Here is a 115,343-nt window from a genome sequence, read left to right as displayed (position 1 = left end):
GATTTTTCCTGGGGGGTGAGCAATGCATGGTCACTGTACGGCGGTGCGTTGCTCACCGGCGAGCGCTACAACGCCTGGTCGATGGGGATAGGACGGGATTTAAACTGGCTGGGAGCGCTGTCGGCCGATGCGACGCAATCCGTGAGTCGGGTGAAGCATCAGGCTGAACAAAAAGGCATGTCCTTTAAGCTCAGCTACGCCAAAACCTTTGATGAGTACAACAGCGCGATTACCTTTGCCGGGTACCGCTTTTCACAGCGAACCTTTCGCACCTTCTCGCAGTTTCTCGACGAGCAGTATGAAAGTAACAACAGCGCCGGCAACGAAAAAGAGATGTACACCGTTACCGGCAACAAAACCTTTTTTGCTGACGATCCGCATTTAGCGACCACGTTATACCTTACCTATACCCACCAGAACTATTGGGATCGCGGTTCCCAGGATCGTTACGGATTATCGATGGGACACAGTTTTTCCTTCGCGGGAATCCAGGGGATCAGCGCCAACCTCGCGGCTTATCGCTCTGAGTATCAGGGCAAACGGGACGACAGTCTTTCGCTTTCAATTTCAGTGCCATGGGGCGATGGCCGCTCCATGGATTATGAATTACAGAACAGCGGTAACCAGACCAGCCAAATGGTTTCGTATTCCGATAACCGCGATCGTAATAATCCGTGGCGTTTGCGCGCAGGGGTTTCCGGGGAAGGGCGTACGGCATTTGATGGTTATTACCAGCATCGCAGCATGATGGCGGAGCTGGAATCGAACGTCAGCTGGCAGCAATCACGCTATTTCTCCGTAGGCGGCACGGTACGCGGCGGCTTTACGGCGACGCGTCACGGGGCGGCGTTACATAACAGTCAGGCGTCAATGAATACCGCCAGAGTGATGGTTGATACCGATGGCGTTGCCAATGTGCCGCTTAACGGCGAACAGGCGCACTCAAACCGTTTCGGTATTGCCGTTGTACCGGACGTCGTCAGTTATCACAGCTTTGATACCCGTATCGATGTGGACGTCATGGACGAGGATATTTCCGCGACCAAAGCGATCGTGACTAACACCCTGACGGAAGGCGCCATTGGCTACCAGCGCTTTGCCGTCGCGCAGGGGCAAAAAATGATGGCGCTGCTGCGCCTGAAGGATGGCTCGGTGCCGCCGTTTGGCGCCGAAGTGTTTAACGCCAACGGCGTCAGCGTCGCCATGGTGATGGAAAACGGCATGGCCTGGATTGCGGGGGTGAATCCGTCCGAGCGTCTTTCCGTTGCCTGGGCTGGCCGTGCGCAGTGTCACTTACAGGTGCCACAACAAATCAACCCGGAAGGTAACGTGCTGTTGCCTTGTGAATAATTTCAATAACCTGAATGAATTTTGTCATGAATAATCAATCTCTTAAATTCGCGCGCCGTTGGCTTAAACCCGTCGCCTGTGGCCTGTTTTTTATTGCCCAGATCAATGCTTCGTGGGCGGGTATTGCGCTCGACCGTACACGCATGATTATCACCGGTGATGCTCGCTCGGTAAGTGCGAACTTAACCAACACCAGCCCAAGCATTCCATTTCTGGCTCAGTCATGGGTAGAGGACGCACACGGAACAAAAATTACCTCGCCATTAATGGTCTTACCGCCGCTGCAACGGATTAACGGTGGGCAGAAGGGAATCGCCCGTGTGACGAAAACCAGCGGAATTAACGCGTTGCCACAGGATCGCGAGAGTCTGTTCTACCTGAACGTGCGTGAAATTCCGCCAAAACCGGATAAGCCGAACGTGCTGCAGCTGGCGATGCAGTCGCGGATCAAATTGTTCTATCGGCCGACAGCTATCGTGCCGGAAACGCCGGGGGCGGTGTGGCAAAACCAACTGATCTTTCACAAGCAGGGTCAGCGCTGGACCGTGGATAACCCAACGCCATACTTCGTCACCTTAATCGGCTTAAGCCGCAAACCTGAAGCCCAGGGCGGCGGCAGACTGACTGATTTCCCGGGGATTATGATCCCGCCAAAATCCTCTCTCGATTTCAACGTCTCGGACGCCAGCGTCAGCCAGTTCAGCATGATGTACGTGAACGATTTTGGCGGTCACCCTGAATTGAAATTCAGCTGCACAGGCAATGTGTGTAAAGCATTGCCGATGGAGCAACAGCCCCGGTAAAGGACTCGTAAATGAAAAAGATGCTTTGCGCTCTGCTGATGGCAGGCATGGCCTGCTCGGTTCAGGCCACAAGCGGCCGCCATGATATGAGCAACGTTTCCGGCGAGTATGGCAACGTCCGCTTTCACGGTCGGGTATTCGTTTCGCCGTGCGTGCTGGATATGGCTTCACGCGATCAGACCATCGATCTCGGTGATATTTCCGCCAGCCGCTTTCGCCAGAGCGGCGATCGCAGCGATCCGGTATTGGTGACGCTGCACCTGAATGGCTGCTTAAAAGGCTCCGGGCACACGTTAAAGGACTTTCCTGGGCAGACCAGCGAGCTCCCTGAGCTGTCGCACAGTACGGTGGAGCGTGGCGTTTCGATGACACTGATGGCCGAAAGTGCGCCGGAAAACAGCGATCTTGGGCGGATTCGCGGCGATGTGCGCGGCGCGGGCATTCGGCTACTGACCGAACGCAACCAGTTGATCCACCTGAATCAACCGCAACGCATGTGGATCCTCAAGCCGGGCGATAACGCGATTCACTTTCTTGCCGCGCTGGAATCTTTTGGGCAGGAGGTGACCGCTGGCGAATTTAACGGTCTGGTCAGACTTAAGCTGGAGTATCTATGAGCGTATTGCACAAAGCGCTGCTGTGGGTCGTCCTGGCTGGCTGTCCGCTGGCCGGGCAGGCATTTACTCTCGGTGAGGGAGAACCTCAGGGCGGATCGCCGCATCAGTACGATATTGAACTGAACTCACTGGATGTCAGCAAAAACCACGAGGGCGGCAGAACGGATCCGTTCACCTGGAATTTGGGCAGTTGGTATGTCGTGGATTTTCATTGTGAGCAGGCCGACATCTCGCGCCAGCCGATTTACTACACCACCACGACCACCATGCCGCCCTCTAATCAGGGAGCGAACCGTTTTCGTCTGAATGATTACCTGGATGTGGAAGTGAAGGTATGGGTCGCCGGGCGGTATAACGACTACGTTCAGGCGCCGTTCACCAACTTTTCGAATCGCTACAACGACCATAACTGCAAAAAGCGCAAAGGCTACGAGCGAGCCACTAACATTGAAAGTGGCTCTAAAGGGAAAGTGACGTTTATTGTCACTAAACCCATTATTAACGGCATCAATATCACTTCTCAGTCGCTGGTGGAGGTTGCTGGACGTCTGGGCAGCGCTGGCCCTACGCCGACAACGCCAATTTCCCGTGTGGTCATTAAATCCGGGCTCATTACCGTGCCGGACAAATGCATCTTTAATCGCGGAGACAAAATCAGCATTGAATTTGGCGATCTGCCAGGCTCCGCCGCCCGGCTCAACGGCACCAACTACAGCAAGTCGATCCCCATTCATGTGGTCTGCGAGGGGGGGAGCTTCGATCAGGGCGCGTTGAACATTAATCTTGGCGTACAAACTACCACGGCGTCAGGCACGGCGGGATTTAACGATCATCTCCTCGGCACGCTAAGCGGCGGCCAAAAACGCGACGATCTCGGCATTGTGATTAAAGACGCGAGCGGCGGCACCGTCGTGCCCAATCAGTTCTACAACGTGAAGGGTTTTTACCAGAATCAGGGCGACTGGAATCTTACCGCCGCGCCGGTGGCCAAACCGGGCGTGGGAAGCGTCAAAGAAGGTGAGTTTGAAGCCTCCGCCACCGTTGTCGCGCAGTTTCAGTAGGGGGATGCCATGAGATTTACGCTGTTAATCGCCACCAGCGCGCTACTGCTTGGCGGCTTGGCGCAGGCCGACACTAAGCTGGTCGGCGGCGATATGTATTTTCACGGCACCATTCGAGCGCTGGCCTGCAGCCTTGCGCCAGGAGGCGACAAAATCGAGGTCGATTTCGGGCAAATCGCGACCCAGGACCTTTATCTCTCGGGGCGCAGTAAGCCGAAAAAATTCAGCATTGAGTTACGCGACTGCAACCCGGAGGTTTTTCGCGGGATCTCGGTCACTTTCAGCGGAAGTGAAGATGCGGAGCTGGCGGATCATCTGGCGCTGGATAGCAGTGAACAAGGCGCCTCCGGAATCGGCATCGGAATGAGCGAAGAGGATGGTACGGCAATTCGCCTTGATGAAAGCACGTCAGTCAAAGAGATTACTGAAGGCTCGATGACGCTGAACTTTTTGGCATGGGTCGCGGCGGAACCGTCGGCGTTAAAAAATCAGACTCTCGAATACGGCCCCTTCAGCGCCAGCGGGACCTGGACGCTGAACTACCAGTAGCATGATGAACGCATTGCATCGTATTGCGCCGCTGCCGGCGCAGAAATTATTGCTGGTTGTCAGTCTGTTTTTCTGGGGTGGGGCAATGCATCTCTACTGGCCGAATAACGGCGGTAGCGGTTTGTCGTTGCCGCTAAATATAACGGCCTGGATTTATGCCGTTGTGCTGGCAGCTAGCGCATTGATGCTGGTACCTCGTCAACGCTGGCGGATAACTATACCCGCCGCGGGGTTTACGATGGGGGCGCTCATTCTGACGTTGCTTTGTCTGTTGACGCCTGAGGTTTGGCGGTCCGAGGCGCTGCTGGTCGCGGGGGCGTTGCTGGGAGGCGTGCTTGTCTATTTGGCGACGTTGCAAATTCCGCTTACGACAAACACGCTGACAGTACTGCTGGCTCTGCTCTGGGGCGCGTGCGTCCTCGAATGTCTGGCGTTTACCTATCAATACTGGCATTGGCCGGGGGTGAATTACTGGGAGTTTGCCTGGCGGCGCGGTACACGCCCCTACGGTATTTTTCAGCAGGTTAATCTGATGGCCAGCTTCACGGCGTGTGGCGTGCTGCTGTCAGCATTGCTTTTTTTACGGCTACGTGGCGGATATCGGATTATCATCGCGATTGCTCTGGTGATAATGGGATTTGTACTGCATGAGTCTCAGTCGCAAACCGGTTACCTGTCTGTGGCGGTAGGCGAGGTCTTGCTGCTGGCGGTTTTTCCTGCGCAGCGCCGTACGCTGCTGTTACTCCTGCTGCCGCTGGCGATAGGCATGATAGCGGGCGCGCTTGCTCGCCATTTCTTGTCGGTGGTGACGATTAATCACCTGACGACCTCCCAGGTGCGCTGGACGGTGTTGAAAGCATCGCTGGCATTATTTGCCGAGCGTCCGTGGACCGGATGGGGCGTGGGCAGTTTCGCCGCCGTGTTTCTTGAACGCGCGGGGCCGTTGGGGCTGAGCAGCATCTCGCATCCGCATAACGAACTGGCGCTGTGGCTGGTGGAGGGAGGGCTGGTTGGACTGCTGGGGGCGCTTTGCTTTATGGCGAGTGGTTTATGGCTCTGGCTGTACGGCAATCGCTGGCATCGCGCCTGCCTGGTGGCGGCGCTACCCGTGGTTATCCATATGCTGACGGAATACCCCGTCAGGCAGTCAACGCCACATTGGCTACTGCTGATTTTGTTGCTTCGTTGCGCAGACTGCCGGCGAAAAGGGGCCCGGCTGCCGCTCACCCTGGCGTCGCTGTTGCGCGCTGTGGCATCGATCGCGGTTGCTGTCATCACTCCATTGTTGTTTCTCACGCTGCATACGCAACAGCAACTGACGCTGGCGGAGCGACAATCAACACAGTGGCGTCTGGCCGAATCTCTCCCTGTGGGAGGCTGGCTGCTTGCCACTCGCTACCGGTTTGATGTCCAGATGGGGTATCTACAACGATATCAACATACCCGTGATGAGCGTTGGCTGGCAGCCGTTCGCCGCTGGGCGCCTGACTATGTGCGTGTTCAACCGGACCCGAATGTCTCCTTCACGCAGATCTTGCTGGCGTTACAGCAGCGAGACCTGGCCGAGGCGCATCGTCTGGCGACACGCTTTTGTCTGGTATACCCGAATGATAGGCGTATTCCATGGCTGCAGGATGCGCGACGTCCTTTTAATCAAATAATGGAGTGAGATAAACATATCCTCTTATCGGCCTGCGTTCATCACTGAGACAGAACGACCTGCGCGAGCCGATCGGTGATGTTATCAAGCGTGCAAATCTTAATCCGATGGTCTCGTGAATCAGAGAGGATAACCGTTTCTCCGTCGCCTTCGATTTCAAGAATAAATCTCGCCCCCAGGCGTCTGGAATTTTTATAGCGGGTGCTGATTCGTTGGGGGGAGCAGTCGTTGATGATGCTTAAATAGGGAAATTGCTGACGCAGGCTACGCCCGAGCAGCACTGCCTTAGCAGCCACGCGAGGCTGGCCTGCAATAATCACAATGTCGGTCGGCGGATGCGCTCTGGCGGGTTGGGGACGATAACCGAGCAGAGTGACAATCGGCTCCATCATGAATGCAAAGCCGCAGGCGGAAACCGGTTTTTCAGCAATACGGCTGGCGCAGGCGTCGTATCGGCCGCCACGGCTGATGATTAACTCGCGCTCCATGGCAATGCTGCGCCATTCAAAGACCAACTGACAATAGTCATTGGCGGGAAACAGCGCAGGATCGTATTGCCAGGCAATACCGGCTTGGGTCAGGGCGTGCTGAAGTCGCTGGAATCGATGACGGGAGTCAACGGTAATAAAATCCGCCAGGCAGGGCGCCGCAGGAGCAAGACGCTGAAGAAGGATATCCTCATGATGGATCAACCACTCCGGATGTTTCTCCAGCCAGTGCTGCTGCTCCGAGTTCAGCAAACGCGAGATGGGCTGGTAGTAATCGCGCAACGCCCGGCGGAAAGCCGCCAGCGAGGCCTCGTCACCCAGCATATTAATATGCAGTTCCGCCATTTCACCGAGGCCAATACGCCTGAAGAAAACCGCCTGCATAACCAGATGCTCAAGTTCGATATCAACCCCCGGCATGCCGAAGGCTTCGACGCCAATTTGATGATTTTGCCGGATATCTCCATCCAGAGAGCGTTGACGGAACATGGCGCCCGAATACCAAATCCGGCTCATTACTGCGGTATGAGGGTTATCGGCCATCAGGCGCAGACATCCGGTTGTCCCATCGCCACGTAATTTTCCCTTGTCGGCCATCACCGGGCCGCCTGGGGCGAATAGCGATGTATGTTCAAGTAAGGGTAACCTGATTTGTTGATAGCCATGCTGGCGTAGAAACTGTTCAGCCTGAAGTTCCAGCCAGGTCCACTGTTCTGATGGGGAGGATTCATATTTACGCGGGCGGCCGCAATGTCGTGCCCGCAGCGGCCTTTCCATCTGGGCTTCAAGTTGCTGGCTCAACGCTGGCGAGGCGAGCAGGCAATTTTGCGCCAGCGCATGGCGAATCCTGGTCACCAGCGCCCGATTGACCGGTTGCCGGCAGAATTCCTGGAAGTGGGCCTGTCGCTGTTGCTCATTCTCACCGAGCTTGAGCCAGACAGGATGGGGGACTATCAAACCTGAAGGCAGATTACCGTGACTATGGCACCCCGGGCTCCCGTCCTCGTCACATTCAATAAAGCGCTTCACGGCCAGGAAATAGGTTTCAGGTTCCAGGGGGCTGCATAAGTAGCGGCTATCCCACAATGCGCCATGACGTTGGTAACGACGATTGTAATAAGGCACATAGCTGCGTCCGATATGCTGAATAAAACGGCTCAGCGCCTGTTTATCCGGAGCGCTGACCAGCAGCAGGATACGTGGGACGGCAAGTGACCAACTATGAATAGACACGGCGTAACGTTGCGCCGCGTCTTGCATACACCGTTCGAAGGCCGAGTAATCCTCCTCGTGGCGGAATAACTCCTCGCCATTATGCCCGCGAAGCTGCGCCATATGCGGCATCCCCGGAATAAATAATCTGTTTTTTCTCGGCATGTCCACGGTTCTCTGCTTAAGGATCTCGCTGTGTGTCAGGGTGAAATGCTGAAGGCGGGATTAGCGCCGGGACGAGTACCGTCCTGCCGCACGGTACCCAATCTGGACGTGTTTACTGGCAGTGCTGTTGCAGCCAGTCAATGAGCGCTTTCTCTTCGAGCGTCATTTGACGGGAGCTGGCGAGGTCCCACAGCCGTATCTCATTGTCGGTATTCAGCGTGATTATCGCGCGACACTGACTTTGCAGGGCGGTCTGATGCTGGCGTTTAAGTTTGTTGCCGCTGCAATCCACCATCACGCTTAACTTTTCAATACGTTGGCGCAGTAGCTCCGCCAGCATCTGGGCCCGCAGGCCATCATCCTGACATTCACTGGTAATGACCACGTCAGGGTGAAAATGCCACAACGGATTATCTTTCTGGCTGACGGTCTGAATCAGTAACAGCAGGCGTTCGATACCGATGGCAAAACCGCAGGCTGGCAACGCCTTCGGATTGAATAACTCCGCCAGGCCGTCGTAACGGCCACCACCACAGACAGTACCCTGCGAGCCCAGTTCATCAGTCACCCACTCAAACACGGTGCGGGTGTAGTAATCCAGTCCGCGCACCAGACGCGGATTGATGATATAGGGGATGTCGGCCTTATCGAGCAGTTCGCAGAGCAGCGAAAAATGGTGACGGGAGTCTTCGGACAGGTAATCCAGCAATCGCGGCGCCTGTTCCAGCATAGGTTGCATGGTCGGATTTTTGCTGTCGAGGATGCGTAATGGGTTGGTTTCCAGCCGTTTGAGGCTATCTTCATCCAGTTGCTCACGATGAGCATTAAACCAGTCAACAAGTGCGGCTTTATGGGCCCGCCGTTCATCCGGCGTGCCCAGAGAATTAATTTCCAGCCTGACATGCGGGGTCAGGCCCAGCTCCTGGAACAAATCCCGGACCATAAAAATCATTTCAGCATCGACGTCCGGCCCGGCCATGCCGAAGGCTTCAGCACCGAACTGCGTGAACTGACGCAGCCGTCCCTTCTGCGGGCGTTCATAGCGAAACATCGGGCCCTGATACCACAGGCGCTGGGTTTTGTTGTAACACAGATTATTTTCCAGTACCGCACGCATACAGCCGCTGGTCCCCTCGGGTCGCAGCGTAATCTGTTCGCCGCTTTTATCCGTAAAGTTGTACATTTCTTTGGCCACGATATCTGTGGCTTCGCCAACAGCACGTTCGAATAAGGCGACCGGTTCCAGCAGGGGTAAGCGGATCTCCTGGTAACCATAACGGTAGGTCAGACGCCGGAATTTATTTTCAAGCCACTGCCAGATTGGCGTTTCGGCGGGCAGTACGTCGCGCATACCACGTATGGCTTTTAACTTTGCACTCATCGTTTATGACTCCTGATGCGAAATTCCCATATACTGTGCAGGTCTGGCGGGTTCCGGTTGGCGCTGCAACCCACCAGATTGTCCAGCGGGCAGCGGCAGTTTGCCGCTGCTCACTCTTATGCCGCCCGTTGCGCCAGGTCGGCAATTACGTCATCGATCAGCGCATCAATCCGGGAACTGTCCAGGTGGTGAGCGGTGGTGATCAGATGGGCTACGTTGCCGGACGTTGCCAGGCAGTGTTTCTTCCATACCCATTCAGAAGGCTTCGGAAAGACCACCGTGATGGAGTTTTTGTGGCACAGCGCGTCAATACCTGCTGCTTTAAAGCGATCCACGGCGTATTTCGCCATGTTGAGGCTGTGACCAATGCGGCGATGCCATTCGGCATCGGTATGGCTGCGAACGGCGGCCCACATCATCAAAGGGGTATGACCGTTGCGTGACCCTGAAATCGTTTTATCGTGGGCAGAGATGTAGTCGATCTCTACGCTGATACGGTCGACGTTGGCTTTCTTGGCTACCACAATGCCGCATGGAATCGGAGAGCCGATCATTTTGTGTCCGGAAACGCCAATCGAATCGATACCATCCGCGAAGGTAAACGGTTGTGGATCCTCCACGAAAGGCAAGATCATGCCGCTTAGCGCGGCATCCGCGTGTAGATAATAATCTTCACGTGGGATCCCCAGCGCAGCGATACGTTTCTGTATCTCAGCGATATTATCAACAGCGCCGCGTACCGTTGTGCCAATATTGGCGAAAATGATGGGATGGCGTTCGCCTGAGGTCCTGATTTTATTGATCAAATCGTCATAATCCATTTCTCCGTCTGGCTGAGATTCCACCAGTTGCGATTTGATACGCAGCAGTTTGACGATTTTGGCGACGGAATAGTGAGTATCTTTTGAATAGTAGAGCGTGCCTTCCGGGAACAGTTCTCTTCCCAGATAGCAACCAAACATATTACTTTCTGTGCCGCCGTTGGTGACATAGCCCCAGCTTTCCGCAAAGGGGATTTTGAATATGCCGGAGAAATACTCCATGACTTCTTTTTCAAAGTCGAAAGAGTTGAGTAAATAGTTACAGTACTCCCCCCAGTCACCACAGTTATTAATTGAGAAACGCAGAAAACGCTCCAGCATGGTGTAATCAAAATCAGCAGATTCAGGGTAGCCAATATTAAAGTAGCGATTTTTTACACAGTATGACCAAAATGCATCGAGTTTATTTTGATCGGCAATAGATAAAGACATATGAATCTCCATATTTATGTTGGTGAATAAAATATTATTTTTGAAGGTAAAGAATATCCTGGCCTTTTTTATTACGTCCGGCCGCGACAAAAGAAAACAGAGGAATGGTTACCATCATCATAATTGTGCCCCAGAAAATGGAATCGGTACCCGAACCGAGCAGGGCGAATATACTGTAAATCATACCGATGACAGTCAGGACGCAATAAAACATAAAACCACGTCCACGGTTGAGCTTTTTAGAAACCATGATGATAGGTAGCGCGATAATGGCATACATATAAGGCAGCAGGGAGGCAAATACCGACATCAGAATCACCACCTGGAACTGTTTGGCGAGATCGGGGGAAGCCGTCAGTAACAGCACCAGACTCATCAGCACGCCAGAAATAATCAGACCTTTCATCGGGACATCATTTTTATTGGTCTCGGCGAAAATCTGCGGAAATAACCCCTGTTTCGCCCCGGCCCGCGGCCCTTCTGACTGTAGAATCAACCAGCCGGAAATGGAGCCAAAACAGGCGATAATACTCAGCGCGGAGGCGATGTTGCCGGCCATATCGCCAAACATATAGCGTGCCGCATCGGCGAATGGGGCGGCAGATTTGACCAGTTCGGCGTGGGGAACCAGGCCCATGATAACGGTACAGCTACCGACGTAACATACGGAGGCAATCAGCAGACCATATACGGTTGCGCGAGGTACCGTGCGTTCAGGATTTTCCACCTGTCCGCTGGAAACCACGGCGGATTCCACCCCTAAGAAACCCCACAGCGCAATGGAGGCCGCGGAGACGATCGCTGAGCTGTCGCTGTTGCCCGTCCCGTTGTAGACTTCAGCGAACATTTTCGGGTCAAACCAGAACCAGCCGACAATGCCCACACCCAGTACGACGACCAGCATGCAACTGGCGGTGAAGGACTGCGCGCGCCCGGCCGTTTTAGCCCCCAGGCTGCCTAAGGCAATAAATGCCCACAGAATAGCGATAGCGGTGATACAACCGTAAACCGGATTATGAAGCGCCGGGAAGAAGTAGCTCAGATAGCCGACCCCGGCGACGAGGAGCGCGACGTTGCCAATCCAGGCGCTAATCCAGTAGCAAATCGTCGTCTGAAAACCGATGAAAGGGCCAAACGCATCGCTGGCATAGGCCACGATCCCTCCCGCGCGAGGGGTAATGAGGCTGGTTTTAGCGAAAACCAACGCCAACGCAATTACGCCAATAATAGTAAACAACCATCCCCATAGTGAAATATATCCCACTCCGGCGAGATTGGTCGGCAACATAAAAACACCGGAACCCATCATATTTGATGCGGTCACAAGGGTTAGTGCCGTTAACCCCATTTTTTGCGCAGTACCCGCGCTGACGCTTCCCATATATATCCCCTCTGTATTAAGTAAATGCTTACTTGGTTATTAAACGCATTTTTTCACAGGGCAGGGGGGGGAATATGATCTACATCATTTTTTGAAAATGATATGCGCGAATACATATTAATTTTGGTACATTTTTTAAACAGTGATTAGGTAATTCACTCCGTCCCCTTTTTTATTTAATCATCAAGGTTAGTGGTGATTGTTTAATAAATAACGGGAGGGCTAATTTTTATAGGCGAGCGCTACAATGAGTGGCTGCTGATTTTTCGGATGCAAAAAATAAGGGGCAAAAGCCCCTTATTTTTACTTCAACATACCTAATTATTAAGTTTCACCGCTCTACAGGTGGTTTACTGGACCGGCTGGTACTTTTCGCCATGCTGGCAAACACGCCGTCGCGGAATATCCATGCGTGCACTAATGCCGCAGAAAGATGTAGCAACACCACCGCAAAGAGCAGTTTAGCTAGCAGGCGATGGGCATCGTGAAACCAGGCAAAAAGCACCGGGCTGGTCGGGGTAATGGCCGGAAGGTTAAGCCCTTCAAACATAACAATCGGAACGCCCGCTGCCGACAGTTGCGCCCAGCCAAGCAATGGCATTGCCAGCATCAGCGCGTATAGCGCCCAGTGTGACGCTTTTGCCGCTAGTACCTGCCAGCGTGAGAGCTCCGCAGGAAGAGGTGGCTGCCGGCTATAAAACCGGTTGGCCAGGCGGATGAGCGCCAGCAGCAAAATAGCGATCCCCAATGGCCGATGTACATCCACCAACCAAATGCGATGGTGTAATGAAGTCATCATAGCTGCGCCGATGAACAGCATGGTCAGGATCATGATTGCCATCAGCCAATGCAGATATCTCGCCAGAGGGTTGAAATGCTGCGGCGCGCGCGCTTGCTTGTGGTGATTAGAGTTCATTTAACCTCCGTTTTTTGCACGGCTTCGGTTGCTTTGCCATAGCCAATTTCCCGTTCGCGACGGCTCCAGGAATGCGAATAGGCGCCAGAGCGCGCATTTAAGACGGGATCGTTAGAGATCCCTACTCCAGCAGGCACGATGGAAGGATCAAAGTTAACGTCACGGCAGGCGCCTTCGGCTTGGGCGACGAGTTGGGTGACTTTGAGCGTACCGGCGACGACCTGCTGGCGATCGTTTGGCCATGGCTGCGAAGGGTCATCCACCGCGTCGCCAGCTTGGGCGAGTTGCAATACCAAATCCCAGTAAATAGGATGCTGAGAAAGTCGCTGCTGTAATTGTTCGAACAGGAAGTTATGGTCGGCTTTCTGTCGCTGTTCATCAGCGATAGAGACAAATGGATCGTGTGGCCGCATCATCCAGCGTACGGGCTGGCGCTGGCTGTCGGCGTTCACGAGATAGAAAGCGTTAATACTATAAAATGTTGCCCCGGCAAAGCCGCCTGGCGCTGGCTTTTGCGCCGCCCACTGTAAATATTTACTGGCTTCCGGGTAGTCCTGTAAAAATGCCGCGAGACGCTGCGGATCGGGCTTACCGGTGGCCGGGTCGACGGCGGTGGCCTTCTTCATGGCAAGAAAGCCCTCCGGGTTTCGGGTGGCGAAGTAGGGCTCGTTGTTCATTGCCATGCGCCATTGCTGTTTATCGTCCGTTTTCAGTAGCAGCGCCATGCTCAGGGTTTTCGTTGAATTATCAGCCGCGTGTGGATTACCTGCGCCAATGGAGAATCGCCCGACAACGGGGGTTTCCGACTGTGAAAAGAGCCGCGCGGTGGAATAAGAAACGGCTGGAGCGGCTGGCTCGAACGTCCCGCTAAAACAGATCCCTTTGCCGTGCGCCCGGCGAAACCCGGCAGGAAACGGCTTGTCTGGATCGGGGACTAATGACTGGCTGGTGGTTCGCGAACCCAGCCAACCAGAGGTCCAGGCGAATGCCGCTGCCGTTGCCCCGACGATGACCGCGATCGACGCCAGCGCGCGCCAGGTATTTGGGGATCGGAAATCCAGTTTTGACATAGACGTTTCCATCGTTAAGTTTTATTTCACGTCACGCGAGATATATCGCACGCAACACGTTTAATATCGTGAGAATATAGGGGGTGTTGATATCTGAATGCTGCCTTTATATCTTTTTGTGCTGCAAAGATATTGCTTCTGGAAATTATTGTTTATAATAAAATCATTGTGATTTAGTTGGTTACGTTTTTTCTTTAACCGCTTTTTAATTTCTTCATTAAGTATCATGATAATAATTATAATTGGTGCGCGAACGAAAGAAACAATATCACGAAAAGTTTATACTTCTGTTCAGTTAACGTGATAATAAAAAATGTCATTATCTGCGCTGGTTGGTCGGCATTACCAACCCGATTCAGGGTATAGTGAAAGTCAGAGTGGTCTCGGGATACATTGCCTTCAGCGTGACGAGGGTAATGTGTTGAGCGAAACCTCTATGCCTGATGGATTTCACTGAAAAATCAAAGCGATGAATGATAAAAAATGGATTAAAGCAGAAGACGTGGCGAAACTCGCCGGCGTTTCCCGTTCAGCCGTCTCCCGTGCTTTCACGCCTGGGGCCTCGGTGTCGCCGAAAACCCGCGCCAAAGTGCAGGCCGCCGCGGAAGCTCTGGGCTACCAGGTCAATATCATCGCCCGTACGATGAACACCGGCAGCAGCAACTTTATCGGCATCATCACTTCAGGGTTCGATAACCCTTTTCGCAGTAAGCTGCTGGCGCCGCTGATCCACCAGCTGGCGCTGCATGGATTTATGCCATTGTTGATGAACGCCGATGATCCGCAGCAGTTAGCTCCTTCGCTAAAACATCTTCTCAGCTACCACGTCGCAGGCGTCATTATCACTTCCGGCGCGCCGCCGCTGGAGCTGGCTGAGGAGTATCTTGCGCGAAAAATCCCCGTTACGCTTATCAACCGTCACGCTGAACTTCCCGGCTGCGATCGCGTCAGCAGCGATAACGCGCTCGGCGGGAAACTGGCCGCTGAGCTGTTGCACGCAGGCCAGTGCCGGGACGTCGGTTTTATTGGCGAAAATCGTGACAATTTCAGCACCCGGCAGCGCTACGAGGGGTTTATTCAACATGCCAGCGGGCTGGCTGTTACGCCGCATTTCTGCGAAACGGGCGGTTATCAGTCCGGTTTTGCGGCCGCTCGCCGGCTCGCCGCGGAAAGGCCAGGATTGCAGGCGCTGTTTTGCGCCACCGATATGCTGGCGATTGGGGCGATGGATGGGCTACGAGCGGATAATCCAGCAGCCGTCCTGCCGGCAATTATTGGCTTCGACGATATTCCCCAGGCGGAGTGGCAGCCTTATCAACTTACCACTATCCAGCAGGACACCACGCTGTTGGCTTATCACGCGGTGGAGATGCTGGTTAGCCGGATCGCCAAATTCAATCAACCTTCACGTCACCGCGAAGTCGCTGTGAAATTAATAATTCGTAATAGCGCTAAATGAAAAATTCATTTTATGATGAATCGATCACAGAATTATCGCTAAAATACATCCACACTCACTGCGCTCTTCGGGGCTTTTTTAAATAAAATTGCACACGTGTGCAAAAGGAGTAAATGATGACATCACTGGATTCCTCTGCGCTACAGACCCGCTATCGCCTGGCCTGCGAGCTGGCGAAAGCGGGTGCCGAGCTGGCTTTCGAATACTATCAGCAGCGCGAGGCGCTGGCGGTAGAGCATAAGGGCAATGACCTACAGGACGTGGTGAGCGTGGCCGATAAACGCGTAGAGGCCTTTGTTAAGCAGCGCATTACTGACGCGTTTGCGGAGGATGGTTTTCTCGGCGAAGAGAGCGGTACGCAGATGCCGGACGCCAGGGTGCTATGGGTGGTTGATCCCATTGATGGCACCAGCTGTTTTTTGAATGGGCTGCATACCTGGTGCTTGTCGCTGGCGATCGTCGTTGACGGCGAGCCGGTGGTTGGCGTCGTCTACGATCCCAATCATCGTGAACTGTTCCACGCGCTACGGGGCCATGGCGCCTGGCTCAATGAGACGCCAATTCGCCCACATCCCGCAGCAACGGTCAAAGAAGGGGTGATGGGCGTCGGAACGTCGCATCGGGTGACGCCGGCGCAATTCCTGCCTTTTCTTGACGCGCTGCTCAGCGATGGCGGCATGTTCATCCGCAATGGCTCCGGCGCGTTGATGAGCGCATGGGCGGCCGCCGGGCGCCTGATTGGCTACTATGAACCGCACATGAACCCGTGGGATGCCTTACCCGGTCTGGTGTTGATGCGCGAAGCGGGGGGCGTCGCCAACGACTTTCTGGCGCAGGAGGGGATTCGCCATGGTAATCCCCTCCTGCTGGCCAGCCAAACGCTGTATCCCCAACTCAAAAATATGATTCTTCAACCATTACATTAACCCTTACAGGTTCGGGCTGTTTCTGATTATGTACCCTACACAGTAACGATAACGACCCTCACGGACGAAGCACATCAATCAGTCAAGCCTCCGACCGTCGGAGAAACTATTATGTCTGGAATTATTCATTTTTTCCGGGCGTCGCCGCCGCAAGCGGGCGCCGCGTTTGATGAAAAACGTTTTCGCCGGGTACGTTGGCAAACGTTTATTGCTATGACCCTGGCCTACGTGACGTTCTACGTCTGCCGCTTATCGTTCACCGTGGCGAAAAGCGCGTTGGTGGAATTAGGCATTACCCCAACGGAGTTGGGAATGATTGGCTCGACGCTATTCTTTAGCTACGCCATCGGCAAACTGGTTAACGGTTTTATCGCCGATCATGCCAACGTGGTGCGTTACATGAGCCTTGGGCTATTGCTCAGCGCCGGGATGAACCTGCTGATGGGCATGACCACCAATGCCATGCTGCTGGCTATCTTTTGGGGGATTAACGGCTGGGCGCAGTCGATGGGCGTCGGTCCTTGTGCGGTTTCGCTGGCGCGCTGGTACGGCTTTAAAGAGCGGGGAACGTTTTACGCCATCTGGTCGACGGCGCATAACATCGGCGAGGCCATGACCTACATGGTGATCGCCGCGGTGATCGCGGGTTTTGGCTGGCAAATGGGCTACCTCTCCACGGCTGCGCTCGGCGCCGCTGGCGTGGTGCTGTTGCTGCTGTTTATGCGCGATTCGCCACAGAGCAGCGGCTTTCCCTCCATTAACGTGATTCGTGATGAACCGCAGGAAGAGACTGAAGCGCGGGGATCGGTGTTCAAAAACCAACTGCTGGCATTGCGTAACCCGGCGCTGTGGACGCTGGCGCTGGCATCGGCATTTATGTATATCGACCGTTATGCGGTGAACTCGTGGGGGATCTTCTTTCTGGAGCAGGATAAAGCCTATTCCACCCTTGAGGCTTCAGGCATCATCGGCGTTAACGCGATCGCCGGTATCGCCGGGACCATCTTCGCCGGCATGCTCTCTGACCGCTTTTTCCCGCGCAATCGCAGCGTCATGGCCGGGTTTATCAGCCTGCTGAACACCGCGGGTTTCGCCTTAATGCTCTGGTCGCCGCATAATTACTACACCGACATCCTGGCGATGATCGTCTTCGGCGCGACCATCGGCGCGTTAACCTGTTTCCTCGGAGGGTTGATCGCCGTCGATATCTCTTCACGCAAAGCGGCGGGGGCAGCGCTGGGAACCATTGGTATTGCCAGCTATGCCGGGGCGGGGTTGGGCGAATTTCTGACCGGGATCATTATCGATAAAACCGCGATCCTCGAAAACGGGAAAACGCTTTATGATTTCAGCACGCTGGCGTTGTTCTGGATAGGCACCGGATTGGGTTCCGCGTTACTCTGTTTTACCACCGCCGCCATCGTCGCCCGACGCCATGCCGTCGAACGGCAGACTTCATTCTCCTCATAACTGATTAATCGATAAGGAAGATTTTATGATGCCTGCAAGACATCAGGGCCTTTTACGCCTGTTTATCGCCTGTGCGTTGCCGCTGCTGGCGATGCAATCCGCCGCCGCGGCGAACTGGCAACTGGAAAAAGTGGTGGAGTTAAGCCGCCACGGCATTCGTCCGCCAACGCCCGGCAATCGTGAAGCCATTGAAGCCGCGACCCAGCGTCCATGGACCGAATGGACCACCCACGATGGGGAGCTGACCGGACATGGCTATGCGGCGGTCGCCAATAAAGGGCGTGCGGAAGGGCAGCATTATCGCCAGCTTGGCCTGCTGCAGGGGCAGTGTCCGAGCGCGGAGGATATTTATGTTCGCGCCAGCCCGCTACAGCGTACCCGGGCAACCGCACAGGCGCTGGTAGATGGGGCATTCCCCGGCTGCGGCGTGGCGATTCATTATGTCAGCGGCGATGCTGACCCGCTGTTCCAGACCGACAAGTTTAGCGCGACGCAAACCGACCCCGTCCGCCAGTTGGCGGCAGTGAAGGCGAAAGCCGGCGATCTGGCTAAGCGTCGGCAGGCGCTGGCGCCGACGATACAGTTATTAAAAGCCGCGGTTTGCCAACAGGATAAACCGTGCCCCATTTTTGATAAGCCCTGGCAGGTGGAGCAAAACCAAAGCGGTAAAACCACCATTAGCGGGCTGAGCGTGATGGCCAATATGGTTGAAACGCTGCGTCTGGGCTGGAGTGAAAACCTGCCCTTAAGCCAGTTGGCGTGGGGGAAGATTACCCGCGCCAGCCAGATCACAGCCATTCTGCCGCTGTTAACGGAAAACTACGATCTCAGTAATGACGTGCTGTACACCGCGCAAAAGCGCGGCTCGGTGCTGCTCAACGCGATGTTGGACGGAGTGAAAGCGGACACCACACCTAACGTACGCTGGCTGCTGCTGGTGGCTCATGACACCAATATCGCGATGGTGCGCACGCTGATGAATTTTAGCTGGCAACTGCCCGGTTACAGCCGGGGCAATATTCCGCCGGGCAGCAGTCTGGTGATAGAGCGCTGGCGCAACAGCAAAAATGGCGAACGTTATCTGCGCGTCTATTTCCAGGCGCAAAGCCTGGACGACCTGCGACGCCTGCAGATGCCGGATCAACAGCACCCGATGCTGCAACAGGAGTGGCGTCAGCCTGATTGCCAGCAGACCAGCGTGGGCACGTTATGCCCGTATCAGTCCGCGCTGGAGGCCTTAAGTAAACAGATCGATAAAAGCGCAGTACCGCCGGTGAATATGGTTCTTTAATCAGCGCAAACGCCATAATCCTTAGCGGAAATAGGACGGATTATGGCGTATTGCTTAAAGCGTTAGTGATTCGAGTAATTACAATAAACTCGAATGATATTTTAATACTATTGATTGTAAATAGTTAATAAAACAGTCACATTCTACTTGCTACGTCGTGTTTTCCGCCAATAAGTATTAGTCAGGCACCTACTCACCTCACCTGATAAAATTTAAATTCAGGTGATTCTGAATATTTTAAGTCTTTATGTAACGTGTTTATTAAGTTGTTTTTGGATTTTTTAGGAAAATATTTAGAGGGAAGGGATTGTTCATCACCTACGTGTTGGTTACCATTTTAAAACTCAATCCTTTGATGATAAGGAGAAAATAACGCTACTATAAACACTCACAACACAGATGTTAGTTGATTCAGTAAATGAACAATGTAGTGGTTTGATTTATATTACTAATATAAGCATTGATGCTAAGGGTTTTATTTATTCTTTGTTATAGTATCTATTAAATCATATCATTAATTTATAACGGCTTCGCTTGATATCTTCTTCATTGAGAACATGAAGTGCGTATCTCTTTAGCGAATTGAAATAAGGAACCCCCTACATGGCATCAATACCTGTGGCTGGGCCAGGAATTGGAGTTGTGAGAAATAATATGAAGGATGCACGGAATTATGGGCAGTCAAGAGGACTGGCACTTCCTAAAACTTATTACTGGTTCTATCAAAAAGTTAGAAATAAAGGGCCTTGGGATTATAAACAGTTTGACCCATATTGGGCAGAATTTGGCAATTTTAACTTTGGTGCAGCAGGGTATGCAGCTGGTATCCTTTCCGGAATCCTCTTGGTTGGTGCAGGATGGGCACAAAAGCGCGCAGGAACTTCCAGACCTGAATGGGGAATATGGTATAAAGATGCACCTTATGGTGATGATCCTACTGATCAATACTGGATAAGAGAGGGCATTAAATATGCGATTGAGAACGGCTATTAAATGGTTACATGGTCTGCTCACGACCATACTCCTGATGATGGTTATCGGTTTCATGACATCAACTCCCGGAAGTGAACAGCGTTCTGAGGATAAAGTCATTACATCACAACAATTGGATAGCCATACCTGGCTTTATGTCACTGGTTTTAGCGGTGGTGGGGCAACAGTAGCCGATTCTTATCGTTACTACCTTACCGGTAAGATTGAAGGTGATGCTGCGGCCGAGCTGGCGAAACAGATTCCGTTCCTTATTGCTGCTGGTAGTGGCGCAAACGTCAGCGTAGAGGGAGAGGTAATAAATATCAGCTATAGTGGACGCGTTTTTTCATTCAGTAATTCGATTGTTTATGAATATAAGGGAGAAACATTCAGGCCGCAGGTGAGTTTTCAGGCCCGAAATTAGGGAGACAATGATCTCATTAAAAGGAGCCCTCCTGGCCCGTTATTTATCCACATCATTCCCTTTTCTTCAGCTATTCACCTTCATCGCCATAATAGAGCTTGCCGATCTTAATTAGCGGTCGGCCCTGGGATTTACGGTGCAGATTGCTATCGCGCAGCGAGTAGACGCAGCCGCAGTACTCCTGCTGGTAAAAGCGCTCGCGCTTGCTGATATCGATCATCCGCGAGGATCCGCCCTGTTTACGCCAGTTATAATCCCAGTAGACCATGCCTGGATAATGCCCGGCGGCGCGCTCGCCGCAGTCGTTGATTTGCTGCATGTTCTTCCAGCGTGAAATTCCCAGCGAACTGCTGATAACGCTAAAGCCGTGCTCGTAGGCATAGAGCGCGGTGCGTTCGAAGCGCATATCAAAGCACATCGTGCAGCGCACGCCACGCTCAGGTTCCCATTCCATCCCCCTGGCCCGCGCGAACCAGTTATCGGTGTCATAATCGGCATCGATAAACGGCACACCGTGTTTGTGCGCAAAACGAATATTCTCTTCCTTGCGGATTTCATACTCTTTCTGCGGGTGAATGTTGGGGTTATAGAAGAAAATGGTGTAGTCGATACCGGAGGCCTGAATCGCCTCCATCACTTCCCCGGAGCAGGGGGCGCAGCAGGAGTGGAGCAGCAGTTTATCGGCTCCGTTGGGCAACGTCAGCTGTGGGCGCTGGAACTCGGACATCAAGTCATTCCTGAAGTAAATACATCCAGCGCCAACTGTAGCATGTTGAAGGGCTGCTAACCTTCCCCAGAAATGTCAGGCCGCGCATCCTCACGCGGCGCTGAATTCATCTCAAATTAACCTCTCACGCCGAGATAGCCGTGGATCGCCATATAGATCCCCACCGCGCCGATTAGCACGCTGGAAAAGTAGGGGGCCCGACGGGCGAGAGTATTAAAACCACTCCAGCGTTTGGCCACCTGGCGAACGCTTACCGCCGCGCCAACGCCGACGGTGACCAGCGTCAGCGCCAGGCCGATGCTGAAAGAGAGGACCAGCGTCGCACCTAAGGTCAGGGCTTTGAGCTGGATGCAGATAAGCAGTACGGTGATCGCCGCCGGGCAGGGGATCAATCCACCGGTCAGGCCGAACAGTAAGATCTGCCAGTTGGTGACCTCCCGGCCGTCGAAACGACGTTGAATATCGTTTGCATGGGCCCGCTCGTGGGCGTCCTGATAGGCCTGACTTCCTTCCTCAAGACCATCCAGTTCATGATGATGATGTTCATGAAACGCCAGATCATAATCGTGGGTATGGCGCTGGTGGCCGAGCGTCAGGCGTACGTTAAAATCATGCGGTTCCGGGATGGTCTGCGCGGATTCTAAATAATCGCCTTTATCAACAAAAGAGAACATCTGCGCGAAGCTGCTCCCGCTGCGCCGTGTCGCCAGTGAGACATCGCCAGCGGCCCATTGGTTGCCACTTAGCGTGCGAATGCGCCAGCGCGGCGGTTCTCCTTCTTCGAAGATGGAAAGGGCGATTTGACCGTGGCCGGTGTCGACGATTTGCGTTTCATCATCATGATGATGCGCATCCCGATCCTGCATGGCCTGCAGCCAGTTACGTTCACCGCGCCAGGTGCGCCAGAACATCCATATTGCGGTACCGAGAATGATGAACGCGGAAACCAGCTGTAGCCAGGGTTCAGCCGCTTCGGCGGTAAATTTCTGGCTAAAATACATGCCGCCAAAGGCGATCAGCCAGACGATGGCGGTATGCGAAAGGGTCGCGGCGAGGCCCAGCATCACCGCCTGACGTACCGTGCCTTTAATGGCGATGATGAACGCCGCCATCATGGTCTTTGAATGGCCCGGTTCCAGGCCATGTAGCGCGCCTAACAGAATGGCGCTGGGAATGAAAAACCAGGCATTGCCCTGCTGAAGTAAAGGTAAGAATTCGTTCATAAGAAGAGAGTTGGTTGTCGTTGGTGAACGGGATTCTACTCCCCCCCAGTATAAGATACTACCCCCCAGTAGATTACAAACCTATAATTGAGGCATTGAGTTCGCCAGTGAGGTTAACGTGTCGCATACGATTCGGGATAAAAAGAAGCTGCAGGCCAGAGCCAGCAAGATTGAGGGGCAGGTGAGCGCGCTGAAAAAGATGCTGGATGAGCCGCACGAATGCGCCGCCGTGCTGCAGCAAATTGCCGCTATTCGCGGAGCGGTAAACGGGCTAATGCGTGAAGTGATCAAGGGCCATCTGACGGAACATATCGTTCATGAAGGCGATGAAGTGAAACGTGAAGAGGATTTGGACGTGGTGCTGAAGGTGCTGGATTCCTATATCAAATAGCGGCCACGGATAGCGCCGGCGGCGACAGACGCGCCGCCGGCTTCAGCATTAGCTGTGTTTGTTTTTCATCTCAAAACGCGGTGATACCAGGCCGTACAGCGTCCAGCCCATAAAGGTCACGATCGCGCCGTAGAGCATCGCCTCTTCGCCGGAGGAGTACAGCGCATAGAAGCTGTACACCGCGCCGATAAAGGCAATCACGTTGGTGGATCGCGCTTTGCCCGGTTCCACATTGGCCATTTTCTGGATAATCGCCAGCGCCGCCATCGACAGAATGTACGGGATGATGTTAGTCACCACCGCCAGGTTAACCAGCACGTTGAACTGGTTGCTCAACGACGGGCTAATGGTCATCAGCGACAAGCCGGTTTGCAGGATAACGATGGTCAGCATCCCCTGAATCGGCGCGCCGGAAGCCGAGACGCGGGAGAAGATTTTCGGGAAGTAACCTTCGTCAGACGATGATTTAAAGACCTGCGCGATGGTGAACTGCCAGCCGAGCAGCGAACCGCAGCAGGACATCACCATCAGCCCCATAATCACTTTACCTACGCCAGGCGTGAACATCTGGGCAAACGCCAGGCCAAACGGCGCCGTGGAGTTAGCCAGGTCCATGTTCGGCACGATCCCGGCGATGACGTTGGTCGAAACGATATAGATAACCGCCGCGCCGAGGGTACCGCCGAGTACGGCGATCGGCACGTTACGTTCCGGGTTTTCGACCACATCGGTGTTGGCGCAAGCGGATTCCAGACCGAGGAAGGCCCACAGCGTCATGGCGATTGACGAACCAACGGCGCCGAAGAACGGTACGTGGTGCGGGTTCCAGGACTCGACGTACATCGTCGGGCTAAACCAGAACCAGCCGATAACGCACAGGCCGACAACCGGAATGATGACCCCCCATACGGTGATGCTACTGATCTGGCCGGTAATGCGCGCGCCGCCGAAGTTGGCTACGGTACAGATCCACAGCACCCCGATAGTCGCCAGGCCAATCTGCACCGGCGACAGGGTGGCGCCGAACAGCTCGGTGCCATAACCCACCGCGGAGATAGCGATAGCGACGTTGGCGATCAGCAGCGAGACGCCGTAGGTATAGTTGGCCATAAAGTTGCCAGACTTGCCGAACGCGTACTCGGCGTAACCGCCCATCCCGCCTGATTTACGGCTAAACATCCCGCATTTGGCGAAGGCCCACGCCAGCGCCATCGATCCTACCGCCGTCACCAGCCAGGAGATGATGGAGATAGTCCCCACCTCCGCCAGCTTGGTGGGCAGCATGATGATGCCGGAGCCCATCATGTTGACCATGGTTAAGATGGTGAGCTGTACCACTCCCATCTTGTTACTGGATTTGCTCATACAGTTTCCCCTTTCAGCAGCGCGCTTTGTTTCTCGCTTTCCGCGATGACATAGCACCAGACCTGTTTACGGCCATCGTGCTCCTGGATATAAACCCCCTGCAGTTCCGGCGCGAAGCCCGGCAGCAGGTTGATCCCTTCTTCCAGTGCGGTGAAGTACTGCAGCACCGCGCCGCCCCAGACTTCGCCCGGAACTACACACAGCACTCCCGGCGGGTAAGGCAGGGCGCCTTCAGCGGCCACGCGGCCTTCGGCTTGCGGCAGCGGCACCAGATCGACCTGGCCGCGCAGATAGGCGTAGTTAGCCTCTTGCGGGTTCATCACCACCCGTGGGAAGTGATCTTTACGGAACATCTCTTTTTGCAGCTGTTTGACGTTGTGACGGGCATACAGATCATGCATTTCCTGACACAGCTGGCGCAGGGTATAACCGGCATAACGCTCTTTGTGCTGGCTGTAGATAGATGGCAGAACCTCCTGCAGCGGCGCATCGGCGTCGAGCAGCTTATCGAAGCGCGCCAGCAGGGCGACCAGCTGCTGCAGTTTGGCCATATCTTCCGCCGGGGTCAGCAGGAACAGAATGGAGTTAAGGTCGCATTTTTCCGGTACCACGCCGTTTTCACGCAGGAAGTTGGCGAGAATGGTGGCCGGTACGCCGAAGGCGTCATATTCGCCGCTGGCGGTATTGATCCCCGGGGTGGTCAGCAGAAGTTTGCACGGATCGACAAAGTACTGATGCTCGGCATAACCGTCAAAGGCGTGCCAGCGTTCGCCTGGGCCAAACTCGAAGAAGCGCAGGTCAACGGCGATTTGCGCGGTTTCATATGACTGCCACGGTTTACCATCGACCATTTTTGGCACAAATGGACGGATGTGCTTACAGCTTTCAAGGATCAGCTTACGCGCCTTGATGCCGTTCATAACGCAGTCCATCCACATGTTGCGGCCGCTCTCGCCTTCATGCATTTTGGCGTTGATATCCAGCGCGGCAAACAGCGGATAGAACGGGCTGGTGGAGGCGTGCATCATAAAGGCGTTATTCAGACGTTTATGCGGAACATAGCGCTGCTGGCCTTTGATATGGCTGTCTTTTTTATGGATTTGCGAGGTCTGGGAGAAACCGGCCTGCTGTTTGTGCACCGACTGGGTTACCAGAATGCCCGGATCGTTTTCGTTCAGCTCCAGCAGCAGCGGCGAACAATCAGCCATCATCGGAATGAACTGTTCATAGCCGACCCACGCGGAGTCAAACAGGATGTAATCGCACAGATGACCAATTTTATCGACCACCTGACGAGCGTTATAAATGGTGCCGTCGTAGGTACCTAACTGGATCACCGCCAGGCGGAACGGGCGGGCATCCTGTTTCCGATTCGGCGCCACTTCCCCGACCAGCTCGCGCAGATAGCGCTCCTCGAAACAGTGGGCGTCGATACCGCCGATAAAACCATACGGGTTACGTGCGGTTTCCAGATAGACCGGTGTCGCCCCGGCCTGCAGCAGCGCGCCGTGGTGATTGGATTTATGGTTGTTACGGTCGAACAGTACCAGGTCGCCCGGGGTCAGCAGCGCGTTGAGCACCACTTTGTTAGAAGAGGAGGTACCGTTGAGCACGAAGTAGGTTTTATCGGCGTTAAAGACTTTTGCCGCATGCTGTTGGGCAATGCATGGCGCCCCTTCGTGGATCAGCAGGTCACCCATGGCGACGTCGGCGTTGCACAGGTCGGAGCGGAACAGCGTCTCGCCGAAATACTCGACGAACTGATTACCGGCCGGATGACGGCGGAAGAATTCACCCCCCTGATGCCCCGGGCAGTCAAAGGCGCTGTTGCCCTGTTTGACGTAATCGACCAGCGCGCTAAAGAATGGCGGACGCAGCTCGGTTTCATATTTATGCGCAGCGGCTTCCAGCTGGCGGCCGTAAAAGTCGTTGCGGGTTTCGTCGTGTTCAAATACCCCCTGCACCGAAGCCATATACTCGGCCGGGACAACCTCTTCTTTATTAATAGCGATAAATACCGGGATGTTATAGCCGGTGGCCTTTAACTCATCGAGCTTACCGCATTCGATATCTTCCAGGGTTAATACTACCGCGGCCACATCAATAAAGTTGGTTTCGCTAGTATTGACAATATTACGCTGGGTAGAAAAACAGTTTGGACATGTACGGCTAACGGCAATTTTTAAATCAGTCATTGTTATCTCTTTATTTTCAGATAATAGCAGGCCCTCAATTTCTCGAATGAGAAATTGATTACGCCGGACAAAAGGTAATAGTCTGCCGCTGATATAATAAATATCAGTAGAGTACCTTTTGAGATGCAATAAACCCTACCAGTCCGGTGGCTGGTAAATAGCAGGATTTATTAGGGCGAGCGCGGTTAGCTACAGGCGAATGCCTGTATTAACAACAAAAGATGCAGGAAGACCTGTATGCTGAAGCGCCCGTAGTCGGAAGACTACCGGGCATTAAAGAAATGAAAATCGAAGCTGTTACGGTGAGCAAACATCATAATATGCGTTGTCCGCCTTATGTGTGGCATCATCCTGTTATTGTTTTCCATGATATACACCTTTCAAATGATTGACTGAAGGTATGGCATATTCTATATCCGGCTTAGACTTAATCTGTGACGCCGATCACTAATAGCCTCTCATTATGATATCAATGGCTGGTATTTTGATCTTATCCAACATTATTCACTGGTTTGTTGTTTATATGTAAATATATTGTGTTGCAATGTGGTTAAAATGAATAATGGCCGGTTAATCATTGCGTTATTTCAGCCATATGACGGAAATATGTCGTATACTCGGGACTTTCTGACTTCTATCCTCTTAACATTATGTTTATTAAGGGTTAAGAGGTTCCTGTAGTACGAAAGAACGCTGTCAATCATTATCCCTTTATTGCCAACATAAAATCTGGGAAAAGAGAGCCTGGTCGAGTTTTCATCTAAAAGATATCGCTCAGGGGCTAGACAAAACCACCGTCTGGTTATCAAATGGTTAAATAAAATTAACGCCTGTGTGAACGATAGGCAGGTAGAAAAAATGGTCAATGCGCTTTTCGGCATGACAAAGCGCTAAGATCGCCTTATTGGGAGAAGTTATGCATTCCTCTGTTAACAAAAATGAAAGCCGGACCTTCTTTGGTCACCCTTACCCTCTGGGATCGCTGTTCTTCACCGAAATGTGGGAGCGATTCTCGTTTTATGGCATTCGCCCGTTATTAATCCTGTTCATGGCGGCCACCGTCTATGACGGCGGTATGGGCTTAGCCCGTGAGAACGCGTCGGCCATCGTCGGCATCTTCGCGGGCGCCATGTACCTGGCGGCGCTGCCGGGCGGCTGGTTGGCGGACAACTGGCTTGGCCAGCAGAAAGCGGTGTGGTACGGCTCGATTCTGATCGCGCTGGGCCATCTGTCGATTGCGCTGTCAGCGTTTATGGGCAACAACCTGTTCTTTATCGGGCTGATGTTTATCGTGCTCGGTTCCGGCCTGTTTAAAACCTGCATCTCGGTGATGGTCGGTACGCTGTATAAGAAAGGCGATAGCCGTCGCGATGGCGGTTTCTCGCTGTTCTATATGGGTATCAATATGGGGTCGTTTATCGCGCCGCTGATTTCCGGCTGGCTGATTAAATCCCACGGCTGGCACTGGGGCTTCGGCATCGGTGGTATCGGTATGCTGGTGGCGCTGGTGATTTTCCGCCTTTTCGCGGTCCCGGCAATGAAACGCTACGACAGCGAAGTGGGTCTCGACTCTACCTGGAATAGTCCTGTGGCGAAGAAAAACGGCGTTGGCGCCTGGCTGCTGGCGCTGGCGGTCGGCGTGGCGGTGGTGATTACGCTGATTGCTCAGGGGGTGATAGTCATTAACCCGGTGGCGGTCGCCAGCATGCTGGTGTACGTGATTGCCGCGTCGGTGGTGCTCTATTTCATCTACCTGTTCGTTTTTGCGGGACTTAACCGTAAAGAGCGCGCGCGTCTGCTGGTCTGCTTTATTCTGCTGGTTTCCGCCGCCTTCTTCTGGTCAGCCTTCGAACAGAAACCGACCTCCTTTAACCTGTTTGCGAACGACTACACCAACCGCATGATTGGCGATTTCGAAATCCCGGCGGTGTGGTTCCAGTCGATTAACGCCCTGTTTATCATCCTGCTGGCGCCGGTATTTAGCTGGGCATGGCCGGCAATGGCGCGCAAAAACGTGCGCCCGAGCAGCATCACCAAGTTTGTTATCGGGATTCTGTGCGCGGCGGCGGGCTTCGGCCTGATGATGCTGGCGGCGCAGAACGTGCTGAGCAACGGCGGCGCCGGCGTATCGCCGCTGTGGCTGGTGGGCAGCATTCTGATGCTGACGCTGGGCGAACTGTGTCTGAGCCCGATAGGCCTGGCAACTATGACCCTACTGGCGCCGGAAAGAATGCGCGGCCAGATGATGGGGCTGTGGTTCTGCGCCAGCGCGCTGGGTAACCTGGCGGCGGGGCTGATTGGCGGCCACGTGAAGGCCGACCAGCTGGATATGCTGCCGGATCTGTTCGCCCGCTGCTCGACGGCGCTGCTGATCTGCGCTGCGGTGTTGTGCGTGTTGATTGTGCCGGTGCGCCGTATGCTGGAGAACAGTAAATCCGTCGAGCAAAAACCGGCGACCAATGCCTGATTGCGCAAGCGGTCAATGAAAAGCCGGCGCTGAGCGCCGGCTTTTTTATAGTAAGCAGAGTATGGAAACGGTAGCCCGGATAAGGCATAAGCCGCCATCCGGGGATTTCCCTGCTCGCGCTGCGCTTAGCAGGGCTACGGTTTTGCGGAACCCACCGCCGGGCCGCGGTAATCGCCGCCGAGGGCCTTAATCAGCGTGATATCGGTGCTAAGGCGCTGGGCCTGAATATCCAGCAATAACAGCTGCTGGGCGATGGCCGGTCGCCGCGCTTCTTGTGCGGCATAGCGGCTTAACAGGCCGCGCTGGTGATGGGCGCTGGCGCTGCGGGTGGTGGCCATCGCTGCCGTCACCTTCAGCTCCTGCAGCGCCACCTGCTGGTTGAGATCGTTAAGCTGACTGGAGCTTATCGCCACGTCCCGTACCGCATCCAGCACCGCCTGGTTGTACTGCTTAATCAGGATATTGCTCGCCGTACGTACCGACTTGAGATTGGCGTTCAGGCGGCCGCCATCGAATATCGGCAAATACAGCCCCGGCAGCAGGTTAATCTGCTGGAAGGAGGACTTAAACAGATCGCCAACGCTCAGCGCGTTATATCCCCAGAAGGCTTTAATATCAAAATGCGGATAAAAGGCCGCTTTCGCCGCATCTACCTGGCTCATAGAAGCGGTCACATAACCGCGCAGGGCCTGCAGATCCGGGCGACGCGCCAGCAATTCGAAGGAGAGTGAATCCGGCAGCGTTTCCTGCAACGCCGGCAGGGCGACCGGGTGGATCTCCGGCATACTCTGCGCGTCGGCGCCAATCAGCGCCCGCAACGTTTCACGGTACTGGGTTAGCGTGCCGCGGGCGGTAATCACCTGCTGCTGCGCGCCCAGCAGTTCCGCCTGCGCATTGGCGATATCGACGCTATCCTCCACGCCGCGCTGGGTGCGGTGTTCATGCGCCTGTACCGACAGACGCGCTATTTCTTCTAGCTGCTGCAGCAGAACGATCTTCTGGAAGGTGGCCTGCATGGCGAAGTACAGCTGCGCCACGCTGCTGGCGAGGTCCAGTTCGATACCGGCGGTTTCCGCCTGGCGAGCGTTCTTTTCGCCAATAGCCGCCGCGACGCGGGCCCGGTCGGCGCCCCATAAATCGATATTCAGCGTTGCGCCGACGCCCACGGTATTTAGCGTGTACCACGGGCCGTTTTTATCCACCGGCAGAGAATAGGAGTAGGGCCAGCTAAAGGATTTATCGGTTATACGCATCCGGTTCTGCGCCGCCACGGCGGTCGCCTGCACGCCCATTGCCGACTGCGCCAGCTCGACGGTGGATTGTGACTGTGAGATGCGTAGCCGCGCCGCCTGCATGGTCGGCGAATTTTGCAGCGCGCGGTTTACCAGCATGTTGAGCTGGGGATCGTGATACCCTTCCCACCAGCGGGCCGCCGGCCAGCCGCTATTCGCCAGGTGGATCACCTGCGCCAGCTGCGCCTGTTGCGGATTAACGATCGGCACTTCGCCAGGATCGTCCTGAATCAGCGCGCATCCTGTCAACAGGCTGATGACGAAGGCCAGCGGTGAGTAGCGCAGAAAACGTGCTGCGGCATCCATTTTTATCATGACGGTTCTGCCTGTCGCGTAAATTCAGAAGGTTTGTCTGACCAGTCCGGCAGGGTGGTCAGTAAAGCCGCCAGCGGTTCGCCGAACGGATTAGCCGGATCGACAACCAGCGGCGCGACGGGCGCCGTCGGCTGCTGACGTTCAATATTATCGGCATACGCCTGTAACTGTTCGGCGCAGCGGCTTAAGAAGGGGTCTCCCGGCGCGGCATACAGCCGGTAGCCCTCGCTCAGGCGTACTATCTCCTGCGCCTGCTGCCAGGTGGCTTTGCTCGGCCAGGATTTCGCCTGCGGCCACGGATGCGCAAAGGTGCCCAGCGGCTCGGCGGCGACCCGATGCATCAGCGTTTCGCTGGTGGTCAGCGCCTGGAACAGCGGCACTATCTGCGGCTTATCATCTTTTGTGCGCAGGAACTCGGCTATCTGCCGATAGAGTTGCGCCAGCCGCGATTTCAGCTGCGGCGCTTCGCTATCCGGCCACAGGTAAAGATGGACGATCGATGAGACCAGTACGCCGAGCAAAATACCGATGACCCGGTCGCGCAGTTCGGTCAGGTTGGTCAGTGGGCCAAACCAGCTGAGGAAGGCCAGCGAGAAGGTAAAGCCGATTTGGATCCCGGCGTAGGCAATACGCTCTGACCCGGCGGCAATCCACGCCGAGAGCGCCATTACCGGCAAAACCATCGCCAGCAGGCCGACGATGGACTCGGTCCACGGTTGTACAAAGACGATCAACAGCAACGCCAGCAGCGTGGCGAGCAGCGCGCCGCCGATACGCAGCCAGGTTTTTTGCATCGTCGCCCCCAGCCCCGGCTGGGCGACAATCACGCAGCTCAGCATGATGGTGTGGATCCCTTGCCAGTCCGCGGCGGTATAGAAGACGTAGCACAGCAGCGTCGCCAGCAGGGTTTTCAGGGCGAAATGCAGATAAGCGGGATTGCGCCAGGCATCCGGCAGCAGCAGCGGCGACTTCTCGGCTTCACCCTGCGGCAGGTCGATGGTTTCACCGCGCGCCAGCTTCGCCAGTACATCCGCCATCTCTTGTAAAATCAGGGTATTGGCGCCGCGATCATCAATGGCCGGCGCGGAGAATGAAAACGGCGTACCCTCGTTCATCGACGGCGCCAGCGCCTGTAGCGCGGCGGCAATCTGCTGGCGCGCCGCAGCGTGATCGTCGCCCGGTTGTAGCAGCGCCGCGAGGTGATAGCAGCGCAGGGTGGCCGCCATCAGCCCCTGCCAGCGCGACGGATCGGCGGCAATTTCCGACGCCGCAAAACGGGCCTGCTTAAACAATCCTTGCAACTGATTAAAACGCCCGGCGATCTCTTTGAAGGTCGGCGGCGCGGCGTTCTGCCTCAGCACGTCGGCGACCTGCCGCTGCATCACCACCAGTTGGGCGCGGAATTGGTAGCCGGGGAAGGCCTGGCGAAAGCAGGCGTTAACCAGGAGCGTGACCAGCGTTGCGGTATTGATCGCCACCCAAAGCCACAGCAGCAGGCGCACCAGAACTTCACTTTGGCTGGTCATCGACGGGAAGGTCTGGGCATAAATCACCGCCAGCGCCACTACGAAAAACGCCAGCCCGAGTTTGCCCAGCACGCGCATCAGATACATCGCGCCAAAGAACAGGCATACCGAAGCGACCAGGCGAATCAGCGGGAAATCATAGGTCCACTTGATGATCAGCAGCACCAGCCCCAGCGCCACGCTGATGGTGACAAAAAACAGGACGCTGCCCAGCTTAATCATCAGAATGTTCGGCTGGCTGACGTAAAACACCACGATCAGCGCCACGGCGAGAAACGGGATCTGCAGGGTCATAAACAGGGTGATCAGCACTGCGCAGCTCAGCGTCAGGCGCAGGGTATAGTTGGCCCGCCCCGGCGCGTCGGCGAGCTCCCGTTGCAGAAACAACCAGAAATTATGCATGCCGGACCCTTATTTCGCCTGCAGCACGGCGCTGGCGGAGGCGCCCATGCGGAACAGTTCCGGGTCGGGATTTTTCACCGCGATTTTAACCGGGAAGCGCTGCGACACATGTACCCAGTTAATGTTCTTCTGAATCACCGGCAGCCCGCCAATGACGCTACCGCCCTCCGGCAGTACGCCTGAACCAACGGAATCGACGACGCCGTCAAAGGGGCGGCTGTGGTTGGTCATCACCGTCACGGTTGCCGGCACGCCAGGCCGAACGTTTTGCAGATCCGTTTCGCGGAAGTTCGCAATCACATACCAGTGGTCGTTATCCAGCAGCGTGAAGACCGGTTTCAGGGCGGATGCATATTGTCCGACGGTGGTTTTCAGGGCGATAACCACGCCGTTAAACGGCGCGCGAACTTCGGTGAACTCCAGGTGCAGTTCCGCAAGGGCGATTTGCGCGACGATCCCGGCGCGCTGCGCGACCATCGCATCGACGCCGGTGACCGCGGCATCAGCCTGTTTAGCCTGCAGCAGCGTAGCTTCCAGTTCGGCGCGGGCGGCTTTTTCCGCGGTACGCGCCTGATCGAGATCTTCCTGCGCGGCGAATCCCTGCGGCACCAGCGGTTCCAGGCGGATACGGGTCGAGGTAGTCTGTTTCACCAGCGCCTTCGCCCGCTCTACCGCGGCGCTCACCGACTGAGCGTTATACTGCTGGGCTTTGATGGTGCGTTGGGTCAGCATAATCTGCGCATCAAGCGCCGCCAGCCGTGATTTAGCATCGTCCAGCATCGCCTGATAGGGGCGCGGATCGATGCGGAATAGCAGATCGCCTTTCTTCACCCGCTGGTTATCGCGGATCGGCATTTCAACGATTCGCCCGCTGACTTCCGGCACCACGTCAATGGTGTCGGCGTAGACGTAGGCGTCGTTGGTTTCCGGCGAAGTCTGCAACTGCCAGATAACCACGATCAGCGCCACAATGGCGGCGAGGACGAGAGCCAACAAGGGCCATTTTTTCCGTAAAACGCTTGGGCTGGATTGAGTCATAGGTATTTAATGTGCGAAAAGAAGAAACCACAGAATAGTGGCAAATAGAAACATTAACGCCAGGTAACTTAATACCAGCGGGGAAAAGCGCGCCTGCCAACCTTTACGGGCAATCAGGATATGACAAGGGATCAGCAGTAATGCGCCGCCTAAAAAGCAGAAGAACCAGCCGGGGAATGCTGCGCCTAATACCGGTATGGCGGGGGATAAAGAGCAACCGGAGACCGCCAAAAGAAGTAATAACAATGCCGGGCGCGCCCGTTTTACAATTTGCTTCAAAGGAAGATACCTGAATGTTCATGCCATTGAACAATTGAGTTTATTCGTTTTTGATTAAATAAACCCTCATACACCGCCTAAATTATAGCGCTGATGGTTTGCTTAGCCGAGTTATGGTTATCCTCTGATAATAGTTTAATTTCGCGTAGGTATTAAAAAGTCGCTTTATCATTAGCGAAATAATTGAAATAGGGCGTTTCTCATTTCTCCATAGTCAGCGGCTATGCCGCGAGCTATTCTTAGAGCCTATCCCAGTAGGCGTAATTGGCGCAGCCAGTTTGAACACGGACAGCGCGCAGAAACCGGAGCGTACACGTAGTACGTGAGGATTTTGAGCACTGCCCAGGTTCAAAATGGCAAGCAAAATAGCCCTAATGAGATAGGCTCTTAGGTAAACATAATAAAAATACTGAGGCAATGTCATGGATAAAGAACTACTGGACGCGGGCTACCGGGCCTATACCGGCGAGAAGATAGATGTCTATTTCAATACCGATATCTGTCAGCACTCGGGTAACTGCGTGCGCGGCAGCGCGAAGCTGTTCAATCTGAAACGTAAACCGTGGATCATCCCCGATCAGGTGGATGTGGCGACGGTGGTCAAAGTGATCGATACCTGTCCCAGCGGCGCATTGAAGTATCGCCACAAATAAGCGAGGAAATGATGGAAATTCTGGAAGGCCATAACAAGTTCTACGTTAATGACGCCGAGGGAAACCAGGTGGCGGAAATTGTCTTTGTTCCAACCGGTGAACATCTGAGCATTATTGAGCATACCGATGTCGATCCCAGCCTGAAAGGCCAGGGCGTGGGTAAACAGCTGGTAGCGAAAGTGGTCGAAAAAATGCGCCAGGAACAGCGCAAAATCATTCCGCTGTGCCCGTTTGCCAAACACGAATTCGATAACACCCGCGAGTACGACGACATTCGCGCCTGAAATATGGCGCCAGCTGTGGCTGGCGCCGTGCTGCGATTATCCGGCCAACCGGCAGGTGGCATGATCCGGTAAAAATCGCGAAATGATCTCTCCCAGATGCTCGCGAGTGACCGGTGGTGAGAACAGATACCCCTGGAAACGATCGACTCCCAGCGCTTTTAGCTGATTAAATTTCTCCAGACTATCTACCCCCTCGGCGATGCAGCGGTTCTGCGTTAGCTGGCAGTAGTAGACCAGGCTTTTAATCAACACCAGCGCGTGCGGGTCGCGCTGAAAATCATTGACGATGCTCATATCCAGCTTGTAGCCGCTAAAACGCGCCGTGCGTACCGGGAACATCACGCTGCTGTGCGAGAAGCAGTCGTCGAGAAAGATGCGAAAGCCCTGCTGCTGAATATTACTCATATTCTCCACCGCTTTTCCTTGCTGCTGTAAATCGACGGTTTCAGCAAATTCCAGCACCAGCCGGTTGGCCCACTGCGGGTTCTGTAGCTGTTGCCAGGCGGTTTCCATCATACGGGCAAGATTATCGTGATAGGCGATGCAGGGAGGGATATTGACCGAAAAATAGAACTCGCCCTGATAGCGATTGATATTCTGCACCGCTTCCTGCAGGACAAAGGCGGTCAGTAATAGCCAGGCGTATTCGGAGTGAATATGCGGGAGAAATTCGCCCGGCGGCAGTACCACGCCATCTTTGCGCCAGCGGGATAAGATCTCGATGCCCTGCAGGCGTAAGCGCTCGTCGACAATCGGCTGAAAGACCGGAAAGATCTGCCGGCTGTGAATAGCATGGATAAACTCACGTTCGAAGGGGGTCAGCGCGGTCATGCCCTGACCTGTTACGCGTTTGCTTCGGCTGCCCGGAAATCGGCTCGCCAGATGCGGATGATACTCCACCATCTTGTTTAGTCCTGAGGTTCTTTGGTTGTAGAGCGTTTTCTGACTGACGCCGCGGATCTGCGCCTGGCTGGTGATGCTGTGGCCATACAGCAGGGCGAGGGTGGCGTTAAGTTCGATTTTGCTTAAGCCCGACGGCGGCTTGCCGCGCGCCAGCGCCTCAATGGCGGAAAGCTGTTGCAGGCCGGGGTAGCCGACCAGGCCGCCTTGCAGCAATGCCGCCAGACGGCGGCACGGTAGATCGGATGAGACCGCCTGCACGGCGGCCAGCAGGCGGCGGTCGCCGACCTGGTGCAGTAAGGTTTGCCATAGCCACGGCGCCGGGCTGCGGCTTAAGATCACCATAGGCAAAGGTCGTTTGGCCTGGTTGAGTAACCAGGCGGCTTCGCGCAGGACGAACAGTAGCCACCAGGGATCGTCGGGCAGAAAAACCACAATTTGCCGGACGTCGGCTGGCGCAGATATCGACAGCATGCTCTGCACCCGCGGCTGTAGCCACACCGGATGGCGGCAACCGTCGTCGACCATGCGGGCTAATCCCGCCGCCGCCATGGCGCAGGGCGACAGGATGTAGTCTGTCGTCGCCTGCGGGATATCGGCTTTACTGGTAGACAAACGTCACCCCAATAATCGACTGGACGTTACCCGCCGTTACCTGGCCGCTGGTGCGCGCGTAGGTGGCGGTCAGCCCGAGATTCACCGGCGAAGTACCCACTGTACCCAGTGAGACATTGCTGTTGGCCGGAACGACGGTACCGTTGCGTGTCATCTGGACGCCAATACCCTGTGCCGGCGAAGCGGAAGCGGTATTGCGAAATATGGAATTGGCGCTATCGGCGGTGGTGCCCGTCAGGTAATAGGCAAGGCTTTGATTTTGCGCGCAGTGAACCGTGACGGGCACGGCCATGGAACCCGGATAGTCGGGAAGCGTAACCGTGACATCACGGGCTGACACGTCGCAACCGCCCGTTGGTACCACGACATTATTATTGGCATAAATATTCCAGGTGAAATCTCTCGGGTTTCCGTCGCTGGCCACTTTATGCATATTGAGCCGCGCGATAAGCTCGCCAGAATTAATCACGACCCCGCCCGCAGCGCCGGTTGCGGTAAGGTACATGCGCAACGGTAATCCACGATAATCTGTGTGGGTGATGATGTAGACCGACGAGTTCGAGTTCATCGGTAATGGGTAAGTATTGCCTGCCCAATAAATGCTCCCGGTAAATGCCTCCAGCGCGCCACCGAATGCTGAGCCACTGGTGAGGTTGATATAGTCAATAATGGAGCCGCCGCTGGAGTCATTTTTACAGACGATGGAAGAAGATAAATCGACAACCAGGTTTTGGCCGACGCCAATAGAGGGCGTTAAGTTGACGTAAACATTCGCCGCGCCTGAAGTCATAGTTTGCCCGGTGTCGGCAACTTTACAGGTGAATGCCGCGACGTCCAGCGACCAGCCCATCAGCAGCAGGGCGGTAAACAGAGCGATGATTTTTTTCATAAACAAACTCTCCTGACTCAGGCGTAGGTATAGGTGACGCTAATCACCGCCTGAATGGTTCCCTGGGTGGCGCCGCCGTTAACCGACAGGGCCCGAACCTGCAGCGGAAAACGCGCCGACTGCGAGCTTTCGTCGACCTGAACCGACTTTTGCGCCCCGTTATTGAGCGTGGTGCCGCTGTCGTCCTGTAGTTCGAGCTGGATATTTCCTGCGGTACCCTGATTCTTGTAATAGCCGGTGCTGTCCGCGGTGCCGCTAAAGGTGGCGACGACGCGTGACGTGCCGACCGGGCAGTTGCTTAAATCCAGCGCGGTGCTGTGCCAGGCCGAAGCGGAACCCGCCGATACCAGGCTGAAGGTATAAAGATCGCCGAGGTCGACGCTGGCGTTAGTGGTGGAGACCGTACACGGCTTGGCCACCACTTTGCCGTTCACCGTGATGGTGATGTCGGCGGCCTGCAACGGGATAATGTTTAACGCCAGCGCGCCTGCCAGAAGCCATCCTGCGTAGTGTGCTTTCATCTCAGCCTCCGGTTACTGGAATTCAAGGGTAAAGGTGGCGGTGGCATAGACGTGACCGGCGGTCACCGGTACGCGGGTTGCCATCAACCGGGCGTAAAAACCGAGGGTGTTGGTCTGCCCCGGCGTTAAGGTGGTCCAGGCGATCGACGAAGAGGGCGCGTTGACCGGCAGCATCGTCTGCTGGCCGTTGAGGATCTGCACCGCCATGCCCGCCGCCGCGGAGGCGCCGCCGTCGATTTTTAACAGGTCGTTATTGTCGCTATCCGGGGTGCCGTTAAAGCCGACTTTGACCGCCGTCACCGAGCTGCCGCAGGGCGACAGCACGATGCGAAACGGCACCAGCGGTGTGGTCGCGCCGACGGCGTTAAACTGCTTCGCGGCGTTGTCCATCAGATCGACGGTAAACTCTTTCGATTCGGTGGCTACCGCGCAGGCGTTGTCGCGCACGTAGCCGCTGATGGTGATGGTGCTGTCCGCCGCAAAGGCGTTGGCGCAGACCAGCGTCAGGACGGCGCCGAACAGGCTAAGTGGTTTTTTCATTATCATGCGTTCCTTAACGGCACTCTGCCGATAGCTGGCTCAGCGCCTGCCGCTGACTCTCTTCCGGCAGGCGGTAGCTGGCCATACAGCTGGCGTCCGCGCCTTCGCCCCATTTCACCTGTACGCTGCCGGCGAGCGGCATCCCGCTCAGGTAGACCTGGCCGTTATCGGCCACGATACTGCCGCTCTGATTGCTGCCAGAGGTGACCATCGCGCCAAACGGCACTGGTTTGCCGTTATGGGTCAACGTCATTAGTAACTTGACCCCGACGTGGGCTTTGAAGTCCGCCCGCACGATAGCGCCGTGGGTAGGGACAACGCTGACCACCGCGTCATCGAGATCGACGTTATCGGCAAGGGTATTGGTATCCAGCGCCACCCGGTTTTCGCGATATTCGGTGGCGTAAGGCAGCACCGCATAGCCGCGCCAGTCGGTACGCACCCCGGTCTGGTTTTCCACTTTGACATCACCGGCACCGGGCGCTTTCACCAGCACCACCGTGTCATTCAGCGGCTGGCTCAGGGTCACGCCGTTAGCGTGGGCCAGCACACCGCCGCTGACGCCGTAGTAGAGCTGTTTGAAACCGTCGCTGCGGCTGTAGCCGACATTGGCGTTGCCGTAGCCGCCGCGATAGTTCAGCGCCGCGTAGCCGGTGCCGCTGCTATCGCCTTCGCCGCCGCTGGCGTAGCCGGTCTGCACGCTATAGCTCAGGTTATTGTCTTCCAGCAGGGTGCCGTAAAGTCCCGCCAGATTGGTCATCCGACCATCAAGATCGTGCGACATGCTGTAGCTGGCGCTGGCGTGCCGCCATACCGATTTGCTGTCGGAACGCAGCCAGTGGCTGAACGGAATATTGACGTTGACCGCCAGCATCTGGTCGCGGCCCTGCTGCCAGGCGTTTTTGGTCAGGCTGTAGCTCAGCGTCCAGTTGATGTCGTCCACCGCCGCGTTGAGCCCGGCCTGCAGCTGCTGGTCCGCCTTGCCGGTCGACCAGTAGGTCTGATGGCTGCCGCTCAGATAGAGCGTGGCGGTACGCCCCAACTGTTGGGTGACGCTTAGCTGCACTTTGCCGCGCTTGTTGTAGGCGAGGTTGTAGTAATCGGTGAATTTCGGCTTCACCTGGATTACGCCATCCTGGGTCTCTACGTCATAACCGCTCATCCGGCGGTAGGTAGTATCGGCAAAGCTGTAATAACCTTTAGTAGAGTAGCGATAGCCCACCAGTTGGATATTGGTGCCGACATCGCTCAGCGACTTGTTATAGAGGAAGCGAATTGACTGCCCCTGATGATCGCTGTCGTCGGGTAGGGTGGCATTGGCCTGGGTGACATCCAGCGACACGGCGCCGAAATCGCCCATATTTTTCCCCACGCCGAGATTAAAGGCGCGGTAGCGGTCGGCGAGCTGCGTACCGCCATACAGCGTCCAGCCCGCAGGCAGACCGTGTAACACGGTACTCTGAAAGAACTTCGGCTCTTCTTGCTGATCGTTGCCGCTGCGATATTCGCCAGCGGTTAGCGCGTACCGGGTGTGCCCTTCGCGCTGCAGTACCGGCACCGTTGACCACGGCACGCTGAAGACCTGGCTGGTGCCGTCGTTTTCTTTAATCGTCACCTGCAGATCGCCGCCGTTGCCTGCGGCATAGAGATCGTTAATGGTGAACGGGCCCGGCGGGACCGTGCTCTGGTAAATCTCATAGCCGTTTTGTTTGATCGACACCTGCGCGGTGCCGCGGGCGATGCCGTGGATCACCGGCGCAAAGCCCTTCTGGCTATCCGGCAGCATGTTGTCATCGCTCGCCAGCTGGGCGCCGCGGAAGTTTATGCCGTCGAAAATATCGCCGTTGGTGTAGCTATCGCCGAGGGTCAGGCGCGAGCGTAGCGGTGTGATGTCGCGCTCAAGCCAGGTGTTGACGTGTTGCCATTTGTTCTCATTGCTGGAACTGCTGCCGCCGCTGCTGTAGCTCCAGGTGGTGTTATCACGCAGCCGCCAGGCACCGAGATTGAGGCCGCTTTGCAGGTTTAAATAAGCGTAGTTGCTGCTGCCGCCGGTATCGTTATGGACGTTGTTACCGGTGAAGTTGTAGTTCAGCAGCCCAGCGTTGATGCCGTCATCCCACATTTCTGGCGGAATATAGCCGCGCGCGCGGTTGCCCATAAAAGCCTGCGGCACGGTGAGGTACAGGCGCTGCTGGCCGACATCGAAGCGCGTCGTGGCATCAGTGATAAGTTCGGTCAGCGGCACGCAGGCGTCGGCGGCGAGGGCGCTCATCCCGTTCACCGCCGCGGTATTGACCCCCATGCCCGCCAGTTGGCCGCGGGTCAGGCACGGGCTTAGACCATGGCCTTTTTCGCCGCGGTTAAAAGTGACATCGCGAGTGGTCATAAAGCCGTCGTTAAGGTAAATATCGACGCGGTAGGTGCCGGGCGGCACCTCTTGCCCGTTTTCGAAACCGGAAAGATCGGCCACCGCCGCAGGATCGTCAGCTAAAAAACGCGGGTTAAAATAGAGTTCAGCCTGCGCGTAGCCCGCCTGCAGGACAAAACAGAGCGCCACGGGAAATTTCGCCATGGCCAAAATAGCGCGTGGGCGGAGCCTCGCGCTGCGGGAACCAAAACGGTCCTGTCCATATTTGAGATGTGACATAGTCCCTCCGGTCTCAATTCGCCCGGCTGTCAGTTCTTATTGTTATGCGCGGTTTGGCCCGCCCGGCGGGCCAAACCTGTATTAACGCAGCACGCCAGTCATTTTTGGGGTCAGCGCGCCGTAATCATTAATCGTGCGATAAGTAATGTTGCTACCGGCATCCGGCGGCAGCTTGACGGAGGTTTTACCCATTGGCGGCACCAGCGCGTTTTCCAGCACCCGGGTGCCGGCGTTAAGTTCGGTGACGGTCAGGTAATAAGGGGTAGGGTTAGTCAACGTTAACGACGAACCGCTGCGGCTAAAGCTCAGTTTTTCCGCCGCCTGATCCGGCGGTAGCGCCAGCTTCGCCGGGCGGTAATAGAGCTTGATGCGGCTGATAATCGCCAACTGCAGGGTGTTGTCGCTCAGTTTGGATTTATCCATCGACGGGATGGCTTTCACGTTAATCCAGAACAGGCTTTCGCGATCCTGCGGCAGTTGTTTATTGGTGGCGTCAATGATGCGCAGGGTATTCTCTTTTTTGCCCTGCATGGCGAACAGCGGCGGCGTAATCACGAAGCGGCCATCTTTGCCGCCGTCGGCGTTTTCCACCCACGACTGAATCAGATAGGTGCTGCTGTCATCATTATTGGTCACCCCTAACTGCACCTGTTTTTGCCCGGCCGGATAGATAACCCGCGTGGCGCCGAGCGCAACGCCGGCCTGAGCCCAGGCGGAGTAACCGCTTGCGGCTATCATCAATAACCCCGCCAGTAGTCCGCGCGTCATCCCCAGTCTCTTTTTCACGTTTACCCCTTTTGTACTCACCGTTGTTTCCTGTTTCCGGCATATTTGCTGGTTAATTACTGATAGGTCAGAGAGAACCAAACTTGCGCGTTTGCCGCTCCCCCGGTGACCTGATTGCCGGTCGCCCGATATTTGGCTACAAAATGCAGCGTGGTGGGGCCGGTATACAGCCGCCGCCAGGCGCCCGGCGGGCTATTCAGCGGAATCAATTGATCTTCGTTATCAAATAACGCGATGCCGACGCCGGTGGCGATACCCGGTCCTTCGCCAACCGAGAGCACATCCGGATTTTTGCCATCGGCCACGCCGCGAAAAGACACGCCGACATGCTGGCTGACTGCGGTGCTGCAATCCTGAAGGTGAATATCGAATGGCACCGGGTTGGCATCTTCCCCGGCTGAATGAAAGCGATTACTGCTGATCTGCCCCATATTGACGGTCATCTGCTGGTCGCCGGCTTCAACACGGCAGGACTCAGCGATGATGACGCCTTGAAAACGCATGTTTCCCCCAGCCACCGTGACGTTCCAGTGGTTGCCGGCCAGCGCCAGCGGCGGAAACAGAAACATCAGCAGACCTGTCTTCACTCCTTGCATCGTTATCACCCCAATCCCGTAGTGGATAACGGGCCATCCTGGCCCGGAATGCTTCCCTGTCTGATGTTTGAATTACTCGTATTGCACTTTGAAGGTGGCGTCTGCGTTAGCAGTACCGGCAGTAGCCGCGCCAGTGGCGTAGTAACGCGCCTGGAAAGGAATGATGTTGGTGCCGTCGTTCAGCGTGGTGGCCGCGCTGAAGGTAGCGCCATCCAGGCCCAGCGGAGTGCCGGTTTTGTCGAGGATCTGTACGCCGACGTTGGTCGCGCCGCCAGCAGCGGAGCTCTGCAGAGCCAGAACGCTGGTGTTGGTGCTGTCAACCGCGGTACCAGAGAAAGCGACAGAGGCTTTGGTGGCGACAGAGGTATCACAGTCGTCTAACTGAATGTTGAAACCTACAGCGGAGCTGGTGCTGCCCGCGGTAGCCAGTTTTGCCGAACGAACCTGGCCTAACTGAACGGTCTGGTCGATAGAACCGGCATCGACTGCACAGGCTGCGTTGACGATTTCTCCTTTAAAATGCACTGTTCCGCCATTTACCGTGGTGGTATCGGCCAGGGCCGCCGCGGAGCTCAGGGACAGAGCTGACAGGACAACGATTGCCAGTGTTTTGATTTTCATGCTGTTTTCCTTTAAACAAAATCGATATTACGAACCAAAAATGGCAGTCGTCTTGCCTTCCAGGCATTCCATAAATCAGCCGAATGGTGCGACTGCCGGTTCTGCACAGTTTTTGCCCCTACTGATGAGTCAATTGGGGCCATTTTGACTCATCAGGATTTATGGCTTTTATTTTGTTAAGGTTGGTTTAGTTTTGGATTTATATACTTCTAATGGTTTGTTTTATGGATTTAAAAGCTATGACTTTGCCGTGAATGGAAAAACGGCGTACTTGACTTCGATAGCGAAAAGCGGGCGAATGCGAGATAGTCTGACGAGGATAAGTAAAGAAAGGTCGTTGGAGAATTCAATGTAAATCAATTAGATATAATTTTTTTTGATGAAATATGCACTTGTCAGTTGCAAAAGATTACAAAACATTTTTATGATATAGACAGTTTGGCCCCAATTGACTTGTTCGATATTAAAAATTTTCCTTTTTATCAATCGGTTATCCTATTTCTTCCGCGCTTGTAAATTTTCCTCTAACAGATTGTTTCTTTCCCAAATCCCGGCAAAACGCGCTGCATTACTGGCGGTATAACGGACAGTATGACGAATATTACGATGTCCGAGATAATCTTGTATCAAACGGGTATCAGCTCCTCTTTCCGCCAGTTCATAGCCGCAGGCATGACGCAGCATATGCGGATGCGTATGCGTCACGGTTCCCGCTTCTTCCCCGGCGGCGCGGATAATGCGATAGGCCTGTTGTCGTGAAAGCGGGGTGCCGCGGCGCGAGATAAATAGAGCGTCGCTTTTGCCTGCTGCCTTCCAGCCGGCCCGTTGCTGTGTCCAGCGTTCTATCGCTTCGCGTTCATCAAAACGCAGCGGATGTACGGTAGAGAAACCGTTCTTTAAGCGGCGAACATTGATGCGTCCTTCGTTAAGGTCGAGATCGCGATAGTGCAGATCGAGTAATTCGCTGATACGCATCCCGTGGCGAAACGCCAGCAGGATCAGACAGTAATCCCGTTCGCCGGTTGGGCCGTGCTGGGCCGCCTGCATCATTGCCTGAACTTCTTTGGCGGTGAGAAAACGACGTCGGTTCACAATTTTGAGCTCCTGAATTTAAGTTTACTCGCAAGGAACAGCCTGAGAAAAAATCTCAGGATGCATAAAAAATAATCTGAATGGAAAGCCCGTATTATTTGAGAGGGATAAAGACCAACAGGTATCACATTACATTTACACAAACATAAATTACCGCTACGCGATAATTCTTATTTTTATCTATTTTATTCTTTACCACAATAGAGCTGTGCCAGGTCGCGGGCAGGTGCATAAAATAGCAAGGAAAAAAGTTAATGCCAGCTATTTATTGAACGGAAAACATGTGCTGAAAGGATTAATTTAACAATAAATAACGAACTAATATCCTGATGAATTACAGGTGCATAGGAACGTTTTTTTTCATGTTCTAAATAAGAACTTTTAAGAACAATAAACATATTTAACGTATGGTTAATTTTTATTAATGTTTCGCAAGAAAAAATCTATATATGAGGAAAGCTGCAATTTATCGCAGCCTAAACAGAGCAAATTTGCAACAGTCTTGCCGGGGATGGCGGGCAGGGGCTGGCAGTAAGAGGGGAACCGACAACGAAACGCCATCCGTGGCGTAAGGCTACCTTACTGGAAAAGCGAGATTCTTTGCTTCTCGCGGGAATTATCCCAGATACCATAAAAGCGCCCGGCGTTACTGGCCGTGTACCAGACGGTATGGCGAATGTTGCGGTGGCCGAGATAATCCTGGATAAGTCGCGTATCAATGCCCATATTAGCCAGCGCAAAGCCGCAGGAGTGGCGTAACATGTGCGGGTGAATTTCCAGCGGTAATCCTGCCTGATCGCCGGAGGCGGAAATGATCTGGTAAAACTGTTGGCGCGACAGAGGATTACCCTTACGCGATAAAAATAACCACTCGCTGGTGGATTGTGGATATTCATCACGAATATCCAGCCAGCGCTTTAGCGCCTGGATCTCTTTATTCAGCAATGGATGAGTGGTTGAGAAACCTTTTTTTAATCGATGGATGTAAATACATTTTGAACGCAAGTCAATATCTGAAATTCGCAGGCGACAAATTTCGCTGGCACGAAAGCCATGAATAAAACAAAGTAATGTCAGGCAATAATTACGAGCTGCATGAGGTCCGCTATTGGCAGCATTGAGTAATGACTCGATTTCATTCTGAGTCAGGAAGTTCCTTTTTTTAATGTCACTATTATTCTTCATTATGTTCCCTTTCTTTTGCAGGCGTACATTACTATCCCATAGGCTCTGGCTGGCCTATTACAGGATCCGAAGATAGGTTGCGCATTTTATGAATAAGCATGATGCGGATCGCTTTTACTATCCCTCAAGTAACAAGGACTTTATCGCGGCAAAGCTGCGCGAAATCCTGTGGATATAATGAAGTGGCTTCATCGCCCGCAAGCTGTACGCAGGCGAATTCCTGATGCGAAGCGCTCAGGCATTTGATGTACATCGGTTTTCCTGGAGGTTTACACGTCCTGTTCATCCTTTCTCCTCTTGAGTATGCGCGCTTACAGCAAGGTCATAGACTACCGGCTGATAAACTGAGTCCTGGCTGGATAACGCTGCAAACCGTTATCCATGAGGATAATTGCCTCAATAAACAGGTTGGCGTTGCGTAAATGTTTTGCCATACAAAATAGCGTAAGACACCTGATAGCATTCACCGCAACACTACAACAGCGATTAAACCATACTGCAAAAATCGTAGAGAGAATAGCGTTAATAAATGTGCAGACGTTTCAAAGAGAGATTTTACTTATTATCGAGCAGTCGGAATTTTCCGCTCGCGTAATCAGTTAATGAGAGACTTAATCGGAGTTTTTAGGAAGCTTTAAGAAGTTATTGCGAAGCGCAATTTCTGCTGTAACCGCTTATGATTTATAGGAAATTTATCTCTGTTTGTATCAGAAAATAACTGCCCGGGCTTGTCAGGCTCAACAACGTAATAGTGACCAGAGAGCCCGGATTATATTTGTTGATGAAGCCGTATGGCGCTAATCAACTTCCCCAGTAAGCGCCACGGCTTACGAATTATCTTAACTGCTGGTAAAACAGGATAATCGCAATGGCAATCATGATAAGCCCTGAAACCATGCTCACTCCTTTCGCCGCCTGTGGGCGGGCCGCCAGTACCGCCCGCGACCCATAGCCGACCAACAGATAAATTAGCGTACAGGTCATCAGGTGCATCGCACCCAGCGCCGACATCTGCAGCGCCAGCGGCCAACTGCCGTGCGGATCGGTAAACTGCGGCAGCAGGGCGAGGAACAACAGAAAGACTTTTGGATTAAGGCCGCTAATGCATAGTCCCTTCACCGCCCACGCATTCCAGCTGCCAGCCGATTGTTGCGCCGCGCCCGGCGCCGCCGGATGGCGTAATATCATGACCCCGAGCCACAATAAATAGGCCGCGCCCGCCAGGGTGATCGCCGATAGCGCCAGTGGATGACCGGCGATTAACACCCCGACGCCGGCGACGACGATAATCGTTGCCAGCAGATGTCCTGACATCAGCCCCATCACCGCCGGAACGACGCGACGGCCGTTGATACCGGCGCTGATGGCATAGGCCCAGTCAGCACCGGGGGTAATAATCAACAGGAACGAGACTATCCAGAAGCTGGCGATCAGGCTTATTTCCATCAGCAACGCTCCACAACGATATTAGACATCACACACTCGCAAAATTAGGTTATCGTGTGAGAAAGAATATCGACATAGAAGCGAAATGAGCTTTCAATGTTATGTCATAATCCGGCGATAAAAGAGAAAATCTTCCAAATGGATAGCATAGATCGAAAAATTCTTGCTGAGCTGCAGGCCGATGGTCGTCTGTCGATAACTGAACTGGCGGAGCGGGTGAATTTGAGCCTCTCTCCCTGCCACCGGCGACTACGTGCGCTGGAGCAAGAGGGGGTGATCACCGGCTATCGCGCCAATCTCGACCCGGGAAAAATGGGGTTCAATTTTCTGGCTATCGTTTTCGCCACGTTAAAAGAGGGCGATAAAAAAGCGGTCAGCGCTTTTGAGGAGGCGGTGGCGGAGATCCCGCAGGTTGTGCTGGCGCAACGATTGTTTGGCGATCCGGACTATCTGATGCACGTCGTCACCCGGGATCTTCCTGCGTTTCAGAAACTCTATGATGACAAACTGTCGGCGATGCCCGGCGTGCAGCATTTACGCTCGACGCTGGTGATGAAAACCGTGGTGCAGGATCGCCCTTTCCCCCTGGAGACGTTAAACGCTTCCCGCTAATGCCCTGCTGCCAGGGCATTGTAGAATGGCGAATTACCACTTTTCATCACGCGCGTCGCGGCGGCCTTCGCGCCGATTTTCTCGCTTATCTTCGCGACAGCGCATATTGCTCTTGTCATCATTTCTCACGCATTCACGTTTTTCTTCACGTCCACTCTGGCGCGCATCCTGACGGATATCGCGAGCATCCTGGCGTTTTTCCGCGCGGTAGGTGGCGTGCGCGGTGAGGGTCGGCAGCAACAGGGCGGCGGTAAGCAGAGGCAGGATTATTTTTTTCATTGTCGAAACCTTAAATATAAAAATAAATCACGGAAGGTTATAATTGTGGTTCGTAATCTTATGTAAATCGATACAAAATGTGCTGAACTCTCTTTTTTTTAGTTTATTATTAAACAAGCCCGGCAAGTTCTCATTTTATTATTCTCGTTGCTACGTATTTTAGCTTATTACGCTAAAGAGATTACGAATATAGCATCAGGGCTCAGTCGCTTTAAGTATTTGCCTTGATTTTTATCAACGATCCTTATTCATCCGGTTGTGGCGGATATTTGGCCGTGCGATGCTCGCGGCATGAGATTTTTCTCAGTCTCCGCGAAGTTAAATGGAATTGTTAATAAAAGGAATATTATATGAAGCGTTCAGTTATTGCTGCTGCAGTATTTTCAACCGTGCTGATGAGTGTTAATGCTTTTGCCGCGGCGCCAAGTGAAGAGCAGGGCGAGTTAGTTATTATTGGTAATGTTATTAATTCTTCCTGTCGTTTTGAAACCGATTATAGCAGTACGATTCAACTGGCTGATGTTGACGCTACCCGTTTTGCCGGCATGTCAGCCGGTGAAGTCTTATCCGGCAATTTCGCTACCAGTAGCGATCCATTAACTATCGTTTGCCCGGAAGGCACGGTATTGAAATCGATTGATATTAGCGGCGGGACCTATACTACCGGCGGCGTACTTAATCCTATCGCAACTACAACGTCTGCTAATGGTGTCGGTTTTAAATTAAGACTCGGATCCGCGGATATTAATGAAAATACCATATATGACGTCAATAATTTGCCGGGTGCGGTGACTTCTTTGGGCAATGGTGTTTATCAAATGAACTTTTCGGCGCAATACGCCCGAATTAATGCCGCCACACCGGTAACCGCCGGTGAAGTCCGCTCGGTGTTAACGATTGCCGTCTCTGCGGAGTAAGGAACTGTGCCGGCGCTTCGCCGGCTATTATTGTGCTAAGGGTGTGGTGCTATGAAACGGATTTTATTAGCAGGTTTATTTATCGCTATGCAGCCCGCGCATGCCGGAGTGGTGATTTTCGGTACCCGGGTGGTTTATCCGGCTGAGAAACAAGAAGTGGTCGTACAGTTGATGAATCATGGCGCCCGCTCTTCACTGGTGCAGTCGTGGATTGACGATGGCAATACTTCATTGCCGCCGGAAAAAATCAACGTGCCTTTCCTGCTGTCGCCGCCGGTGGCGCGCATAACGGGTAACTCCGGTCAGCAGCTGCGAATTAAAAAGTTAGCCAACAAACTTCCGGCGAACAAAGAGTCGCTGTTTTATCTCAACGTACTCGATATTCCTCCGAATACACCAGGAAGTGAGGGGGCGAATACGCTGCGGTTTGCCATGCAAAACCGCATTAAGCTTTTTTATCGCCCTAAAGGTATCGCGGCGGTAAATAAAGATACGTTTAAAAGTATTTCGTTATCTTCGCGCAAAAACGCTCTGCATATTGCCAATGGTTCGGCAAATTGGTTGACGATTACTGAAATTAAACTCAGTAACGTTAAAGTCAATGAGCGCAGCGTTATGCTTGCGCCGTTATCCAGTCAGGATGTCTTTTTAAAAAATAATCTCGCCCGCCAGTATTCGCTAACGATGATTGATGATAATGGAAACTTTATTAGCGACAGGCTCAATGTAAAATAATAAATAATGGAGTTGGCCATGTTAAGGATGACGCCGCTTTCCTCAATGATATTGTTGGTTTTATTATCCGGTCAGCTGCAGGCCGCTGAAGAGACTTTTGATACCAATTTCATGATCGGCGGAATGAAAGGTGAAAAATCATCAAGCTTTCACTTTGCGGATAATCAACCACTGCCCGGTGAATATGAATTAGATATTTACGTCAATAAACAATGGCGTGGTAAATATCCAATCGTAGTCGCCAGTAATCCGGATGATACCTGCCTGTCATCGGCATTATTACATCAGTTGGGAATCAAAGCGGATAGCGCGCCGTTGGCAAAAGATAACCAGTGCATGACGCTTAAATCCGCGGTGCGGAGCGGCAGTTATACGTTTAATATCAATATTTTTCAGCTTGATTTAGAAATTCCGCAGGCCTACGTTCTGGATCTTGAGCGCGGCTACGTCGCGCCGGAAAGTTGGGACCGAGGCGTTAACGCGCTCTATACCTCTTATTATCTGAGCCAGTATTACAGCGACTATAAAGACAGTGGCAATAACAAAAGCACTTACGCCCGCTTCAACAGCGGGCTGAACCTGTTGAGCTGGCAGTTGCACTCTGATGCCACCTACAGTAAAGCCGATAGCGGCGGCGGCGACTGGAAAAGCAACACCCTGTATCTGGAGCGCAGCTTTGCGCCGATTTTAGGCACCTTGCGCGCGGGCGACATGTATACCTCAGCGGATATTTTCGATGCGGTACGCTTTCGCGGCGTTCGTCTGTTCCGCGACATGCAAATGTTGCCAAACTCAAAACAGAACTTTACGCCAATCGTGCAGGGGATTGCCCAGAGCAACGCGCTGGTAACCATCGAGCAGAACGGCTTCACCGTCTATCAGAAAGAGGTGCCGCCGGGGCCATTTGCGATTGCCGATTTACAACTCGCCGGCGGCGGGGCGGATCTCGATGTCACTATCCGGGAAGCCGACGGCTCGGTAACCACCTACCTGGTGCCTTATTCCTCGGTACCCAATATGTTGCAGCCGGGGGTGTCTAAATATGACATTGCCGCCGGGCGCAGCCATATTGAAGGCGCCAGCAATCAGGAAGACTTTATGCAGGCCAGCTATCAATATGGCCTGAACAATCTGCTGACCCTGTATGGCGGTACCATGCTCGGTACCGACTATCAGGCTTTTACTATGGGAACCGGGTGGAATACCCATCTCGGCGCGGTGTCCGTTGACGGTACCTGGGCGCGCAGCGATCAGGATAACGGTACTTTTGAAGGGCAAAGTTATCAGATTGCCTACAACAAATACCTCACCCAGACTAAAACGCGCTTCGGTATGGCGGCTTATCGCTATTCAACCAGCGACTATCGCACCTTTAACGATCATGTCTGGGCGAAGAACCGTAATAGTTATCACCATGATGATAATGACGTTTACAACATTGATGATTATTACCGTTATGATTTTGGCCGTAAAAATAGCTTATCCGCCAATATTAGCCAGTCGCTGCCGGAAGGATTAGGGTCTTTCTCACTGAGCGCTTTATGGCGTGATTACTGGGGAAAAAGCGGCAGTAATAAAGATTATCAACTGAGTTACACCAATAACTGGCAGCGGGTTTCCTGGACCATTTCGGCCAGCCAGACCTATGACGAGGATCATCATGAAGATAAGCGCTTTAACCTCTTCATTTCGATTCCGCTGATCTGGGGAGAGAGCGATAGCGTGCTGGCGCGTCGCCTGACGCTGTCGAATTCGACGACCTTCGATAACGACGGTTTTGCCTCCAATAACACCGGCATCAGCGGTACGGGCGGCCAGCGCGACCAGTTTGACTATGGCGTGAACCTAAGCCGGCAGCAGCAAAACCATGAAACCACCGCCGGCGGCAACCTTACCTGGAACGCGCCGCTGGCGACGCTGAGCGGCAGCTACAGCCAGTCGTCAAAATATACCCAGGCCAGCGGCAGCCTGTCTGGCGGGGTGGTGGCCTGGTCCGGCGGCGTCAACTTCGCTAACCAGCTATCGGAAACCTTCGCCATTATTCAGGCGCCGGGCCTGGAAAATGCTTACGTCAATGGTCAGAAATATCGCACCACCAACGCGCAGGGAACGGTCATTTTCGACCATGTCTTGCCCTATCGCGAAAGTTCGTTGCTGCTGAATACCGCCAATACGCAGAGCAAAACCGAGTTGATTGGCAACCGGAAAGCGGTGGCTCCGTACCGCGGCGCGGTGGTGCTGGCGCGTTTCGATACCGACCAGCGTCAACCCTGGCTTATTCACGCCGAACGCCCGGACGGTACGCCGCTGAAATTTGGCTATGAAATTGAAGATAACGACGGACAGAATGTCGGCGTCGTCGGCCAGGGCAGCATGCTGTATATCCGCACCGATAACGTTCCGCCGTCGATTACCATCGCGGTCGATAAGCAGCAGGGCCATTACTGCACCATTACATTTAAACATACCATTGATGAAGGTAAGACCTATGTCTGCCGCTAAAAGGACGATTTTCATGAAATGGATAATTTTGCTGGTATTAAGCTTATGTTCTTTTTTAGCGCGGGCGGGGAACTGTGAATTAACGCCGAGCATCCCTCCGGCGTCGATTGAGGCTAGCGGCAACTACACTTTTAAACCGCTGGCCGCCAACGGGGAGCTCAATTTACGTGATAGTTCACTTCAGGCTAACGCATTCAGCTTTCGCTGCCCCAGTAACTCAAATATTACGGTCTCGGTCAGTCTGCAATCGCCACCACAAACCTCCTACTATGTTGAAGTAGGCAGTAAGATCTATGAGATTAATTTCTCCTTCGACCAGACAAAAATGGAATCGTTGGAAAACGGAAAAATTGTTGAAAACCAAGTATATAATTTGGCAGATATGTTTAATAGTTTGGTCGGCATACGCTATGAGATTAAAGAAGGTAGCGCTAACGGGCAGCGTGTTACTCCCGGTGTGCCTTTCCAGATGCGTTACGGTATAGTTTTGAAATATTGTAAGAATAATGAATGTCATAACGTTAACATCAATTACACCTTTAACGTCACCCTGCAGGTAAATATTATGACCTGCGGTTTTAACGTCCCGAACCGCCTCATTAATATGGGCGATTACAGCTACTTCGATATTAAAGAAGACAAAGCGCAATATCGCCTGGAAAGTGTTGATATCGATTGTAGCCAGGACGAGTCGGCGGTATTTGAACTGACGCCGGGTAAAATTGATTACTACTTTGTCGCCGCCTCCGGCTTTGCCGGCACCAGCAAAATATTGAAGAATGACGAGCAGGATGCCGCCACCGGCGCCGGCGAAGTCGGTTTTCATCTGCTCGATAGTCAGGGCGGGGAACTCCAGTACGGTAGCGGTTTCCTCTACCACTCCAGTGAGGATGCCCGACATGGCGATAGCAACCCGATCTATCTGCAAATCAAGCCGATGAAATATGGCGAGAATATCCGCGGCGGCACGATTAAAAGCCGGGTTATTATCGTCATCAACAATAACTAGCCGTCCGCGCCGCGCGCCTTCCTTTACGCGCGACATGCCTGGGTTAGGTGGTCGCGACCGCTTCAGGTCGCGGCTGCGGCTGGCGAATACTTATCAGCGCCACCAGCGCCAGTAGCGCAAAGGCCAGCAGCATCAGCGCAATGGGGATATAGCTATCCCACATCATTAAAAAAGCTACCGCCAGCATCGGGCTAATACCACCGGAAATCACCGCCCCAATCTCATGCCCCAGCGCCAGCCCGGTGTAGCGTACCTCCACCGGAAACAGATCCACCATCAGACACGGCTGCGCGGCAATCATCGCGCCATGACACAATGGCAATGCCAACAGCATGGCGAGCAGCATCGCCGGGAAGGTGTGCATATTCAGCAGCCAGAAGAAGGGGAAGGCGACCAGCGCCATGCCTATCACGCCGATATAGTAAAGCCGCTTACGGCCAATGCGATCGGAAAGCCATCCCCAGCCGAGAATCGTGGCGATCTCCACCGTCATGGCGATGGTGACCGCCGCGATCAGGTCGCGGGTGTCGATGCCGATATGTTTGCAATAGACCACTGAAAACGTGAAGAAGATATACACCGCGCCGTTTTCCGCCAGCCGCAGGCCGATAGCCTGTAATATCGCTCGTGGATGATTTTTGAAGGCGCTGAGCACCGGTAAATGATGGGCCTCATTTTTGCTGTCGTTTTCTGCTTTGCGCGCCACGAATTCCGCGTTTTCCTGGATGTTACGGCGAATATAGACGCCCACCAGAAAGATAAAAAGGCTGAGCAAAAATGGAATACGCCACGCCCACGACATCACCTCTTCCTGCGGCAGCAGCTGCACCAGATAGAATGCCAGCGAAGAAAGAACAAACCCGCCGCAGACCCCCACCTGGCTCCAGGCGGTGTAGTACCCTTTCTGGCTTTCCGGCGCATTTTCGCTCAGCATCAACACCCCGCCGCCCCATTCGCCGCCGGAAGCCACGCCCTGCACAAAGCGCAGCGTAATCAAGGCGATTGGCGCCAATACGCCGATATGGGCGTAGGTTGGCAGCAGACCAATTAAGAACGTACTGGCGCCCATCAGCGTCAGGGTGATGATAAGCGTCATTTTGCGACTGTAGCGATCGCCGAGATGGCCGAATATCACGCCGCCGAGGGGGCGGGCGATAAAGCCGATGGCGAAGCCGGAAAAGGCTAAAAATGAACCGAGCAGCGGGTCATTCGTGGCCGGGAAAAACAGCGGCCCGAAGACCAGCGCCGCCGCGGTGCCATACAGGAAAAAATCGTACCATTCCAGCGAGTTGCCGAGAAAAGACCCGATGATTAATTTGCGCATAGGTTGCGCCGGGGGGACCGTTGTACCGCTCACAGCTCCAGACATAAGGTTAACTCCAGTGCAGGTGAATCAGGCGGCGCCTGCTGGCGCCGGGCGATGGGTCGGCAGGGTTTTTATGGTTATGATGAAACTTAACGGCACGACGCCATGCTAAGGGTATGGAACTGGCGATTAAACCAGACCAGCCCGTCGCTGGGGTTGCCGAAGCGGATCTGTTTGACCTCGCAATAAAATACGCTGTGGCTGCCCACTTCATGGCTGTCGGCAATGACGCAGTCGCAGTTCGCCACGGCGGAAGCCAGCGCCGGCGAACCGGTCTCCAGCGCCAGCCATTCGTCGTGCAGGAAGCGTTCTTCAGAGCGGATTTGGCCGTTGGCGAAAATCCCGGACAATTGCTGATGCTGTCCGGAGAGCACGTTAACGCACAGCACGCCGTTGTGCTGGAATTTGCCGTGTGCGAAGGACGAGCGGTTCATGCATACCAGCAGCGTCGGCGGCGAATCCGTCACGCTACACACCGCCGAGGCGGTAAAGCCGAAGCGGCCCGCCGGGCCATCGGTGGTAATGATGGTGATCGCGCTGCCCAGTTGCGCCATGGCATTACGAAAATCAGATGTCAGGTTCATAGTAATACCCGTTATTTCAGTTTGACGTATTCGAAGCCTTCAATAACCAGCCGCGGGGTTTTGGCCCGCGAACAGCACAGCAGGATCTGGTCGTTATCTTCGCGTTCTTCTTCGGTTAAATACTCGTCGCGGTGGTCAGGTTCGCCGCTGCAAACGTTGGCGAGGCAGGTGCCGCAGACGCCCTGTTGGCAGGAGACTTTCACTTTGATGCCGGCCTTTTGCAGCGCGGCGACGATGGTCTCGTTTTCACCGACGGTGACGCTCAGATTGAGTTCTGGAACCGCAACCTCAAAGCTGCCGCCGCTGGTTTCTACCTCGCGGTTGAAATACTCCTGATGCAGCCGCTCCGCGCTGAAACCGCATCCCTGAGCCGTTTCGTTAATCCACGCCATAAAACCCTCCGGGCCGCAAACGTACAGGTGGCCGGCGGCGGCGTGAGGCGTCAGGAGTTCCTGAGGGCGGATCCGGCCGTTTTCATCGCTGATATGCAGCTGAACCTGAGCGCTAAAGTGGCAATCCGCCAGTTCGGCCAGAAACGCCATTCCCTCACGGCTGTGGCCGCAGTAATGCACTTCGAAGGATTTCCCGGCGCGAAATAGCGTATCGGCCATCGCCAGCATCGGCGTGATGCCAATGCCGCCGCCGATCAGAATGCTATGAGGCGCCGACATCTCCAGCGCGAACAGGTTGCGCGGAGGGCTAATTTGCACCTCGTCGCCGGGCTGTAAAGCATGCGCCGCCAGCGAACCGCCGCGCGAGGCGCGATCTTTGAGGATCCCCAACCGATAACGCTGCGGGTGATGGGCGCTGCCGCACAGCGAATACTGGCGCACGATGCCATCGCCAAGATGCAAATCGATATGCGCCCCGGCGCTAAACGAGGGCAGGGGAGCGCCGTCCGGCGAGGCCAGCGTCAGGACTACCACCTCGGCTCCCTGAATTTCGCGTTCTGTGACGCGTACCGTCAATGTTTCAGCCATAGTTTTTCTCCACCCGCGAAGGGCTTAACGCATATAAATGCCGCCGTTGATATCCCAGGTCGCGCCGGTGATAAAGGTGGCGGAGGGCGCCGCCAGCAGTTCTACCGCGCGGGCGACCAGCAGCGGATCGCCAAGCCGCTTCATCGGGATCATCTCCAGCAGCGCCGGCATTTTCTCTTCCGGCACCGCGGCGCGAACGGAAGGTAGATCCAGCGGCCCCGGCGCAATCGCGTTGACGCTCACCCCGGCGTTGCTCAGGGCGCGGGCGAAGACTTTGGTCAGCGTAATAATGCCGCCCTTGGAGGCTGCATAGTGGGCGCCGGAGGCGGTACCGCCGTTTTGCCCGGCCAGCGACGCGAGGTTAATAATGCTGCCCTGCTGGCGCTGGCTGAAATAGCGGCCGATGGTCTGGCAGCCGACGAAGGTACCGCGCAGGTTGGTACTGGTGACGCGATCGAATTCTTCTACGTCGATCTCCATGATCGGCGTGGTCAGGGTTAAGGCGGCGTTGTTGACCAGCACATCGAGTTCGCCGAAACGTGCGCGGATCTGCGTCAGCGCGTCGCTGAACTGTTGCGGCTGGCGAATATCCAGCGCCAGCGGCAGCAGCCGCTGCTGGCTGGGATCGATCTCCTGCGCGCTGCGGGTGACCGTATCGAGATTGAGGTCGGCCATCGCCACCTGATAGCCCTGTTGCCAGAGATGGCGGCTGATAACCAGCCCGAGGCCGTTGGCCGCGCCGGTAATAAGTACGCTACGTGTCATAAAGTCCTCACAGGATGTAGCCAATGCTATGCAGGTAATCGTCGCCGTTAATCAGGCGTACGACCTTTTGCAGGATGCGGAAACTGTCGCCCTCCGGCGCCAGCGTCCAGGTGACGTCAGCGGCGTAGTGCTGTTCATTGCCCTTGCGGTACTCGTAAAGGAATTGGGCGCAGCGTACTTCGACGACCTCATCGCTGGCGCTGAGCAGGCGATAACGGCCGCTCATGCGGATAGTGCGCGCGCGCGGTGTGGTGGAGATCGATTCGCCGCTGTATAAACGCTGCACGCGTTTTTCCCGCATCTCGTGGTTGTCGTAGGCGTAGTTGAGCACGTTGGCGAAATCGGTGGTCTGCTGATCGATGGGAATGATGTACATTCCCTCAGCGCGCCACAGCGCCAGCCATTCACGGAATTCGCCTTGATCGAGCAGGTCCGCTTCCAGGTTAATAAACTGAATGGCGGCGTTGAGGATAGGTGATGTGTTCATTATTGCCCCCGGTTATCAGCGGTCATGTACTTTTTCCATTGTTGATAGGCGGCGCGCATGCCGGTTTCGGCGCTGACGTCGCTGCGCAGGCCGTCGGCGGTGCGGACTTCGGCGGGCAGGCCGCGGTTGAGCATGATCCACAGATCGTCGCCCGCGCCGCCGCCGCGCTGCACCCGCTCCCAGGCCTCTGAATCATCGGGGGTGCCGAAGCCCATCGGCCCCTGGAAGTGTTCGTGCAGCCGCAGGCGCGCCTGGTTGGCGATCGCCGGGCCATCTTTCATGGTCAGCACCATGTGATGAATTTCCGTCTCTTTTACCGATATCGGCTGCAGCACGCGGAAGAAGGCCATTGAACAGGCGACATTGGGGAACAGGTTAAGGTTAAAACCGCTACCGCCGACCGCGCGTACGATGCGCCGCACCTGCTGCTCGTCGTGGCCTTCCTCGCGCAGGGCCTGGGCCAGCTCGCTAAAGCGTTCCGGGATTGGCGCATCGAGATTGGCTTCCAGATCGATAAGCTCGGGGATCATCACCATCACGCTGTGGCCATTGCCGAGATCTTCCACGAAACCTTTGCCGTCGACGAAGTTGAGCATCTCTTCGGTCTGTTTATCGACCGAGCTTAAAAACGACTTATGAACGATCGGGAAGTGATAGCCGTCGGTGGTATTTTCCAGCTGGATTTTCCAGTTGCCGGGAAAGCGAAAACGGTGCGCGGTGGTGGCCTGCAGCGCGTAGCCAGCCCCCTGTTTCATGAACAGATCCATCCATTTCATCGCCGGGCCGAGGAAGTCGGTCAGTGGCTCAATGTCGTGGTTGAAGCTGGCGAAAATCATTCCGGCGTAGCTTTCAACGCGCAGGCGCACCATGCCGAGCTCAGATTTGTTCAGCGTATCGCCGTAGCTCTCTGGATGCGGTACCCCGCGCAGCGCGCCGTCGAGGCCATAGCCCCAGCCGTGATACGGGCAGGTAAAACCGTTCGTTTTCCCGCTGCGATGTTCGCAGACGGTGGCGGCGCGGTGGCGGCAGCGGTTGAGCAGCACGTTGATATTGCCTTTGCGATCGCGCACGACGATCACCGGTTGGGTACCCACCATCGAGGATTTATAGCTGCCGGCGTCAGGGATTTCGCTCTCGTGGGCGACCCATACCCAGGTACGGTTAAAAATGTTGTCGATTTCGAGGTCGAAAATTTCCTCGGAAGTATAGAGACAGGTATGGACCCGGTCGCTTTGCACCAGTGCCGCCAGCGTTTCGGCGGTATGGCTGGTATCGATATTTTTTACCGGAATACATTCAGACATTGTCACTCTCCACATATCTCTTTTAATGATCATCAGGCACCGGTAAATCGGCGTGCGAATGCCAGTCATCTACCGGGCGGCTAAATAAATTACGGGTGGTAAAATGATGAATTAACCACTGTTGATCTTGTTTAATAAATTCAATGACGAGCTCCGCGCTATTTAAATGCGAGCCGCCGCGGCGAAACGTTGAAGCTTGCAGCATTTTCCAGCGGCCGACCGCGCGGTTATTTTCGTCGACGCGAATATGCTCGGCCGTTAAATAATGTACGTTGATGGCGAAGTGTGACGGCTCGCTAATATAAGCGTTCATCATCCCGACGATCGCCGCTCTGCCGCAGTGGCGCCCGAGCTTGTGTTGATATAATTCGCCGATACCTTCCCAAATAGCCGTTTCGCTAAATAGCGCGCCAATTTGCCGGGCGGTATCCGGATGCGTCAGGTCATCACAGAGATGCATATACTGGCTGATGGCGTTTCGGATTTGCACTACGGCTTCCAGCTTTTCCAGGCGTTGCAGCATTTCTTCATTCATTGCCGGCTCCGTATAACTCATAAATAGCCTGGCTGCGGCGAGTGGCCGAAGAACATATTGCCGGCGTTGATGTATGTCAGCTCGCCCATAAAGGCGTGCTGGGTGATGACCATGGAGTCGCGGGCATAGCGCTGAAGCGGGCTGCGCATCGATATGCCCGGCATCCCGGCCAGTTTCAGCGCGCGGGTGGTAACCGAAGCAGAGACGCGGGTAATGTGGGTGGAAGAGAGGCGCATGGCGTTAATCCGCTCTTCTCCCGGTTCATCGCCGCGCAGAATCGCTTGCCAGACATCGTCGATGGCGTCGTAGAACCAGCAGCGCGCCGAACGCAGATCCGCTTCGCAGTGGGCGATTTCCATCTGCGCGAATTGGCGATCCGCCAGGCACGGCGCGCCGGTGACCGAGCTCTGGCGTTCGGCAATGGCGTAAATTTCCGATAACGCCGCGCGGGCGATACCCAGTGCGACCACCGACAGCACCTGAGTGGCCAGCGACAGTACCGGATAGCGATACAGAGGGCCTTCGAGGTTAAGTTCGCCGCCGCGAATAAAGGTCCATTCCTGCGGCACGAAGGCATTATTCAGCACTACGTCATGGCTGCCGGTACCGGAGAGGCCGACCGTATTCCAGACCGGATCGATGGTGAACTCCCCGGCGGGTAGCACCGCGATGCGCGGCAGCGGACGATCGCTGCCGTCATCGGTCAGAATGCCCACGCCGATAAGTTCGGCGCCGCTGCAGCCGCTGGCGAAGCTCCAGCGCCCACTGACGCGGTAGCCGCCATCCTGAGTCGTCGCTTTTTGCGGCGGGAAGATCCCGCCGGCAAAGACAATATCCGGCCCGTGGCGGTAAAGCTCATCGAGACTGCTCGGCGGCAGGCCGCCAAGATAAAACGGATTCATGCCGAAACTCGCCACCCAGCCGGCAGATCCGTCCGCCGTTGAGAGCGTTTCAATTAACTGACAAAACTCCGCAGGTGATATTTCATCGCCGCCGTAGCGTTTTGGCACCAGCGCGCGATAAACACCGATCTTTTTAAAGCGGGAAATAATATCCGCCGGGATATATTTCTGCTGCTCGAACTCCTCGCTACGCTTTTTAATATCTGCGAGTAATTCGGCAAACTCTATTGTCGTGGCGTGCAGGGTCTTTTCCGCACGCGAAGTTGCAGAGGGGTTTAACATGCGATTTAGCCTCTTCCAGTTAATGAAAGTACGGTTTTATTATTTTAATTTTTCCAGCAAATATTCAGCGTAATTAAGTAAATCAAACTCTTTATTTTTATTGGCGACTAATTGCAGAGCCACCGGGCGATGATTAATTTCGCCAAGCGGAAGGCTCAGGGCCGGGTGGCCGCTTAAATTAAATGGGCGCACCAGGCGAGTCAGGTTGACCACCTTGAGCGGATCCGCCGCTTCTTCCAGCGTTGGCGGGCATTCCGGCAGGGTCGGCAGCAGAATCAGCGGGGTTTTCGCCAGTTGGGCATCCACCGTGGCGCTAAATTGCTGACGCACGCTTTCCGCAGCCTGCCGTTGCTGAGGGCCAATCTCCGCGCCGGCGCGGATCCGCCGGGCGACATCCGGCGCCAGGTTCGGCGCGTTGATGATGCTGTGAAACGCCAGCCAGTTTTCCTGGCTTATCACCGTAAGCCCGGCCTGATGCGCTTCGTTGAACCCCGGTAGTTCAGCGCGAGTCCATGCCAGCCCCGCCTGCTGCAGACGTGAGACGATCAGTTGCTCAATTTCTGGCGTTGCCGTGCCCGCCAGATAACTTATCGCGGGAGCTGCCCGGCGCGCAGGAGGCGCTGATTCCCCCAGTGCTTTTGCCAGCGCCTGACGCAATGTGGCGATATCGCGGGCGAACAGGCCGACGCAGTCGAGCGAACTTTCCGTCGGCATGACGCCAGCGCGGCTCAGACGGCCAAAGCTCGGCTTCAGGCCAACCACGCCGCAGCAGGCCGCGGGCATTCGCACCGAGCCGCCGGTGTCGGTGCCAACGGCGAAGTCGACTTCACCGGCCGCGACCACGGCGGCGGAGCCGCTGGACGAACCGCCGGGGATTAACTGCGGATAATGCGTATTGCGCGGCGTACCGCTATGCGGGTTGATGCCGGTGACGCCAAAGGCCAGCTCGTGCAGGGTGGTTTTGCCGCGCAGCTGGCAGCCGTTATCCAGCAGCGCCTCGACTACGGCGGCATGGCGAACGGCAGGCGGCGCATCCTGCAATACCGGGCTGCCGGCGCGGGTCGGAAAACCGGCAATATCGAGACTGTCTTTAACCGCAAACGTCAGCTCGCCTTCGCCAAGGGTGAAGCGCGAGATAAACCCGGATTCTGCTTTTTCTGCCTCTGTACGATGTTCAGTAACCATGTTTCACATCTCCGTGAGGGGGATAATTACCGCGCGAAATGACTAAAAAACGACCCGCTGGCGTTTGAGGTAATCTTGTCAGTAAAACTTGAAATTTCAAGTAATTTGTTACCTGTTTTTTACATCGTAATTGACGATAAGATGATGCTATGAAAGAGAGATTGTTCTTTAAATAATTGATTTAAATCATTAAACATTGGTGTTTAAATTTTAATCTCTTGAAGGGCGTCACAAAAATAAATGAAAAATATAAGTTAAAAAAATGATAAAAAAGTGTGCGAAAAACGCAGGGGAGGGTAAAACAAAATGAATAACCATTTATAGTAAATGGTTATTTTCGCAGAGGATCAGTCATCGAGGTTGTGCAGAATGAGCGCCAGCACCTGATTCATCTTTTTTTCCTGCGCCGGGGTGACGCCCTTGAAGGCTTTAGCAAACACGGTTTCCGCTAATGCCCGGGCTTCGGCAACCTTGGCTTCACCGGCGGCGGTGAGTTCCGCTTCGGTGACCCGGCCATCGCTGACGCTAACGTGGGTCGTGAGCAGGCCATCATCGCGCAGACGGCCAACAATTTTGGTCACCGTCGGCATCTTACTAACGGCATATTCGGTGATCCGCGAAATACTGGCGCGGTGGTATTGGTGCACCAGCATCAGTACGCGGAAGCGGGAAAGGTCGATGTCGATTTTTTTGAGCTCGATTTCCATTAATTGGGTATAACGGGCGTAAACGTTAACCACCCAGAAGAAGGGGAACTCTTCTTTATGAAAGCGGCTTTCGTGGCTCTCTGGCGGGGTCGAAGAGTGAGTCTTATCCACAAGCATCTCCTTGCCTGACGACGATAGAATGTGCAGATGGTATGCGCATTTAGCGGTTATTGCAAAACGCAGTACTGCGAAAACCATGCGCTATGATGCCGGGAAGATGGCCTCTTTGTTAGCCGCGCGTTGTTCATCGTAGCAACCGCCTGTCGCCGGAGGTCACTCATTCTCCAGCAGACGCATAAATACCCGTAGCGCCTCGTCTAACTGCTGGAGTTGGGGGGCGGAAAGCCCCGCCAGCAGTTGCTGCTCATTCGCCACGTGGGTGGCAACCGCCTCATCGATCAGCGCTCGTCCCTCTGGCGTTAACGCGACCAGCATGCTGCGGGCATCCTGAGGATTTGCTAAGCGGGTAATCAACCCTCGTTTTTCCAGCGCCTTGAGGCGATGGGTCATCGTGCCGGAGGTAATCATCAGTGTCGAAAAGAGCTGGGTCGGCGACAGCACGAATGGCTCGCCGGCGCGGCGCAGCGTCGCCAGCATGTCGAACTCCCAACGTACCAGCCCATGTTTAACAAACGCCGCCTCCACCCGCGGCTCCAGCAGCATGGCGCAGCGCTTGAGGCGGCCAATCGGCCCCATTGGGCTGCAATCCAGATCCGGGCGCTCGCGCTGCCATTGGGCGAGAATGCGGTCAACGGCATCCGTTGGCGGTAATTTGTCCATGTGTGCTCACTTGTCTTGATATCAAGATATTTATCGATACATACTTGCTGCACAATTTAACTTGATATGAAGATAAAATCATGGCCTTTTTTACTCGTCATCTGGCGGTCGATCTGCTGCTGACCGCGCTGGCTCCCGCCATCTGGGGAACCACTTATATCGTCACTTCGCAATTCTTGCCGCCGGACCGTCCTTTTATCGCCGCGCTGTTGCGCGTGTTGCCCGCCGGGATTGCGTTGTTACTGTGGAGCCGCCAGTTTCCGCAGCGCGGTGAGTGGTGGAAGCTGATCATTACCGGAATATTAAATATCGGCGCCTTTCAGGCGCTGCTGTTTATCGCCGCCTACCGCTTGCCCGGCGGGCTGGCGGCGGTGATCGGCGCGATTCAGCCGCTGCTGGTGATGCTGCTGGCCTGGTGCGTGGATCGCCAGCGTTCGCCGTGGCTGGCGGTGGTTTCCGCCTGCGCCGGGATCATCGGTATGGCGATGTTGCTGCTTTCTCCGCGCACGGTGCTGGATTCGTTAGGTATCGGCGCCGCTTTTCTTGGCGCCGTCAGTATGGCGCTGGGCACCTGGCTGTCGCGGCGCTGGGCGCTATCGTTGCCGGTTGTAGCGATGACCGGCTGGCAATTGTTGATAGGCGGGATCGTGTTACTGCCCATCGCGCTGCTGGTGGACCCGCCGTTGCACAATATCACCCCATTACAGGCGGCAGGTTATGTCTGGCTGTGTGTGGCCGGGGCGATGTTGGCCTATGGTTTATGGTTCCGCGGTATCAGACGATTGTCGCCGGTGGCGGTATCGGCAATGAGCCTGCTAAGTCCGGTGACGGCGGTGCTGCTGGGGTGGATCTTTCTCGGGCAGAAAATTGAGGGGATGGCGTTGGCGGGCCTTATTGTGGTACTGGCGAGTGTGCTCTCTATTCAGCGCGCGCTGGCGAAACGTTGACGTGAAAAAGCCCCATAAAGGGGCTCGACATTGCCGTGTTTTTTTACGTGGCGGGAGCCAGACCAGCCGTCCTGAGACGACCTGTCCGGCAGCTCCCTCTGCGACCATTCGGTTATTTAGACAGTTCCGCCGTCATGTGTACCTGATTACCGGTATAGGCTTCGGTAATGTGGTAAGAGGCGCCCTGATCTTTAGCGATAGCAGCGATTTTTGCTTCTGCGTTGTCCAGGGTATCAGAGGTCACGCTCACCGGGTGAGCCGCGAAGCTTGCGAAAGAAACCAGAGACAGCATACCAGCAGCAGCAAGTAATTTTACGTTTTTCATGGTGTTTATCCTTTTAACTTTTATGGTGGAAAGCGTTGTGCTTTCGATGGGTTTATAATAAGTCTGCTAACTATAACGTACGTTGCAAAAAGTGCGATTTAGATCACATTTTTATGACGGTTTGATGACTGCAAATGGGATTTTTATTGAAAAAAACTGTGAAAACAGAATGTTATATCTCATCTTCGAGAGTGCTAATTTCCGTTGACCCGCGTTTATGTCTCAACAGAATTTCTCCTGGTATTGATTGTGTGAATGGTTTGGTGGTTTTTTGGCTTGTTGTGACCGCGATACTTCGCCCGCTGGCGAAGCATTGCTAACCATCGGCGCGCTACAGTGCGGCTTCATTCATTGCTGGAGGAAAAAACCATGATTGCGGTACTCTTTGAAGCACAGGTCACGCCAGCGCAGCAGGAACGATACCTCGCGCTGGCGGCACAATTGAAACCGCTGCTGGAAACCATCGACGGCTTTATCGCCATCGAGCGTTTTCAAAGCCTCAGTGCGCCGGGAAAGATTTTGTCGCTGTCGTGGTGGCGGGACGAACAGTCGGTTGCAGCCTGGAAGCACAATATTTGTCATCAGGCGGCGCAGCGGGAAGGGCGGGAGTCTATCTTTGCTGATTATCAGATTCGCGTGGCACAGGTGTTGCGTGAATACCAGATGCAGAGTTCGCATTCTGCGTAACCAATATTAAGCGGAGGCAGTATGTTGCACCCTGCGGTTGTCATTGATGATGACGAAGCGCTGGCCGTCGCGATGGCGGCGGTTGCCTCGGCGATGGCTGACCCTTCACGAGTGAAAATACTCTGCGCGCTAATGGATGGCCGGGCATGGACGGCGACTGAGCTCTCCGGCGCGGCGGATATTTCGCCGTCGACCGCCAGCGCTCACCTTAGCCGTCTGGTCAACAGTCGCTTACTGATCTGCCTGGCGCAAGGGCGACATCGCTACTATCGGCTGGCGGGCGGCGATGTCGCCGGATTGCTGGAAAATATGATGACCATGGCGGGCAAAAGCGCAGTGCCGCTGACCACGCGAACGCCGGGAACGCTGCGTATGGCGCGTACCTGCTACGATCATCTGGCGGGTGAAGTGGCCGTCGCCATCTATGATTTTCTGCAGCAGCAAGCGTGGCTCACGGCAAATGGCACCGCGCTTACCGCGGCAGGGGAGGCGCATTTCGCCCGCTTAGGTATTACGTGCGATAGCGGATCCCGCCGCAAAGTATGCTGCGCCTGCCTTGACTGGAGCGAGCGCCGTTTTCATCTGGGCGGTGCCGCGGGCGCTGCCCTGCTGCAGTGGGGCGTGCAAAAAGGTTGGTTTATGCCGGTCCCGGGCTATCGCGAAGTGACAATCAGCGAGCCTGGGAAGCGAGCGCTGCGTCAGCACTTTGGCCTGGCGCTGTAGACCCGGCGACAGGATAGCCGTTCAGCAGTGATTCATATTGACGATTTGCTTATGCATCACCTGCGAGCTATTCATTCCCAGCTTTTTCATAATGTGAATGCGGTGGCTGTGTACCGTCTTATGATCGATATTCAGCAGCGAGGCAATTCGCTTGTTGTTATTGCAGGCGATAATAAGTTCCAGTACCTGCAGCTCTCTGGCGGTCAGCTTTCGCTGCGTGCGCAAATACCGGGTCTGCGGAGTTTCATCCTGCGTTCTGGTAATTGCCGAAAATGCGTCTAAAGAAGATTTTTCCGTCAGGATTAACAGGTTTTCCAGATCGATTAATTCCCGGCACAGATTGGCGATATCGCTTTTTACCATCAATACCAACAGTGTACAGCGCGAGAAATGAAAGCGCAGTTTGTTGAGTAATACGACCGTATCGGCGGCGGATATATCCTTGTGGATCATATTGAAGATCACCGTCTCAGCCAGGGGCGCGACGCCCCCTTGCACGATGTCCTGATAACTGGCCTGGGTGATATCCTGGTGAATATCGCTCAGATAATCATGAATAGATTGGCCAATGATATTGTCGTCAGTGTACAGCAAGATATTGTTCAAGGGCATTAAACTCTCTTCTTACGCTTGGCTTCCAGAATCAAATCGATCAGCGTTTTTTCTATTTTCTTCCTGTCATCGCTGCGGCGGAACTTAAACTGGCAGGAAATCTGATAGTAGTTTTCCGGACTCTTTTCTTCGCTATCCAGCGTGACCATCGCCACGTTCTTGATAATCAGATCAACGGTGATTTCGCCATATTCAGCCAGAGACAGAATGGCGTTTTTCAGCGTTGAGTTGTTGGCAAGGAATTTCAGATTTGGACTTGGTGCAATCAGCGCGCAGCCACCATCTGAAATATCTTTGATATCAAAAGCATAGTTTTCGCCATTTTTATGGCGCCCATGACAAAAGAAATCATTCTCATCGCGTAAACGAAATCGCGGATCTCGTCGTCTTTGTACAACCTGGATGCATTCCGGTAACGCAAATGCCACCTTATTGCTATTCTCCGCGCCGCCAGCGGAATTCTTCTGCCGCTGGGAGGTGAACTCGATCTTTCCTGAATCACTATGCAGAATAAATTTGAATTTATTCCCCGCAGGGATTTTGCTATCGCTCTGGATATGGAATTCGGCAAAATCTACACGCGCAATCTGAGTACTGATGCTTTTGTTATTAAAGAAAATTTCTATCTCTGTTTGCTTTCTCTGTTCCTCTCTGAAAATAGCAATGATTTCATACTTACTGGTTTTTATCGTTCCCTCTATCATGGGTAATCCTTGTTGAATCGTTACTGTGCATAGTTAATTTTTTTTACAGCAATAGCGACATACTGATTATGTTAACCAGATGTTTTTGTGAACGTTCGATGATATTGACTATCTTTGTAGCCAAATTGATTTGTATAAACGTCGAAGCCGATATTGTTTTTTCCTGTAATCAAGAGTGTTAACAAAAACCATGGAACAATACAAACGACAACAGCCTCCCAATTAGGAGGCCTAAGAAATAACGTAACTCAATGCAATTTATAAGGTTATTTCCTCGACGAGGAATCAGCATAACCCGATTTGTAGGATATATAGTGCCAGCAGAGATGGCCTAATTCCAGCTTAATATTAAGGGGATAGCCCTTCACGGCAAACGCCGTAAAGGGGGGAGTTGACGCCATCAACCGCTGATGCTATCCAGCTTCGCCAGTGCTCCGGCGGGGAGGGTAAGCGTTGCAGCGGCGAGATTTTCCCGTAAATGCGCCACCGATGAGGTGCCCGGAATCAGCAAAATATTCGGCGAGCGCTGCAGTAACCACGCCAGCGCCACCTGCATCGGCGTGGCGTCGAGCATGGCGGCAACCTCGTTAAGCTCTTGCGCCTGTAGCGGCGTAAAACCGCCCAGCGGGAAGAACGGCACGTAGGCGATGTTTTGCTGCGCCAGCGCGTCGATTAACGCGTCGTCACCGCGGTTAGCGATGTTGTACTGGTTTTGCACGCAGACGATGGGCGTCAGCTTCTGCGCATCGGCAACCTGTCTGGCGGTGACGTTACTCAGACCGATGTGACGTATCAGACCGCGGGCTTTTAGTTCCAGTAAGGTCGTTAGCGGTTCCTCCAGCGAACCCTCCACCGGGCCGTGGGTGCCGAGCATGCTGCGCAGATTGACCACCTCCAGCCTCTCCAGGCCGAGGTTACGCAGGTTATCTTCGACGGCCTGGGTGAGTTCCGCCGGCGACATCGCTGGTAGCCAATTGCCTTTCTCATCGCGGCGGGCGCTGACCTTGGTGACGATACACAAGTCGTCGCTATAGGGATGCAGCGCCTGACGAATTAGCTGATTGGTGATATGCGGGCCGTAGAAATCTGAGGTATCGATATGATTCACCCCGGCGGCGACGGCTTCTTGCAGAACGCGAATGGCGGCGTCGGGATCTTTTGGCGGCCCGAACACGCCGGGGCCGGCGAGCTGCATGGCGCCGTATCCAAGCCGGTAAACCTGACGGTCGCCTAAGGTCATGACCCCGGATAATGTTACGCTGGACATAATGACTCCCTCCGATGATAGGCAAGGAGTAAGTGTAATCCCGTCAGGGAGAAGCGATGGGCGAGAATGTTGGCAGAACGTGCGGCGACGCTGAAGGCGTCGCCGCGAGAGCGATTTAACTGAAGAACATCACCGAGACGCAGAGCAGGCCGACGATTAAGGTAATGAGATTACCCAGCGAACGGTAGGGCTTGAGCGCCGGAATGATATACGTCGACAACGTCGGCATGATGAACAGAATCATGGCGATAAGCGGGCCGCTGATGGCGTAAATCATCGAGATGGCGTTCGGATTGATAAAGCAGACGATAAAGGTCAGCGCCGAGACCAGCATAATCGACATGGCGCGGTTAAAGGCGCGGCTCTTACGAATGCCGAGCTGGCCGAGCGAGGTTTTAACGATTTCGCTGGCGCCTTCAATCACCCCAAAATAGGTGCCGAGGAACGATTTCGACATCGCGACCACCGCGACGATAATGCCGGTCACTGCAAGCCAGCCTGGCGCGCCCGGCGCCATGGAGAGCGCAGAGAGAATCGTCACCCCTTCATTACGCGCGGCTTCGATGTACGGCAGCGGAATGGACAGCAGGCAACTGAAGACAAAAAACAGCACGCTGGCGCAGATGATGGTGTAGGCCACCTTCATGATTTTTTTGCATTTACCCATGGCCAGCTCACCATATTTCTCCTGCTGATCGATAGCGAAGGTCGAAATAATCGGCGTATGGCTAAAAGCGAAAACCATCACGGGAATCGAGATCCAGATTTGGTGCCAGGTCTTTGCGTTCAGCTGCATCTGACTGGTGAGGTGTTCCGGTTGCCAGCTGCCAATCAGGTAGATGGAGAGGAACAGGAAACAGCCAATCAGCGGGAAGACGAGGAATCCCATCACTTTGATGGTCATATGACGCCCCATCAGGAAGATCAGATTCAGTACCAGCACCACGGCGAGGCTCAGCAGAGCGCGTACGCCAGGAGTCATCGCCACGTGTCTCGCCAGTTGTTCAGCCAGCGAATTAGTGATTGCCACGGCGTAGATCAGGATCACTACGAAGAAGGCGAGAAAGTACAGGCTGGTGATCAGATTGCCGACTTTTTTGCCGTAGTAATGATTGACCGCGCCGGTGATCCCTTCACCGGCCGCCACTTTGGCCGACAGGATGAATTGACACAGCGCTTTGTGCGGCCAGTAGGTTAACGGCCAGGCAACCAAAGCGGTAAGGAACAGCACGATGGCGCCGGCCGAACCGAGTTGAATCGGCAGGAATAGGGTGCCGGCGCCTACGGCAGTGCCATATAGAGCAAAACTCCATAGAGTTTCTTCTTTAGACCAAATTTTAGACATTATGCGAATTTATCAACCGTATAACCCAAAAAAAGGAGTGCAATTTACCACATTTATGAATCGTTTGCGGTGATAGTTTTCGGCGATAAATAAACCTGCGGATCGCCAAAGGGTTAGGCGATCCGCGCGATCGAGAACGTTAACTATTCGGCAGACTCTGCGGCTGGCGATACTTCAGGACGCGCACGCGCAGCGTATCCCACGCCCAGTTAAAGAACATGGTGTAGGGCAGGAAGAACAGCATAAAGCCGATTTCCAGCATAAATGCCTGCACCAGCGACACGCCAAGCACCAGCGCGACGACGGTGACGCCGATGATGATAAAGCCGCACTCAAAGCCGATGGCGTGCAGCGCGCGCACCCGCAGCGTGCGCGCCAGGCGTGAAACTGGCCACAGACGGTCGAAGGCGGCGTTATAGATCAGGTTCCAGACCATCGCCATGGTGGCGAGCAGAATGCTCAAGCCGCCCATTTCGACCACCGATCGCTGCATTAACCAGGCGGCGGTGGGGGCCAGAATTAACGTGGCGAGACCTTCAAAGCTCACCGCGTGGAGTACGCGTTCCAGCAGTGTCTTACGCTGCAGGTGATTGGTTTTCATTTTGGGATACCTCTTGTCAGTTCTGTCATCCAGATTTACCCGGCATTTTATGGAAAAATGTGATAAACAAAAGATAGATTCCATCGATAAAGTAGATAGGTTATGCACTATTCTCCCGAAGCTCTCACCGCCTTTGTAGAAGCCGCCGCCAGCGGTTCGTTCTCCGCCGCCGCCCGGCGGATGCGTAAAAGCCAGTCCACCATCAGTACCGCGATTTCGAATCTTGAAACCGACCTGGGGTTGACTCTCTTCGATCGTTCCACTCGCCAGCCGACGCTAACCGCGCAGGGCGAGCAGGTGCTGGGCTATGTGAAAGCAATACTGGCCGCCAGTTCGCGGCTGGATGAGCTCGCCAGTTCGTTATCCGGTAATACCGAACCGCGGCTGACCTTCGTCTTGTCGGATACCCTGCACCCGGATGTACTGGAGGATTTGCTGGAACAGTTCGATCGGCGTTTTCCGCATACCGAGTTTGAATGTCTGATTGGCGAAGATGAAGACGTGGTGGATCTGCTGCAAAAAGAGCGCGCTCAGGTGGGGCTTATCGAAGCCCGGGACAGCTATCCGATGGAGATCGGCAGCATGCGCCTGCCGTTGCAAACGGCGATGGGGATTTATGTTGCGCCGGGGCATCCGCTGGCCGGTCAGGGGCGGGTTTTCTGGGATGATCTGCACGGCTGGCGTGAACTGCGGCTTAGCACTTATCTTGAGAGCGCGCCGGACCCCTCGCGCGGCCAGGTATGGTCGGCGCCCAACTATTTGCTGCTGCTGAGTATGGCGGTGCAGGGCTTTGGCTGGTGTATTTTGCCCTGCGCGCTGGTGGAAGAGTTCGCCGGTAGCGGCAAGCTTAAAGCGTTGAATATCGCCGGCTGGCCGCGGTCGATCTCGGTGGATCTGCTATGGAACAAGCGTACGCCGCTGGGGGAAGCGGGCAGCTGGCTGCGCCAACACCTTGAAGGGCAAGGCCGCGAGTCGTGACGGCGAACTTTGTGAACCGCCTCACTTTTTTTAAACAATTGCGAAATTTTTTGATAACAATTCTCTACTATAACGGCATCTATTGATGGTTCTTTGCGCAGAAGGTAAAGGATGAAAGATGTCGTGATCGTCGGCGCGTTGCGTACGCCTATCGGCTGTTTTCAGGGAACGCTGGCGCGTCACTCGGCGGTGGAATTGGGCAGCGTGGTGGTGAAGGCGTTAGTCGAGCGGAGCGGAATCGATCCGCAGTGCATTGATGAAGTGATCCTCGGTCAGGTGCTGACTGCGGGCACCGGGCAGAATCCGGCGCGTCAGTCGGCGATCCGCGGCGGGCTGCCGAATACCGTCTCGGCGATCACCATCAACGACGTTTGCGGCTCCGGGCTGAAAGCGCTGCACCTGGCGACTCAGGCCATCCAATGCGGCGAAGCGGATGTAGTGATCGCCGGCGGTCAGGAAAACATGAGCCGCGCGCCGCATGTGCTTACCGACAGCCGAACCGGCGCGCAGCTGGGCAATAGCCAGCTTATCGACAGCCTGGTGCATGATGGGCTGTGGGACGCTTTCAATGACTACCATATGGGCGTAACGGCGGAAAATCTGGCGCGGGAGTATGGGATCAGCCGTGAACTACAGGACGCCTGGGCGCTTAGCTCGCAGCAAAAAGCGCGGCGGGCGATAGACTCCGGGCGGTTTCGCGATGAAATCGTGCCGGTCGCCACCGAGCATAACGGCAGTCAACGGCTGGTGGATACCGACGAGCAGCCGCGGATGGATGCCAGCGCTGAAGGGTTAGCCAGCCTGATGCCCACCTTCGACCAGCTTGGGTCGGTGACCGCGGGTAATGCATCGAGTATTAACGATGGCGCGGCGGCGGTAATGATGATGAGCGAATCAAAGGCCCAGGAGCTGGGGCTGCCGATTCTGGCGCGCATTCGCGCCTTCGCCAGCGTCGGCGTCGATCCGGCGCTAATGGGTATCGCGCCGGTACATGCCACCCGGCGCTGCCTTGAGCGCGCGGGCTGGCAGCTGGATGAGGTTGACTTAATCGAAGCTAATGAAGCTTTTGCCGCCCAGGCGATCTCCGTTGGCAGAGTGCTGGAGTGGGATGAACGGCGGGTTAACGTTAACGGCGGGGCTATCGCCCTGGGCCATCCGATTGGCGCGTCCGGTTGCCGTATTCTGGTGTCGCTGGTACATGAAATGATCAAGCGCGATGCGCGTAAAGGGCTCGCGACGCTGTGTATCGGCGGCGGTCAGGGCGTTGCGCTGGCGGTGGAGCGCGCATAATACGATCTCGCGCCGTCTTCGGCGCGATGTCCAACTTCCTCGCCGATCTTCTTTTCTTCGTTTTTCTCTCCGATTTTCTCTCTTCGCGGTTATTTTCCAAAGATAACCTAACTCACTGGATTTATAGCTTTTGTACAGGTTGCTAGCTCCTGGCGATGTGATCCGTTTTGCGTTTTTATCATTTTTAATCATAAAAAATGAAACGTTGTTTTAATTGTCGTTGAAAATGATTTTTCAGCGGTCTACTATGTGACTATCAGCAAAACGGAACTCTGTTTTATTTTTATGATGGGGATGCCCCAGGAGTTCTTCTTAGCCTCAGAACCTTGCCTGTGGTGAGCAGGCCGTGAAAGAAAGGAACCAGATATGATTCTTGATGCATTCTCTCTTCAGGGGAAAGTCGCGGTAGTGACCGGCTGCGACACCGGTTTAGGCCAGGGCATGGCGGTTGGGCTGGCGGAAGCGGGCTGCGATATCGTCGGTATTAATATCGTTGAGCCGAGGGAAACCATCGAGCGCGTTACCGCGCTGGGGCGTCGTTTTTTGAGCCTCACCGCCGACCTGCGGCAAATAGATGGTATTCCGCAGTTGCTTGAGCGCGCGGTGGCGGAATTTGGCCACATCGATATTCTGGTCAATAACGCGGGGCTAATCCGCCGTCAGGATGCTATCGAATTCAGCGAGAAGGACTGGGATGACGTGATGAACCTGAACATCAAAAGCGTCTTTTTCATGTCTCAGGCCGCGGCGAAGCACTTCATCGCTCAGGGTAACGGCGGCAAGATCATCAATATTGCCTCCATGCTGTCGTTCCAGGGCGGGATCCGCGTGCCGTCCTACACCGCCTCGAAAAGCGGCGTCATGGGCGTAACTCGCCTGCTGGCCAATGAATGGGCAAAGCATAATATCAATGTTAACGCCATTGCCCCCGGCTACATGGCAACCAACAATACCCAGCAGTTACGCGCCGATGAACAGCGCAGCGCGGAAATTCTCGACCGTATCCCGGCCGGCCGCTGGGGCCTGCCGAGCGATTTAATGGGGCCGGTGGTGTTTCTCGCCTCCAGCGCATCCGATTACATCAACGGCTACACCGTGGCGGTAGATGGCGGTTGGCTGGCGCGCTAACAGACATAGTCGAACAACCCGCCAACCGGCGGGTTGTTTTCTGAACAATGATCGTCCATATCATGAGGTTTAAATAATCCATACTCGTTAGTAATGGAAAATAAAATACTCGCCATTCATCAGGGTTGTTTTGACGATCGGACAGCATTTTTTGCATAAGATAAAGTTTAATGTCCATCACAAAAACAATGCTGCCAGCCGTTTTATCCATATCTTCGCCATCTCCCGACTGACACCTTAGCCCTGCGATCCCGTACTTTCACTGCACGCATACTCTGTTGAGGCAGGAAAAAAATGACTTCATTGACCACCGATCCGGGTTTACTCCCCAATGCGCAGCGCAACACCCGGCGCATGAACCAGTTTGTCTCCATTGCCGCCGCGGTGGCGGGTTTGTTATTCGGCCTTGATATCGGCGTGATTGCCGGGGCGCTACCTTTCATCACCGATCATTTCGTTTTATCCAGCCGTCTGCAGGAGTGGGTGGTCAGCAGTATGATGCTTGGCGCGGCGATTGGCGCGCTGTTCAACGGCTGGCTCTCTTTCCGTCTTGGCCGTAAATACAGTTTGATGGTTGGCGCGGTGCTATTTGTGGCGGGCTCTATCGGCTCGGCATTCGCCACCAGCGTCGAGATGCTGCTGGCGGCGCGTATTGTCCTTGGCGTCGCCGTCGGTATCGCCTCTTATACCGCACCGCTCTATCTTTCTGAAATGGCAAGCGAAAACGTTCGCGGCAAGATGATCAGCATGTATCAGTTGATGGTCACGCTTGGCATCGTGCTGGCCTTCTTATCCGATACCGCCTTCAGCTACAGCGGCAACTGGCGGGCGATGCTTGGCGTGCTGGCGCTGCCGGCGGTATTGCTGATTATCCTGGTGGTGTTCCTGCCTAACAGTCCGCGCTGGCTGGCGGAAAAAGGCCGCCATATCGAGGCCGAAGAAGTGCTGCGCATGCTGCGCGATACCTCGGAAAAGGCGCGCGATGAGCTGAATGAAATCCGCGAAAGCCTGAAGCTCAAGCAGGGCGGCTGGGCGCTGTTCAAAGTGAACCGCAACGTGCGTCGGGCGGTATTCCTTGGCATGTTATTGCAGGCGATGCAGCAGTTTACCGGCATGAATATCATCATGTATTACGCGCCGCGAATCTTCAAAATGGCCGGCTTTACCACCACCGAGCAGCAGATGATCGCCACGCTGGTGGTCGGCCTGACCTTCATGTTCGCCACCTTTATCGCGGTGTTTACCGTTGATAAGGCCGGGCGTAAACCGGCATTGAAAATCGGCTTTAGCGTGATGGCGTTGGGCACCCTGGTGCTGGGCTACTGCCTGATGCAGTTTGATAACGGTACCGCCGGCAGCGGCCTCTCCTGGCTATCGGTGGGAATGACCATGATGTGTATTGCCGGATACGCGATGAGCGCCGCGCCGGTGGTGTGGATCCTCTGCTCTGAGATCCAGCCGCTAAAATGCCGCGACTTCGGCATCACCTGTTCGACCACCACCAACTGGGTGTCGAACATGATTATTGGCGCGACCTTCCTGACGCTGCTGGACGCGATTGGCGCGGCAGGCACGTTCTGGCTCTATACCGCGCTGAACGTGGCGTTTATCGGCGTGACCTTCTGGCTGATCCCGGAAACCAAAAACGTGACGCTTGAACATATCGAACGCAAGCTGATGTCCGGGGAAAAGCTGCGTAACATCGGCAACTGATCACACGGATTCGCGCGGCAGCCACGGGCTGGGAACCTTAATGGTATCCCGATGGCTGTCGCTGTTAATAATATGCAGGGCGCTCAGGCGGCCAATTTCATAATGCGGTAACTGCACCGTTGACAGCGGCGGCAGGAACAGATCGCCAATCCCCACCATGTTGTCATAACCCACCACCGCCACATCTTCAGGGATTCGCAAGCCCTGCGCCAGCAACGTCTGGTAGACCATAAAAGCGATACGATCGTTACCGCACACTACGGAATCAAACCGCGGTTTACCCTGATCAATATGGGCCAGCAGCTGGCCGGGAATATCGCGATAGTGTTCGTCACCGTAGGTCATATAGCAGTGATCGAGCGTATCCGGATCGACCTGCGCCTCGCGGCAGGCGCGTTCCATCCCCTGTCGGCGGCGTATCGTCGCCAGATGCCTGGCCGGAAGATGCAAACAGAGCGGGCGGCGATAGCCGGCGGCCAGCAGCGCTTTCACCGCGTCGTACTGGCCTTGCTCATCGTCTGGAATATAGCTGGCGACGTTCTCGTTCAGGCTTTCGCAGTTGGCCAGCACGCAGGGCAGCGTCAACAATTTCGCCGGTAGCGGAACCTGGCGTAGCCCCATGGTGGTGTAAATGATGCCGTCCGGGCGGTGGGAAAGCAGCAGGTCAAGGATGGCATCTGGATTGTCATCCGAGAACATGTTAACCACAAAGCTGTTCCAGCCGTGGGCCCGCGCCGTCTCTTCGATAGAGAGCGTTATCTCTACCGAGAATGGGGTGGTCACCGTGTCCAGCGCCAGTACGCCGATGGTGCTTGGGGTTGCCCGGGCGCCGCGAATTTTCTTCGCCGACAGGTCGGGGACGTAATTGGTCTGTTCGATAGCCGCCTGTACGCGGGCAAGCGTTTCCGCCTTCAGGCGCTCCGGGCTGTTCAGCGCGCGGGATACCGTCATCAGTGAGACGTTGGCTAGCTTCGCTACATCTTTCAGGGATGCCATGGTGATTACTCCGGTATACAACTAAGTCGCTGATGTAAAAGGATCATACGATAGTCTATCCCAGCCTGATGGTGAAGCATGGCGAGGAATAGTTGATCGCGATCTCATCTCTATTATGTTAACGTTAACTTTTGTGATTAACATCATGAATCGCCACAAAACCAGATGAGAGTTGTTTTTTGTTAACGTTACCATTTGCGCATTACTCCAACACGAGAATGTCATGATGAAGATGCATCACTCTCACAGCTACCCCTTACTCAGTGCCTTACTGTTTTTCTTTTTTGTTACCTGGTCTTCTTCCGGCTCGTTGCTTTCCATCTGGCTACATCAGGAAGTGGGGCTGAAAGCCGGGGATACCGGCATTATCTACGCGGTGCTGTCGGTCTCGGCGCTATTCGCCCAGATTTGCTACGGCTTTATCCAGGATAAACTGGGGCTGCGCAAAAATTTACTCTGGTATATCACGGTCTTACTGATCCTTTCCGGCCCGGCCTATCTGCTGTTTGGCTATCTGCTGAAAATCAACGTACTGCTTGGCAGTATTTTTGGCGGTATCTATATCGGCCTGACCTTTAACGGCGGTATTGGCGTGCTGGAGTCCTATACCGAGCGTGTGGCGCGGCAAAGCCAGTTTGAATTCGGCAAAGCGCGGATGTGGGGATCGCTGGGCTGGGCGGTGGCGACCTTTTTCGCCGGGCTGCTGTTCAACATTAACCCGCAGCTGAACTTCGCCGTCGCCAGCTGTTCTGGTCTGGTTTTCTTCATGTTGCTGGCGCGGCTTAAGGTCTCTTCGGCGCCGCATGCCATGCAGGAGGCGGTCAGTGGCGGTAAAGTCACGCTGGAAGACGCGCTGCGCCTGCTGACGCTGCCGCGCTTTTGGGCGCTGGTGTTTTTCGTCGTTGGCACCTGTATTTACGGCGTTTACGACCAGCAGTTTCCGGTCTACTTCTCCTCGCAGTTTGCCACGCTCCATGAAGGGAACGCCATGTATGGCTATCTCAACTCCTTCCAGGTGTTCCTCGAAGCGGCGGGAATGTTCTGCGCCCCGTGGCTGGTCAATCGCATCGGCGCGAAAAACGGCCTGATCTTCGCCGGCATGGTGATGGCGATGCGCATGGTGGCCTCCGGGCTGGTGGAAGGCCCTGTACTGATCTCGATTACGAAACTGCTGCACGCCGTGGAATTACCGGTGCTGCTGGTGTCCATCTTCAAATACAACAGCCTGAACTTTGATAAACGCCTTTCTTCCACCCTGTACCTGGTTGGTTTCGCCTGCACCAGTTCGGTCATCGCCACCGTACTGTCGCCGCTGGCGGGCTATAGCTACGAAAAATACGGCTTCGCCGACTCCTATTTGATCATGGGACTGCTGGTGTTCTGCACCACCTTCATCTCCATCTTCCTGCTGCGATCCAATAAGCCCTCTTCGGATTCGCTCATGTCGCAGCCATCCACTATCTGACTGAAAAGAGAAATGAATATGATGTATTCCATTAGTAACGCGGAGCGGGAACTGCAGGCGAAAAGCGTGGATCTCAACCCGCGCTGGTATCCGCGTTATCACCTGGCGGCCCGTGCCGGTTGGATCAACGACCCCAACGGGCTGGTATGGTTCGACGGCTGGTACCACGCGTTTTATCAGCACCACCCGTATTCAAACCAGTGGGGGCCGATGCACTGGGGCCACGCGCGCAGCAAGGACCTTGTGCAGTGGGAACACCTGCCGGTGGCGCTGGCGCCGGAAGGGCCGGAAGATAAAGACGGCTGCTTCTCCGGCTCGGCGGTGGTTGATGGCGATACGCTGGCACTCATCTACACCGGCCATAAATTTCATGGCGATCCCGCGGATGAAAATAACCTGTACCAGGTGCAGTGCCTGGCGACCAGCCGCGACGGCATCCATTTTGAGCGCCAGGGGATGGTTATCGATACCCCGCCGGGGATGCACCATTTTCGCGACCCGAAAGTATGGCGTGAAGGTGAAAGCTGGTACATGGTGGTCGGCGCGCGGGTAGACGACGTCGGCCAGGTGCGGTTGTACCGTTCTGACGACCTGCGCTACTGGCAGGACGCCGGTATTCTTGCCCAGGCCGAAGCGGGGATGGGCTACATGTGGGAGTGCCCGGATTTCTTTGAACTCGATGGCAAGCGGGTGCTGATGTTCTCGCCGCAGGGGATGGCCGCGGACGGCTTTGCCCGGCGCAATTTATTCCAGAGCGGCTATCTGCTGGGGGACTGGCAGCCGGGGCAACCTTTTGTCCGCGAAGAGGCGTTTGTCGAACTCGACAGCGGTCACGATTTCTATGCGCCGCAAAGTTTCCTCACCCCCGATGGCCGACGAATTGTAATCGGCTGGCTGGATATGTGGGAGTCGCCGCTGCCGGAGCAGCAGGACGGTTGGGCCGGTATGCTGTCGCTGCCGCGCGAGTTAAGCCTCGGCGCGAATAATCGGTTATTGATGCGTCCGGCAAAAGAGGTGGAAGGTCTGCGCCGCGACTGGTTCCCGTGGCCGGTCAGTTCGTTGAAGAATCAGCAACTGACGATGGTAGAGCACTGCGAAACCATGGAGGTCAACCTGCATTGGGATATGGCCAATAGCGGCGCCGAGCAGTACGGTTTGAGCTTTGGCGAAGGGCTGAAGGTATATGTCGACAATCAGATGCAGCGTCTGGTGCTGGAGCGTCGCTATCCGCAATATGGTTTGTGCGGCACCCGCAGCGTTCCGTTACCAGCCGGTTCGGCGCTGAAGCTGCGGCTATTTTTCGATAGCTCATCCGTTGAGGTTTTCGTTAATGACGGCGAAGCCTGCCTCAGCAGCCGTATTTATCCTGATGCCCGGCGCCGGGAATTAGCTTTATTTTCCTGGAGCGGTAGTGCGGCATTAATTGATGGCGGAGCATGGAACCTCTAATTAAATAATCATTAACCTGAATAACCCGTAAGCAAACGCCGGCGGGTTATTTAATATTCACCAAAATAATAAAACAATACCTTTAATATATAATAAGCAGGGTCTAACGATGAATAAAATCTGGGTTGGATGTCTTATCTCGTCTTTATTTATTCCCGCCGCCGGCGCGCAGCAAACGCTTTCGCTTGAGGAGCGTCTGGCGCAGATGGAGCAGCGCTTAAAAGCCACCGAGCAGAGGGCGCAAAACGCCGAGGCGGAAATCCGCGAACTGAAGCAGCAGGAGCGCGCGACGGCTCAAAGCAGCGCGCCTGCGCCCGCGACGGTTGCCGCGCCCGCGCTGGCGGTGAATAAAGATGTCGATTTAAAATTTTACGGTGATGTTGAATTTAATATGGATGGCGCCAGCCGAACCGGCAGCCTGACCTCGGTAAAAACCAGCGCGAATAAGAACTGGGCGCCGGGGGATAAAGAGCGCTGGGATATTAATGGGCGTATTTTGTTAGGGTTCGATGGCTTACGCAAAGGCGCTAATGGGAAATACTCCGGCTTTAGCGTACAACCGCTGGCGGATATGACCGGAAAAATGAATCTTGATGATGCCGTATTTTTCTTTGGTCAGGAAAATGACTGGAAAATAAAAATCGGGCGCTTTGAAGCCTACGATATGTTCCCGCTGAATCAGGATACGTTTATTGAATATTCTGGTAATACCGCCAACGATCTCTATAGCGACGGTTACGGTTATATCTACATGATGAAAGAGGGGCGCGGGCGTAGCAGCAGCGGCGGTAATTTCCTGCTGAGCAAATACCTCGATAACTGGTACTTTGAGCTCAACACGCTGGTGGAAGACGGTAGCTCGCTGTTTGTCGATCAAAACTACCACGGCAACGCGCTCGAAAATCATAAAAACGTGGTCTATGTGCGGCCGGTGGCGGCCTGGCAGTCCGGCCCGTGGTCAGTGGCGGCGGCGGTTGAGAGTAATCTGGTGAACAATGCCTATGGCTATCAAAACCAGAACGGACGCTGGGTCGATCAGTCAAGCCGTACCGGCTACGGCCTGACCATGAGCTGGAATACGCTGAAAACCGATGCCGAGGATGGCATGGTGGTGAATCTCAGCACCGCTTATCTGGACGCGGCGGATGAAGAGGATTTCAGCGCCGGTATCAACGCGCTGTGGCATCGCGTCGAGCTGGGATATATCTACGCGCACAACAAAATCGAGCAGTTCAACATGGCGGGGGTCAGCGGCGAGTGCGATGGCGACTGCGCGATTCTGACGCCGGGCCGCTATGACATCCACACGATCCATGCCTCCTGGCAACTGCCGAATATCATGGATATGCCGAACTTTAATATTTATCTCGGCGCCTATGCCTCATGGCTGGATTCGTCGGCCCAGCAGAGCGGGAACGACGACGAACGCTACGGCGCGCGCGTGCGCTTTAAATATTTCTTCTGATGGGGTCGCCGCCCAACAGCAACAGTGGAAAGTTATCGGCAGGTTTGCTTCACTGGAGCAAACCATAAAGGAGCAGATAATGAAAACCATCGGCCTGCTGGGCGGCATGAGCTGGGAATCCACCATTCCCTATTACCGGTTAATTAATGAAGGCATTAAAGCGCGGCTCGGCGGCCTGCATTCCGCCAGCCTGTTGCTACATAGTGTTGATTTTCATGAGATTGAAGCCTGCCAGTCGGCAGGGGAGTGGGATCGCGCCGGCGAGATCCTCGCCGCGGCGGCGCTGGGGCTACAGCAGGCCGGCGCCGAGGGCATCGTGCTGTGCACCAACACCATGCATAAGGTGGCTGATGCGATTGAAGCCCGCTGCGAGGTGCCGTTCCTGCATATCGCCGACGCCACCGGGCGGGCTATCAGCGCTAAAGGCCAGCGTCGGGTCGCGCTATTGGGCACCCGCTACACCATGGAGCAGGATTTTTATCGCGGCCGTCTACAGCAGCAGTTTGCCATTGAGACGCTGATCCCGCAGGCTGACGATCGGGCGCGCATCAATCAAATTATTTTTGATGAGCTATGCCTCGGCACCTTTAGCGACGCCTCGCGCGACTATTATCTGCAGGTCATCAAGGCGCTGGCGGCGCAGGGGGCGGAAGGCGTTATCTTCGGCTGCACCGAAATCGGCCTGCTGGTACCGGAAACGAGTAGTCCGCTGCCGGTATTTGATACCGCGGCGATCCATGCCGCCGACGCGGTGGAATTTATGCTCTCTTAAGTACCGCCGCCAGCGGCTGTTCGATACGCGGCAGGCTGGTTTGCAGATGCTGGACAAAGGCGTCGACCAGCGCGGAACCGGGGCGATGTAGTGGGCGGATTAGGCTGACGGTAAAGGGCACATCGACGCTGAAGCGCCGCACCACCACGCCGCTCTCAGCGTAGTCGAGGGCGGTGAGCGGGTTAACCACCGAAATGCCCGCTCCGGCGCGCACCAGCGCGCAGATCGACGCCGCGCTGTGGGTTTCAACCACCATCCGTCTTTTCACCTGGTGCTCCATAAATAGCGCATCAAGCAGCTGACGATAGCTGTCGGTGCGCGACAGGCTGATATAGTTTTCACCGTGGAAGTCGGCGGGGGTGAGTTCGGTTTTCGCGGCCAGCGGGTGATTTTGTGGCAGCACGCAGACTTCATTTAAGGTCAGCAGCGGCGTGCGCTCGGTGCCGGCTGGCGTATGCAGCGTTTCCGTTAACCCCAAATCGTGGCGCTGGGCGGACAGCCACTCCTCCAGCAGCGGCGACTCCTGCGGCACGATCTGCAGGCTGACGTCCGGATAGCGCACCAGGAACGGCTGCAGCAGCAGCGGCAGAAATGACTGCGAAAAGACCGGCAGACAGGCTACCGACAGCTCTCCCTGGCGGAATTCGCGCAGGCTCTCCGCGGCGCTAACGATGCGATCCAACCCGTACCACGAGCGCTGTACTTCTTCAAACAGTCGCAGCCCCTGCACCGTCGGCTGCAGACGGCCGCGGGCGCGCTCAAACAGCTTTAAGCCCAGCACTTTCTCAAAACGCGCCAGTTCGCGGCTGACCGTCGGCTGCGAGGTATGCAGCATCCGCGCCGCTTCGGTTAGGTTGCCGGTGGTCATCACCGCGTGGAAAATCTCAATATGGCGTAAGTTGACGGCAGGCATGGGCGGCTCCCGGTTAGCATCAGATAGCCATATCATTTTTGCATAGACTCGCGATAAAACGATATTTTTTATTCTCTTCCCGCTGTGGCGTAATCGGAAAAAACATCGACAAACACACGTACGCACCGGAGTCCTTATGCCACGCTCGCTAAACGCCACCGATACCGATCTGACCGCTGACAATCTACTGCGCCTGCCCGCTGAGTTCGGCTGCCCGGTATGGGTCTATGACGCGCAGATTATCCGCCGCCAGATTGCCCAACTTAGCCAGTTTGACGTGGTGCGTTTTGCGCAGAAGGCCTGCTCCAATATTCATATTCTGCGTCTGATGCGCGAGCAGGGCGTGAAGGTGGATTCGGTGTCGCTTGGCGAGATCGAACGCGCGCTGGCGGCAGGTTATGATCCCGTGCAGCATCCGGACGATATCGTCTTTACCGCCGATCTGATCGATCGTGCGACCCTTGAGCGGGTGAAAGCATTACAGATCCCAGTGAATGCCGGATCCGTGGATATGCTTAGCCAGCTGGGTGAAGTCTCGCCGGGCCACCGCGTCTGGCTGCGCGTCAACCCGGGATTTGGTCATGGCCACAGCCAGAAGACCAATACCGGCGGCGAAAACAGCAAACACGGTATCTGGTTCAGCCAGCTGCCGCAGGCGCTGGAGGTGATTCGCCGCCATTCGCTACAGCTGGTCGGCATCCATATGCATATCGGCTCCGGCGTTGATTACGGTCATCTTGAGCAAGTATGCGGCGCGATGGTGCGCCAGGTGGTGGAGTTTGGTCAGGATCTGCAGGCGATCTCCGCCGGCGGCGGTTTATCGATCCCATATCACGAAGGCGAAGAGGCGATCGATACCGATCACTACTTTGGCCTGTGGAATGCGGCGCGCGAGCAGATCGCCCAACATCTGGGGCATCCGGTAAAGCTGGAGATCGAACCGGGGCGTTTCCTGGTGGCGGAGTCCGGCGTGCTGGTATCGCAGGTGCGTAGCGTGAAAGAGATGGGCAGCCGCCACTTCGTGCTGATCGATGCCGGCTTTAACGATCTGATGCGCCCGGCCATGTACGGCAGCTATCATCATATTACCGCGCTGGCGGCGGACGGGCGCGACCTGAGCGGCGAGCCGCAGCTGGAAACCGTGGTCGCGGGGCCGCTGTGCGAATCCGGCGACGTCTTTACCCAGCAGGAGGGCGGCAAAGTGGAAACTCGCCTGCTGCCGGCGGTGGCGCCGGGCGATTACCTGGTGCTGCACGACACCGGCGCCTACGGCGCATCGATGTCTTCAAACTACAACAGCCGCCCGCTACTCCCGGAAGTGCTGTTTGATAACGGCAGCGCGCGCCTGATTCGCCGCCGCCAGACCATTGAAGAACTGCTGGCGCTGGAGCTTATTTAAAGAATGGCCCCGTCGTCACCGATTCACGCAGTACCAGCGTACCGGTGAACGGCGGGATGGTTTCGATCGGCTGTTCGTTGGCGAGCTTAATCGCCTGGTCGATGGCGGTGGTGATCATATTGTCGATCGGCAGATAAACCGTTGATAATCCGGGCTCCAGCCACTTCGCGCTAGGAGCGTCGTCAAAGCCGAAGAGCGATACGTCCTGCGGAATGCGCAGCCCCGCCTGATGCAGCGCTTTCGAGGCGCCCAACGCCATATCATCGTTACAGGAGAACAGCGCGCTAAACGGCGTTTTCTCTTCTAATAATTCCCGACACAGCTCATAACCGCGGGTCATCGTTGAATCGCCGTACTTGACCCGCGCCGGTTCCCACGCAATTCCGTGCTTTTCCAGGGCGCTGCGGTAGCCCGCCAGGCGCGCTTTACCCGTTGGGGTATGCATTGGTACGGTCAGGCAGGCGATATCGCGATGCCCCTGGGAGATCAGATAGTCGACGGCCTGAAACGCCGCCTCCTGCTGTTCAAAGAACACGCAGCGTTCCCGCGCCTGGCTAACGTCGCGGTTAATCACCACCAGCGGCGTTTCAATGGTTTCGATAAGCGACATAATTTTCTGTTCGCTCATATGGCGGGTGTAGAGCACGATGGCGTCACACTGACGGTCGGCCAACATTTGTACCGCTTCTTCTTCCCGTTCGGGCGCATCGTGGCCGTCGGTGACGATAAGCTGTTTGCCCCAGGCTTCCGTTTGGCGCGACGCCTGTTGCAGCAAGCGGCCAAAGTAAAAACCGTCGAATGTCGATACCACCAGTCCAATGCTGTTGCTGGTGCGATTCGCCAGCGAGCGGGCGAGAAAATTAGGCCGGTAGCCCAGCTCTTCCATCGCTTTGAATACCTGTTGGCGGGTACTCTCTTTTACCTGACCTGTGCCGTTCAACACGCGGGAAACCGTCGCTTTCGAGACGCCTGCGCGTATTGAGACATCCAGCATTGTTGCCATTCGTCGATTCCTGATAACCGGTGATAGGGCGCAGTTTACCACAGTCATTCAGAGGGATATGAGCCTGACGACGGCAAAGACTATCGCGATCACGCTTTTTGCGGAAATCCTGTTGAAGGCATTTTCCGACCCCGGATGCGCGGGCGCGAGCGGCGCGCTAGAATTCATCGATTCACAGGGGGAAAAAATGCAGATTCAACCGTTGTACGCCGCGCCGCAGCATGGGCCGCAGGTGGCGGAGTGGTTATGGCAGGCTTTTGCCGGCGATGCCTTACCGCAGGCGTTTTTTAGCAGTATTGTTGAACATAGCCAAACGCCGGGGGCGCTGCCGCTGACCTTTATCGCCACCGATGGTGAGGCGCTGCTGGGTACCGTGGGGCTGTGGCGTTGCGATTTGATAAGCCGTCAGGATCTATTTCCATGGATGGCGGCGCTGTTTGTCGCCGAAACGGCGCGCGGGCAGGGGCTGGCCGGGAAGCTGCAGCGGCACGTCATCGACTATGCCCGCCAGTGCGGTTATCCGCAGCTTTATCTCTATTCCGCCTGCCGCGATTTTTATGAGCGCTTTGGCTGGCGCTATATCGGCGAGGGCCTGGATTACCCGGCCACCGCCGTGAGCCTGTACCGCTATGACTTGTCACTTTCCGCGGGCGTTATCACCGAGTGACGGCGCACCAGCGTCGGGCTGAAGAGGTGAGTGATTTCCGGCGCCGGACGCTGTTCTGCTAGTGCCAGGGCCAGCTCCGCCGCCTGGGTCGCCATGGTGACGATCGGATAACGTACGGTGGTCAGGCGGGGGCGCACGTAGCGCGAGATCAGCACATCATCGAAGCCAATCAGCGAAATTTCCTGCGGCACCTCGATACCGTTATCGTTGAGCACCCCCATCGCGCCGGCGGCCATTGAATCGTTGTAACAGGCGACGGCGGTAAAGTTTCTGCCGCGGCCTAATAGCTCGGTCATCGCCAGCTCGCCGCCGCTTTCGTCAGGTTCGGCGAAGGTGACCAGCCGGTCGTTGACGGCCAGGCCGCTCTCCTTCAGGGCATCGTAATAACCTTGCAGCCGGTCTTCGGCATCGGAAATCGCGTGGTTGGAGCAGATATAGCCAATGCGGCTGTGGCCCTGCTGAATCAGATGGCGCGTCGCCAGCCAGGCGCCGTAGCGGTCATCGAGCGCCACGCTGCGCTGCTCGAAACCCGGCACGATGCGGTTAATTAACACCATGCCGGGGATCTGTTTCATCAGCCCCGCCAGCTCGTCGTCGGGGATCATTTTGGCGTGCACCACCAGCGCCGCGCAGCGGTGACGGATTAGCTGTTCAATCGCCTGACGTTCTTTTTGCACGTTGTGGTAGCCGTTGCCGATAAGCAAAAAATTACCGGTGCTGTAGGCCACCTGCTCGACGGCTTTGACCATCGCGCCGAAGAAGGGATCGGAAACGTCGCCCACCACCAGGCCGATGGTTTCCGTTGACTGCTGCGCCAGCGCGCGGGCGTTGGCGTTGGGGTGGTAGTTCAGGGTTTCCATCGCCGCCGTCACCGACTGACGAGAGGCTTCACTCGCTTTTGGCGAGTTGTTGATAACGCGTGAGACGGTAGCGACGGACACTCCTGCGAGTCGGGCTACATCCTTAATTGTCGCCATACCGGACCTTTTTTAGGGTAAGCGTTTACATAATAGTTATGTTACGGGAAAGCGCAGCGGATTCAAGGCTACCGCTATTCTGGTTGATACAAATGTGACGCAGACAGAGATTAGCAGTGACAAAGTTACACAGCACAATGCGTGGGATGCAACGGTGAAAAGAGAATTCTCATCTTTGCTTACACTTTGCGATTAGCTGTTGCGAATGTTCGCTGGTTTCGTTGAGTGATGCATTGATACTCTGGCTATCCCAGAGGTATTGATAGGTGGAGTCAACGTCATGTTGACCACTTAATTACACCAACCTGCGCAGATGCGCAGGTTTTTTTTTGCCTGTTATTCATGCTGTTACAGATAGCGAGAATCGTAATACCTGGTTGCACTTAGGCTCATTCCCTTGCGTTTTCGCGCTGGCGCGATCGCGGGTAAAAACGCGACAATCAGGGTCCCAGAGGTATTGATTGGTGAGTTTCTTAAGTACGCACTTCGTACTGATTATCTTGCACCGGCCTGCGCGGATGCGCAGGTTTTTTTTATTCTGAATTTTATCCCCCACACTGCTTTTCCCCGCCTTCTCATGTAACCTGCTTGGATTACTAAATCAGCCACGCGGAGTCGTTATGCTGTTGGGATTTTTTCGATTACTGTTCAAAGGATTGTACCGGGTGCGATTGACCGGAGACACTCAGGCGCTTTATCAGGAAAAAGTATTAATAACGCCCAATCATGTCTCATTTCTCGACGGTATTTTACTGGCGCTCTTTCTGCCTGTGCGGCCGGTGTTTGCGGTCTATACGTCGATTAGCCAGCGCTGGTTTATGCGGGCGCTGACGCCGCTTATCGACTTTGTTCCGCTGGACCCCACCAAACCGATGTCAATTAAGCATCTGGTGCGCTTGATTGAGCAGGGACGCCCGGTGGTTATTTTCCCGGAAGGGCGTATTTCGGTCAGCGGTTCGCTGATGAAAATCTATGACGGCGCGGCGTTCGTGGCGGCGAAGTCGAAAGCGACCATTGTGCCGCTGCGAATTGAAGGCGCCGAACTTACGCCATTCAGCCGCCTGAAGGGGCTGGTAAAACGCCGCCTGTTCCCGCGTATTCAGCTCCATTTACTGCCGCCGACGCATCTGCCGATGCCGGAGGCGCCGCGCGCCCGCGATCGGCGAAAAATCGCCGGCGAAATGCTGCACCAGATCATGATGGAAGCGCGGATGGCGGTGCGCCCGCGTGAAACGTTATATGAGTCGCTACTGGCGGCGCAGGACCGCTTTGGCGCGCGCAAAAACTGCGTGGAAGATATTAATTTCCAGCCGGATACCTACCGTAAACTGTTGACCAAAACGCTGTTCGTCGCGCGTATTCTGGAAAAATACAGCGTGCAGGGCGAGAAAATCGGCCTGATGCTGCCTAACGCCGGTATCAGCGCGGCGGTGATTTTCGGCGCGATTGCCCGCGGGCGAATCCCGGCAATGATGAACTATACCGCCGGCGTCAAAGGACTCAGCAGCGCGATTACCGCCGCGGAAATCAAAACCATTTTTACCTCCCGTACCTTCCTCGATAAGGGCAAACTCTGGCACCTGCCTGAGCAGTTGACTCAGGTGCGCTGGGTGTTTCTGGAAGATCTGAAAGGCGATGTCACCACTGCCGACAAACTGTGGATATTTGGCCATTTGCTGGCGCCGCGTCTGGCGCAGGTCAAGCAGCAGCCGGAAGATGCGGCGATGATCCTCTTTACCTCCGGCTCGGAGGGGAACCCAAAAGGGGTGGTGCATAGCCATAAAAGCCTGCTGGCTAACGTCGAACAGATTAAAACCATCGCCGATTTTACCGCCAACGACCGCTTTATGTCGGCGCTGCCGCTTTTCCACTCCTTCGGCCTGACGGTCGGCCTGCTGACGCCGCTATTCACCGGCGCGGAAGTATTCCTCTATCCAAGCCCGCTGCACTATCGGGTGGTGCCGGAGCTGGTTTACGATCGTAACTGTACCGTTTTGTTCGGCACCTCAACCTTCCTCGCCAACTATGCCCGCTTTGCCAACCCGTATGATTTTTATCGCCTGCGCTATGTGGTGGCAGGGGCGGAAAAACTGCAGGACAGCACCAAGCAGCTGTGGCAGGACAAATTTGGTCTGCGCATCCTTGAAGGCTACGGCGTGACCGAATGCGCGCCGGTGGTCTCCATCAACGTTCCGATGGCGGCGAAAGTCGGCACCGTCGGGCGCATTCTTCCGGGAATGGATGCCCGATTGCTGGCGATGCCGGGCATCGAACAGGGAGGCCGACTGCAGTTAAAAGGGCCTAACATCATGAAAGGCTATCTGCGGATAGAAAACCCCGGCGTGCTGGAAGCGCCGACGGCGGAAAACCAGTACGGTGAAGTGGAGAGCGGCTGGTACGACACCGGCGATATCGTCGTCTTTGACGAACAGGGCTACGTCCGCATTCAGGGCCGCGCCAAGCGCTTCGCCAAAATCGCCGGCGAGATGGTCTCGCTGGAGATGGTCGAGCAGGTCGCTTTGGCGGTCTCGCCAGACAAAATGCACGCCACGGCCATTAAGCAGGACGCCAGCAAAGGCGAGGCGCTGGTGCTGTTTACCACCGATAATGAACTCAATCGCGAAAAGCTGTTGCGCTACGCACGTGAACATGGCGTACCGGAACTGGCGGTGCCGCGCGATATTCGTTGGCTGAAACAGCTGCCGGTACTGGGCAGCGGCAAGCCGGACTTTGTCACCCTGAAAGGCATGGTAGAAGAGGCGGAGCATTCAAATGAGTGAGTCAGTGCACACTAACGCTTCACTGTACTCGAAAGGGATGATGGCGGTGATCTGCGCCCAGTTCCTGTCGGCCTTCGGCGATAATGCGCTGCTGTTCGCCACCCTGGCGCTGATGAAACAGCTCTACTATCCGGAGTGGAGCCAGCCGGTGTTGCAGATGTTGTTTGTGGGCGCTTACATTCTCTTTGCGCCGTTTGTCGGTCAGTTTGCCGATAGCTTCGCCAAAGGCCGGGTGATGATGGTCGCTAACGGCCTGAAGCTGCTCGGCGCCGGGTGTATTTGCTTTGGCGTCAATCCGTTTATCGGCTATACGCTGGTGGGTGTTGGCGCGGCGGCCTATTCGCCGGCGAAATACGGTATTCTGGGCGAACTGACCACCGGCGATAAGTTAGTGAAGGCTAACGGACTGATGGAGTCGTCGACCATCGCGGCTATCCTGCTGGGGTCAATGGCGGGCGGCATTCTTGCGGACTGGCACGTGCTGGCGGCGCTTATCGTTTGTGCGCTGGTTTATGGCGGCGCGGTGGTCGCTAACCTGTGGATCCCGAAACTACCGGCGGCTCGTCCTGGGCAGTCGTGGCGTTTCAGGCCGATGACCCATAGCTTCTTCAGCGCCTGTAAAACGCTGTGGCGTAATAGCGAAACGCGTTTCTCGTTGATGGGCACCAGCTTGTTTTGGGGCGCGGGGGTGACGCTGCGCTTCCTGCTGGTGATTTGGGTGCCCGTAGCGCTTGGGATCACCAGCAACGCGATGCCGACCTACCTCAATGCGATGGTCGCCGTCGGGATTGTGGTTGGTGCTGGCGCGGCGGCGAAGCTGGTAACGCTGGAAACCGTCTCGCGCTGTATGCCCGCCGGGATATTGATTGGCGTCGCGGTGATTGCCTTCGCGGTGCAGCAGTCGCTATTGCCAGCATTTGGCCTGCTGCTACTGCTCGGTGTGTGCGGCGGCTTCTTTATTGTGCCGCTGAACGCGCTGCTGCAGGAGCGCGGGAAACATACCGTTGGCGCAGGTAACGCCATTGCGGTACAGAACCTCGGCGAAAACGTGGCGATGCTGCTTATGCTGGGGCTGTACTCGCTGGCGGTCAGCGTTGGGATCCCGCCGGTTGGCGTGGGGATAGGGTTTGGCGCGGTCTTTGCGCTAGCCATCGCCGCATTGTGGTGGTGGGGACGGCGTAAATAACGCCCCGGAGGGGGACGGACTCACAAATGTCTGCTCTCCAGTAGCCCGGGTAAGGCGTTTACGCCGCTACCCGGGTTTTACCCTCTTAAGGCGCTGGGTAGGTATATACCTTATGCACCGCTTCAATCTCCGCTAACACCTCTTCGCTCAGCTCAAGATGCAAACTTTCGACGTTGGTCTTGAGCTGCTCCATGGTCGTGGCCCCGAGCAGGGTACTGGCGACAAATGGCTGGCGACGCACAAAGGCCAACGCCATTTGCGCCGGATCGAGATTGTGGCGTTTGGCAATGTCCACATAAGCGGCCACCGCTTTCTGCGCCTGCTCGCCGCTGTAGCGGGTAAAGCGGCTGAATAGCGTATTGCGTGCGCCAGCCGGCTGCGCGCCGTTGAGGTACTTACCGGTCAGCGTACCGAACGCCAGGCATGAATACGCCAGCAGCTCTACGCCCTCATATTGGCTCACTTCCGCCAGCCCCACTTCGTAGCTGCGGTTAAGCAGGCTGTACGGGTTTTGAATCGTGACGATGCGTGGTAGGTCGTGCTTATCGGCCAGGTGCAGATAGCGCATGACGCCAAAAGCGGTTTCGTTAGAGACGCCGATATAGCGAATTTTCCCGGCGCGCTGGAATTCGGTGAGGGCTTCCAGCGTATCGAGCAGGGTGACCACCGGCGCGGAGTCGCTCCAGGTATAGCCCAGCTTGCCGAAACAGTTGGTCTGGCGCTGTGGCCAATGTACCTGATAGAGGTCGAGATAATCGGTTTGCAGACGCTTGAGGCTGTCGTGCAGCGCGTCGCGAATGTTTTTGCGATCCAGCGCGTGGTTCGGGCGAATGCTGCTGTCGTTATTGCGCGCCGGGCCGCTGACTTTAGAGGCGATAACCAGCTTTTCGCGGTTGCCGCGTTTCGCCAGCCAGTTGCCGACGTAGGTTTCGGTCAGACCCTGGGTTTCCGGGCGCGGCGGGACAGGATACATTTCGGCGACATCAATCAGGTTAATTCCCTGACTTACGGCGTAGTCGAGCTGTTCATGAGCGTCGGCCTCGCTATTTTGTTCACCAAACGTCATTGTGCCCAGCCCTAGCGTGCTGATTTCAAGAGAACTGTGTGGGATACGGTGATACTGCATAGCCGGCTTCCTTATTTTTATCAACAAGGTCAGGAGTTTCCCGACAAAACTATCTCCCCACAAACTTCAAAGCGCTTGCAGGCTGATGGGAATAACAACATGGCAGAGGGAGAGAAAAAGAGAAAGGGAAAATATCAAAAAAGCCGGGTCTGGAGATCCTGAAGGGGGTTGCCCTGGGATATAGCAGGGGGATCCCGACTCTTTTCTGTTGCTGTGGTTGTCGGAAATTATGCATTTAACCGACGAAAAAGCTTAACGCTTAATAATTTGTGACACGTCGTCGCGGTTGATCTGCATTTTATTGCCTTGCTGATCTTCGTAGCTTATCAAACCGGTGTCATCGTCAACCGCCGGTTTACCGTCGGTAAGAATCATACGTCCGTCTTTTGTCGCCATGACATAATCGCTGCTGCAACCGGAAACCGAGAACGCCAGTCCTACGGCGGAAATCAATACTGCCCATTTTTTCATCGTCATTACCTCTCTTATGGCCGCACCTCGTACCAGTATATTAATAGCCTGATTTGTGAGACATAAAAAGCAGTAAAGTCTTAAAAAGAATTGCAGCCCGCTTCCGGACTGCAATTTTGTGGCTTACAGCGGGTTTTTCTTATTGCGCATCAGGTTGAGAGTTTCGACCGCAATGGAGAAGAACATCGCGAAGTAGATGTAACCTTTCGGCACATGCACATCGAAGCTCTCCAGCATCAGGGTGAAACCGACCAGGATCAGAAACGACAACGCCAACATTTTGACCGACGGGTGACGGTCAACGAAGTCGCCGATCGGACGTGCGGCAAACATCATCACCCCAACCGCAATCACCACCGCGGCCATCATAATGAACAGATGATCGGAGAGGCCGACGGCGGTGATGACTGAATCAAGACTGAAGATGATATCCAGCAGCATGATCTGCACGATGGCGCCAAAGAAGGAGTGGACGTTGCTTTTAAGACCCTCTTCCTCGCCTTCAATCGATTCGTGGATCTCTTTACTCGCTTTCCAGATCAGGAACAGGCCACCGAGCAGCAGGATCAGATCGCGAAACGAGATCTCCTGACCGAATACGGTGAAGAGTGGATTGGTGAGCTTAACGACCCAGGCGATAGACGCCAGCAGGCCGAGACGCATCAGCATTGCACCCATCAGCCCGATACGCCGCGCATGGGCGCGTTGGGCGGTGGGCAACTTAGCGACAACCAGAGAGAGAAAAATAATATTATCGATCCCGAGAACGATCTCCAGCAGTGTCAGCGTGCCGAGCGCCAGCCAGGCATTAGGATCGGTTATCCATGCAAATAACATTGTTCAAAGTCCTGCAAAAATAAAGTCGTAATTATATGCAGGCGTTGCGGCAGAACAAAAAATTATTCATGCCCTAATAGAAAATGACGCGCCAGCAGTGCGGCGGTAAAGTTCTTTTTCAGATAAAAGCCGCGCGGCAAAGTGAGGATTGGCTCGCCGTGGGCGCCGATCGCTTCCGTTAGCGCCTTGCTGTTGGCCGCTTTAGGGCGCAGTTGCAATACCTCGCCGTGGCGGGCGGTGATGCGTTCAACCTGGCCGAGTACGATCAAATCCATCAACTCTTCCCAGTCCATGCGCAGCTGGCGATCTTCTTCCTCGTCTGGCGTCCATAATAGCGGCGCGCCGACGCGGCGTTGCGCGAGCGGGATCTCGCGTTCGCCTTCTACCGGGATCCACAATACGCGCTGTAGCTTATGCCGCACGTGGCTGCTTTCCCAGGTCACGCCGCTATTACCGGTTAGCGGCGCCACGCAAACAAATGTGGTCTCCAGAGGACGGCCCTGACGGTCAATGGGGATGGTTTTCAGCTCCACGCCTAAGGCAGCGAAATCCTGCTCCGGTTTGCTCCCGGCGCTGGCGCCCAGCCAAATTTCCAGCAGAATGCCAATCCAGCCTTTATCGCGTTTCAAATCGCGGGGAATGGGGACCCCCGCCAGCGCCGCCAGTTCACCCAGCGAATAACCCGCCAGCCGCTGGGCCTGAGCAAGAAGTTGCTCCTGACTTTGCGGCGGAGCGGTTAGCGGAGCGATGGCTGGCATGATGGAAAACCTCTGGTTAAAAAGTGAGCGCTATTTTTATGCGTTGTGGATAGAGTTTACCTTTTTATGGGTAACTATACCAATATGATGATTTATATATGTTTTTTGTCCCGTTTCTTCGCTTGTGAAAACAGTGAAAACGGGTTTTCCAGAACTGGTCACTGACAATGAACAGGATCTTACACCATGTTATCCACAGAAAAATGGGATAACTGGGGAAAAGCCCCACTACTGGTTCGATTTACAGCCTTGACGTGCGACGAAAATCGAATTTTTAGACAAAATGTGCCCGACGAGTGTGCTTTATCTGTGGATAAAAGCGGCATTGTTCGATCTTTCATCAGTTGCCGGATCGCATATGTGATGATCATCACGTTATGCTGTAATTTGTCGGTGTGAACTATGATAACTTAATGAATAGTATGTCATTATTAAGAAGCCCTATCTCTACGTCGTTCGGACTACTCTGGGTTTTCCCTGGTTAATTCCGTACTTCTTCACAACTCTATCCACAGAAAAAGTGAATAAAATGGCCCGGGGATGGCGTTCACTGTTTATAACTCGGGTGATTACTGTGAGTTATTCAAATGTTATTCGTTATCACGCCACACAGAGAGTGGTTTACCGTTTCCAACGAGTGTGAAACAATCATTCACATTGAAGCTTATTTTGAGGTAGTCCGGTGATTGATGACGATGGCTACCGCCCAAATGTCGGCATTGTAATCTGTAACCGCCAGGGCCAGGTGATGTGGGCCCGGCGCTATGGTCAGCACTCGTGGCAGTTCCCGCAAGGGGGCATTAATCCAGGCGAGTCCGCCGAGCAGGCAATGTATCGGGAATTGTTCGAAGAGGTTGGGTTAAGCCGCAAAGATGTGCGGATCCTGGCCTCAACCCGTAACTGGCTGCGTTACAAGCTGCCTAAACGTTTGGTGCGTTGGGACACAAAGCCGGTTTGTATCGGTCAGAAGCAGAAGTGGTTTCTTCTACAACTGGTCGGCAGCGATACGGCTATTAATATGCAAACCAGCAGTACACCTGAGTTTGATGGCTGGCGATGGGTAAGTTACTGGTACCCGGTTCGTCAGGTGGTGTCGTTTAAGCGCGACGTTTACCGCCGGGTGATGAAAGAGTTCGCGGGTGTGACAATGTCGCTCGCTGAAACCACACCAAAGCCACAAAGCGCGCCTGCTTATCGACGTAAAAGAGGTTAAGCCACGCACATTATGCTCACTCGGTTGCGAGAAATAGTCGAGAAGGTCGCCAGCGCGCCGCGTTTAAACGAGGCGCTGGATATCCTGGTGACGGATGTCTGTAAAGCGATGGAAACGGAAGTTTGTTCGGTTTATCTGGCTGACAACGATCGACGCTGCTATTACCTGATGGCCACGCGCGGGCTGAAAAAACCCCGTGGGCGCACAGTCGCACTCGCATTTGATGAAGGTCTTGTCGGCCTGGTGGGGCGGCTGGCCGAACCTATCAACCTCGCCGATGCGCAGAAGCATCCCAGCTTTAAATACATCCCGGCTGTTAAGGAGGAGCGTTTTCGCGCCTTCCTTGGCGTGCCGATCATCCAGCGGCGTCAGCTGCTGGGTGTGCTGGTAGTCCAGCAGCGTGAGCTGCGCCAGTTCGATGAAAGCGAAGAGTCCTTCCTTGTCACCCTCGCCACCCAGATGGCGGCGATTCTCTCCCAATCACAGTTAAATGCGCTGTTTGGGCAGTATCGTCAGACCCGCATCCGCGCGCTGCCGGCATCATCCGGGGTGGCGATTGCCGAAGGCTGGATGGATGCCAGCCTGCCGTTGATGGAGCAGGTCTACGAGGCCTCGACGCTGGACACCGCTTCCGAGCGCGAACGTCTCACCGGCGCGCTGGAAGAGGCGGCGAATGAGTTTCGTCGCTACAGCAAGCGCTACGCCGCCGGGGCGCAAAAAGAGACGGCGGCTATTTTTGACCTCTATTCGCACCTGTTATCCGATGCGCGCCTGCGCCGTGAGCTATTCGATGAAGTCGACAAAGGCTCCGTCGCCGAATGGGCGGTGAAAAAGGTCATTGAAAAATTTGCCGAGCAGTTTGCCGCCCTCAGCGATGGCTATCTGAAAGAGCGGGCGGGGGATTTGCGTACTCTCGGACAGCGGCTGTTGTTTCATCTCGACGACACCACCCAGGGGCCTAACACCTGGCCTGAGCGCATTATTCTGGTGGCCGACGAACTGTCGGCTACCACGCTTGCGGAAGTGCCGCAGGACCGTTTAGTCGGGGTGGTGGTGCGCGACGGCGCGGCCAACTCCCACGCGGCGATCATGGTGCGCGCGCTGGGCATCCCGACGGTAATGGGCGCCGATATTCAGCCGTCGCTGCTGCATGGCCATATGCTGATCGTTGATGGTTATCGCGGCGATCTATTGGTCGATCCCGAACCGGTGCTGCTGCAGGAATATCAGCGGTTAATCAGCGAAGAGAACGAACTGAGCCGGCTGGCGGAAGACGATCTCGAACGCGCTTCCGAACTGAAAAGCGGCGAACGGGTAAAAGTGATGCTCAACGCCGGCCTGAGCCCGGAGCATGAAGAGAAACTCGGCAGCTTTATCGATGGTATCGGGCTTTACCGCACCGAAATTCCGTTTATGTTGCAAAGCGGCTTCCCCTCCGAAGAGGAGCAGGTCGCCCAGTATCAGGGCATGCTGCAGATGTTTAACAGCAAACCCGTGACCCTGCGTACGCTGGATATCGGCGCCGATAAGCAACTGCCGTATATGCCGATTAGCGAAGAGAACCCGTGCCTTGGCTGGCGCGGGATCCGTATTACGCTCGATCAGCCGGAGATCTTCTTGATCCAGGTGCGTGCCATGCTGCGCGCCAATGCCGCCACCGGCAACCTCAGCATACTGCTGCCGATGGTCACCAGCCTCGAAGAGGTTGACGAAGCCCGCCGCCTGATTGAGCGCGCCAGTCGCGAAGTCGAGGAGATGATTGGTTACGCTATTCCGCGCCCGCGCCTTGGGGTGATGCTGGAAGTGCCGTCTATGGTCTTTATGCTGCCGCAGTTGGCAAACCGCATCGACTTTATCTCGGTCGGCACCAATGACCTGACGCAATACATCCTCGCGGTCGACCGCAATAATACCCGCGTCGCCAATATGTACGACTGCCTGCATCCTGCGGTATTGCGGGCGCTGGCAATGATCGCTCATGACGCCGAGCGTTTTGGTATCGATCTGCGCCTGTGCGGCGAAATGGCGGGTGACCCGATGTGCGTCACCATCCTGGTAGGACTCGGCTATCGCCATTTGTCGATGAACGGCCGTTCGGTCGCGCGCGTGAAATATCTGCTACGCCGTATCGATATCGAAGAAGCGCAGGAGCTGTCACGGCGCAGTCTGGAAGCGCAGATGACCACCGAAGTGCGCCACCAGGTGGCGGCGTTTATGGAGCGCCGCGGTCTCGGCGGCCTGATCCGCGGCGGACGGTAACGTAGTTAACGTAGGTCGGGTAAGGCGTTAGCCGCCACCCGACAAAAAACGGCACCGCGAGTAGTGCTGTAGCCCCGGTAAGCGGCAGCGCCACCGGGGGATTTTGAGATCACTAGCACCAGTAGTATCAGCCATCATGGTGAATAAATTAAAGGCAGGCCGCACGGACCGTAGGTCGGGTAAGGCGTTAGCCGCCACCCGACAAAAAAACGGCACCGCGAGTAGCGAGCCCGGGTAAGGCGTAAGCCGCAGCCCGGGGAAAAAACCGCACGCTGTTAGCATCCGTATACATATCTTTTACACGTTCAGCGCGGATCGCACTACACGCTTATGCTATCATTCGCCTCCTTCGGAGTGCCCGTTTTAAGCGGGCACGGATCATCACCGCTGTCCACTTTCGGCGGAATAACAAGTCTTTATGGTGACAGATGAATAGTGGCTACCTGCATTTTCCGGAGTTCGATCCGGTAATATTTTCCATTGGACCGGTCTCTCTCCACTGGTACGGCTTAATGTACCTGGTTGGTTTCGTCTTTGCGATGTGGCTGGCCACCCGTCGGGCCAATCGTCCGGGCAGCGGCTGGACGAAAAATGAAGTGGAAAACCTGCTCTACGCGGGCTTCCTTGGCGTATTCCTCGGCGGCCGTATTGGCTATGTGATGTTCTACAACCTGCCGGTCTTCCTTAGCGACCCGCTATATCTGTTCCGCGTCTGGGATGGCGGCATGTCGTTCCACGGCGGCCTGATCGGCGTGATTCTGGTGATGATTATCTTCGCCAAACGCACCAAACGCACCTTCTTCCAGGTCTCCGATTTCATCGCGCCGCTGATCCCGTTTGGCCTCGGCGCCGGGCGTCTGGGCAACTTTATCAACGGTGAACTGTGGGGCCGCGTTGACCCGAACTTCCATTACGCGATGATTTTCCCGGGCTCGCGCGCTGAGGATCTGGCGCTGCTGCCGTCGCACCCGGAGTGGCAATCATTATTCGATACCTACGGCGCGCTGCCGCGTCACGCCTCGCAGCTTTATGAGCTGGCGCTGGAAGGCGTGGTGCTGTTCCTGATCCTGAACCTGTTTATCCGTAAACCGCGCCCGACCGGTTCCGTTTCCGGCCTGTTCCTGATTGGCTACGGCCTGTTCCGCATTATCGTGGAATTCTTCCGTCAGCCGGACGCGCAGTTTACCGGCGGCTGGGTACAGTACATCAGTATGGGGCAGATTCTTTCGATCCCGATGGTGCTTGCGGGTATCATTATGATGGTTTGGGCTTATCGTCATCGTCCGCAGCAACAAAACTCTTGAGGAACCATGAAACAGTATCTTGATTTGATGCAGAAAGTACTCGCCGAGGGCACGCCAAAAAATGACCGCACCGGCACTGGCACTCTCTCTATCTTCGGCCACCAGATGCGTTTTAACCTGCAGGAAGGCTTCCCGCTGGTGACCACCAAGCGCTGTCATTTACGCTCCATCATCCATGAACTGCTGTGGTTCCTGCAGGGCGACACCAACATTGCCTATCTGCACGAAAATAACGTCACAATCTGGGATGAGTGGGCGGATGAGAATGGCGATCTGGGGCCGGTCTACGGCAAACAGTGGCGCTCCTGGCCCGCGCCGGACGGCCGCCATATCGACCAGATCAGCACGGTCATTGAACAGCTGAAAAATGACCCGGACTCCCGTCGTATCATCGTGTCGGCATGGAACGTCGGTGAGCTGGATAAAATGGCGCTGGCGCCGTGCCACGCGTTCTTCCAGTTCTACGTCGCCGACGGCAAGCTCTCCTGCCAGCTGTATCAGCGCTCCTGCGACGTGTTCCTCGGCCTGCCGTTCAACATCGCCAGCTATGCGCTGCTGGTGCATATGGTGGCGCAGCAGTGCGATCTGCAAGTGGGCGATTTTGTCTGGACCGGCGGCGACACTCACCTGTACAGCAATCACCTGGAGCAGACCAACCTGCAGCTGAGCCGCGAACCGCGTCCGCTGCCGAAGCTGGTCATTAAGCGCAAACCGGCGTCGATTTTCGACTACCGTTTTGAAGACTTCGAAATTGAAGGTTATGACCCGCATCCGGGTATTAAAGCGCCTGTGGCGATTTAACCTCTCTGTAGTGATGACAAACCGGCGCCAGCAGCGCCGGTTTTTTTATGCTCTTCGTAGAATTTTGCGAGCCTGATTCCTGACGCCGCTCAACATCCTGCAACTGGCGAATTTTTTCCCGAGCCGCGACGCGAACCGTAGATTTACCATTCGAATGGATGGTCAGAGCAACGCATACTCGACGCCATGAACAGACAGCATGGCTACACCCTAATTGAAATGCTGGTCACCATGATGCTGGTGATCATCCTCAGCGCCAGCGGTATGTACGGCTGGCAGCGCTGGCAACAGCAACAGCGCCTGTGGCAGGTCGCCTGTCAGGTGCGCGATTATCTCGTGCTGCTGCGCGATGACGCCAACTGGCACAACCGCGAGCGCGTCATTCGCGTCGGACAATCGCCCGCCGGCTGGTGTCTGAGCGCAAGCGGCGTGGAGGCTGACTGTCACGCGAAAACACCTTTTACCCTGCAGCCGCTATGGCCGGGGATTACGCTGCAACATTTGACGGCAGGCATCGGTTTTTACGGTCTGCGCAACAGCGCCTGGGCCGGGCATATCCTGTTGCAAAGCGAGGTCGGGTCGTGGCGGATCGTTGTTTCTAACTGGGGGCGCATACGCCTGTGCCGGGAGGGAGAGGAATTATGCCAGTAGCAGCGCGCGGCTTTTCGCTCATTGAAACGCTGATTGCCATGGCGATTGGCGCGGTATTACTGCTCGGAGCTGCTCGTTTCCTTCCGGCGCTACAGCGCCAGGTTCTTCGCCAAATGCAGCAGCAGGCGCTGGAAAATGAGCTATGGCAGCGGGTCTATGCGTTAGCCAAACATTTGCAGCGCGCCGGATATTGCGCAGGTCAATGTCATGGTCAGGCGCTGGTGATTGCCAGCGGCGGGCAGTGCGTCATCGTTCGCTGGGATGGCAACAGCAACGGCATTTGGGAACTGGCGCCGGAGGCCGATGCCGATTCCACCGGTTTTCGCCTGCGCGACGGAGCGCTGGAAACGCGGCGCGGCGTCGCTGACTGCGGCGGTAAAAATTGGGAGAAAATGACCAATCCCGCCGCTCTCACGGTCACGCGCTTTTACGTTGAGCGGCAGGCGATAAGCGGGTTTTCTCCTGAACTTATCGTTACCCTGGGGGCGCAGGCGCAATCGGACTCGCGTATTTCTGCCGAGGCGCAATATCGGGTGACGGGGTTCAACCTGTGAAACGCCAGCGCGGAGTTTCATCGCTGCTGATGGTGCTGCTGTTACTGGCGCTGGGCAGCCTGCTGTTGCAGGGGATGAATCAGCAGCAGCGATCTCTGCTGGCGCAGGTGAGCGCCGAAACCCAGGCGATTCGCGATACGGCCGCCGCGCAGTCGGCGCTGCAATGGGGCAAAGGGGTGAACTGGCCGCTGCAGAGCGATGTGGTGTGTCAACAGGAAAACAGCCAACGCTGGCGAGCGTGCCTGCGGCTTTTTAATGATGGCCGCGCGCTGCTTATCGCCGGCAGCGGCACGATACAGCTGTGGCAGTCAGCATGGGTTGAAAAGGGCGTGCTGCGGTATTTAGCGCATGGCTGGAGCGATTTTTGCCCGTTAAAGGAGAGTGCGTTATGCCTGATGCCGTAGCGCGCCAGCGCGGTTTTAGCCTGGCGGAGACATTATTAGCGATGGCGCTGTTAATCATGACCATCGCGGCGCTTGGTGGTTATCACCGCGGGCTGGCCAGCGGCGCCGCTCAATTGAACGCCTATCGCCAGCAGTGGCGGGAGGCGTGGCGCTTTAGCCAGCTCATTCCCCCGGCACAGCCCGCGCAAGGGCAAATAAGCCGCTTGCAGACATCCAGGCAAAGTTGTGTCAGCATCACGGTAACGATCACCATGCCCGCCGCTAAGCGGGTGCAGATGAACCGGCTACATTGTCCGGCAAATCAGTAGTCAGGAGCGAATATGTTAAGGGTGTACCACTCAAACCGTCTGGATGTGCTTGAAGCGTTGATGGAGTTTATCGTCGAGCGCCAGCGGCTGGATGACCCTTTCATGCCGGAAATGGTGCTGGTGCAAAGTACCGGTATGGCGCAATGGCTACAAATGACGCTGGCAAAGCGCTTCGGCATTGCGGCGAATATCGAGTTTCCGCTGCCGGCCAGCTTTATCTGGGATATGTTCGTTCGCGTGCTAGACGATATTCCCGGCGAGAGCGCCTTCAGTAAACAGAGCATGAGCTGGAAGCTAATGACTCTGCTACCGCAGTATCTCGACGATGACGCCTTCACATTGCTGCGCCACTATCTGAGCGATGACAGCGACAAGCGTAAGCTATTCCAGCTAGCCGCGCGGGTAGCCGATCTGTATGACCAGTATCTGGTCTATCGCCCGGAGTGGCTGATGCGCTGGGAGGCCGATGAACGGGTTGACGGGCTGGGCGACGCTCAGCAGTGGCAGGCTCCGCTGTGGAAAGCGTTAGTCGAATACACCGCGGAGCTTGGGCAACCGCTGTGGCACCGCGCTAATCTGTACCAGCGCTTTATCAGCGCGCTGGAAAATGCTGACCAGCCGCCAGCCGGGCTGCCGTCGCGGGTCTTTATCTGTGGCATCTCCGCGCTGCCACCGGTGTATTTGCAGGCCCTGCAGGCGCTGGGCAAGCACGTCGATGTCTATGTACTCTTCACTAACCCCTGTCGCTACTACTGGGGCGATATTAAAGATCCGGCGTTTCTTGCCAAACTGATGTCGCGCCAGCGCCGCCACCACCGCGAGGCGCGCGAGCTGCCGCTGTTCCGCGACACCGAACAGGCGCCGGGGTTGTTTAATGATGATGGCGAGCAGGATGTTGGTAACCCGCTGCTGGCCTCGTGGGGCAAGCTCGGGCGCGATTATATCTATCTGCTGGCCGGGCTGGAGCGCTATGAAGAGCTGGACGCCTTTGTCGATATCGCCCCCGATAACCTGCTGCATAACCTTCAGGCCGATATTCTGGATCTGCGCAACGCCGCGGTGGCAGGGCGCACCGCGCAAGAGTTCGCCAGCAGTAAGAGCAAGCGTCCGCTGGCGACTGACGACCGCAGCCTGGCTATCCACGTCTGCCATAGCCCGCAACGCGAAGTGGAAGTGCTGCATGACCGGCTGCTGGCGATGCTGGAAGAAGACCCGGAGCTGGCGCCGCGCGATATTATCGTCATGGTCGCCGATATCGACAGCTACAGTCCCTATATTCAGGCGGTATTCGGCGCAGCGCGCGGCGAACGCTGGCTGCCGTGGGCGATTTCCGACCGTCGGGCGCGGGAATCGCACCCGGCGCTACAGGCGTTTATCACGTTGCTTTCTCTGCCGGATAGCCGTTTCGCCAGTGAAGATGTGCTGGCGCTGCTGGATGTGCCAGTGCTGGCGGCGCGCTTCAATATCAATGAAGAGGGGCTACGCTATCTGCGCCAGTGGGTCAATGAATCCGGCGTACGATGGGGTATGGATGACGACAACGTGCGCGAAATGGATCTCCCGGCGACCGGTCAGCACACCTGGCGTTTCGGTTTAACACGTATGCTGCTGGGATATGCGATGGACAGCAGCCAGGGCGAGTGGCAGTCGGTGCTGCCCTATGATGAATCCAGCGGGCTGATTGCCGAACTGGTGGGGAATCTCGCTTCGCTGCTGATGCAGCTCAATCTGTGGCGCCGCGGTCTGGCACAGGATCGCCCGCTGACAGAGTGGCTGCCGGTGTGCCGCGATCTGCTCACGGATTTCTTTCTGCCAGACAGTGAAACCGAAGCGGCGCTGGCGCTGATTGAACAGCAATGGCAAGCCATCATCGATGGCGGGCTGGATGCGCAGTACGGGGCTGCCGTGCCGCTATCGCTGCTGCGCGATGAGCTGGCGCAGCGCCTCGATCAGCAGCGCATCAGCCAGCGTTTCCTGGCCGGGCCGGTAAATATCTGCACCCTGATGCCGATGCGTTCTATTCCCTTCAAAGTTGTCTGCCTGCTGGGGATGAACGACGGCGTCTACCCACGCACCCTCGCGCCGCTGGGTTTCGATTTAATGAGCCAAAAACCGCAGCGCGGCGACCGTAGCCGTCGCGACGACGACCGCTATCTGTTCCTGGAAGCGCTGATGTCGGCCGAACAGAAGCTATACATCAGCTATATCGGCCGCTCTATTCAGGATAATAGCGAGCGTTATCCTTCGGTGCTGGTACAGGAACTGGCGGACTATATCGGTCAGAGCCACTGCCTTGAAGGCGATGAAGCGCTGGACTGCGATGCCAGCGAACGCCGCGTTAAAGAGCACATTACCCATCTGCATACGCGCATGCCTTTTGATGCCGCCAATTACCTGCCGGATGAAGATCAGAGCTATGCAAGAGAGTGGCTGGCCGCCGCCAGCCAGCAGGGAGAGGCGCATAGTGAATTTATCCAGCCGCTTGCGCCGCTCGATATCGACACGCTGCCGTTCGAACAGCTGTTACGCTTTTGGCAGCATCCAGTGCGCGCTTTCTTCCAGCAGCGTCTGCGGGTAAATTTCCGCTCTGAAGAGAGCGAGATCCCCGAAGATGAGCCTTTCGTGCTTGAAGGGCTAAGCCGTTACCAGTTGAACCAACAGTTGCTGAATACGCTGATTGAACAGCAGGATGCGTCAGCGATGTATCGTCGTTTTCGTGCGGCGGGTGAGCTGCCTTTTGGCGCGTTTGGCGAACTGGCATGGGAGGCGCAGCGTCAGGAAATGCAGAACCTGGCTGAGCGGGTTATCGCCAGTCGTCAGCCCGCGCAAAGTATGGAGATCGACCTGCAGTGCAACGGTATCAATCTCACCGGCTGGCTACAGCAGGTACAGCCGGATGGGTTATTGCGCTGGCGTCCATCGCTGCTGAGCGTCTCTCAGGGCGTGCAACTTTGGCTGGAACATCTTGTCTATTGTGCTAGCGGCGGTCTCGGCGAAAGTCGCTTGTTCGTGCGCAAGGAAGGCGAATGGCGTTTCCCGCCGCTGGCGGCGGAGCAGGCGCAGGCGTATCTGAATGAGCTGGTAGAAGGCTACCTGCAGGGGATGTCAAAACCGCTACTGCTGTTGCCGGAAAGCGGCGGCGCGTGGCTAAAAGCCTGTTATGACGCGGAAAAGGATGTCATGTTAATGGATGACGAAACGCAACAAAAAGCGCGTAGCAAGTTCCTTCAGGCCTACGAAGGTAATATGGTGGTGAGCGGCGAAGGTGCCGATATCTGGTACCAGCGCCTGTGGCGCACCCTTGAGCCTGCGTACTATGAAGAGATTATCGCGCAGGCGCAGCGTTATCTGTTGCCGATATTTCGTTTCCATCAGTCCGAATAAAATTGTAATAGTATAAAAATTGCGCAAAAGAAGGTTGTTCATTTATTATGCGCAGCGAATCACGGACTGATGTTTTAAATACCCGGAAGATGGCCCGAGCCTGATGATGGGTATCCACGCTGACGCTATGCAGCGCGAAGTTTGTTAATGATGAGGTCCGTGAATGCCCCGCAGTTTATGGTTCAAAGTTCTTGTTGTAGTGGTCGCCCTTTGGGCGCCGTTAAGTCAGGCAGACACCGGATGGCAACCGATTCAGGAAACCATCCGTAAAAGCGAAAAAGATCCCCGTCACTATCAGGCTATTCGCCTGCAAAACGGCATGGTCGTGCTGCTGGTATCCGATCCGCAGGCGGTAAAATCGTTGTCGGCGCTGGTGGTGCCGGTGGGTTCCTTGCAGGATCCGGCCGACCATCAAGGGCTGGCGCACTATCTCGAGCATATGACTTTAATGGGCTCGCAGAAGTACCCGCAGCCTGACAGCCTTGCTGAATTCCTCAAAATGCACGGCGGCAGCCATAATGCCAGCACCGCACCGTATCGCACCGCGTTCTACCTTGAAGTGGAAAACGATGCTCTCAACGGCGCCGTCGATCGGCTGGCCGATGCCATTGCCGCGCCGCTGCTGGATAAAAAATATGCCGAACGCGAACGTAACGCGGTCAACGCCGAATTGACCATGGCGCGCACCCGGGACGGGATGCGCATGGCGCAGGTGAGCGCCGAAACCATCAACCCTGCGCATCCGGCTTCACAATTCTCCGGCGGTAACCTCGATACACTGAGCGATAAGCCTGGCAGCCCGGTGCTTGATGCGCTACACGCTTTCCGCGACCGCTGGTACTCGGCAAACCTGATGAAGGCAGTTATCTACAGCAATAAGCCGCTGCCTGAGTTGGCAAGCATTGCCGCCGCGACCTACGGGCGGGTGCCTAATCATGACATCAGCAAGCCGGAGATTACCGTCCCGGTCGTGACCGATGCGCAGAAGGGCATTGTGATTTACTACGTGCCGGCGATGCCGCGTAAGGTGCTGCGCGTTGAATTCCGCATCGATAACAACAGCGCTCAGTTCCGCAGCAAGACCGATGAGCTGGTGACCTATATGATTGGCAACCGCAGCCCCGGCACCTTATCCGACTGGCTGCAGAAGCAGGGGCTGGCGGAAGGGATTCGCGCGGATTCCGATCCGGCGGTCAACGGTAATAGCGGCGTGCTGGCGATCTCCGCTACCCTCACCGATAAAGGCCTGGCGCACCGCGATGAAGTTACCGCCGCTATCTTCAGCTACCTGAATTTGCTGCGTACACAGGGTATTGATAAGCGCTACTTTGATGAATTAGCCCACGTGCTGGAGCTCGATTTCCGTTATCCGTCGATTAACCGCGATATGGATTATGTGGAGTGGTTGGCCGATACCATGATTCGCGTGCCGGTAGAGCATGTACTGGACGTGGTTAATATCGCCGACCGCTATGATGCCCAGGCGATTAAAGACCGTCTGGCGATGATGACCCCGCAAAATGCGCGTATCTGGTACATCAGCCCGAATGAGCCGCACAACAAAACCGCTTATTTCGTCAACGCGCCGTACCAGGTTGATAAAATTAGCGCCCGGACCTTCACCGACTGGCAGCAAAAATCTGCTGCCATCAAGCTGCAGCTGCCGACGCTGAACCCCTATATTCCGGATGATTTCACGCTGATTAAGAGCGATAAGGCCTACCCGCATCCGGAGCTTATCGTCGATGAGCCGACGCTGCGCGTGGTGTACGCGCCAAGCCAGTACTTTGCCAGTGAACCGAAGGCCGACGTCTCGCTGGTGCTACGTAACCCGCAGGCGATGGACAGCGCGCGCCGTCAGGTGATGTTCGCGTTGAATGATTACCTGGCCGGTATCGCCCTCGATCAGCTTAGCAATCAGGCCGCGGTAGGCGGGATAAGCTTCTCGACCGGCGCCAACAACGGTCTGATGGTTAATGCCAACGGCTATACCCAGCGTCTGCCGCAGCTCTTTACCGCGCTGCTGGACGGCTACTTTAGCTATACGCCGACCGAAGAGCAGCTTGAGCAAGCGAAGTCCTGGTATGCCCAGATGATGGATTCGGCGGACAAAGGCAAAGCCTATGACCAGGCGATTATGCCGATTCAGATGCTGTCGCAGGTACCCTATTTTGAGCGTAAAACACGTCGCGATTTACTACCGTCAATCACCCTGAAAGAGGTGATCAACTACCGCGATAACCTGAAAGCAAGAGGGCGGCCGGAGCTGCTGGTCATCGGTAACATGAGCGCCCGAGAGTCCACCGATCTGGCCCGCCAGATCCAAAAACAGCTTGGCGCCGATGGTAACGAATGGTGTCGCAATAAAGACGTGCTGATCGACAGCAAACAGCTGGCGATGTTTGAGAAAGCAGGCAGCAGCACCGACTCCGCGCTGGCGGCGGTTTTCGCGCCGCCAAATGTCGATGAATACAGCAGCATGGCCGCCAGTTCGCTGTTAGGGCAGATTATTCAGCCCTGGTTCTACAACCAGTTACGTACTGAAGAACAACTCGGCTATGCGGTATTCGCCTTCTCAATGAATGTGGGCCGCCAGTGGGGGATGGGCTTCCTGCTACAGAGCAGCGATAAACAGCCGGCCTTCCTCTGGCAGCGCTTCCAGGCCTTCTTCCCGACGGCGGAAGCCAAACTGCGGGCGATGAAACCGGAAGAGTTTGCCCAGATCCAGCAGGCGGCGATTAGCCAGATGCTGCAGGCGCCGCAAACGTTGAGCGAAGAAGCATCAAAGCTGAGCAAAGATTTCGATCGCGGTAATATGCGCTTCGATTCACGTGATAAAGTAGTGGCTCAGATGAAACTGCTGACGCCGCAAAAACTTGCCGACTTCTTCCATCAGACGGTGGTGGATCCGCAAGGCATGGCACTGTTATCCCAGGTTTCCGGCAGCCAGAACGGCAAGACGGAATACGCCGCCCCTGAAGGCGGTAAGGTATGGGAAAGCGTCAGCGCATTGCAAAAATCCTTACCCCTGATGCGAGAGAATGAATGACCGAAACCGCTGAGTCTCTTGACCCACTCCGCTTGCCCCTGACGGGCGAGCGGCTGATAGAAGCCTCCGCGGGCACCGGCAAAACCTTTACCATCGCCGCGCTATATCTACGGCTGCTGCTGGGGCTGGGGGGAGAATCAGCTTTCCCCCGGCCGGTCAGCGTGGAAGAGCTGCTGGTGGTTACCTTTACCGAAGCGGCGACGGAAGAGCTGCGCGGGCGCATCCGCAGCAATATTCATGAACTGCGGATCGCCTGTTTGCGTGAGAGTTCCAGTAATCCTCTGTATGCCTCTCTGCTCGCGGAAATCGCCGATAAAAACCAGGCGGCGCAAACGTTGATGCTGGCGGAGCGGCAGATGGACGAGGCGGCAGTCTTTACCATCCACGGCTTCTGTCAGCGGATGCTAAGCCTCAACGCCTTCGAATCCGGCATGCTGTTTGAACAGCAACTGATTGAAGACGAATCCCGCCTGCGTTATCAGGCCTGCGCCGACTTCTGGCGTCGCCACTGTTATCCGCTGCCGCGCGATATCGCCGCGGTGATCCATGAACAGTGGAAAGGACCACGCGATCTGCTCAAGGCGATCGACCGCTGGCTGCAGGGCGAAGCGCCGCAGCTAAAATCGCCGCCGCCGGCGGAAGAGACGCTGGCAAGCCGCCATCAGCAAATCCTGGAACGTATCAATGCGCTGAAGCAGCAGTGGCGGGAGCAGGTTAGCGAAATTGAAAACGTGCTGGAAAACTCAGGGCTCGATCGCCGCAAGTTCAACCGCGGCAACCAGGGCAAGTGGATCGAAAAGGTCAGCGCCTGGGCGCAGGAAGAAACGCTGAGTTATCAGTTGCCTGATGCGCTGGAAAAATTCTCGCAACCGTTCCTCATTGAGCGCACCAAAGACGGCGGCGAACCACCGTTGCATCCGTTATTCAGCGCGGTAGAGGCGCTGCTCGCCTCACCGCTTACCTTAAACGATCTGGTTATCGCCAGGGCGATGGTGGAGATCCGCGAAGCGGTCGCCCGCGAAAAGCGGCGTCGAGGCGAACTGGGCTTTGACGACATGCTCAGCCGCCTTGACGACGCGCTGCGCGGCGACAGCGGCGAAGCGTTGGCCAGCGCTATTCGTCAGCGTTTTCCGGTGGCGATGATCGATGAGTTCCAGGATACCGACCCGCAGCAGTATCGTATCTTCCGCCGCATCTGGCGTCGCCAGCCGGATACGGCCCTGCTGCTGATTGGCGACCCGAAACAGGCGATTTACGCCTTCCGCGGCGCCGATATTTTCACCTATATGAAAGCGCGTGGTGATGTCGCTGCCCACTATACGCTGGATACCAACTGGCGTTCGGCGCCGGGCATGGTACAGAGCGTAAATCGTCTGTTCGGCCTGAGTGATAATCCATTCATGTTCCGCGAGATCCCATTCTTGCCGGTGAAGCCAGCCGCTAAAAATCAGACGTTGCGCTTTACCATTGATGAGAAGCCGATCCCGGCGATGAACATGTGGTTAATGCCTGGCGAAGCCGTCGGTTCTGGCGATTATCAGTCTTTTATGGCGCAATTGTGTGCGACGCAGATCCGCGACTGGCTCAGTGCCGGCCAGCAGGGGCGCGCGCTGCTGTGGCGCGGCGAAAAAGCCGAGCCGGTGCGCGCCTCCGATATCACCGTGCTGGTGCGTAACCGTCTCGAAGCGGCGCTTATTCGCGATGCGCTGCAGCTCTTGTCGATCCCGTCGGTCTATCTCTCAAACCGCGACAGCGTTTTTGAAACCCCGGAAGCGCAGGAATTACTGTGGGTTCTACAGGCGGTACTGGCGCCAGAGCGTGAAAACACGCTACGCAGCGCGCTGGCGACGTCGATGTTTGGCCTTAATGCGCAGGATATCGAAAACCTCAATCAGGATGAACGTGCCTGGGATGCGCTGGTAGAGGAGTTCAGTGAATACCGGCAGATCTGGCGCCAGCGTGGCGTGATGCCAATGCTGCGCGCGCTGATGGGGGCGCGTCATATTGCCGAAAACCTGCTGGCGACCCACGGCGGCGAACGCCGTTTGACCGATATTTTGCATATCAGCGAATTGTTACAAGAGGCGGCTAATCAGCTGGAGAGCGAGCACGCGCTGGTGCGCTGGCTGACGCAACATATCGCCGAGCCGGACAGCAATGCTTCCAGCCAGCAGATGCGTCTGGAGAGCGATAAGCATCTGGTGCAAATCGTCACTATCCACAAATCAAAAGGACTGGAATATTCGCTGGTCTGGCTGCCCTTTATCGCGCGCTTTCGCAAACAGGATCAGGCGTTCTATCACGACCGCGATTCCTTTGCTGCGGTACTCGACCTCGGAGAGGGGGAGAATAGCCTTGAGCTGGCGGAAGCCGAGCGTCTGGCGGAGGATTTACGCCTGTTGTACGTCGCGCTAACCCGCGCGGTGTGGCACTGCAGTCTCGGGGTCGCGCCGTTAAGTACTCGCCGAAGCGATAAACCTGGCAACAGCGATTTTCATCACAGCGCCCTCGGCCGTCTACTGCAGGACGGCGAACCGATGGACGCGGCGGGATTGACCGCGCGGCTACAGGCATTATGCCACGATGATATTGCGCTATGTATTCCCGATACCATGGACCAGACGCCGTGGCAGGCGCCGGAAAACGCGCTACCGTCGCTTTCGGCGCGGACGGTTGAACGCCAGGTGAGTGACGACTGGCGGGTGACCAGTTATTCCGGCCTACAGCAACATGGTTCCAGCGCCGGTCAGGAGCTGCTACCGCGTCTCGATATCGACGCCGCGGGCGTTGGCGAGGTGGCGGAAGAGCCGCAGCTCACGCCTCATCAGTTCCCACGCGGCGCGTCGCCGGGGACTTTCCTGCATAGCCTGTTTGAGGATCTCGATTTCAGTCAGCCGGTACCGGTTAACTGGATGGCGCAAAAACTACAGTTGCACGGTTTTGGCGAAGAGTGGGCGCCGGTGTTGAGCGAATGGCTGGACGGCGTGCTGCGAACACGCCTGCCGGGCGCTGAAATCGCCCTGAATCAGCTGGGCATGCGGGATAAACAGGTGGAAATGGCCTTCTATCTACCGATTGAACAACCGCTGGATCCGCTGCAGCTGGACGCGCTGATCCGCCGCTATGATCCGCTGTCGGCTGATACCCCGGCGCTCGATTTCCGCCAGGTCCGCGGCATGCTGAAAGGGTTTATCGATCTGGTATTTCGTCATGATGGTCGTTATTACCTGTTGGACTACAAATCTAACTGGCTGGGCGAAGACCGCGAAGCCTATACCCAGCAGGCGATGATCCAGGCGATGCGCCTGCATCGTTATGATCTGCAGTACCAGCTGTATAGCCTGGCGCTGCACCGTTATCTGCGTCACCGTATTGCCGATTATCACTACGAGCGGCACTTTGGCGGCGTCATTTATCTCTTTTTACGCGGCATGGACGGGCAGGAAGGCGGGCAGGGGATCTTTACCACCCGCCCGGCGCAGCCGCTGATTGACGGCCTCGACGCGCTATTTGCCGGTGTTACCCTGGAGGTGGACTCATGACCATGGATGAACTGCTGCTGGCCGCCGCCGAGCAGCGTTTGCTGCGACCGCTGGACGTACAGTTTGCGCTGATGGTGGCGCAGGATGCCCCTCCGGCAGTGAAGCTGGCCGCCGCGCTGTTGAGCCGGGATGCCGGAGAAGGTCATGTCTGCCTGCCGCTGTCGCGCCTCAACGCTGAAGAAGCGCTAAGCGGCAAGGCCGGCGAGATCCGCGACCAGTTGCTGGCGATGGCCGGAGAGCCGCAGGACTGGCCTCAATTGTTGCTTTCTTCGTCAGCGGTGAGCCGCGGCGACGAACCGACGCCGATGATTTTATGTGGTGACAGGCTGTACCTGAACCGCATGTGGCGTAATGAACTCACCGTCGCCCGCTTTTTTAATGAGACGAACCGGGTACTGGAGGTTGATGAAGGACGGTTAACGGCAACTCTGAATGAACTCTTTCCTGCGACCGACGATATCGACTGGCAAAAAGTCGCTGCGGCGGTGGCGCTGACCCGGCGCATTTCGGTGATCTCCGGCGGTCCCGGCACTGGCAAGACCACTACCGTCGCGAAGCTGCTGGCGGCGCTGATTCAGATCAACGACACGCCGCGCTGTCGAATTCGGCTGGCGGCGCCGACCGGCAAAGCCGCAGCGCGCCTGACGGAGTCCCTTGGGGCGGCGTTAAGAAAACTTCCGCTTAGCGATGAGCAAAAAGCGCTGGTTCCCGCCGATGCCAGTACCTTGCATCGCCTGCTGGGGGCGCAGCCCGGCAGCCAACGCATGCGCTACCACGCCGGGAACCCGCTGCATCTGGATGTGCTGGTGGTCGATGAAGCCTCAATGATCGACTTACCGATGATGTCGCGCCTGATTGATGCTTTGCCGGAACATGGGCGGGTGATTTTTCTCGGCGACCGTGACCAGCTTGCCTCCGTGGAAGCCGGGGCGGTGCTTGGCGACATCTGTGCTTGGGCGACATCCGGTTATACCGCGGCGCGAGCGCAAGAATTGTCGCGTTTGACCGGCGCAACGGTGCCGGCGGGGGAGGGGCAGATCGCCGGGGCGTTGCGCGATAGCCTGTGCCTGTTGCAAAAAAGCTACCGCTTTGGCAGCCATTCCGGTATTGGCAGCCTGGCGCGGGCGGTCAATGCCGGTGCGCGCGCAGAAGTGAAAGCAACGTTACGCCAGCAGTTTGAGGATATCGTTCTGCAGCCGCTCAGCACCACCGAGGAGTATGAAGCGATGCTGATGGCGGCACAGGAGGGCTACGGTCGTTATCTGCAACTGCGCCGCGAGCAGGCCGCGCCGGAGCAGATGATTGCCGCCTTCGGCGAATTTCAGCTGCTGTGCGCGCTGCGTGAAGGGCCTTACGGGGTAAGCGGCGTGAATGAACAGCTGGAGCAGATGCTCCACCGTAAGCGGGCGATTACGCTACCGCGCCATTCACGCTGGTACGATGGCCGCCCGGTGATGATTTCCCGTAACGATAGCGCGCTGGGGCTGTTTAACGGTGATATTGGTATTGCGCTGGAAAGGGACGGCGAACTTCGCGTGTGGTTCCCAATGCCGGATGGCAGCATTAAATCGGTGCAGCCAAGCCGCCTGCCGGAACATGATACCGCCTGGGCAATGACGGTGCATAAGTCCCAAGGGTCGGAGTTCGATCATGCGGCGCTGATCTTGCCTTCTCGTAGCGTGCCGCTGGTGACCCGCGAGCTGGTTTATACCGCGATTACCCGCGCCAAACGGCGCCTGTCGCTTTACGCCGACGAGCAGGTGCTGGCGCAAGCCATCGTGACGCGCACCGAACGGCGCAGCGGCCTGGCGGAGATTTTCGCGCATGGCGGAAAGCCCGGATAAGGCGCAGCCGCCATCCGGGGGAGCCCTGCTGGCGCTACGTTGCGATGTCGTCGGGTAGCCCGGATAAGGCGCAAGCCGCTATCCGGGGAGTTATCCGTCAGCCCAGGTCTGCCATCAATACCTTCGAACGGCGCTGATAGTTGTACATCTGTTTTTTACTCTCCGGCAGCAAATCAATATCCACCGGGGTGAAGCCGCGTTCCTGGAACCAGTGGATACTGCGGGTGGTCAACACGAATAGCTTGCTGAGCCCCATCTGCTTCGCTTGGGCGGCGATACGGCTCAGCAGTACCTCGCCGCGTGACGAACTACGGTAATCCGGATGCACCGCTACGCAGGCCATTTCGCCGATTTTCTCTTCCGGGAACGGATAGAGCGCGGCGCAGGCGATGGTGGTGTTATCGCGCTGGATGATGGTGAATTTATCAATCTCCATTTCCAGCTGTTCGCGCGAGCGGCGCACCAGAATGCCTTGCTGCTCCAGCGGGCTGATAAGATCGAGGATGCCGCCGATATCGTTAATGGTTGCCCGGCGGATCTGCTCGGCGCTTTCCATGACGATCTGCGTACCGATACCGTCACGTGAGAATAGCTCCTGCAGCAGCGCGCCATCTTCCTGATAGCTAATTAAATGGCAGCGACGCACGCCACTGCGGCAGGCTTTCACCGCCCCGCGCAGGAAGCGTACGGTACCGGAATTATAATCTTCTTCCGCTTCCAGCTCCTCTACCCGCGCCTGCGCCTCGTTAGGGAACAGCTCGGAAACGATCTCGCCGTGCTGGTCGTAGACCCCCTGCGACGAGCAGAAGCCGATCATCTTTTCAGCTTTCAGCTTTACCGCCAGTTGGGTGGCTATCTCTTCAGAAGTGAGGTTGAAGCTCTCGCCGGTGACGGATACCGCGACCGGGCCCATGAGCACGATTGCGCCGCTGTCCAGTTGGCGATGAATGGCTTCTTCATCGATGCGGCGAATACGGCCGCTGTGGCAGTAATCGACGCCATCATCGACGCCAAGAGGTTGAGCAATAATAAAATTGCCGCTCACCACGTTGATATGTGCCCCCTGCAGGGGCGTATTGCCGAGGCTCATCGACAGGCGGGCGGTAATTTCTAACTGCAGCATACCGGCGGCCTGCTTCACCAGCTCAAGGGTTTTGGCGTCGGTGACGCGGGTCTGCTTGTGATAAACCGGCTCGTGGTGATGTTCCGCGAGGTTGGCGTCAATTTGCGGGCGCGCGCCATAGACCACCACCAGGCGAATACCGAGGCTATGCAATAAGCCAATGTCATTGACTATGCTGGAAAAGTTATCGTGCTCGATGGCTTCTCCGCCCAGCATGATGACAAACGTTTTTCCCCGGTGCGCGTTTATATAGGGAACAGAATGGCGGAATCCCTCGACCAGTTCAGTGCGACGCTCCTTCACCATGACAAACCCTCAGTGCATGATTATTCGTAATAAATGTATTTTTATTCTGTTTTGCTTCGTGGCGCAACCCCTAATTTGTCACTAATTTGCGAAAACATTGTGACAAAACCTTGGGTGTCAAAGTTTGTTTACCCTTTTATAGATGACAGGTTATGCGGCTTTGGTTAAAGTTTCTGGTCAATCTGTTCATTTTGGCTTCAAACACGTTTTTTTGCTTGGGAGTGGCATGTCGGGATACAAGTCGGGATTAAGCCGCCGTCGTTTTTTACAAGGGGCTGGCGCCATGTGGTTAATGAGTGTGAGTCCGGTCGGTTTGGCCGCCGCCGCGCAGGTAGTCGCGGTGCGTATCTGGCCGTCGTCGACTTACACCCGCGTCACGGTGGAATCCAATCATGTACTGAAATATCGGCAGTTTGCGTTAAGCAATCCTGAGCGAGTGGTGGTTGATATTGAAGGCGTTAACCTGAATTCGGTTCTGAAAGGGATGGGCGGGCAGATCCGCGACGACGACCCGTATATCAAATCCGCGCGCGTGGGCCAGTTCGACCCACAGACCGTGCGGATGGTGTTTGAACTGAAACAAAACGTCAAACCGCAGCTGTTTGCGCTGGCGCCGGTCGCCGGTTTTAAAGAGCGTCTGGTGATGGATCTTTATCCCTCTACGGCCACCGATGTGCAGGATCCGCTGCTGGCGCTGCTGGAAGATTACAACAAAGGCGATCTGGAACGTCAGGTACCGCCGGCAGAAAGCGGGCCGCAGCCGGGGAAAGCCGGGCGCGATCGTCCTATCGTTATCATGCTCGATCCCGGCCACGGTGGTGAAGACTCCGGCGCGATTGGTAAATACCGAACTCGTGAGAAAGACGTGGTGCTGCAGATTGCCCGTCGATTGCGCGCGCTCATTGAGCGTGAAGGTAATATGAAGGTCTATATGACCCGTAACGAAGACGTGTTTATTCCGTTGAAGGTGCGTGTCGCCAAGGCGCAGAAGCAGCGTGCCGACCTGTTCGTTTCGATTCACGCCGACGCCTTTACCAGCCGTCAGCCGAGCGGCTCTTCGGTGTTCGCGCTCTCGACCAAGGGCGCTACCAGTACCGCCGCGAAATACCTCGCGCAAACGCAGAACGCCTCGGATTTAATCGGCGGCGTCAGCAAGAGCGGCGATCGTTACGTCGACCACACCATGTTCGATATGGTGCAGTCATTGACCATCGCCGACAGCCTGAAATTTGGTAAAGCGGTGTTGCAAAAAATGGGCAATATCAACAAGCTGCATAAAAATCAGGTGGAGCAGGCGGGCTTTGCGGTACTGAAGGCGCCGGATATTCCTTCGATTCTGGTCGAAACGGCCTTTATCAGTAACGTCGAAGAAGAGCGTAAACTGAAGACCGCGAAATTCCAGCAGGAAGTGGCGGAGTCGATTCTGGCGGGGATCAAAGCCTACTTTGCCGATGGGGCGACGTTGGCCAGACGTGGATAAAAAAATAGCGCCTTCGGGCGCTTTTTTTTATAACGGTATTTACGGACGGCAGAAACAAAAAAACACCCTTAAGGGTGTTCATTGTGTTGGTTGCGGGGGCCGGATTTGAACCGACGACCTTCGGGTTATGAGCCCGACGAGCTACCAGGCTGCTCCACCCCGC

General features: G+C 55.5%; 103 protein-coding genes and 1 pseudogene (1 of these 104 running past the window's edge). 49 read left to right on the top strand and 55 right to left on the bottom strand.

The genetic code is table 11. The features are described 5' to 3' along the window. The 6 genes in view from AC2CGP_RS12420 to AC2CGP_RS12395 are tightly spaced (at most 26 nt apart) and all read left to right on the top strand, a layout consistent with a single transcriptional unit that may run on beyond the window. Positions 1 to 1,350: the 3' portion of a fimbria/pilus outer membrane usher protein gene (locus tag AC2CGP_RS12420; RefSeq protein WP_484502350.1), read on the top strand. It extends 1,122 nt beyond the left edge of the window; 1,350 of the gene's 2,472 nt are visible here — the last part of the coding sequence; its start codon lies beyond the left edge, outside the window; the stop codon is at positions 1,348 to 1,350. 26 nt (positions 1,351 to 1,376) lie between these two features. Further along, the gene (locus AC2CGP_RS12415; RefSeq protein WP_045359446.1) at positions 1,377 to 2,153 is read left to right on the top strand and encodes a fimbrial biogenesis chaperone; all 777 of its coding nucleotides are present in this window, start codon (positions 1,377 to 1,379) and stop codon (positions 2,151 to 2,153) included. Positions 2,154 to 2,164: 11 nt separating this feature from the next. Next, positions 2,165 to 2,770: a fimbrial protein gene (locus AC2CGP_RS12410; protein WP_015703381.1), complete on the top strand. Its 606-nt coding sequence runs from the start codon at positions 2,165 to 2,167 to the stop codon at positions 2,768 to 2,770. Continuing rightward, positions 2,767 to 3,831: a fimbrial protein gene (locus AC2CGP_RS12405; protein WP_015369834.1), complete on the top strand. Its 1,065-nt coding sequence runs from the start codon at positions 2,767 to 2,769 to the stop codon at positions 3,829 to 3,831. The genes AC2CGP_RS12410 and AC2CGP_RS12405 overlap by 4 nt, the downstream gene beginning before the upstream one ends. A 9-nt stretch (positions 3,832 to 3,840) precedes the next feature. Next, the gene (locus tag AC2CGP_RS12400; RefSeq protein ID WP_015369835.1) at positions 3,841 to 4,380 is read left to right on the top strand and encodes a fimbrial protein; all 540 of its coding nucleotides are present in this window, start codon (positions 3,841 to 3,843) and stop codon (positions 4,378 to 4,380) included. Position 4,381: 1 nt separating this feature from the next. Continuing rightward, a complete protein-coding gene (locus tag AC2CGP_RS12395) occupies positions 4,382 to 6,049 on the top strand; it encodes a PglL family O-oligosaccharyltransferase (RefSeq protein WP_484502349.1) in 1,668 nt (555 codons plus the stop codon). Positions 6,050 to 6,081: 32 nt separating this feature from the next. On the opposite strand, the gene AC2CGP_RS12390 is transcribed toward AC2CGP_RS12395, so the two are convergent. The 6 genes from AC2CGP_RS12390 to AC2CGP_RS12365 form a co-directional block, all read right to left on the bottom strand. Continuing rightward, the gene (locus tag AC2CGP_RS12390; RefSeq protein WP_228304164.1) at positions 6,082 to 7,863 is read right to left on the bottom strand and encodes an ATP phosphoribosyltransferase regulatory subunit; all 1,782 of its coding nucleotides are present in this window, start codon (positions 7,861 to 7,863) and stop codon (positions 6,082 to 6,084) included. Between the two features lie 154 nt (positions 7,864 to 8,017). After that, positions 8,018 to 9,286: a histidine--tRNA ligase gene (gene hisS / locus AC2CGP_RS12385; RefSeq protein WP_045387180.1), complete on the bottom strand. Its 1,269-nt coding sequence runs from the start codon at positions 9,284 to 9,286 to the stop codon at positions 8,018 to 8,020. Between the two features lie 116 nt (positions 9,287 to 9,402). Beyond that, complete coding sequence (locus AC2CGP_RS12380; RefSeq protein WP_015369839.1) at positions 9,403 to 10,539, bottom strand: histidine decarboxylase; 1,137 nt, start codon at positions 10,537 to 10,539, stop codon at positions 9,403 to 9,405. Between the two features lie 34 nt (positions 10,540 to 10,573). Then, on the bottom strand, positions 10,574 to 11,920 hold the full coding sequence (hdcC, locus tag AC2CGP_RS12375) for a histidine-histamine antiporter (RefSeq protein WP_484502348.1): 1,347 nt from the start codon (positions 11,918 to 11,920) through the stop codon (positions 10,574 to 10,576). A 331-nt stretch (positions 11,921 to 12,251) separates the two neighbouring features. After that, a complete protein-coding gene (locus AC2CGP_RS12370; protein WP_213708134.1) occupies positions 12,252 to 12,836 on the bottom strand; it encodes a cytochrome b in 585 nt (194 codons plus the stop codon). After that, positions 12,833 to 13,906 carry a catalase family peroxidase gene (locus AC2CGP_RS12365; RefSeq protein WP_213759404.1) on the bottom strand — a complete coding sequence of 358 codons (1,074 nt, stop codon included), beginning with the start codon at positions 13,904 to 13,906 and terminating at the stop codon, positions 12,833 to 12,835. Before AC2CGP_RS12365 ends, AC2CGP_RS12370 begins: the two co-directional genes overlap by 4 nt. 502 nt (positions 13,907 to 14,408) lie before the next feature. Here AC2CGP_RS12365 and AC2CGP_RS12360 point away from each other — a divergent pair. The 6 genes from AC2CGP_RS12360 (at position 14,409) to AC2CGP_RS12335 (ending at position 20,448) form a co-directional block, all read left to right on the top strand. Next, positions 14,409 to 15,365 (top strand): LacI family DNA-binding transcriptional regulator, encoded by a 957-nt coding sequence (locus AC2CGP_RS12360; protein ID WP_163282125.1) that lies wholly within the window; start codon positions 14,409 to 14,411, stop codon positions 15,363 to 15,365. A 116-nt stretch (positions 15,366 to 15,481) separates the two neighbouring features. Next, positions 15,482 to 16,291: an inositol monophosphatase family protein gene (locus AC2CGP_RS12355; RefSeq protein WP_045363561.1), complete on the top strand. Its 810-nt coding sequence runs from the start codon at positions 15,482 to 15,484 to the stop codon at positions 16,289 to 16,291. A gap of 111 nt (positions 16,292 to 16,402) precedes the next feature. Continuing rightward, positions 16,403 to 17,761 carry an MFS transporter gene (locus tag AC2CGP_RS12350; RefSeq protein WP_047077631.1) on the top strand — a complete coding sequence of 453 codons (1,359 nt, stop codon included), beginning with the start codon at positions 16,403 to 16,405 and terminating at the stop codon, positions 17,759 to 17,761. A 25-nt stretch (positions 17,762 to 17,786) separates the two neighbouring features. Then, a complete protein-coding gene (locus AC2CGP_RS12345) occupies positions 17,787 to 19,052 on the top strand; it encodes a histidine-type phosphatase (protein ID WP_047077630.1) in 1,266 nt (421 codons plus the stop codon). A 603-nt stretch (positions 19,053 to 19,655) separates the two neighbouring features. Continuing rightward, positions 19,656 to 20,045 carry a polymorphic toxin type 44 domain-containing protein gene (locus AC2CGP_RS12340; protein ID WP_072001140.1) on the top strand — a complete coding sequence of 130 codons (390 nt, stop codon included), beginning with the start codon at positions 19,656 to 19,658 and terminating at the stop codon, positions 20,043 to 20,045. Then, the gene (locus tag AC2CGP_RS12335) at positions 20,023 to 20,448 is read left to right on the top strand and encodes a hypothetical protein (protein WP_045363552.1); all 426 of its coding nucleotides are present in this window, start codon (positions 20,023 to 20,025) and stop codon (positions 20,446 to 20,448) included. Before AC2CGP_RS12340 ends, AC2CGP_RS12335 begins: the two co-directional genes overlap by 23 nt. A gap of 70 nt (positions 20,449 to 20,518) precedes the next feature. Here AC2CGP_RS12335 and AC2CGP_RS12330 read toward each other — a convergent pair whose 3' ends face one another. Both AC2CGP_RS12330 and AC2CGP_RS12325 read right to left on the bottom strand, forming a co-directional pair. Next, entirely contained in the window at positions 20,519 to 21,175 is a 657-nt protein-coding gene (locus AC2CGP_RS12330; RefSeq protein ID WP_020078001.1) for an epoxyqueuosine reductase QueH, read from the bottom strand. Positions 21,176 to 21,291: 116 nt separating this feature from the next. Continuing rightward, positions 21,292 to 22,398 carry a nickel/cobalt efflux protein RcnA gene (locus AC2CGP_RS12325; protein WP_015703366.1) on the bottom strand — a complete coding sequence of 369 codons (1,107 nt, stop codon included), beginning with the start codon at positions 22,396 to 22,398 and terminating at the stop codon, positions 21,292 to 21,294. A gap of 118 nt (positions 22,399 to 22,516) precedes the next feature. On the opposite strand from AC2CGP_RS12325, the gene rcnR reads away from it, so the two are divergent. Then, complete coding sequence (gene rcnR / locus AC2CGP_RS12320) at positions 22,517 to 22,789, top strand: Ni(II)/Co(II)-binding transcriptional repressor RcnR (protein WP_015369853.1); 273 nt, start codon at positions 22,517 to 22,519, stop codon at positions 22,787 to 22,789. A 48-nt stretch (positions 22,790 to 22,837) separates the two neighbouring features. On the opposite strand, the gene potE is transcribed toward rcnR, so the two are convergent. From potE to speFL, 3 genes are all read right to left on the bottom strand, one after another. Beyond that, a complete protein-coding gene (gene potE, locus AC2CGP_RS12315; RefSeq protein ID WP_015369854.1) occupies positions 22,838 to 24,154 on the bottom strand; it encodes a putrescine-ornithine antiporter in 1,317 nt (438 codons plus the stop codon). Further along, entirely contained in the window at positions 24,151 to 26,349 is a 2,199-nt protein-coding gene (speF, locus tag AC2CGP_RS12310; protein WP_015369855.1) for an ornithine decarboxylase SpeF, read from the bottom strand. Before speF ends, potE begins: the two co-directional genes overlap by 4 nt. A 263-nt stretch (positions 26,350 to 26,612) precedes the next feature. Beyond that, positions 26,613 to 26,717 carry a leader peptide SpeFL gene (gene speFL, locus AC2CGP_RS12305; protein ID WP_006819052.1) on the bottom strand — a complete coding sequence of 35 codons (105 nt, stop codon included), beginning with the start codon at positions 26,715 to 26,717 and terminating at the stop codon, positions 26,613 to 26,615. A gap of 548 nt (positions 26,718 to 27,265) precedes the next feature. Between speFL and AC2CGP_RS12300 the strand changes: the two genes are divergently transcribed. Beyond that, positions 27,266 to 28,816: a peptide MFS transporter gene (locus AC2CGP_RS12300; protein ID WP_015369856.1), complete on the top strand. Its 1,551-nt coding sequence runs from the start codon at positions 27,266 to 27,268 to the stop codon at positions 28,814 to 28,816. A gap of 134 nt (positions 28,817 to 28,950) precedes the next feature. On the opposite strand, the gene AC2CGP_RS12295 is transcribed toward AC2CGP_RS12300, so the two are convergent. Genes AC2CGP_RS12295 through AC2CGP_RS12280 form a run of 4 tightly spaced genes read right to left on the bottom strand, consistent with a single transcriptional unit; the run spans position 28,951 to position 33,668 of the window. Then, complete coding sequence (locus AC2CGP_RS12295) at positions 28,951 to 30,414, bottom strand: MdtP family multidrug efflux transporter outer membrane subunit (protein WP_371682778.1); 1,464 nt, start codon at positions 30,412 to 30,414, stop codon at positions 28,951 to 28,953. Between the two features lie 5 nt (positions 30,415 to 30,419). Then, a complete protein-coding gene (locus tag AC2CGP_RS12290) occupies positions 30,420 to 32,351 on the bottom strand; it encodes an FUSC family protein (protein WP_484502347.1) in 1,932 nt (643 codons plus the stop codon). A 9-nt stretch (positions 32,352 to 32,360) separates the two neighbouring features. Then, the gene (gene mdtN, locus AC2CGP_RS12285; protein ID WP_484502346.1) at positions 32,361 to 33,389 is read right to left on the bottom strand and encodes a multidrug transporter subunit MdtN; all 1,029 of its coding nucleotides are present in this window, start codon (positions 33,387 to 33,389) and stop codon (positions 32,361 to 32,363) included. Between the two features lie 6 nt (positions 33,390 to 33,395). Continuing rightward, the gene (locus tag AC2CGP_RS12280; RefSeq protein ID WP_015369860.1) at positions 33,396 to 33,668 is read right to left on the bottom strand and encodes a YtcA family lipoprotein; all 273 of its coding nucleotides are present in this window, start codon (positions 33,666 to 33,668) and stop codon (positions 33,396 to 33,398) included. 422 nt (positions 33,669 to 34,090) lie between these two features. On the opposite strand from AC2CGP_RS12280, the gene yjdI reads away from it, so the two are divergent. Both yjdI and AC2CGP_RS12270 read left to right on the top strand, forming a co-directional pair. After that, entirely contained in the window at positions 34,091 to 34,321 is a 231-nt protein-coding gene (gene yjdI / locus AC2CGP_RS12275) for a 4Fe-4S mono-cluster protein YjdI (protein WP_020078004.1), read from the top strand. 11 nt (positions 34,322 to 34,332) lie between these two features. Further along, on the top strand, positions 34,333 to 34,605 hold the full coding sequence (locus tag AC2CGP_RS12270; RefSeq protein ID WP_015369862.1) for a GNAT family N-acetyltransferase: 273 nt from the start codon (positions 34,333 to 34,335) through the stop codon (positions 34,603 to 34,605). Between the two features lie 36 nt (positions 34,606 to 34,641). Here AC2CGP_RS12270 and AC2CGP_RS12265 read toward each other — a convergent pair whose 3' ends face one another. From AC2CGP_RS12265 to AC2CGP_RS12210, 12 genes and pseudogenes are all read right to left on the bottom strand, one after another. Continuing rightward, a complete protein-coding gene (locus AC2CGP_RS12265; protein ID WP_020078005.1) occupies positions 34,642 to 36,120 on the bottom strand; it encodes an EAL domain-containing protein in 1,479 nt (492 codons plus the stop codon). Continuing rightward, positions 36,107 to 37,009, bottom strand: coding sequence for a fimbrial protein (locus AC2CGP_RS12260; protein ID WP_047045658.1), 903 nt, complete (start codon positions 37,007 to 37,009; stop codon positions 36,107 to 36,109). The genes AC2CGP_RS12265 and AC2CGP_RS12260 overlap by 14 nt, the downstream gene beginning before the upstream one ends. A 17-nt stretch (positions 37,010 to 37,026) precedes the next feature. Further along, entirely contained in the window at positions 37,027 to 37,530 is a 504-nt protein-coding gene (fimG, locus tag AC2CGP_RS12255) for a type 1 fimbrial minor subunit FimG (RefSeq protein ID WP_032709077.1), read from the bottom strand. A gap of 12 nt (positions 37,531 to 37,542) precedes the next feature. Then, the gene (fimF, locus tag AC2CGP_RS12250; protein ID WP_162619680.1) at positions 37,543 to 38,070 is read right to left on the bottom strand and encodes a type 1 fimbrial adaptor subunit FimF; all 528 of its coding nucleotides are present in this window, start codon (positions 38,068 to 38,070) and stop codon (positions 37,543 to 37,545) included. A 13-nt stretch (positions 38,071 to 38,083) separates the two neighbouring features. Continuing rightward, positions 38,084 to 40,717 (bottom strand): fimbrial biogenesis usher protein, encoded by a 2,634-nt coding sequence (locus AC2CGP_RS12245; RefSeq protein ID WP_015703360.1) that lies wholly within the window; start codon positions 40,715 to 40,717, stop codon positions 38,084 to 38,086. Positions 40,718 to 40,798: 81 nt separating this feature from the next. Continuing rightward, positions 40,799 to 41,485: a fimbria/pilus periplasmic chaperone gene (locus AC2CGP_RS12240; protein WP_045368437.1), complete on the bottom strand. Its 687-nt coding sequence runs from the start codon at positions 41,483 to 41,485 to the stop codon at positions 40,799 to 40,801. A gap of 74 nt (positions 41,486 to 41,559) precedes the next feature. Then, the gene (gene fimI / locus AC2CGP_RS12235) at positions 41,560 to 42,099 is read right to left on the bottom strand and encodes a type 1 fimbrial minor subunit FimI (protein WP_015369869.1); all 540 of its coding nucleotides are present in this window, start codon (positions 42,097 to 42,099) and stop codon (positions 41,560 to 41,562) included. A gap of 72 nt (positions 42,100 to 42,171) precedes the next feature. Next, positions 42,172 to 42,720 carry a type 1 fimbrial major subunit FimA gene (gene fimA / locus AC2CGP_RS12230; RefSeq protein ID WP_015369870.1) on the bottom strand — a complete coding sequence of 183 codons (549 nt, stop codon included), beginning with the start codon at positions 42,718 to 42,720 and terminating at the stop codon, positions 42,172 to 42,174. Between the two features lie 482 nt (positions 42,721 to 43,202). After that, positions 43,203 to 43,812: pseudogene (gene fimE / locus AC2CGP_RS12225) on the bottom strand (type 1 fimbria switch DNA invertase FimE). A 579-nt stretch (positions 43,813 to 44,391) separates the two neighbouring features. Next, positions 44,392 to 44,997, bottom strand: coding sequence for a tyrosine-type DNA invertase (locus AC2CGP_RS12220; RefSeq protein WP_015369873.1), 606 nt, complete (start codon positions 44,995 to 44,997; stop codon positions 44,392 to 44,394). A gap of 124 nt (positions 44,998 to 45,121) precedes the next feature. Beyond that, complete coding sequence (locus tag AC2CGP_RS12215; protein WP_015369874.1) at positions 45,122 to 45,250, bottom strand: hypothetical protein; 129 nt, start codon at positions 45,248 to 45,250, stop codon at positions 45,122 to 45,124. 581 nt (positions 45,251 to 45,831) lie between these two features. After that, the gene (locus AC2CGP_RS12210; protein WP_015703356.1) at positions 45,832 to 46,443 is read right to left on the bottom strand and encodes a LysE family translocator; all 612 of its coding nucleotides are present in this window, start codon (positions 46,441 to 46,443) and stop codon (positions 45,832 to 45,834) included. 138 nt (positions 46,444 to 46,581) lie between these two features. Between AC2CGP_RS12210 and AC2CGP_RS12205 the strand changes: the two genes are divergently transcribed. Continuing rightward, positions 46,582 to 47,055, top strand: coding sequence for an Lrp/AsnC family transcriptional regulator (locus AC2CGP_RS12205; RefSeq protein WP_032706451.1), 474 nt, complete (start codon positions 46,582 to 46,584; stop codon positions 47,053 to 47,055). Between the two features lie 33 nt (positions 47,056 to 47,088). On the opposite strand, the gene AC2CGP_RS12200 is transcribed toward AC2CGP_RS12205, so the two are convergent. Then, positions 47,089 to 47,334, bottom strand: coding sequence for a hypothetical protein (locus tag AC2CGP_RS12200; protein WP_015369878.1), 246 nt, complete (start codon positions 47,332 to 47,334; stop codon positions 47,089 to 47,091). A gap of 350 nt (positions 47,335 to 47,684) precedes the next feature. On the opposite strand from AC2CGP_RS12200, the gene AC2CGP_RS12195 reads away from it, so the two are divergent. The 4 genes from AC2CGP_RS12195 to AC2CGP_RS12180 all read left to right on the top strand — a co-directional run bounded on the left by AC2CGP_RS12195 (position 47,685) and on the right by AC2CGP_RS12180 (position 52,497). Continuing rightward, positions 47,685 to 48,251, top strand: a complete 567-nt coding sequence (locus AC2CGP_RS12195; RefSeq protein WP_045363525.1) for a fimbrial protein — start codon at positions 47,685 to 47,687, stop codon at positions 48,249 to 48,251. A gap of 51 nt (positions 48,252 to 48,302) precedes the next feature. After that, positions 48,303 to 48,986, top strand: a complete 684-nt coding sequence (locus AC2CGP_RS12190; protein WP_015369880.1) for a fimbria/pilus periplasmic chaperone — start codon at positions 48,303 to 48,305, stop codon at positions 48,984 to 48,986. Positions 48,987 to 49,004: 18 nt separating this feature from the next. Further along, positions 49,005 to 51,488 (top strand): fimbrial biogenesis outer membrane usher protein, encoded by a 2,484-nt coding sequence (locus AC2CGP_RS12185; protein ID WP_047053710.1) that lies wholly within the window; start codon positions 49,005 to 49,007, stop codon positions 51,486 to 51,488. 487 nt (positions 51,489 to 51,975) lie between these two features. After that, positions 51,976 to 52,497: a fimbrial protein gene (locus tag AC2CGP_RS12180; RefSeq protein ID WP_480070169.1), complete on the top strand. Its 522-nt coding sequence runs from the start codon at positions 51,976 to 51,978 to the stop codon at positions 52,495 to 52,497. A gap of 43 nt (positions 52,498 to 52,540) precedes the next feature. Here the strand turns inward: AC2CGP_RS12180 and AC2CGP_RS12175 are convergent, their stop codons facing one another. The 11 genes from AC2CGP_RS12175 to AC2CGP_RS12125 all read right to left on the bottom strand — a co-directional run bounded on the left by AC2CGP_RS12175 (position 52,541) and on the right by AC2CGP_RS12125 (position 62,374). Beyond that, a complete protein-coding gene (locus AC2CGP_RS12175; protein ID WP_045359475.1) occupies positions 52,541 to 53,821 on the bottom strand; it encodes an MFS transporter in 1,281 nt (426 codons plus the stop codon). Between the two features lie 131 nt (positions 53,822 to 53,952). Beyond that, a complete protein-coding gene (locus AC2CGP_RS12170; protein WP_015703350.1) occupies positions 53,953 to 54,447 on the bottom strand; it encodes a flavin reductase in 495 nt (164 codons plus the stop codon). 11 nt (positions 54,448 to 54,458) lie between these two features. Beyond that, positions 54,459 to 55,427: a PDR/VanB family oxidoreductase gene (locus AC2CGP_RS12165; protein ID WP_032709060.1), complete on the bottom strand. Its 969-nt coding sequence runs from the start codon at positions 55,425 to 55,427 to the stop codon at positions 54,459 to 54,461. Between the two features lie 24 nt (positions 55,428 to 55,451). Continuing rightward, entirely contained in the window at positions 55,452 to 56,192 is a 741-nt protein-coding gene (locus AC2CGP_RS12160; RefSeq protein ID WP_015369887.1) for an SDR family NAD(P)-dependent oxidoreductase, read from the bottom strand. A 7-nt stretch (positions 56,193 to 56,199) separates the two neighbouring features. Beyond that, positions 56,200 to 56,679, bottom strand: coding sequence for an aromatic-ring-hydroxylating dioxygenase subunit beta (locus AC2CGP_RS12155; RefSeq protein ID WP_021469133.1), 480 nt, complete (start codon positions 56,677 to 56,679; stop codon positions 56,200 to 56,202). Next, the gene (locus AC2CGP_RS12150) at positions 56,679 to 57,983 is read right to left on the bottom strand and encodes an aromatic ring-hydroxylating oxygenase subunit alpha (protein WP_116326305.1); all 1,305 of its coding nucleotides are present in this window, start codon (positions 57,981 to 57,983) and stop codon (positions 56,679 to 56,681) included. Before AC2CGP_RS12150 ends, AC2CGP_RS12155 begins: the two co-directional genes overlap by 1 nt. Positions 57,984 to 58,005: 22 nt before the next feature. Beyond that, positions 58,006 to 58,518, bottom strand: a complete 513-nt coding sequence (locus AC2CGP_RS12145; RefSeq protein ID WP_116326304.1) for a nuclear transport factor 2 family protein — start codon at positions 58,516 to 58,518, stop codon at positions 58,006 to 58,008. Between the two features lie 17 nt (positions 58,519 to 58,535). Further along, the gene (locus tag AC2CGP_RS12140) at positions 58,536 to 59,702 is read right to left on the bottom strand and encodes an acyl-CoA dehydrogenase family protein (RefSeq protein ID WP_015369891.1); all 1,167 of its coding nucleotides are present in this window, start codon (positions 59,700 to 59,702) and stop codon (positions 58,536 to 58,538) included. 39 nt (positions 59,703 to 59,741) lie between these two features. Next, positions 59,742 to 60,887 (bottom strand): amidase, encoded by a 1,146-nt coding sequence (locus AC2CGP_RS12135; RefSeq protein ID WP_015369892.1) that lies wholly within the window; start codon positions 60,885 to 60,887, stop codon positions 59,742 to 59,744. A 347-nt stretch (positions 60,888 to 61,234) separates the two neighbouring features. After that, positions 61,235 to 61,711 carry a MarR family winged helix-turn-helix transcriptional regulator gene (locus AC2CGP_RS12130; RefSeq protein ID WP_045359492.1) on the bottom strand — a complete coding sequence of 159 codons (477 nt, stop codon included), beginning with the start codon at positions 61,709 to 61,711 and terminating at the stop codon, positions 61,235 to 61,237. 156 nt (positions 61,712 to 61,867) lie between these two features. After that, positions 61,868 to 62,374, bottom strand: a complete 507-nt coding sequence (locus AC2CGP_RS12125) for a MarR family winged helix-turn-helix transcriptional regulator (protein WP_015369894.1) — start codon at positions 62,372 to 62,374, stop codon at positions 61,868 to 61,870. 80 nt (positions 62,375 to 62,454) lie between these two features. On the opposite strand from AC2CGP_RS12125, the gene AC2CGP_RS12120 reads away from it, so the two are divergent. Further along, the gene (locus AC2CGP_RS12120) at positions 62,455 to 63,321 is read left to right on the top strand and encodes an EamA family transporter (protein ID WP_049052336.1); all 867 of its coding nucleotides are present in this window, start codon (positions 62,455 to 62,457) and stop codon (positions 63,319 to 63,321) included. 112 nt (positions 63,322 to 63,433) lie between these two features. Here AC2CGP_RS12120 and AC2CGP_RS12115 read toward each other — a convergent pair whose 3' ends face one another. After that, the gene (locus AC2CGP_RS12115) at positions 63,434 to 63,646 is read right to left on the bottom strand and encodes a YdgH/BhsA/McbA-like domain containing protein (RefSeq protein ID WP_015369896.1); all 213 of its coding nucleotides are present in this window, start codon (positions 63,644 to 63,646) and stop codon (positions 63,434 to 63,436) included. Positions 63,647 to 64,015: 369 nt separating this feature from the next. Here AC2CGP_RS12115 and AC2CGP_RS12110 point away from each other — a divergent pair, with 369 nt between their 5' ends. After that, positions 64,016 to 64,333 carry an antibiotic biosynthesis monooxygenase family protein gene (locus tag AC2CGP_RS12110; RefSeq protein ID WP_015703344.1) on the top strand — a complete coding sequence of 106 codons (318 nt, stop codon included), beginning with the start codon at positions 64,016 to 64,018 and terminating at the stop codon, positions 64,331 to 64,333. A gap of 21 nt (positions 64,334 to 64,354) precedes the next feature. After that, positions 64,355 to 65,056, top strand: a complete 702-nt coding sequence (locus AC2CGP_RS12105) for an ArsR/SmtB family transcription factor (protein WP_015369898.1) — start codon at positions 64,355 to 64,357, stop codon at positions 65,054 to 65,056. A 21-nt stretch (positions 65,057 to 65,077) separates the two neighbouring features. Here AC2CGP_RS12105 and AC2CGP_RS12100 read toward each other — a convergent pair whose 3' ends face one another. The 5 genes from AC2CGP_RS12100 to AC2CGP_RS12080 all read right to left on the bottom strand — a co-directional run bounded on the left by AC2CGP_RS12100 (position 65,078) and on the right by AC2CGP_RS12080 (position 69,585). Further along, complete coding sequence (locus AC2CGP_RS12100; protein WP_026612222.1) at positions 65,078 to 65,662, bottom strand: helix-turn-helix domain-containing protein; 585 nt, start codon at positions 65,660 to 65,662, stop codon at positions 65,078 to 65,080. Positions 65,663 to 65,667: 5 nt separating this feature from the next. Beyond that, on the bottom strand, positions 65,668 to 66,372 hold the full coding sequence (locus AC2CGP_RS12095; RefSeq protein WP_015703342.1) for a flagellar brake protein: 705 nt from the start codon (positions 66,370 to 66,372) through the stop codon (positions 65,668 to 65,670). Positions 66,373 to 66,772: 400 nt separating this feature from the next. Then, positions 66,773 to 67,639, bottom strand: a complete 867-nt coding sequence (locus AC2CGP_RS12090) for an aldo/keto reductase family oxidoreductase (RefSeq protein ID WP_015369901.1) — start codon at positions 67,637 to 67,639, stop codon at positions 66,773 to 66,775. 115 nt (positions 67,640 to 67,754) lie between these two features. Beyond that, the gene (locus AC2CGP_RS12085) at positions 67,755 to 68,984 is read right to left on the bottom strand and encodes an amino acid permease (RefSeq protein WP_015369902.1); all 1,230 of its coding nucleotides are present in this window, start codon (positions 68,982 to 68,984) and stop codon (positions 67,755 to 67,757) included. A 139-nt stretch (positions 68,985 to 69,123) separates the two neighbouring features. Continuing rightward, positions 69,124 to 69,585, bottom strand: a complete 462-nt coding sequence (locus AC2CGP_RS12080) for a multidrug/biocide efflux PACE transporter (RefSeq protein ID WP_020078027.1) — start codon at positions 69,583 to 69,585, stop codon at positions 69,124 to 69,126. A gap of 102 nt (positions 69,586 to 69,687) precedes the next feature. On the opposite strand from AC2CGP_RS12080, the gene AC2CGP_RS12075 reads away from it, so the two are divergent. The 4 genes from AC2CGP_RS12075 (at position 69,688) to araE (ending at position 74,694) form a co-directional block, all read left to right on the top strand. Next, a complete protein-coding gene (locus AC2CGP_RS12075) occupies positions 69,688 to 70,563 on the top strand; it encodes a LysR family transcriptional regulator (RefSeq protein WP_015369904.1) in 876 nt (291 codons plus the stop codon). 111 nt (positions 70,564 to 70,674) lie between these two features. After that, positions 70,675 to 71,853: an acetyl-CoA C-acetyltransferase gene (locus tag AC2CGP_RS12070; protein WP_015369905.1), complete on the top strand. Its 1,179-nt coding sequence runs from the start codon at positions 70,675 to 70,677 to the stop codon at positions 71,851 to 71,853. Positions 71,854 to 72,219: 366 nt separating this feature from the next. Then, positions 72,220 to 72,981, top strand: coding sequence for a 2-dehydro-3-deoxy-D-gluconate 5-dehydrogenase KduD (gene kduD, locus AC2CGP_RS12065; protein ID WP_020078029.1), 762 nt, complete (start codon positions 72,220 to 72,222; stop codon positions 72,979 to 72,981). Positions 72,982 to 73,275: 294 nt separating this feature from the next. Then, positions 73,276 to 74,694 (top strand): arabinose-proton symporter AraE, encoded by a 1,419-nt coding sequence (gene araE / locus AC2CGP_RS12060; protein ID WP_015369908.1) that lies wholly within the window; start codon positions 73,276 to 73,278, stop codon positions 74,692 to 74,694. Here araE and AC2CGP_RS12055 read toward each other — a convergent pair whose 3' ends face one another. After that, positions 74,695 to 75,690 (bottom strand): LacI family DNA-binding transcriptional regulator, encoded by a 996-nt coding sequence (locus tag AC2CGP_RS12055; RefSeq protein WP_042897666.1) that lies wholly within the window; start codon positions 75,688 to 75,690, stop codon positions 74,695 to 74,697. A 223-nt stretch (positions 75,691 to 75,913) separates the two neighbouring features. On the opposite strand from AC2CGP_RS12055, the gene AC2CGP_RS12050 reads away from it, so the two are divergent. From AC2CGP_RS12050 to AC2CGP_RS12035, 4 genes are all read left to right on the top strand, one after another. Further along, complete coding sequence (locus AC2CGP_RS12050; RefSeq protein WP_015369910.1) at positions 75,914 to 77,155, top strand: MFS transporter; 1,242 nt, start codon at positions 75,914 to 75,916, stop codon at positions 77,153 to 77,155. Between the two features lie 18 nt (positions 77,156 to 77,173). Further along, positions 77,174 to 78,604 (top strand): glycoside hydrolase family 32 protein, encoded by a 1,431-nt coding sequence (locus tag AC2CGP_RS12045; RefSeq protein ID WP_026612223.1) that lies wholly within the window; start codon positions 77,174 to 77,176, stop codon positions 78,602 to 78,604. Between the two features lie 109 nt (positions 78,605 to 78,713). Continuing rightward, entirely contained in the window at positions 78,714 to 80,069 is a 1,356-nt protein-coding gene (locus tag AC2CGP_RS12040; RefSeq protein ID WP_047466409.1) for a carbohydrate porin, read from the top strand. A gap of 79 nt (positions 80,070 to 80,148) precedes the next feature. Next, positions 80,149 to 80,841 carry an aspartate/glutamate racemase gene (locus AC2CGP_RS12035; protein ID WP_047466407.1) on the top strand — a complete coding sequence of 231 codons (693 nt, stop codon included), beginning with the start codon at positions 80,149 to 80,151 and terminating at the stop codon, positions 80,839 to 80,841. On the opposite strand, the gene AC2CGP_RS12030 is transcribed toward AC2CGP_RS12035, so the two are convergent. Beyond that, the gene (locus tag AC2CGP_RS12030) at positions 80,828 to 81,754 is read right to left on the bottom strand and encodes a LysR family transcriptional regulator (protein WP_047076582.1); all 927 of its coding nucleotides are present in this window, start codon (positions 81,752 to 81,754) and stop codon (positions 80,828 to 80,830) included. The two genes, AC2CGP_RS12035 and AC2CGP_RS12030, sit on opposite strands and share 14 nt — an antisense overlap. A 136-nt stretch (positions 81,755 to 81,890) precedes the next feature. Here AC2CGP_RS12030 and lysA point away from each other — a divergent pair, with 136 nt between their 5' ends. Continuing rightward, positions 81,891 to 83,153, top strand: a complete 1,263-nt coding sequence (gene lysA, locus AC2CGP_RS12025; protein ID WP_049034552.1) for a diaminopimelate decarboxylase — start codon at positions 81,891 to 81,893, stop codon at positions 83,151 to 83,153. Here the strand turns inward: lysA and AC2CGP_RS12020 are convergent. After that, positions 83,146 to 84,147, bottom strand: a complete 1,002-nt coding sequence (locus AC2CGP_RS12020; protein WP_161798777.1) for a LacI family DNA-binding transcriptional regulator — start codon at positions 84,145 to 84,147, stop codon at positions 83,146 to 83,148. The genes lysA and AC2CGP_RS12020 overlap by 8 nt on opposite strands. 196 nt (positions 84,148 to 84,343) lie before the next feature. On the opposite strand from AC2CGP_RS12020, the gene AC2CGP_RS12015 reads away from it, so the two are divergent. Next, the gene (locus tag AC2CGP_RS12015; RefSeq protein ID WP_015703332.1) at positions 84,344 to 84,823 is read left to right on the top strand and encodes a GNAT family N-acetyltransferase; all 480 of its coding nucleotides are present in this window, start codon (positions 84,344 to 84,346) and stop codon (positions 84,821 to 84,823) included. Here the strand turns inward: AC2CGP_RS12015 and galR are convergent. Next, a complete protein-coding gene (gene galR / locus AC2CGP_RS12010) occupies positions 84,784 to 85,800 on the bottom strand; it encodes an HTH-type transcriptional regulator GalR (protein ID WP_015703331.1) in 1,017 nt (338 codons plus the stop codon). The two genes, AC2CGP_RS12015 and galR, sit on opposite strands and share 40 nt — an antisense overlap. Before the next feature lie 620 nt (positions 85,801 to 86,420). Between galR and aas the strand changes: the two genes are divergently transcribed. Continuing rightward, entirely contained in the window at positions 86,421 to 88,580 is a 2,160-nt protein-coding gene (gene aas, locus AC2CGP_RS12005; RefSeq protein ID WP_086557598.1) for a bifunctional acyl-ACP--phospholipid O-acyltransferase/long-chain-fatty-acid--ACP ligase, read from the top strand. Next, complete coding sequence (lplT, locus tag AC2CGP_RS12000) at positions 88,573 to 89,766, top strand: lysophospholipid transporter LplT (protein WP_020078036.1); 1,194 nt, start codon at positions 88,573 to 88,575, stop codon at positions 89,764 to 89,766. Before aas ends, lplT begins: the two co-directional genes overlap by 8 nt. Positions 89,767 to 89,851: 85 nt before the next feature. Here lplT and AC2CGP_RS11995 read toward each other — a convergent pair whose 3' ends face one another. The 5 genes from AC2CGP_RS11995 to AC2CGP_RS11975 all read right to left on the bottom strand — a co-directional run bounded on the left by AC2CGP_RS11995 (position 89,852) and on the right by AC2CGP_RS11975 (position 93,187). After that, a complete protein-coding gene (locus AC2CGP_RS11995; protein ID WP_015369921.1) occupies positions 89,852 to 90,892 on the bottom strand; it encodes an NADP(H)-dependent aldo-keto reductase in 1,041 nt (346 codons plus the stop codon). A 252-nt stretch (positions 90,893 to 91,144) separates the two neighbouring features. Continuing rightward, positions 91,145 to 91,363, bottom strand: coding sequence for a YgdI/YgdR family lipoprotein (locus AC2CGP_RS11990; RefSeq protein ID WP_004867116.1), 219 nt, complete (start codon positions 91,361 to 91,363; stop codon positions 91,145 to 91,147). Between the two features lie 123 nt (positions 91,364 to 91,486). Then, positions 91,487 to 92,200, bottom strand: a complete 714-nt coding sequence (locus AC2CGP_RS11985) for a TerC family protein (RefSeq protein WP_015369923.1) — start codon at positions 92,198 to 92,200, stop codon at positions 91,487 to 91,489. Positions 92,201 to 92,262: 62 nt separating this feature from the next. After that, a complete protein-coding gene (mutH, locus tag AC2CGP_RS11980; protein ID WP_015369924.1) occupies positions 92,263 to 92,958 on the bottom strand; it encodes a DNA mismatch repair endonuclease MutH in 696 nt (231 codons plus the stop codon). A gap of 64 nt (positions 92,959 to 93,022) precedes the next feature. Then, complete coding sequence (locus AC2CGP_RS11975; RefSeq protein ID WP_226933606.1) at positions 93,023 to 93,187, bottom strand: hypothetical protein; 165 nt, start codon at positions 93,185 to 93,187, stop codon at positions 93,023 to 93,025. A gap of 453 nt (positions 93,188 to 93,640) precedes the next feature. Here AC2CGP_RS11975 and rppH point away from each other — a divergent pair, with 453 nt between their 5' ends. From rppH to recD, 12 genes are all read left to right on the top strand, one after another. Beyond that, positions 93,641 to 94,171: an RNA pyrophosphohydrolase gene (rppH, locus tag AC2CGP_RS11970; RefSeq protein WP_015703328.1), complete on the top strand. Its 531-nt coding sequence runs from the start codon at positions 93,641 to 93,643 to the stop codon at positions 94,169 to 94,171. A 12-nt stretch (positions 94,172 to 94,183) separates the two neighbouring features. After that, on the top strand, positions 94,184 to 96,430 hold the full coding sequence (gene ptsP, locus AC2CGP_RS11965) for a phosphoenolpyruvate--protein phosphotransferase (RefSeq protein ID WP_015369927.1): 2,247 nt from the start codon (positions 94,184 to 94,186) through the stop codon (positions 96,428 to 96,430). A 428-nt stretch (positions 96,431 to 96,858) separates the two neighbouring features. Beyond that, positions 96,859 to 97,734, top strand: a complete 876-nt coding sequence (lgt, locus tag AC2CGP_RS11960; protein WP_015369928.1) for a prolipoprotein diacylglyceryl transferase — start codon at positions 96,859 to 96,861, stop codon at positions 97,732 to 97,734. 6 nt (positions 97,735 to 97,740) lie between these two features. Then, positions 97,741 to 98,535 (top strand): thymidylate synthase, encoded by a 795-nt coding sequence (thyA, locus tag AC2CGP_RS11955; RefSeq protein ID WP_020078038.1) that lies wholly within the window; start codon positions 97,741 to 97,743, stop codon positions 98,533 to 98,535. Positions 98,536 to 98,721: 186 nt separating this feature from the next. Continuing rightward, positions 98,722 to 99,186: a prepilin peptidase-dependent protein gene (locus AC2CGP_RS11950; protein WP_032715735.1), complete on the top strand. Its 465-nt coding sequence runs from the start codon at positions 98,722 to 98,724 to the stop codon at positions 99,184 to 99,186. Beyond that, a complete protein-coding gene (locus tag AC2CGP_RS11945) occupies positions 99,177 to 99,740 on the top strand; it encodes a prepilin peptidase-dependent protein (protein ID WP_154105417.1) in 564 nt (187 codons plus the stop codon). Before AC2CGP_RS11950 ends, AC2CGP_RS11945 begins: the two co-directional genes overlap by 10 nt. Next, complete coding sequence (locus AC2CGP_RS11940; RefSeq protein ID WP_154105418.1) at positions 99,737 to 100,144, top strand: DUF2509 family protein; 408 nt, start codon at positions 99,737 to 99,739, stop codon at positions 100,142 to 100,144. Before AC2CGP_RS11945 ends, AC2CGP_RS11940 begins: the two co-directional genes overlap by 4 nt. Continuing rightward, the gene (locus AC2CGP_RS11935) at positions 100,129 to 100,452 is read left to right on the top strand and encodes a prepilin-type N-terminal cleavage/methylation domain-containing protein (protein WP_015369934.1); all 324 of its coding nucleotides are present in this window, start codon (positions 100,129 to 100,131) and stop codon (positions 100,450 to 100,452) included. The genes AC2CGP_RS11940 and AC2CGP_RS11935 overlap by 16 nt, the downstream gene beginning before the upstream one ends. A gap of 12 nt (positions 100,453 to 100,464) precedes the next feature. Continuing rightward, entirely contained in the window at positions 100,465 to 103,836 is a 3,372-nt protein-coding gene (gene recC / locus AC2CGP_RS11930; RefSeq protein ID WP_154105419.1) for an exodeoxyribonuclease V subunit gamma, read from the top strand. 163 nt (positions 103,837 to 103,999) lie between these two features. Further along, positions 104,000 to 106,885, top strand: coding sequence for a pitrilysin (gene ptrA, locus AC2CGP_RS11925; RefSeq protein WP_484502345.1), 2,886 nt, complete (start codon positions 104,000 to 104,002; stop codon positions 106,883 to 106,885). Next, complete coding sequence (recB, locus tag AC2CGP_RS11920; protein WP_417639948.1) at positions 106,882 to 110,427, top strand: exodeoxyribonuclease V subunit beta; 3,546 nt, start codon at positions 106,882 to 106,884, stop codon at positions 110,425 to 110,427. Before ptrA ends, recB begins: the two co-directional genes overlap by 4 nt. After that, positions 110,424 to 112,271 carry an exodeoxyribonuclease V subunit alpha gene (recD, locus tag AC2CGP_RS11915; protein WP_063444793.1) on the top strand — a complete coding sequence of 616 codons (1,848 nt, stop codon included), beginning with the start codon at positions 110,424 to 110,426 and terminating at the stop codon, positions 112,269 to 112,271. The genes recB and recD overlap by 4 nt, the downstream gene beginning before the upstream one ends. 97 nt (positions 112,272 to 112,368) lie before the next feature. Here the strand turns inward: recD and argA are convergent, their stop codons facing one another. Continuing rightward, entirely contained in the window at positions 112,369 to 113,700 is a 1,332-nt protein-coding gene (gene argA, locus AC2CGP_RS11910; protein WP_015369939.1) for an amino-acid N-acetyltransferase, read from the bottom strand. A gap of 226 nt (positions 113,701 to 113,926) precedes the next feature. Here argA and amiC point away from each other — a divergent pair, with 226 nt between their 5' ends. Next, positions 113,927 to 115,180, top strand: a complete 1,254-nt coding sequence (gene amiC, locus AC2CGP_RS11905; protein ID WP_020078045.1) for an N-acetylmuramoyl-L-alanine amidase AmiC — start codon at positions 113,927 to 113,929, stop codon at positions 115,178 to 115,180. Positions 115,181 to 115,343: the final 163 nt, after the last annotated feature.

The organism is Klebsiella sp. SYXHC3, assembly GCF_057196925.1.
The sequence above is the reverse complement of the archived record's forward strand: the minus strand, read 5'-3'. Positions and strand labels throughout refer to the sequence as shown.

Bases quoted from the DNA above. Each gene is read 5' to 3' on its own strand.
- AC2CGP_RS12415 (WP_045359446.1), top strand. From the start codon at position 1,377: ATGAATAATCAATCTCTTAAATTCGCGCGCCGTTGGCTTAAACCCGTC.
- AC2CGP_RS12410 (WP_015703381.1), top strand. From the start codon at position 2,165: ATGAAAAAGATGCTTTGCGCTCTGCTGATGGCAGGCATGGCCTGCTCG.
- AC2CGP_RS12405 (WP_015369834.1), top strand. From the start codon at position 2,767: ATGAGCGTATTGCACAAAGCGCTGCTGTGGGTCGTCCTGGCTGGCTGT.
- AC2CGP_RS12400 (WP_015369835.1), top strand. From the start codon at position 3,841: ATGAGATTTACGCTGTTAATCGCCACCAGCGCGCTACTGCTTGGCGGC.
- AC2CGP_RS12395 (WP_484502349.1), top strand. From the start codon at position 4,382: ATGATGAACGCATTGCATCGTATTGCGCCGCTGCCGGCGCAGAAATTA.
- AC2CGP_RS12390 (WP_228304164.1), bottom strand. From the start codon at position 7,863: ATGGCGCAGCTTCGCGGGCATAATGGCGAGGAGTTATTCCGCCACGAG.
- hisS (WP_045387180.1), bottom strand. From the start codon at position 9,286: ATGAGTGCAAAGTTAAAAGCCATACGTGGTATGCGCGACGTACTGCCC.
- AC2CGP_RS12380 (WP_015369839.1), bottom strand. From the start codon at position 10,539: ATGTCTTTATCTATTGCCGATCAAAATAAACTCGATGCATTTTGGTCA.
- hdcC (WP_484502348.1), bottom strand. From the start codon at position 11,920: ATGGGAAGCGTCAGCGCGGGTACTGCGCAAAAAATGGGGTTAACGGCA.
- AC2CGP_RS12370 (WP_213708134.1), bottom strand. From the start codon at position 12,836: ATGAACTCTAATCACCACAAGCAAGCGCGCGCGCCGCAGCATTTCAAC.
- AC2CGP_RS12365 (WP_213759404.1), bottom strand. From the start codon at position 13,906: ATGTCAAAACTGGATTTCCGATCCCCAAATACCTGGCGCGCGCTGGCG.
- AC2CGP_RS12355 (WP_045363561.1), top strand. From the start codon at position 15,482: ATGACATCACTGGATTCCTCTGCGCTACAGACCCGCTATCGCCTGGCC.
- AC2CGP_RS12350 (WP_047077631.1), top strand. From the start codon at position 16,403: ATGTCTGGAATTATTCATTTTTTCCGGGCGTCGCCGCCGCAAGCGGGC.
- AC2CGP_RS12345 (WP_047077630.1), top strand. From the start codon at position 17,787: ATGATGCCTGCAAGACATCAGGGCCTTTTACGCCTGTTTATCGCCTGT.
- AC2CGP_RS12340 (WP_072001140.1), top strand. From the start codon at position 19,656: ATGGCATCAATACCTGTGGCTGGGCCAGGAATTGGAGTTGTGAGAAAT.
- AC2CGP_RS12335 (WP_045363552.1), top strand. From the start codon at position 20,023: ATGCGATTGAGAACGGCTATTAAATGGTTACATGGTCTGCTCACGACC.
- AC2CGP_RS12330 (WP_020078001.1), bottom strand. From the start codon at position 21,175: ATGTCCGAGTTCCAGCGCCCACAGCTGACGTTGCCCAACGGAGCCGAT.
- AC2CGP_RS12325 (WP_015703366.1), bottom strand. From the start codon at position 22,398: ATGAACGAATTCTTACCTTTACTTCAGCAGGGCAATGCCTGGTTTTTC.
- potE (WP_015369854.1), bottom strand. From the start codon at position 24,154: ATGAGCAAATCCAGTAACAAGATGGGAGTGGTACAGCTCACCATCTTA.
- speF (WP_015369855.1), bottom strand. From the start codon at position 26,349: ATGACTGATTTAAAAATTGCCGTTAGCCGTACATGTCCAAACTGTTTT.
- speFL (WP_006819052.1), bottom strand. From the start codon at position 26,717: ATGGAAAACAATAACAGGATGATGCCACACATAAGGCGGACAACGCAT.
- AC2CGP_RS12300 (WP_015369856.1), top strand. From the start codon at position 27,266: ATGCATTCCTCTGTTAACAAAAATGAAAGCCGGACCTTCTTTGGTCAC.
- AC2CGP_RS12295 (WP_371682778.1), bottom strand. From the start codon at position 30,414: ATGGATGCCGCAGCACGTTTTCTGCGCTACTCACCGCTGGCCTTCGTC.
- AC2CGP_RS12290 (WP_484502347.1), bottom strand. From the start codon at position 32,351: ATGCATAATTTCTGGTTGTTTCTGCAACGGGAGCTCGCCGACGCGCCG.
- mdtN (WP_484502346.1), bottom strand. From the start codon at position 33,389: ATGACTCAATCCAGCCCAAGCGTTTTACGGAAAAAATGGCCCTTGTTG.
- yjdI (WP_020078004.1), top strand. From the start codon at position 34,091: ATGGATAAAGAACTACTGGACGCGGGCTACCGGGCCTATACCGGCGAG.
- AC2CGP_RS12270 (WP_015369862.1), top strand. From the start codon at position 34,333: ATGGAAATTCTGGAAGGCCATAACAAGTTCTACGTTAATGACGCCGAG.
- AC2CGP_RS12260 (WP_047045658.1), bottom strand. From the start codon at position 37,009: ATGAAAAAAATCATCGCTCTGTTTACCGCCCTGCTGCTGATGGGCTGG.
- fimG (WP_032709077.1), bottom strand. From the start codon at position 37,530: ATGAAAGCACACTACGCAGGATGGCTTCTGGCAGGCGCGCTGGCGTTA.
- fimF (WP_162619680.1), bottom strand. From the start codon at position 38,070: ATGAAAAAACCACTTAGCCTGTTCGGCGCCGTCCTGACGCTGGTCTGC.
- AC2CGP_RS12245 (WP_015703360.1), bottom strand. From the start codon at position 40,717: ATGTCACATCTCAAATATGGACAGGACCGTTTTGGTTCCCGCAGCGCG.
- AC2CGP_RS12240 (WP_045368437.1), bottom strand. From the start codon at position 41,485: ATGACGCGCGGACTACTGGCGGGGTTATTGATGATAGCCGCAAGCGGT.
- fimI (WP_015369869.1), bottom strand. From the start codon at position 42,099: ATGCAAGGAGTGAAGACAGGTCTGCTGATGTTTCTGTTTCCGCCGCTG.
- fimA (WP_015369870.1), bottom strand. From the start codon at position 42,720: ATGAAAATCAAAACACTGGCAATCGTTGTCCTGTCAGCTCTGTCCCTG.
- AC2CGP_RS12220 (WP_015369873.1), bottom strand. From the start codon at position 44,997: ATGAAGAATAATAGTGACATTAAAAAAAGGAACTTCCTGACTCAGAAT.
- AC2CGP_RS12215 (WP_015369874.1), bottom strand. From the start codon at position 45,250: ATGTACATCAAATGCCTGAGCGCTTCGCATCAGGAATTCGCCTGCGTA.
- AC2CGP_RS12210 (WP_015703356.1), bottom strand. From the start codon at position 46,443: ATGGAAATAAGCCTGATCGCCAGCTTCTGGATAGTCTCGTTCCTGTTG.
- AC2CGP_RS12205 (WP_032706451.1), top strand. From the start codon at position 46,582: ATGGATAGCATAGATCGAAAAATTCTTGCTGAGCTGCAGGCCGATGGT.
- AC2CGP_RS12200 (WP_015369878.1), bottom strand. From the start codon at position 47,334: ATGAAAAAAATAATCCTGCCTCTGCTTACCGCCGCCCTGTTGCTGCCG.
- AC2CGP_RS12195 (WP_045363525.1), top strand. From the start codon at position 47,685: ATGAAGCGTTCAGTTATTGCTGCTGCAGTATTTTCAACCGTGCTGATG.
- AC2CGP_RS12190 (WP_015369880.1), top strand. From the start codon at position 48,303: ATGAAACGGATTTTATTAGCAGGTTTATTTATCGCTATGCAGCCCGCG.
- AC2CGP_RS12185 (WP_047053710.1), top strand. From the start codon at position 49,005: ATGTTAAGGATGACGCCGCTTTCCTCAATGATATTGTTGGTTTTATTA.
- AC2CGP_RS12175 (WP_045359475.1), bottom strand. From the start codon at position 53,821: ATGCGCAAATTAATCATCGGGTCTTTTCTCGGCAACTCGCTGGAATGG.
- AC2CGP_RS12170 (WP_015703350.1), bottom strand. From the start codon at position 54,447: ATGAACCTGACATCTGATTTTCGTAATGCCATGGCGCAACTGGGCAGC.
- AC2CGP_RS12165 (WP_032709060.1), bottom strand. From the start codon at position 55,427: ATGGCTGAAACATTGACGGTACGCGTCACAGAACGCGAAATTCAGGGA.
- AC2CGP_RS12160 (WP_015369887.1), bottom strand. From the start codon at position 56,192: ATGACACGTAGCGTACTTATTACCGGCGCGGCCAACGGCCTCGGGCTG.
- AC2CGP_RS12155 (WP_021469133.1), bottom strand. From the start codon at position 56,679: ATGAACACATCACCTATCCTCAACGCCGCCATTCAGTTTATTAACCTG.
- AC2CGP_RS12150 (WP_116326305.1), bottom strand. From the start codon at position 57,983: ATGTCTGAATGTATTCCGGTAAAAAATATCGATACCAGCCATACCGCC.
- AC2CGP_RS12145 (WP_116326304.1), bottom strand. From the start codon at position 58,518: ATGAATGAAGAAATGCTGCAACGCCTGGAAAAGCTGGAAGCCGTAGTG.
- AC2CGP_RS12140 (WP_015369891.1), bottom strand. From the start codon at position 59,702: ATGTTAAACCCCTCTGCAACTTCGCGTGCGGAAAAGACCCTGCACGCC.
- AC2CGP_RS12135 (WP_015369892.1), bottom strand. From the start codon at position 60,887: ATGGTTACTGAACATCGTACAGAGGCAGAAAAAGCAGAATCCGGGTTT.
- AC2CGP_RS12130 (WP_045359492.1), bottom strand. From the start codon at position 61,711: ATGCTTGTGGATAAGACTCACTCTTCGACCCCGCCAGAGAGCCACGAA.
- AC2CGP_RS12125 (WP_015369894.1), bottom strand. From the start codon at position 62,374: ATGGACAAATTACCGCCAACGGATGCCGTTGACCGCATTCTCGCCCAA.
- AC2CGP_RS12120 (WP_049052336.1), top strand. From the start codon at position 62,455: ATGGCCTTTTTTACTCGTCATCTGGCGGTCGATCTGCTGCTGACCGCG.
- AC2CGP_RS12115 (WP_015369896.1), bottom strand. From the start codon at position 63,646: ATGAAAAACGTAAAATTACTTGCTGCTGCTGGTATGCTGTCTCTGGTT.
- AC2CGP_RS12110 (WP_015703344.1), top strand. From the start codon at position 64,016: ATGATTGCGGTACTCTTTGAAGCACAGGTCACGCCAGCGCAGCAGGAA.
- AC2CGP_RS12105 (WP_015369898.1), top strand. From the start codon at position 64,355: ATGTTGCACCCTGCGGTTGTCATTGATGATGACGAAGCGCTGGCCGTC.
- AC2CGP_RS12095 (WP_015703342.1), bottom strand. From the start codon at position 66,372: ATGATAGAGGGAACGATAAAAACCAGTAAGTATGAAATCATTGCTATT.
- AC2CGP_RS12090 (WP_015369901.1), bottom strand. From the start codon at position 67,639: ATGTCCAGCGTAACATTATCCGGGGTCATGACCTTAGGCGACCGTCAG.
- AC2CGP_RS12085 (WP_015369902.1), bottom strand. From the start codon at position 68,984: ATGTCTAAAATTTGGTCTAAAGAAGAAACTCTATGGAGTTTTGCTCTA.
- AC2CGP_RS12080 (WP_020078027.1), bottom strand. From the start codon at position 69,585: ATGAAAACCAATCACCTGCAGCGTAAGACACTGCTGGAACGCGTACTC.
- AC2CGP_RS12075 (WP_015369904.1), top strand. From the start codon at position 69,688: ATGCACTATTCTCCCGAAGCTCTCACCGCCTTTGTAGAAGCCGCCGCC.
- AC2CGP_RS12070 (WP_015369905.1), top strand. From the start codon at position 70,675: ATGAAAGATGTCGTGATCGTCGGCGCGTTGCGTACGCCTATCGGCTGT.
- kduD (WP_020078029.1), top strand. From the start codon at position 72,220: ATGATTCTTGATGCATTCTCTCTTCAGGGGAAAGTCGCGGTAGTGACC.
- araE (WP_015369908.1), top strand. From the start codon at position 73,276: ATGACTTCATTGACCACCGATCCGGGTTTACTCCCCAATGCGCAGCGC.
- AC2CGP_RS12055 (WP_042897666.1), bottom strand. From the start codon at position 75,690: ATGGCATCCCTGAAAGATGTAGCGAAGCTAGCCAACGTCTCACTGATG.
- AC2CGP_RS12050 (WP_015369910.1), top strand. From the start codon at position 75,914: ATGATGAAGATGCATCACTCTCACAGCTACCCCTTACTCAGTGCCTTA.
- AC2CGP_RS12045 (WP_026612223.1), top strand. From the start codon at position 77,174: ATGATGTATTCCATTAGTAACGCGGAGCGGGAACTGCAGGCGAAAAGC.
- AC2CGP_RS12040 (WP_047466409.1), top strand. From the start codon at position 78,714: ATGAATAAAATCTGGGTTGGATGTCTTATCTCGTCTTTATTTATTCCC.
- AC2CGP_RS12035 (WP_047466407.1), top strand. From the start codon at position 80,149: ATGAAAACCATCGGCCTGCTGGGCGGCATGAGCTGGGAATCCACCATT.
- AC2CGP_RS12030 (WP_047076582.1), bottom strand. From the start codon at position 81,754: ATGCCTGCCGTCAACTTACGCCATATTGAGATTTTCCACGCGGTGATG.
- lysA (WP_049034552.1), top strand. From the start codon at position 81,891: ATGCCACGCTCGCTAAACGCCACCGATACCGATCTGACCGCTGACAAT.
- AC2CGP_RS12020 (WP_161798777.1), bottom strand. From the start codon at position 84,147: ATGCTGGATGTCTCAATACGCGCAGGCGTCTCGAAAGCGACGGTTTCC.
- AC2CGP_RS12015 (WP_015703332.1), top strand. From the start codon at position 84,344: ATGCAGATTCAACCGTTGTACGCCGCGCCGCAGCATGGGCCGCAGGTG.
- galR (WP_015703331.1), bottom strand. From the start codon at position 85,800: ATGGCGACAATTAAGGATGTAGCCCGACTCGCAGGAGTGTCCGTCGCT.
- aas (WP_086557598.1), top strand. From the start codon at position 86,421: ATGCTGTTGGGATTTTTTCGATTACTGTTCAAAGGATTGTACCGGGTG.
- lplT (WP_020078036.1), top strand. From the start codon at position 88,573: ATGAGTGAGTCAGTGCACACTAACGCTTCACTGTACTCGAAAGGGATG.
- AC2CGP_RS11995 (WP_015369921.1), bottom strand. From the start codon at position 90,892: ATGCAGTATCACCGTATCCCACACAGTTCTCTTGAAATCAGCACGCTA.
- AC2CGP_RS11990 (WP_004867116.1), bottom strand. From the start codon at position 91,363: ATGAAAAAATGGGCAGTATTGATTTCCGCCGTAGGACTGGCGTTCTCG.
- AC2CGP_RS11985 (WP_015369923.1), bottom strand. From the start codon at position 92,200: ATGTTATTTGCATGGATAACCGATCCTAATGCCTGGCTGGCGCTCGGC.
- mutH (WP_015369924.1), bottom strand. From the start codon at position 92,958: ATGCCAGCCATCGCTCCGCTAACCGCTCCGCCGCAAAGTCAGGAGCAA.
- ptsP (WP_015369927.1), top strand. From the start codon at position 94,184: ATGCTCACTCGGTTGCGAGAAATAGTCGAGAAGGTCGCCAGCGCGCCG.
- lgt (WP_015369928.1), top strand. From the start codon at position 96,859: ATGAATAGTGGCTACCTGCATTTTCCGGAGTTCGATCCGGTAATATTT.
- thyA (WP_020078038.1), top strand. From the start codon at position 97,741: ATGAAACAGTATCTTGATTTGATGCAGAAAGTACTCGCCGAGGGCACG.
- AC2CGP_RS11950 (WP_032715735.1), top strand. From the start codon at position 98,722: ATGAACAGACAGCATGGCTACACCCTAATTGAAATGCTGGTCACCATG.
- AC2CGP_RS11945 (WP_154105417.1), top strand. From the start codon at position 99,177: ATGCCAGTAGCAGCGCGCGGCTTTTCGCTCATTGAAACGCTGATTGCC.
- AC2CGP_RS11935 (WP_015369934.1), top strand. From the start codon at position 100,129: ATGCCTGATGCCGTAGCGCGCCAGCGCGGTTTTAGCCTGGCGGAGACA.
- recC (WP_154105419.1), top strand. From the start codon at position 100,465: ATGTTAAGGGTGTACCACTCAAACCGTCTGGATGTGCTTGAAGCGTTG.
- ptrA (WP_484502345.1), top strand. From the start codon at position 104,000: ATGCCCCGCAGTTTATGGTTCAAAGTTCTTGTTGTAGTGGTCGCCCTT.
- recB (WP_417639948.1), top strand. From the start codon at position 106,882: ATGACCGAAACCGCTGAGTCTCTTGACCCACTCCGCTTGCCCCTGACG.
- recD (WP_063444793.1), top strand. From the start codon at position 110,424: ATGACCATGGATGAACTGCTGCTGGCCGCCGCCGAGCAGCGTTTGCTG.
- argA (WP_015369939.1), bottom strand. From the start codon at position 113,700: ATGGTGAAGGAGCGTCGCACTGAACTGGTCGAGGGATTCCGCCATTCT.
- amiC (WP_020078045.1), top strand. From the start codon at position 113,927: ATGTCGGGATACAAGTCGGGATTAAGCCGCCGTCGTTTTTTACAAGGG.